The sequence below is a fragment of the Halioglobus japonicus genome, assembly GCF_001983995.1.
In the GTDB taxonomy this organism is placed as follows: Bacteria; Pseudomonadota; Gammaproteobacteria; order Pseudomonadales; family Halieaceae; genus Halioglobus; species Halioglobus japonicus.
In genome coordinates this window covers 3,276,873-3,392,215 of record NZ_CP019450.1, presented here as the reverse complement: position 1 = coordinate 3,392,215, position 115,343 = coordinate 3,276,873, and the positions used below count along the sequence as shown (strand labels likewise).

The 115,343-nt window shown below is 58.6% G+C and carries 112 protein-coding genes and 1 pseudogene (2 of these 113 cut by a window edge); 56 read left to right on the top strand and 57 right to left on the bottom strand.

Annotated features, from left to right (window positions below; translation table 11 throughout):
* Positions 1-166, top strand: the end of a protein-coding gene (locus BST95_RS15990) for a DUF3604 domain-containing protein (RefSeq protein WP_084200510.1). The gene continues 1,721 nt to the left of window position 1, outside the view; 166 of the gene's 1,887 nt are visible here — the last part of the coding sequence; its start codon lies off the left edge, out of view; it ends in the stop codon at positions 164-166.
* The gene (locus BST95_RS15985) at positions 163-1,134 is read left to right on the top strand and encodes an alpha/beta fold hydrolase (RefSeq protein ID WP_084200509.1); all 972 of its coding nucleotides are present in this window, start codon (positions 163-165) and stop codon (positions 1,132-1,134) included. Before BST95_RS15990 ends, BST95_RS15985 begins: the two co-directional genes overlap by 4 nt.
* Before the next feature lie 7 nt (positions 1,135-1,141).
* On the opposite strand, the gene BST95_RS15980 is transcribed toward BST95_RS15985, so the two are convergent.
* From BST95_RS15980 to BST95_RS15945, 9 genes and pseudogenes are all read right to left on the bottom strand, one after another.
* Entirely contained in the window at positions 1,142-2,671 is a 1,530-nt protein-coding gene (locus BST95_RS15980) for a Ppx/GppA phosphatase family protein (protein WP_240500215.1), read from the bottom strand.
* A gap of 21 nt (positions 2,672-2,692) precedes the next feature.
* Positions 2,693-3,775 (bottom strand): alanine racemase, encoded by a 1,083-nt coding sequence (alr, locus tag BST95_RS15975; protein ID WP_084200507.1) that lies wholly within the window; start codon positions 3,773-3,775, stop codon positions 2,693-2,695.
* Positions 3,775-4,212: an aminotransferase class IV gene (locus tag BST95_RS21030; protein WP_276205940.1), complete on the bottom strand. Its 438-nt coding sequence runs from the start codon at positions 4,210-4,212 to the stop codon at positions 3,775-3,777. Before BST95_RS21030 ends, alr begins: the two co-directional genes overlap by 1 nt.
* A 134-nt stretch (positions 4,213-4,346) precedes the next feature.
* A pseudogene (locus tag BST95_RS21025) lies at positions 4,347-4,571 on the bottom strand (aminotransferase class IV); the annotation flags it as partial.
* A gap of 144 nt (positions 4,572-4,715) precedes the next feature.
* A complete protein-coding gene (locus tag BST95_RS15965) occupies positions 4,716-5,558 on the bottom strand; it encodes a glutamate cyclase domain-containing protein (protein WP_084200506.1) in 843 nt (280 codons plus the stop codon).
* The gene (locus BST95_RS15960) at positions 5,555-6,493 is read right to left on the bottom strand and encodes a 5-oxoprolinase subunit C family protein (RefSeq protein ID WP_084200505.1); all 939 of its coding nucleotides are present in this window, start codon (positions 6,491-6,493) and stop codon (positions 5,555-5,557) included. The genes BST95_RS15965 and BST95_RS15960 overlap by 4 nt, the downstream gene beginning before the upstream one ends.
* On the bottom strand, positions 6,490-7,167 hold the full coding sequence (gene pxpB, locus BST95_RS15955) for a 5-oxoprolinase subunit PxpB (RefSeq protein ID WP_084201211.1): 678 nt from the start codon (positions 7,165-7,167) through the stop codon (positions 6,490-6,492). The genes BST95_RS15960 and pxpB overlap by 4 nt, the downstream gene beginning before the upstream one ends.
* Positions 7,168-7,173: 6 nt before the next feature.
* Positions 7,174-7,905: a 5-oxoprolinase subunit PxpA gene (locus BST95_RS15950; RefSeq protein WP_084200504.1), complete on the bottom strand. Its 732-nt coding sequence runs from the start codon at positions 7,903-7,905 to the stop codon at positions 7,174-7,176.
* A 10-nt stretch (positions 7,906-7,915) separates the two neighbouring features.
* Positions 7,916-8,701: a putative hydro-lyase gene (locus BST95_RS15945; protein WP_084200503.1), complete on the bottom strand. Its 786-nt coding sequence runs from the start codon at positions 8,699-8,701 to the stop codon at positions 7,916-7,918.
* A 103-nt stretch (positions 8,702-8,804) separates the two neighbouring features.
* Here BST95_RS15945 and BST95_RS15940 point away from each other — a divergent pair, with 103 nt between their 5' ends.
* On the top strand, positions 8,805-9,647 hold the full coding sequence (locus BST95_RS15940) for an acyl-CoA thioesterase (RefSeq protein WP_084200502.1): 843 nt from the start codon (positions 8,805-8,807) through the stop codon (positions 9,645-9,647).
* Between the two features lie 67 nt (positions 9,648-9,714).
* Positions 9,715-11,268 (top strand): acyl-CoA synthetase, encoded by a 1,554-nt coding sequence (locus tag BST95_RS15935; protein ID WP_066048561.1) that lies wholly within the window; start codon positions 9,715-9,717, stop codon positions 11,266-11,268.
* On the opposite strand, the gene BST95_RS15930 is transcribed toward BST95_RS15935, so the two are convergent.
* Both BST95_RS15930 and BST95_RS15925 read right to left on the bottom strand, forming a co-directional pair.
* Positions 11,265-14,324, bottom strand: a complete 3,060-nt coding sequence (locus BST95_RS15930) for an efflux RND transporter permease subunit (protein WP_084200501.1) — start codon at positions 14,322-14,324, stop codon at positions 11,265-11,267. The two genes, BST95_RS15935 and BST95_RS15930, sit on opposite strands and share 4 nt — an antisense overlap.
* Positions 14,321-15,394: an efflux RND transporter periplasmic adaptor subunit gene (locus BST95_RS15925; protein ID WP_084200500.1), complete on the bottom strand. Its 1,074-nt coding sequence runs from the start codon at positions 15,392-15,394 to the stop codon at positions 14,321-14,323. The genes BST95_RS15930 and BST95_RS15925 overlap by 4 nt, the downstream gene beginning before the upstream one ends.
* 244 nt (positions 15,395-15,638) lie before the next feature.
* Here BST95_RS15925 and BST95_RS15920 point away from each other — a divergent pair, with 244 nt between their 5' ends.
* Entirely contained in the window at positions 15,639-17,285 is a 1,647-nt protein-coding gene (locus BST95_RS15920) for a DUF3336 domain-containing protein (RefSeq protein WP_205737292.1), read from the top strand.
* 43 nt (positions 17,286-17,328) lie between these two features.
* Positions 17,329-17,754, top strand: coding sequence for a CBS domain-containing protein (locus BST95_RS15915; protein WP_229801596.1), 426 nt, complete (start codon positions 17,329-17,331; stop codon positions 17,752-17,754).
* On the opposite strand, the gene BST95_RS15910 is transcribed toward BST95_RS15915, so the two are convergent.
* A complete protein-coding gene (locus BST95_RS15910) occupies positions 17,751-19,304 on the bottom strand; it encodes a long-chain-fatty-acid--CoA ligase (protein ID WP_084200498.1) in 1,554 nt (517 codons plus the stop codon). The genes BST95_RS15915 and BST95_RS15910 overlap by 4 nt on opposite strands.
* 221 nt (positions 19,305-19,525) lie before the next feature.
* Between BST95_RS15910 and BST95_RS15905 the strand changes: the two genes are divergently transcribed.
* From BST95_RS15905 to BST95_RS15875, 7 genes are read left to right on the top strand one after another with little or no spacing between them, the layout of a single operon-like run.
* Entirely contained in the window at positions 19,526-20,665 is a 1,140-nt protein-coding gene (locus BST95_RS15905; RefSeq protein ID WP_084200497.1) for an AI-2E family transporter, read from the top strand.
* On the top strand, positions 20,662-22,182 hold the full coding sequence (locus tag BST95_RS15900; RefSeq protein ID WP_084200496.1) for a TolC family protein: 1,521 nt from the start codon (positions 20,662-20,664) through the stop codon (positions 22,180-22,182). The genes BST95_RS15905 and BST95_RS15900 overlap by 4 nt, the downstream gene beginning before the upstream one ends.
* 23 nt (positions 22,183-22,205) lie before the next feature.
* Positions 22,206-23,327, top strand: coding sequence for an HlyD family secretion protein (locus BST95_RS15895; protein WP_084200495.1), 1,122 nt, complete (start codon positions 22,206-22,208; stop codon positions 23,325-23,327).
* Between the two features lie 18 nt (positions 23,328-23,345).
* Positions 23,346-23,909, top strand: coding sequence for a DUF2955 domain-containing protein (locus BST95_RS15890; RefSeq protein WP_084200494.1), 564 nt, complete (start codon positions 23,346-23,348; stop codon positions 23,907-23,909).
* A 29-nt stretch (positions 23,910-23,938) separates the two neighbouring features.
* Positions 23,939-24,376 (top strand): hypothetical protein, encoded by a 438-nt coding sequence (locus BST95_RS15885; RefSeq protein ID WP_157114505.1) that lies wholly within the window; start codon positions 23,939-23,941, stop codon positions 24,374-24,376.
* The gene (locus tag BST95_RS15880) at positions 24,369-24,809 is read left to right on the top strand and encodes an ion channel (protein ID WP_084200492.1); all 441 of its coding nucleotides are present in this window, start codon (positions 24,369-24,371) and stop codon (positions 24,807-24,809) included. The genes BST95_RS15885 and BST95_RS15880 overlap by 8 nt, the downstream gene beginning before the upstream one ends.
* Positions 24,809-25,633 (top strand): Rossmann-fold NAD(P)-binding domain-containing protein, encoded by an 825-nt coding sequence (locus tag BST95_RS15875; protein WP_240500214.1) that lies wholly within the window; start codon positions 24,809-24,811, stop codon positions 25,631-25,633. Before BST95_RS15880 ends, BST95_RS15875 begins: the two co-directional genes overlap by 1 nt.
* Here the strand turns inward: BST95_RS15875 and BST95_RS15870 are convergent.
* The 4 genes from BST95_RS15870 to BST95_RS15855 are packed head-to-tail and all read right to left on the bottom strand — an operon-like array spanning position 25,630 to position 29,599.
* Complete coding sequence (locus tag BST95_RS15870; protein ID WP_169843970.1) at positions 25,630-26,529, bottom strand: alpha/beta fold hydrolase; 900 nt, start codon at positions 26,527-26,529, stop codon at positions 25,630-25,632. The genes BST95_RS15875 and BST95_RS15870 overlap by 4 nt on opposite strands.
* An 8-nt stretch (positions 26,530-26,537) precedes the next feature.
* Positions 26,538-27,773, bottom strand: coding sequence for an acetyl-CoA C-acetyltransferase (locus BST95_RS15865; protein WP_084200490.1), 1,236 nt, complete (start codon positions 27,771-27,773; stop codon positions 26,538-26,540).
* Positions 27,774-27,784: 11 nt separating this feature from the next.
* Entirely contained in the window at positions 27,785-28,555 is a 771-nt protein-coding gene (locus BST95_RS15860; RefSeq protein ID WP_066048523.1) for a crotonase/enoyl-CoA hydratase family protein, read from the bottom strand.
* Positions 28,556-28,579: 24 nt separating this feature from the next.
* On the bottom strand, positions 28,580-29,599 hold the full coding sequence (locus tag BST95_RS15855) for a phosphotransferase (protein ID WP_084200489.1): 1,020 nt from the start codon (positions 29,597-29,599) through the stop codon (positions 28,580-28,582).
* Positions 29,600-29,765: 166 nt separating this feature from the next.
* On the opposite strand from BST95_RS15855, the gene BST95_RS15850 reads away from it, so the two are divergent.
* Entirely contained in the window at positions 29,766-30,281 is a 516-nt protein-coding gene (locus tag BST95_RS15850; protein WP_084200488.1) for a SprT family zinc-dependent metalloprotease, read from the top strand.
* Between the two features lies 1 nt (position 30,282).
* Here BST95_RS15850 and BST95_RS15845 read toward each other — a convergent pair whose 3' ends face one another.
* The 3 genes from BST95_RS15845 to BST95_RS15835 all read right to left on the bottom strand — a co-directional run bounded on the left by BST95_RS15845 (position 30,283) and on the right by BST95_RS15835 (position 35,340).
* Positions 30,283-33,087: a DUF748 domain-containing protein gene (locus tag BST95_RS15845; RefSeq protein WP_084200487.1), complete on the bottom strand. Its 2,805-nt coding sequence runs from the start codon at positions 33,085-33,087 to the stop codon at positions 30,283-30,285.
* Between the two features lie 63 nt (positions 33,088-33,150).
* Positions 33,151-34,158, bottom strand: a complete 1,008-nt coding sequence (locus BST95_RS15840; RefSeq protein WP_066048514.1) for an AraC family transcriptional regulator — start codon at positions 34,156-34,158, stop codon at positions 33,151-33,153.
* 3 nt (positions 34,159-34,161) lie between these two features.
* Positions 34,162-35,340: a GGDEF domain-containing protein gene (locus BST95_RS15835; RefSeq protein ID WP_084200486.1), complete on the bottom strand. Its 1,179-nt coding sequence runs from the start codon at positions 35,338-35,340 to the stop codon at positions 34,162-34,164.
* Positions 35,341-35,465: 125 nt separating this feature from the next.
* Between BST95_RS15835 and BST95_RS15830 the strand changes: the two genes are divergently transcribed.
* The 10 genes from BST95_RS15830 to BST95_RS15790 all read left to right on the top strand — a co-directional run bounded on the left by BST95_RS15830 (position 35,466) and on the right by BST95_RS15790 (position 45,592).
* A complete protein-coding gene (locus BST95_RS15830) occupies positions 35,466-36,641 on the top strand; it encodes an acyl-CoA dehydrogenase family protein (RefSeq protein WP_066048507.1) in 1,176 nt (391 codons plus the stop codon).
* 29 nt (positions 36,642-36,670) lie between these two features.
* Positions 36,671-37,444: an SDR family NAD(P)-dependent oxidoreductase gene (locus tag BST95_RS15825; RefSeq protein ID WP_084200485.1), complete on the top strand. Its 774-nt coding sequence runs from the start codon at positions 36,671-36,673 to the stop codon at positions 37,442-37,444.
* Positions 37,445-37,454: 10 nt separating this feature from the next.
* Entirely contained in the window at positions 37,455-38,564 is a 1,110-nt protein-coding gene (locus BST95_RS15820) for a CaiB/BaiF CoA transferase family protein (RefSeq protein WP_338073387.1), read from the top strand.
* 33 nt (positions 38,565-38,597) lie between these two features.
* Positions 38,598-39,386, top strand: a complete 789-nt coding sequence (locus BST95_RS15815) for an enoyl-CoA hydratase/isomerase family protein (RefSeq protein WP_084200484.1) — start codon at positions 38,598-38,600, stop codon at positions 39,384-39,386.
* 49 nt (positions 39,387-39,435) lie between these two features.
* Positions 39,436-39,999, top strand: coding sequence for a DUF3604 domain-containing protein (locus BST95_RS20685; RefSeq protein WP_240500213.1), 564 nt, complete (start codon positions 39,436-39,438; stop codon positions 39,997-39,999).
* Positions 39,936-41,297 carry a DUF3604 domain-containing protein gene (locus BST95_RS15810; protein ID WP_240500212.1) on the top strand — a complete coding sequence of 454 codons (1,362 nt, stop codon included), beginning with the start codon at positions 39,936-39,938 and terminating at the stop codon, positions 41,295-41,297. The genes BST95_RS20685 and BST95_RS15810 overlap by 64 nt, the downstream gene beginning before the upstream one ends.
* A gap of 73 nt (positions 41,298-41,370) precedes the next feature.
* Positions 41,371-42,306, top strand: coding sequence for an MBL fold metallo-hydrolase (locus tag BST95_RS15805; RefSeq protein ID WP_084200483.1), 936 nt, complete (start codon positions 41,371-41,373; stop codon positions 42,304-42,306).
* Positions 42,303-43,064: an alpha/beta hydrolase gene (locus BST95_RS15800; RefSeq protein WP_084200482.1), complete on the top strand. Its 762-nt coding sequence runs from the start codon at positions 42,303-42,305 to the stop codon at positions 43,062-43,064. The genes BST95_RS15805 and BST95_RS15800 overlap by 4 nt, the downstream gene beginning before the upstream one ends.
* Complete coding sequence (locus BST95_RS15795) at positions 43,057-44,922, top strand: TIGR00341 family protein (RefSeq protein ID WP_084200481.1); 1,866 nt, start codon at positions 43,057-43,059, stop codon at positions 44,920-44,922. Before BST95_RS15800 ends, BST95_RS15795 begins: the two co-directional genes overlap by 8 nt.
* Before the next feature lie 4 nt (positions 44,923-44,926).
* Complete coding sequence (locus BST95_RS15790; RefSeq protein ID WP_084200480.1) at positions 44,927-45,592, top strand: hypothetical protein; 666 nt, start codon at positions 44,927-44,929, stop codon at positions 45,590-45,592.
* Here the strand turns inward: BST95_RS15790 and BST95_RS15785 are convergent.
* Together BST95_RS15785 and BST95_RS15780 are read right to left on the bottom strand one after the other, a co-directional pair.
* Positions 45,589-45,909: a hypothetical protein gene (locus tag BST95_RS15785; RefSeq protein WP_157114504.1), complete on the bottom strand. Its 321-nt coding sequence runs from the start codon at positions 45,907-45,909 to the stop codon at positions 45,589-45,591. The two genes, BST95_RS15790 and BST95_RS15785, sit on opposite strands and share 4 nt — an antisense overlap.
* Positions 45,906-47,072 carry a flavin-containing monooxygenase gene (locus tag BST95_RS15780; RefSeq protein ID WP_084200478.1) on the bottom strand — a complete coding sequence of 389 codons (1,167 nt, stop codon included), beginning with the start codon at positions 47,070-47,072 and terminating at the stop codon, positions 45,906-45,908. The genes BST95_RS15785 and BST95_RS15780 overlap by 4 nt, the downstream gene beginning before the upstream one ends.
* A gap of 173 nt (positions 47,073-47,245) precedes the next feature.
* Here BST95_RS15780 and BST95_RS15775 point away from each other — a divergent pair, with 173 nt between their 5' ends.
* A complete protein-coding gene (locus BST95_RS15775; RefSeq protein ID WP_066048470.1) occupies positions 47,246-47,764 on the top strand; it encodes a GNAT family N-acetyltransferase in 519 nt (172 codons plus the stop codon).
* Positions 47,765-47,776: 12 nt separating this feature from the next.
* Here the strand turns inward: BST95_RS15775 and BST95_RS15770 are convergent, their stop codons facing one another.
* The 3 genes from BST95_RS15770 to BST95_RS15760 all read right to left on the bottom strand — a co-directional run bounded on the left by BST95_RS15770 (position 47,777) and on the right by BST95_RS15760 (position 48,949).
* Positions 47,777-48,160, bottom strand: a complete 384-nt coding sequence (locus tag BST95_RS15770) for a DUF4345 domain-containing protein (RefSeq protein WP_084200477.1) — start codon at positions 48,158-48,160, stop codon at positions 47,777-47,779.
* 39 nt (positions 48,161-48,199) lie between these two features.
* Positions 48,200-48,400, bottom strand: coding sequence for a DUF302 domain-containing protein (locus BST95_RS15765; protein WP_084200476.1), 201 nt, complete (start codon positions 48,398-48,400; stop codon positions 48,200-48,202).
* Between the two features lie 75 nt (positions 48,401-48,475).
* Positions 48,476-48,949, bottom strand: coding sequence for a DUF302 domain-containing protein (locus BST95_RS15760; protein WP_084200475.1), 474 nt, complete (start codon positions 48,947-48,949; stop codon positions 48,476-48,478).
* Between the two features lie 263 nt (positions 48,950-49,212).
* Between BST95_RS15760 and BST95_RS15755 the strand changes: the two genes are divergently transcribed.
* Positions 49,213-49,785 carry a nuclear transport factor 2 family protein gene (locus BST95_RS15755; RefSeq protein ID WP_084200474.1) on the top strand — a complete coding sequence of 191 codons (573 nt, stop codon included), beginning with the start codon at positions 49,213-49,215 and terminating at the stop codon, positions 49,783-49,785.
* On the opposite strand, the gene rapA is transcribed toward BST95_RS15755, so the two are convergent.
* From rapA to BST95_RS15715, 8 genes are all read right to left on the bottom strand, one after another.
* Complete coding sequence (gene rapA / locus BST95_RS15750; protein ID WP_084200473.1) at positions 49,786-52,548, bottom strand: RNA polymerase-associated protein RapA; 2,763 nt, start codon at positions 52,546-52,548, stop codon at positions 49,786-49,788. It abuts the gene before it with no gap.
* A 19-nt stretch (positions 52,549-52,567) separates the two neighbouring features.
* The gene (locus BST95_RS15745; RefSeq protein ID WP_066048451.1) at positions 52,568-53,380 is read right to left on the bottom strand and encodes a TatD family hydrolase; all 813 of its coding nucleotides are present in this window, start codon (positions 53,378-53,380) and stop codon (positions 52,568-52,570) included.
* Between the two features lie 15 nt (positions 53,381-53,395).
* Positions 53,396-54,370 (bottom strand): LysR family transcriptional regulator, encoded by a 975-nt coding sequence (locus BST95_RS15740; protein WP_084200472.1) that lies wholly within the window; start codon positions 54,368-54,370, stop codon positions 53,396-53,398.
* A gap of 199 nt (positions 54,371-54,569) precedes the next feature.
* The gene (locus BST95_RS15735; RefSeq protein WP_084200471.1) at positions 54,570-55,268 is read right to left on the bottom strand and encodes a LutC/YkgG family protein; all 699 of its coding nucleotides are present in this window, start codon (positions 55,266-55,268) and stop codon (positions 54,570-54,572) included.
* Positions 55,261-56,679 (bottom strand): LutB/LldF family L-lactate oxidation iron-sulfur protein, encoded by a 1,419-nt coding sequence (locus BST95_RS15730; RefSeq protein WP_084200470.1) that lies wholly within the window; start codon positions 56,677-56,679, stop codon positions 55,261-55,263. Before BST95_RS15730 ends, BST95_RS15735 begins: the two co-directional genes overlap by 8 nt.
* A gap of 2 nt (positions 56,680-56,681) precedes the next feature.
* Positions 56,682-57,452: a (Fe-S)-binding protein gene (locus BST95_RS15725; protein WP_084200469.1), complete on the bottom strand. Its 771-nt coding sequence runs from the start codon at positions 57,450-57,452 to the stop codon at positions 56,682-56,684.
* A 69-nt stretch (positions 57,453-57,521) separates the two neighbouring features.
* Positions 57,522-60,605 carry a hypothetical protein gene (locus BST95_RS15720; RefSeq protein ID WP_084200468.1) on the bottom strand — a complete coding sequence of 1,028 codons (3,084 nt, stop codon included), beginning with the start codon at positions 60,603-60,605 and terminating at the stop codon, positions 57,522-57,524.
* 85 nt (positions 60,606-60,690) lie between these two features.
* A complete protein-coding gene (locus BST95_RS15715) occupies positions 60,691-62,241 on the bottom strand; it encodes a peptide MFS transporter (protein WP_084200467.1) in 1,551 nt (516 codons plus the stop codon).
* A gap of 285 nt (positions 62,242-62,526) precedes the next feature.
* Between BST95_RS15715 and BST95_RS15710 the strand changes: the two genes are divergently transcribed.
* The 4 genes from BST95_RS15710 (at position 62,527) to BST95_RS15695 (ending at position 66,012) form a co-directional block, all read left to right on the top strand.
* Entirely contained in the window at positions 62,527-64,086 is a 1,560-nt protein-coding gene (locus tag BST95_RS15710; protein WP_084200466.1) for an acetolactate synthase large subunit, read from the top strand.
* 9 nt (positions 64,087-64,095) lie between these two features.
* Positions 64,096-64,650: a hypothetical protein gene (locus BST95_RS15705; RefSeq protein ID WP_157114503.1), complete on the top strand. Its 555-nt coding sequence runs from the start codon at positions 64,096-64,098 to the stop codon at positions 64,648-64,650.
* The gene (locus BST95_RS15700) at positions 64,641-65,417 is read left to right on the top strand and encodes a hypothetical protein (protein ID WP_157114502.1); all 777 of its coding nucleotides are present in this window, start codon (positions 64,641-64,643) and stop codon (positions 65,415-65,417) included. The genes BST95_RS15705 and BST95_RS15700 overlap by 10 nt, the downstream gene beginning before the upstream one ends.
* A 124-nt stretch (positions 65,418-65,541) precedes the next feature.
* A complete protein-coding gene (locus BST95_RS15695; RefSeq protein WP_084200463.1) occupies positions 65,542-66,012 on the top strand; it encodes a hypothetical protein in 471 nt (156 codons plus the stop codon).
* Between the two features lie 6 nt (positions 66,013-66,018).
* Here the strand turns inward: BST95_RS15695 and BST95_RS15690 are convergent, their stop codons facing one another.
* On the bottom strand, positions 66,019-66,999 hold the full coding sequence (locus tag BST95_RS15690; RefSeq protein WP_084200462.1) for a tRNA-dihydrouridine synthase: 981 nt from the start codon (positions 66,997-66,999) through the stop codon (positions 66,019-66,021).
* A gap of 173 nt (positions 67,000-67,172) precedes the next feature.
* On the opposite strand from BST95_RS15690, the gene BST95_RS15685 reads away from it, so the two are divergent.
* From BST95_RS15685 to BST95_RS15670, 4 genes are read left to right on the top strand one after another with little or no spacing between them, the layout of a single operon-like run.
* Positions 67,173-67,421, top strand: a complete 249-nt coding sequence (locus BST95_RS15685) for an OadG family protein (RefSeq protein ID WP_084200461.1) — start codon at positions 67,173-67,175, stop codon at positions 67,419-67,421.
* Positions 67,422-67,431: 10 nt separating this feature from the next.
* Positions 67,432-69,228, top strand: a complete 1,797-nt coding sequence (gene oadA / locus BST95_RS15680; protein ID WP_084201209.1) for a sodium-extruding oxaloacetate decarboxylase subunit alpha — start codon at positions 67,432-67,434, stop codon at positions 69,226-69,228.
* Between the two features lie 7 nt (positions 69,229-69,235).
* Positions 69,236-70,540: a sodium ion-translocating decarboxylase subunit beta gene (locus tag BST95_RS15675; RefSeq protein WP_084200460.1), complete on the top strand. Its 1,305-nt coding sequence runs from the start codon at positions 69,236-69,238 to the stop codon at positions 70,538-70,540.
* Positions 70,541-70,544: 4 nt separating this feature from the next.
* On the top strand, positions 70,545-70,931 hold the full coding sequence (locus tag BST95_RS15670; protein WP_084200459.1) for an acyl-CoA thioesterase: 387 nt from the start codon (positions 70,545-70,547) through the stop codon (positions 70,929-70,931).
* A 3-nt stretch (positions 70,932-70,934) separates the two neighbouring features.
* Here the strand turns inward: BST95_RS15670 and BST95_RS15665 are convergent, their stop codons facing one another.
* The 9 genes from BST95_RS15665 to BST95_RS15625 all read right to left on the bottom strand — a co-directional run bounded on the left by BST95_RS15665 (position 70,935) and on the right by BST95_RS15625 (position 76,363).
* Positions 70,935-71,378, bottom strand: a complete 444-nt coding sequence (locus BST95_RS15665) for a GNAT family N-acetyltransferase (RefSeq protein ID WP_205737291.1) — start codon at positions 71,376-71,378, stop codon at positions 70,935-70,937.
* Entirely contained in the window at positions 71,371-72,387 is a 1,017-nt protein-coding gene (locus tag BST95_RS15660) for a hypothetical protein (protein WP_084200458.1), read from the bottom strand. Before BST95_RS15660 ends, BST95_RS15665 begins: the two co-directional genes overlap by 8 nt.
* Positions 72,388-72,464: 77 nt before the next feature.
* Positions 72,465-72,728 (bottom strand): hypothetical protein, encoded by a 264-nt coding sequence (locus BST95_RS15655; RefSeq protein WP_205737290.1) that lies wholly within the window; start codon positions 72,726-72,728, stop codon positions 72,465-72,467.
* 21 nt (positions 72,729-72,749) lie between these two features.
* On the bottom strand, positions 72,750-73,301 hold the full coding sequence (locus BST95_RS15650) for a nuclear transport factor 2 family protein (RefSeq protein WP_205737289.1): 552 nt from the start codon (positions 73,299-73,301) through the stop codon (positions 72,750-72,752).
* A complete protein-coding gene (locus tag BST95_RS15645) occupies positions 73,301-74,065 on the bottom strand; it encodes a pyridoxine 5'-phosphate synthase (RefSeq protein ID WP_084200457.1) in 765 nt (254 codons plus the stop codon). Before BST95_RS15645 ends, BST95_RS15650 begins: the two co-directional genes overlap by 1 nt.
* On the bottom strand, positions 74,062-74,643 hold the full coding sequence (locus BST95_RS15640; RefSeq protein ID WP_066048397.1) for a peptidylprolyl isomerase: 582 nt from the start codon (positions 74,641-74,643) through the stop codon (positions 74,062-74,064). Before BST95_RS15640 ends, BST95_RS15645 begins: the two co-directional genes overlap by 4 nt.
* Before the next feature lie 28 nt (positions 74,644-74,671).
* On the bottom strand, positions 74,672-75,346 hold the full coding sequence (locus BST95_RS15635) for a TIGR04211 family SH3 domain-containing protein (RefSeq protein WP_084200456.1): 675 nt from the start codon (positions 75,344-75,346) through the stop codon (positions 74,672-74,674).
* Between the two features lie 114 nt (positions 75,347-75,460).
* Positions 75,461-75,760 (bottom strand): YciI family protein, encoded by a 300-nt coding sequence (locus BST95_RS15630; RefSeq protein ID WP_084200455.1) that lies wholly within the window; start codon positions 75,758-75,760, stop codon positions 75,461-75,463.
* 3 nt (positions 75,761-75,763) lie between these two features.
* The gene (locus BST95_RS15625; protein WP_084200454.1) at positions 75,764-76,363 is read right to left on the bottom strand and encodes an inner membrane-spanning protein YciB; all 600 of its coding nucleotides are present in this window, start codon (positions 76,361-76,363) and stop codon (positions 75,764-75,766) included.
* A 94-nt stretch (positions 76,364-76,457) separates the two neighbouring features.
* Between BST95_RS15625 and BST95_RS15620 the strand changes: the two genes are divergently transcribed.
* The 5 genes from BST95_RS15620 (at position 76,458) to rluB (ending at position 80,758) form a co-directional block, all read left to right on the top strand.
* Positions 76,458-77,324: a PHP domain-containing protein gene (locus BST95_RS15620; RefSeq protein WP_229801595.1), complete on the top strand. Its 867-nt coding sequence runs from the start codon at positions 76,458-76,460 to the stop codon at positions 77,322-77,324.
* Positions 77,321-77,944: an L-threonylcarbamoyladenylate synthase gene (locus BST95_RS15615; RefSeq protein WP_084200453.1), complete on the top strand. Its 624-nt coding sequence runs from the start codon at positions 77,321-77,323 to the stop codon at positions 77,942-77,944. Before BST95_RS15620 ends, BST95_RS15615 begins: the two co-directional genes overlap by 4 nt.
* A gap of 147 nt (positions 77,945-78,091) precedes the next feature.
* The gene (locus tag BST95_RS15610; RefSeq protein ID WP_082849798.1) at positions 78,092-78,862 is read left to right on the top strand and encodes a segregation and condensation protein A; all 771 of its coding nucleotides are present in this window, start codon (positions 78,092-78,094) and stop codon (positions 78,860-78,862) included.
* Between the two features lies 1 nt (position 78,863).
* Positions 78,864-79,799, top strand: a complete 936-nt coding sequence (gene scpB, locus BST95_RS15605; RefSeq protein ID WP_084200451.1) for an SMC-Scp complex subunit ScpB — start codon at positions 78,864-78,866, stop codon at positions 79,797-79,799.
* A gap of 5 nt (positions 79,800-79,804) precedes the next feature.
* The gene (rluB, locus tag BST95_RS15600; RefSeq protein ID WP_084200450.1) at positions 79,805-80,758 is read left to right on the top strand and encodes a 23S rRNA pseudouridine(2605) synthase RluB; all 954 of its coding nucleotides are present in this window, start codon (positions 79,805-79,807) and stop codon (positions 80,756-80,758) included.
* On the opposite strand, the gene BST95_RS15595 is transcribed toward rluB, so the two are convergent.
* The 5 genes from BST95_RS15595 to BST95_RS15575 all read right to left on the bottom strand — a co-directional run bounded on the left by BST95_RS15595 (position 80,755) and on the right by BST95_RS15575 (position 84,674).
* Positions 80,755-81,048 (bottom strand): hypothetical protein, encoded by a 294-nt coding sequence (locus BST95_RS15595; protein ID WP_146004149.1) that lies wholly within the window; start codon positions 81,046-81,048, stop codon positions 80,755-80,757. The two genes, rluB and BST95_RS15595, sit on opposite strands and share 4 nt — an antisense overlap.
* A 150-nt stretch (positions 81,049-81,198) precedes the next feature.
* A complete protein-coding gene (locus tag BST95_RS15590) occupies positions 81,199-81,960 on the bottom strand; it encodes a YciK family oxidoreductase (protein WP_084200448.1) in 762 nt (253 codons plus the stop codon).
* A gap of 13 nt (positions 81,961-81,973) precedes the next feature.
* Entirely contained in the window at positions 81,974-82,627 is a 654-nt protein-coding gene (locus BST95_RS15585; RefSeq protein ID WP_240500211.1) for an HAD family hydrolase, read from the bottom strand.
* A gap of 5 nt (positions 82,628-82,632) precedes the next feature.
* Entirely contained in the window at positions 82,633-83,343 is a 711-nt protein-coding gene (gene ubiG, locus BST95_RS15580; RefSeq protein ID WP_084200446.1) for a bifunctional 2-polyprenyl-6-hydroxyphenol methylase/3-demethylubiquinol 3-O-methyltransferase UbiG, read from the bottom strand.
* Positions 83,340-84,674, bottom strand: coding sequence for a TRZ/ATZ family hydrolase (locus tag BST95_RS15575; RefSeq protein WP_084200445.1), 1,335 nt, complete (start codon positions 84,672-84,674; stop codon positions 83,340-83,342). Before BST95_RS15575 ends, ubiG begins: the two co-directional genes overlap by 4 nt.
* Before the next feature lie 289 nt (positions 84,675-84,963).
* Here BST95_RS15575 and gyrA point away from each other — a divergent pair, with 289 nt between their 5' ends.
* The 7 genes from gyrA (at position 84,964) to rpsA (ending at position 94,723) form a co-directional block, all read left to right on the top strand.
* Complete coding sequence (gene gyrA, locus BST95_RS15570) at positions 84,964-87,600, top strand: DNA gyrase subunit A (RefSeq protein ID WP_084200444.1); 2,637 nt, start codon at positions 84,964-84,966, stop codon at positions 87,598-87,600.
* 74 nt (positions 87,601-87,674) lie between these two features.
* Positions 87,675-88,754 carry a 3-phosphoserine/phosphohydroxythreonine transaminase gene (gene serC, locus BST95_RS15565; protein ID WP_084200443.1) on the top strand — a complete coding sequence of 360 codons (1,080 nt, stop codon included), beginning with the start codon at positions 87,675-87,677 and terminating at the stop codon, positions 88,752-88,754.
* Positions 88,755-88,758: 4 nt separating this feature from the next.
* On the top strand, positions 88,759-89,886 hold the full coding sequence (gene pheA / locus BST95_RS15560; protein ID WP_066048358.1) for a prephenate dehydratase: 1,128 nt from the start codon (positions 88,759-88,761) through the stop codon (positions 89,884-89,886).
* Positions 89,887-89,904: 18 nt separating this feature from the next.
* The gene (locus BST95_RS15555; RefSeq protein ID WP_308428288.1) at positions 89,905-90,798 is read left to right on the top strand and encodes a prephenate dehydrogenase/arogenate dehydrogenase family protein; all 894 of its coding nucleotides are present in this window, start codon (positions 89,905-89,907) and stop codon (positions 90,796-90,798) included.
* Between the two features lie 121 nt (positions 90,799-90,919).
* The gene (aroA, locus tag BST95_RS15550) at positions 90,920-92,224 is read left to right on the top strand and encodes a 3-phosphoshikimate 1-carboxyvinyltransferase (RefSeq protein ID WP_066048352.1); all 1,305 of its coding nucleotides are present in this window, start codon (positions 90,920-90,922) and stop codon (positions 92,222-92,224) included.
* A 3-nt stretch (positions 92,225-92,227) separates the two neighbouring features.
* Entirely contained in the window at positions 92,228-92,905 is a 678-nt protein-coding gene (cmk, locus tag BST95_RS15545) for a (d)CMP kinase (protein WP_084200441.1), read from the top strand.
* A 141-nt stretch (positions 92,906-93,046) separates the two neighbouring features.
* On the top strand, positions 93,047-94,723 hold the full coding sequence (rpsA, locus tag BST95_RS15540) for a 30S ribosomal protein S1 (protein WP_084200440.1): 1,677 nt from the start codon (positions 93,047-93,049) through the stop codon (positions 94,721-94,723).
* A 76-nt stretch (positions 94,724-94,799) separates the two neighbouring features.
* Here rpsA and BST95_RS21435 read toward each other — a convergent pair whose 3' ends face one another.
* Genes BST95_RS21435 through BST95_RS15530 form a run of 3 tightly spaced genes read right to left on the bottom strand, consistent with a single transcriptional unit; the run spans position 94,800 to position 95,866 of the window.
* Positions 94,800-94,874, bottom strand: coding sequence for a hypothetical protein (locus tag BST95_RS21435; RefSeq protein WP_477190178.1), 75 nt, complete (start codon positions 94,872-94,874; stop codon positions 94,800-94,802).
* A 39-nt stretch (positions 94,875-94,913) separates the two neighbouring features.
* Complete coding sequence (locus tag BST95_RS15535) at positions 94,914-95,183, bottom strand: hypothetical protein (RefSeq protein WP_084200439.1); 270 nt, start codon at positions 95,181-95,183, stop codon at positions 94,914-94,916.
* The gene (locus BST95_RS15530) at positions 95,180-95,866 is read right to left on the bottom strand and encodes a hypothetical protein (RefSeq protein ID WP_146004150.1); all 687 of its coding nucleotides are present in this window, start codon (positions 95,864-95,866) and stop codon (positions 95,180-95,182) included. The genes BST95_RS15535 and BST95_RS15530 overlap by 4 nt, the downstream gene beginning before the upstream one ends.
* Before the next feature lie 134 nt (positions 95,867-96,000).
* Here BST95_RS15530 and ihfB point away from each other — a divergent pair, with 134 nt between their 5' ends.
* The 9 genes from ihfB to BST95_RS15490 all read left to right on the top strand — a co-directional run bounded on the left by ihfB (position 96,001) and on the right by BST95_RS15490 (position 103,027).
* Positions 96,001-96,297 (top strand): integration host factor subunit beta, encoded by a 297-nt coding sequence (gene ihfB, locus BST95_RS15525; RefSeq protein ID WP_066048341.1) that lies wholly within the window; start codon positions 96,001-96,003, stop codon positions 96,295-96,297.
* 77 nt (positions 96,298-96,374) lie between these two features.
* Complete coding sequence (locus BST95_RS15520; RefSeq protein ID WP_084200437.1) at positions 96,375-96,680, top strand: LapA family protein; 306 nt, start codon at positions 96,375-96,377, stop codon at positions 96,678-96,680.
* The gene (lapB, locus tag BST95_RS15515) at positions 96,673-97,878 is read left to right on the top strand and encodes a lipopolysaccharide assembly protein LapB (RefSeq protein WP_084200436.1); all 1,206 of its coding nucleotides are present in this window, start codon (positions 96,673-96,675) and stop codon (positions 97,876-97,878) included. The genes BST95_RS15520 and lapB overlap by 8 nt, the downstream gene beginning before the upstream one ends.
* 7 nt (positions 97,879-97,885) lie before the next feature.
* On the top strand, positions 97,886-98,593 hold the full coding sequence (pyrF, locus tag BST95_RS15510) for an orotidine-5'-phosphate decarboxylase (protein ID WP_373295061.1): 708 nt from the start codon (positions 97,886-97,888) through the stop codon (positions 98,591-98,593).
* A 116-nt stretch (positions 98,594-98,709) separates the two neighbouring features.
* Positions 98,710-99,006, top strand: a complete 297-nt coding sequence (locus tag BST95_RS15505) for a ComEA family DNA-binding protein (protein WP_084200434.1) — start codon at positions 98,710-98,712, stop codon at positions 99,004-99,006.
* 59 nt (positions 99,007-99,065) lie between these two features.
* On the top strand, positions 99,066-99,962 hold the full coding sequence (locus BST95_RS15500; RefSeq protein WP_169843969.1) for an NAD-dependent epimerase/dehydratase family protein: 897 nt from the start codon (positions 99,066-99,068) through the stop codon (positions 99,960-99,962).
* On the top strand, positions 99,962-100,204 hold the full coding sequence (locus tag BST95_RS19815) for an MraY family glycosyltransferase (protein WP_157114501.1): 243 nt from the start codon (positions 99,962-99,964) through the stop codon (positions 100,202-100,204). The genes BST95_RS15500 and BST95_RS19815 overlap by 1 nt, the downstream gene beginning before the upstream one ends.
* Positions 100,204-100,932, top strand: a complete 729-nt coding sequence (locus BST95_RS19810) for an MraY family glycosyltransferase (protein WP_240500304.1) — start codon at positions 100,204-100,206, stop codon at positions 100,930-100,932. The genes BST95_RS19815 and BST95_RS19810 overlap by 1 nt, the downstream gene beginning before the upstream one ends.
* A gap of 70 nt (positions 100,933-101,002) precedes the next feature.
* Positions 101,003-103,027, top strand: coding sequence for a polysaccharide biosynthesis protein (locus tag BST95_RS15490; RefSeq protein WP_084200431.1), 2,025 nt, complete (start codon positions 101,003-101,005; stop codon positions 103,025-103,027).
* Between the two features lie 9 nt (positions 103,028-103,036).
* On the opposite strand, the gene BST95_RS15485 is transcribed toward BST95_RS15490, so the two are convergent.
* Genes BST95_RS15485 through BST95_RS15475 form a run of 3 tightly spaced genes read right to left on the bottom strand, consistent with a single transcriptional unit; the run spans position 103,037 to position 106,987 of the window.
* Positions 103,037-103,453, bottom strand: coding sequence for a DUF6524 family protein (locus BST95_RS15485; RefSeq protein ID WP_066048803.1), 417 nt, complete (start codon positions 103,451-103,453; stop codon positions 103,037-103,039).
* Between the two features lie 35 nt (positions 103,454-103,488).
* Positions 103,489-104,691: an iron-containing alcohol dehydrogenase gene (locus BST95_RS15480; protein ID WP_084200430.1), complete on the bottom strand. Its 1,203-nt coding sequence runs from the start codon at positions 104,689-104,691 to the stop codon at positions 103,489-103,491.
* Positions 104,692-104,746: 55 nt separating this feature from the next.
* Entirely contained in the window at positions 104,747-106,987 is a 2,241-nt protein-coding gene (locus BST95_RS15475) for a 6-phosphogluconolactonase (RefSeq protein ID WP_169843967.1), read from the bottom strand.
* Between the two features lie 251 nt (positions 106,988-107,238).
* Here BST95_RS15475 and BST95_RS15470 point away from each other — a divergent pair, with 251 nt between their 5' ends.
* The gene (locus tag BST95_RS15470) at positions 107,239-109,440 is read left to right on the top strand and encodes a PQQ-dependent dehydrogenase, methanol/ethanol family (protein WP_229801594.1); all 2,202 of its coding nucleotides are present in this window, start codon (positions 107,239-107,241) and stop codon (positions 109,438-109,440) included.
* A gap of 134 nt (positions 109,441-109,574) precedes the next feature.
* Here BST95_RS15470 and BST95_RS15465 read toward each other — a convergent pair whose 3' ends face one another.
* The 4 genes from BST95_RS15465 to BST95_RS15450 form a co-directional block, all read right to left on the bottom strand.
* The gene (locus BST95_RS15465; RefSeq protein ID WP_084200428.1) at positions 109,575-109,931 is read right to left on the bottom strand and encodes a hypothetical protein; all 357 of its coding nucleotides are present in this window, start codon (positions 109,929-109,931) and stop codon (positions 109,575-109,577) included.
* Between the two features lie 426 nt (positions 109,932-110,357).
* Positions 110,358-110,672 carry a hypothetical protein gene (locus tag BST95_RS21020; protein ID WP_084200427.1) on the bottom strand — a complete coding sequence of 105 codons (315 nt, stop codon included), beginning with the start codon at positions 110,670-110,672 and terminating at the stop codon, positions 110,358-110,360.
* The gene (locus tag BST95_RS15455) at positions 110,639-112,963 is read right to left on the bottom strand and encodes a TonB-dependent receptor (RefSeq protein WP_084200426.1); all 2,325 of its coding nucleotides are present in this window, start codon (positions 112,961-112,963) and stop codon (positions 110,639-110,641) included. Before BST95_RS15455 ends, BST95_RS21020 begins: the two co-directional genes overlap by 34 nt.
* A gap of 128 nt (positions 112,964-113,091) precedes the next feature.
* On the bottom strand, positions 113,092-115,343 hold the 3' portion of the coding sequence (locus BST95_RS15450) for a glycosyl hydrolase (protein WP_157114498.1). It continues 16 nt past the right edge of the window; the window shows 2,252 of its 2,268 coding nt (coding positions 17-2,268); its start codon lies off the right edge, out of view; it ends in the stop codon at positions 113,092-113,094.

The window sequence follows — 115,343 nt, the reverse complement described above, 5'->3', positions numbered from 1 at the left end:
GGGCCAGCAAGCACTCTACTATGCACGCGTACTGGAGATACCCACGCCGCGCTGGTCGACTTACGACGCGGTTACGCTAGGTGTGCCGGCACCCGAACCGGGCTGGATACAAGAACGTGCAGTCAGTTCTGCAATATGGCTGCATCACGAGGGAGACGATACATGAATTGGTCGCATCACTACGCCACGATTAACGGCATTCGTATGCACTATGTGGAGCAGGGTGAGGGTATGCCTGTTGTGCTCTGTCATGGCTTCCCCCATATCTGGTTTAGCTGGCACCGCCAGATTGCGGCGCTGGCAGAGGCCGGTTACCGGGTGATTGCGCCCGATATGCGTGGCATGGGCCAGACCGACGCACCGCCAGAGCCCAGCGACTATGATGTGGAATCGATAACGGGCGACTTACTGGGATTGCTCAAGCATTTGAATATTGACGCGGCCGTCTTTGCCGGTCTCGACTTCGGTGCCTTTGCCATTTACGACCTGGCGTTACGCCATCCGGAACGCGTGGTTGCGGTGATTGGCCTGGAAAACCCCGCTGCTCCGCACAATCCCGAAGAAGCACCGCTTAGCGAATACCAGCGGATGGGCGAGCAACACTTCCTGCACATAGAATACTTCCGGGTGCCTCCTCGTGCGGATGAAGAACTGGCCGCACAGCCGCGACGATTCCTACACAAGGTATTCCATACCTTGAGCGGAGCGGGTAATTACTTCGATTGCTTCAAGCATCCGCCGGGCACGTCCTATATCGACGCCATGGCCGAGCCGCCAGCATTGCCCTGGCCGTGGCTGTCGGAAGTGGAGATGGAATTTTTCGTCAGTGAATACAGCCGCTCGGGTTTCACCGGTGGGTTGAACTGGTATCGCTCCATGGATTTGAAGTGGCAACAGCGTCGACCCCTCGAGGGAGTGCAGAGTGCTGTTCCCGCGTATTTTCTCGGCAGCGAACATGACGTCGACCTGGAGGGCTTTCACGGCGACGATCCAATCGCATTGATGCGTGCTATTTTTCCGGACCTTCGGGCGGTGAAGATGATTCCCGGAGCCGGGCACATGGTCCAGCTGGAGGCCTCGGCCGAGGTCAACGCCATATTGCTGGAATTTCTGGCAGATATTCACCGCCAGTAAGCATTGTCTAGTTCAGGGTCAGGGTGAAGTCGAGCTTGGCCATGGTGGATTGCTCCTGCTCAAGTTCGACGGCCGTCAGCGGGTGGTTTTCCAGCCAGCCTTCGGGAATCCCCAGTGACAGAGTGAACTTATCCGCCGTGATGCCGAAGGCGGGCAATCCTTCCAGGAACTCAACGTGTTTCAGGCACACCGCCAGGCGTAATATGGCCAGCAGATACAGCATTTTCCGACGCTGTTGTTTGGGTAAATCCTCCAGCAGACTGGCGGGCAGTTTGCCACGCTGGCCCTGCGTAAGAATAGCCAGGCTCTCCTGCTCCTCCTGTGAAAAACCCGGGAGGTCTGCATTGCGCAGCAGATAAGCAGTATGCCGGTTGGCGTGTTTGTGGGAAATCGCCATGCCTATCTCGTGGCAGCGCGCGCCCCACAGCAATAAATCGCCATCCTCATCGCTGAGTTTCCAGGCCCCGCGGCAGGCGCTGAACAGCATGCCACAGCGTCGCTCGACAATGTCGGCGGTTTCCTGGTCGGTGCCATAGCGTTGCACCAGCGCGTTGACGGTACGCTCGCGCACGTCCTCATGGCTGAGCCTTCCCATTAAGTCGTAGATGACGCCTTCGCGCAGTGCGCCCGGTGAGGTGCGCATATGTTCTACGCCCAGGATATCGAACAGTGCCGAGGTGATGGCCACTCCGGCGACGATGACATTGCGGCGATTTTCGGACAGGCCGTCCAGATCAATGTCATCGAAGTGATTAAATGTGAGTAGCTTTTTCTCGAGCTTTTCCAATGCCTTGCGGGTAATGCCGCCCTCACTCCAGCCATTATGGGTGACGATGGTGTTAATGGCGTTCAGGGTGCCGGAAGAGCCCACCGCCTCTTCCCAGTGTTTGGCGTTGTAGCGGTAGTGGATATGGGCGACCTCGACTCTGGCGCGATCATAGGCGCGACGATAGTTTTCCTTGCTGATCACGCCATCGGCAAAGCAATCGCGACCAAAGGAAACACAGCCCATTTGCAGGCTTTCCAGTCGCTTCGGTTCGAAGCGTTCACCGATGATGAATTCGGTGCTGCCGCCGCCGATGTCGACCACTAACCGCGATTGCGCGTCATCGGCCAGCGTGTGGGCTACCCCGAGATAGACCAGGCGCGCTTCTTCGCGCCCGTAGATGACATCTATTTTTGTGCCGAGAATTTCTGCTGCGGGCAGGGTGAAGTCGAGTCGGTTGTGCGCCTGGCGTAGCGCATTGGTGCCCACGGCGCGAATTCGCAGTGGTTCGACACTGGACAGCAATTGCGCAAACCGTGCCAGACACGCGAGGCCGCGATCAATGGCCTCCTGGGACAGGTGGTGATCTTCCAGGCCTGCACCCAGCTGTACTTTCTCCGCCAGCACTTCCTGCGTGCGCATCTCGCCATGCTCGGTTTTGGCAATGATGAGATGAAATGAATTACTGCCGATGTCGATGGCTGCAAGCAGGCTGCCATCGGGTAACTGGTCTGGGTTTGGATCCGCCAAAGTGAGGGCTCGTTGTCGCAACAGTAGCCCCATGGTAATCGATCAGGGCGCTGTGATCACCCGCGGTGTGCGCGCCGGCATGCGTGTTGTCAATTCATAGCCGATCGTCTGGGCATGGCCTGCCACTTCGCCAGCAGTCAGCTGCGGGCCCCACAGTATCGCCTCGTCGCCTATAGCTACTTCGCTGAGGTCTGTCACATCTACTGTAATCATGTCCATGGACACGCGGCCCACCAGTGGAACGCGCTGGCCGTTGATCAGGACCGGGGTGCCATTGTTTGCCAGGCGCGGATAACCATCGCCATAGCCTATTGAGATAGTGGCAATTCGGGAGGGGCGCTCAGCCGTCCAGGTAGCGGCGTAACCAACGCTGTCGCCGGGCGCCAAGTCGCGCAGTGAAATAACCGCCGAGGTGAGTGTCATTACCGGGCGCAGCGCTTCGGTGTTGGCATGCGCCTGCGCGAATGGACTGTTGCCATAGAGCATGTAGCCCGGGCGAATCCAGTCGAAGTGAGAGTCTGGCCAGCCCAGTAGCCCTGGGGAATTTGCGGCGCTGCGCGGCCCCGGTAATGATGCGGTGATGGCGTTGAACAGTTCAATCTGCCGTGCCGTCTGGTCGCTGCTCAAGTCATCAGCGGAGGCAAAGTGAGTGCAGGTAACCAATTCGCCCGTGCGGTTGGCGCAGGCCATCAGCCGGCTGTGAAAAGCTTCAGCTTCCTCCGGCTGCACACCCAGGCGATGCATACCTGTGTCGACTTTCAGCCAGCAGGTTATGGGCGCGGCAAGTTGCGCTTGTTCAAGCCATTGGAGCTGCTTGTGATTATCTATCATCACCCACAGATTGTGCTCGGCCGCCAGAGGCAGTTCATCGGCTGCAAATACACCTTCGAGTAGCAGTATCGGACAGCGAACACCGCCTTCGCGCAGTTCCAACGCCTCTTCGATGCAGGCAACAGCCAGCGCGTCGGTGTGAGCTTCCAGCGCTTGCGCAATAGCCAGCCCACCATGACCGTAACCGTTCGCCTTGACCACACACATGGTGCGCGCTCCGGGCGCCAGTGAGCGCGCATGCGCCAGATTGTGGCGCAGTGCGTCGAAATCTAGTCTGGCCTGGTTGGCGCGCATTAGAAATCGAATTTGTGCGCGGAATAAAGTGTCTGGGCGGCGAGCCACATGTCGCCCACCTCGCCATCGCCCACGGGTTTGTCCTCAATGGCAATCACCGGCGCGATTTCCTTGGACGAGCTGGTAATCCACACCTCGTCAGCGGTGTCCAGTTCCTCGAGTTTTACCACCCGTTCTTCTACCGGCAGGGTGCCGTCTTTACGCAGGATTTCCAGCAGCATCAGGCGGGTAATGCCGGGCAATTTCTGGTGATCCAGCTCCGGCGTGGCAATCACGCCGTCCTTGACGACAAACACGTTGCAGGCAGCGGCTTCGGTGAGTTCGCCGTGCTGATTGTAAAGCAGTGTTTCTGAATGGCCTGCGGCATGTCCCTGCTGGTAATGCATGACGTTGCCGAGCAAGGCCGTGGACTTGATATTACAACGCTTCCAGCGCAGATCTTCGGCAGTAGAGACCGTATAGGGCGTCGCGTCGCTTTTGGCGGGTTGGGGGCCGGGGGGATCTCGAAGGCGAAGGCGAACAGCGTTGGGTCAATATTTTCCGGGTACGCGTGCGCGCGTTTGCTATCTGCGCCACGGCTCACATGAAAATAGATGCCGAGATTGCCACCGCCATTTTTAGCAATCAGCTGATCGGCAATCTCGCGCCATTGTGCCTGGTCGACTTTAAGCTGGATCTCGATGGCGTCCAGACCATCCTGCATGCGATCGAGGTGCGGCTTAAAGCCTACCAGCTTGCCCGCATAGGAGGGCACAACCTCGTAAATACCATCGCCGAACAGGAAGCCGCGATCCATTGGGGATATGTGCGCCTCTTCCATCGGCATGTATTCGCCATTCAAATATACGATACTCATTGTCAATCTCCTCGGTATCTGTGCCGCTGCGACGCGTGATCGCCGGCAATTGCCCGGGTCGTCGCAGGACCCGGCCAGGTGTTTTCAGTTAGGGGTGAATCCGCACACGTCACGCAGTTCGCGAATAATGTGTTGTCCTTCCTCTGCCTCGAGACCATCCTCTGTCAGGGTGTTCTCTCGCGTAACGCCGTCGACGCTGCCGTGGCTGGACAGGTAATTAAGTATGGCTAACGGGTCTATGTCGCCAAGCAGGTCGCGCTCTGCCCAGCGGGCTAGCAAGGCGATGATGCCGTACGCTCCCCAGTTTGAGACGTCCGCCACCAGCAACTCGTCACAGGTGGTGGCTGAGGCCTTGATATCCAGTGTGGCAATTGCATCGCGGATGTTGCCCATGCCGATCTCGTTGCCGCCGTCGCCAATGGCAATAGTCGGGCACTCTGCAAGCTCAAGGTAAGGGTCGAAATACGCGCTGCGTGCTGAAATATCTTCGCCACGCATATTGTAGTAGCAGTTGTCGTCGCTGAGTCCGGGGCGCTCGATGGACACAATGGCAGAGGGTTTTAGGTCTGCAAGTCGGGTTCGAGCCTCGTCACGTGCCGCGTCGACATTGCGGGCAAGCAACTCGATCACGGCGTAGTCGTCCTGCAGGCAGTGTGCCAGTGGCGCGCCGCAGGCGAACACGGGTTCCGCGCCCAGTGCGACCAGCGCATCGTAGAGTGCTATTGCACCTACCGGCCCGTCGGTCTCGAAGGTGTCGGTCACGGGAAAGCCGGTTCCAATGATAACGGTTCCCTGAATGTTGCGCAGAATGCTGGCCGCACGCAGGTAATAGCCGGGTTGGAGCGCCGCCTGTGCTACCTGCATATTGCGCAGGTTGCGGGCGACGAGAATATTCTCGATGGCAATACTGAGATCGAGATCATTCATGCGCGGCGTTCCTTGAAAGTGAGGCGCTGTTGAAAGCTGTTTGCCAGGTGCAGCGCATTGTGAGCCGCGTGCTGGGTAATCGGCGCAAAGTGCACCTGGCCACCGGGGCGCAGCTGGGCCAGGCGGGCGCAGTCCAGGGACAGTGCCGCTCCGATCTTCGGATAGCCACCAATCGTCTGGCGATCATTGAGCAGGACGATAGGTTGGCCGTCAGCGGGGATTTGAATGGCGCCAAAGCAGATGCCCTCCGACAGAATGCCTTCGATATCACATTCGATCGCGGGGCCCTCAAGGCGATATCCCATACGGTCACAGCGGTCGCTGACGGTGTAACCATGGGAGAAAAAACGGCGTTGCTGATAGCGATTAAAGTGCTTCTGTTGGTATCCGGGGATAACCCTTACGGTCGTAATATCCTCATACTTCGGCTGCAGGTGTTCCTCGAGATACAGCCGTTGACGTATTTCGCCAGCAGGGCAGGGAAGCACATCTCCGGCGGCGAGTTTGTCGCCGTTGAGGCCACCAATGCCCTCGCGCATCACCGTGGCGGTGCTGGTAAAGCTCGGCTCGACGTCGAAGCCGCCGGCGATGCCCAGATAACCTCGGCATCCCTGCTCGGCAAATTCAATGTGAATGCTGTCACCGGCTGTTACAGGCAGTACTTCCCAGCGGGGCTGTTCCTGCTGATTGATGCGCAGGGTCATGATTGCGCCGGTCAGGCAGATAAAAGTATCAACCTGAGCTTCCAGCTGCAGTCCGCCAAAGCTGACTTCGATTGCCGTGCTGCCCTCGGGATTCTGCAGCAGCCGATTACAAGTGTGGAAAGCCTCGGGGTCCAGAGGGCCGCCGTTCGTGAGTCCGATGCGGTGCTGGCCAAGGCGGCCGCCATCCTGCAGCAGGCTGAGCAATCCGGGCTGGATAACCTTGACGCTCACAGCTCGCCTCCCAGTGCCAGGAAACGGTCGCGGTCGATGGCTTCAAAGCGAACTTTGTCGCCCACGCTAACGGGCATGGTAGGCGTAGCCTTGGGGTCAAACATACGCTGTGGGCAGCGGCCGATCAGGTTCCAGCCGCCGGGCGATTGCGCCGGATACACGGCGGTTTGTCGATCGGCGATGGCCACTGCGCCGCGCGGCACTTTCAGGCGTGGTGTGCTTTGGCGCGGGGCGGCAATGCGCTCGTCCACCTGCCCGAGATAGGCAAATCCCGGCGCGAAGCCAATAGCGTAGACACGGTACTCGGTGCCGCTGTGAATAGCGATGACATCATCGGTGCTCATGCCCGCTGCCGCAGCGAGGGCCTCCAGGTCTTCGCCCACTTCCGGGTGGTAGTAAACGGGGAGTACCACGGTATTGCCGTCAGCCTCATCGTCTGCACTGAGATCGGCGATGCAATCGCGTACTGTCGCGGCAACCGCCATGTGGTCGGTAGTTAATGCGTTATAGATGATGAGCAGCGACGCGTACGAGGGTACGAGATCGACCAGATCAACTCCCAGCGCCTGCTCGATGGCTGCGGCAGCGGCCTGTACCCGGGCGGACACCGTCGGGCTGGTCTCTTTGCCAAGGTAAAGTATCAGGGCGTTTTCGCCGGCACTGTGCAGTTCCACGACCAATCAGTTCCCGGCAACCAACTGACGAATCTCGCGGATGGCCTGGACGCCCTCGATGTTGTCACCGTGTACGCACAAGGTATCCGCCGCGAGGGGCAATGCATGGCCGCTGACAGTCGTCAGTGTGCCCTCACGCTGCAGTTGGCTGACCTGCGCCAGCATCTTTTCACGTGTGTGCACAGCACCGGGCTTGCGTCGTGACAGCAGTTTGCCGTCGTCGTCGTAGCAGCGATCTGCAAAAGCTTCGAGTAATAGCTCGAGGTCAAACTCGGCAGCCTCACTGCGATGCAGGTCGGCATCGGGTGTGGCCTGCAACATGAGCTTCAGGGGGCGGTGGTAAGACGCGACAGCCTGCATAATGGCGCGGCGGGTCTCGGCGTTAGCCATCATGTCGTTGTACAAAGCGCCGTGGGGTTTTACGTAGGCCAGGGTAACGCCGCTGCTGGCAGCCATGCCGTCAATGGCGGCTACCTGGTATTGCACGCTGGCAATAATTTCTTCCGCGGACAAGGCCATGGAGCGGCGACCAAAGCCCACCAGGTCGGGGTAGGCGGGGTGGGCGCCGACGGATACGCCGTGTTCGGCGGCCAGCTGCAAGGTTTTGTGCATGGTAAGCGGATCGCCGCCGTGAAAGCCGCAGGCAATATTGGCCTGATCGATATGCGGCATAACCTCGGCATCCAGACCCATGGTCCAGCTGCCGTAACTTTCACCCAGGTCGCAATTGAGCAGCATTGTGTTGTCCTCAGAGCACCGCCAGTTGGCTGTTGCGTAAATCCGTTACCAGCATATGGCCAGGGCTGTGGGTGATGGCAAAGGGCGGCTTTGCCGCCTCCAGCGCCACTTGCGGTGTAACGCCGCAAGCCCAGAACACAGGCAGCTCATCGTCAGCCAAGGTGACCGGGTCGCCGTAGTCCGGCTGGTTAATATCTTCTATACCTATCAGGCCTGGATCGCCGAGATGAATCGGTGCTCCGTGAACTGAAGGAAAGCGCGTACAAATCTGTACAGCGCGAATCGCGTCGGCGGCCTTGAATGGACGCATGCTGACCACCATGTTGCCTTTGAAGGGGCCTGCCGGTGTGCACTCAATATTGGTGCGATACATGGGTACATTCACGCCTTCACTGACGTTGCGCACGTCCAGGCCATCGGCCAGCAGGGCTTCTTCAAAAGAAAAAGAACAACCCAGCGCAAACACCACCAGATCATCGCGCCACAGCGCGGTGATATCGTTTACTTCTTCGGTGAATTCACCATCGCGAAAAACACGGTAGCTTGGCACATCGGTTCTGATGTCAATACTACCCAAAGGTGGTAAAGCGGTATCGCCTGGCGATGTCGACATGCCCACCAGCGGGCAGGGCTTGGGGTTGGCCTGGCAGAAACGCAAAAAGTCCGACGCCCAGTCAGCGGGTAGAATAGTGAGGTTGCACTGGACGAAACCTGCGGAGTAGCCCGAGGTGTTGCCGGTAAAGTCGCCGCGACGGATGGCCTCGCGCAGAGCCTGGGGGCTGGTGTCCTGATTCATTCATAGGGTTCCACTGAAAATTTGCCGGATAAGTTTGGCACAGAATGGGATTTCTGGATAATGGCCGTTCAATTCTCATCCATGTGATTTTTTGGATTTAAGCATGCTGGAACAATTACTCCGGGTACTCGAGCCACAAGCCGTTGGCGAGGACAGTTTCGTCGGCGAAAACATGCACCCCAAGGGCTTTCGAATTTATGGGGGGCAGGTGCTGGCGCAGGCGGTGAGCGCAGCCCAGCAGACGGTGGCCGAGGAACGGCCCATTCACTCGCAGCACGCCTACTTCCTGCGTCCCGGGGATTGCAGTAAACCCGTCACCTACGAGGTGGAGCGAGCTCGCGATGGCGGCAGCTTCAGCTCGCGCCGGGTAGTGGCCCTGCAGGAGGGTAAGCCAATACTGGTGAGCTCCATGTCTTTTCAGCTCGCGGATGACAGCTTCGACTTTCAGCCGGAGTTCCCCGAGGGTATTACACCCCCCGAAGACCTGCCTTCAGAGCGCGAGCGCGCGCTAGAGCATAACGTGCTGAATGAGGACTTCATGATTACCGACGGCGAAGATCTGGACGTCCGTATGGGTACACCCATTAACTGGCGAGAGCCCGAGCAAATGCCCGGGCGTTTGTACAATTGGATGCGCACCACTGCCCCGGTGGGCGATGACCCTACCTTGCACCGATCGCTGCTCACGTATTTTTCCGACACCATGTTGCTCGATGCCGGCCTGATTCAGCACGGCCGCTCCTATTGGGATCGCTCTTTGCAGGTGGCGAGCCTTGATCACGCGATCTGGTACCACGGCGATTTCCGGGCCGATAACTGGCTGCTGCATACCGCCGACCTTGAGCGCAACAGCGGCGGCAGAACCCTGGTCAGGGGGCGCTTCTTTACGCACGAGGGCCGCCACGTGGCCACGGTTATGCAACAGGGTCTTATGCGTAAAAACTAGCCACTTAACAACGCGGATAAGGCCTATACTAGTTACAGCAAACGCCTATAAATATTAGAGAGACGCTATGCCACATCCACGCCACACCGCCGCCCTGTATCCCCACAAGCCCGCCTATATTATGGGTGACTCCGGGGAGATGGTAACGTATCGACAGCTCGACCAGCGCTCCAATCAGGGCGCGCAGTTGTTCCGCAGCCTGGGTTTGCAAGCGGGCGACCATATTGCCCTGATGATGGAGAACAATCCCCGGTTTCTGGAAATCTGCTGGGCGGCGCAGCGTTCCGGTTTGATCTATACCCCGATCTCCACCCACCTCAAACGCGATGAGACGGCCTACATTCTCGACAATTGCGGTGCCAGTCTGTTTATCGGTTCGCACGAACTGGAGGCGGTCGCCAGTGATGTCAAATCCGTGTCCAGCGGAGTCGACCACTACTACATGGTGGGCGGAATCAGTGAGGGTTATGAGTCCTGGGAAGAGGCGCTTAGCCTGCAGCCGGAAACGGAAATCGCCGATCAGGAAATGGGTGCGGCCATGCTGTATTCATCGGGTACGACCGGTCAGCCCAAGGGCGTATTTGTGCCGCCGACTGATACCGATGTCGACGCGGCCCCGGGCCTTGCCACCACGTTGGGGCAGGCCTTCGGCTTTGCTGAAGAAACGGTTTATCTGTCGCCTGCGCCGCTGTATCACGCGGCGCCGCTCTACTACAACATGATGAATATTTTTCAGGGCGGCACCTCAATTGTCATGCAGGGTTTTGATCCCGAGCGTGCTCTGGCATTAATTGACGAGCACCGAGTTACCCACAGTCAGTGGGTGCCCATTATGTTTGTGCGTATGCTTAAACTGCCCGATGAGGTGCGCGCCAAATACGATGTGAGCAGCATGCAGTTTGCCATTCATGCGGCGGCGCCTTGCCCCGTGGAAGTCAAAGAAAAAATGATCGACTGGTGGGGCCCGGTCATCGTCGAATACTACGCAGCCAGCGAGGGCATCGGCGCGACGATTATTGACTCCGATGCCTGGTTGACCCACAAGGGCTCAGTCGGCCCGGCATTTGTCGGAGAATTGCATATTGTCGACGATGAAGGCAACGAACTGCCTACCGGGGAAATCGGGACCATTTATTTTGGCGGTGAGGCGGCAACGTTCACCTATCACGACGAACCGGAGAAAACCGCTGGGGCCTACAATGACAAGGGTTGGGCCACCACCGGTGACGTGGGTTATGTCGACGAAGACGGCTTCCTCTATCTCACCGACCGCAAGAACTTCATGATTATTTCCGGTGGCGTGAACATATACCCGCAGGAAATTGAAAACGCACTTATCAGCCATGAAAAAATTGCTGACGTGGCGGTGTTCGGCATTCCCTGCGAAGAGTTTGGCGAGAAGGTGCAGGCTGTGGTTGAACCCATGAACTGGGCTGATGCCACTGACGAGACGGCCATCGAAATCATGGAATGGCTGCGTGAGCGCATCTCCAATATCAAGCTGCCCCGGGCATTGGATTTCCATCCCAAGTTACCGCGAATGGATAACGGCAAGCTGTACAAGCGCCACCTCATGGAAGAGTACAAGGGCGGCGCCAGAGCAGACGATAAAATCGACTAGGGATTGCTTACCGCCTCTGCTGCGGGGACAGGGGCGGTTGTGGATGCCTGTTTGCGTTTACTGAAGGGCAGATAGAACACCGGTACGACGAACAGCGTAAACAGTGTGCCTACCAGCATGCCGGCGGTAATCACCAGCCCGATGCTGAAACGGCTTTCAGCGCCGGCACCGGATGCAATCACCAGCGGCCATACGCCAAGCACCGTCGCAAATGTGGTCATGAGAATGGGCCGCAGACGCTGGCTGGCTGCCGTGAGCACCGCCTCGCGCCGATCCACGCCGTGCTCTGCCAGTTTATTGGCAAATTCCACGATGAGAATACCGTGTTTGCTGATTAAACCAATCAGCGTGAGCAGTCCCACCTGGGTGTAGATATTGAGCGTCGCGAAACCCAGGGCAATGGGAACGATGGCGCCAAAGATAGACAGCGGCACGGTGACCAGTACCACCAGCGGATCTCTAAAGCTGTTGAACTGGGCCGCGAGCACCAGGAAGATCAGCATCATCGACAAACTGAATAATACCGGGAATGAGGCTGTTTCCTCGATAAACCGACGCGACGCTCCGGTATAGCCGGCGCGGAATGTCGGGGGGGCGATCTCCGCCAAGGTGTCGTTCAGGAACGTCAGGCCGGCACCGAGTGAATTGGGTGGCATGACGATGCCCTGAATCACCGTGCTGTTGAGTTGCTGGTACTGGGTCAGCGAATTGGGCTCCACCTGGCTGTCCAGGCGCACCACGGCCGACATGGGCACCAGGTCCCCGCCGCCGGTACGCAGGTAGTATTTAGCCAACTCCTCGCGCGTCATTCTGAAGTTGCGTCCCGCCTGGGGAATCACCTTGTAGCTGCGTCCCTCCAGGGTAAAGCGATTGACCTCCGCTTCGCCGAGCATGACGGCCAGGGTTTCGCCGATCGACTGCATGGAAATACCCAGCCGTGCGGCGCGTTCTCGATCAACGTGTAGAACGATTTCCGGTCGGTCAAAGTCGAGGCTCTGAGTAACAAACGCAAACAGGCCCGATTCTCTGGCTGCTTGAAGTAGTTCGTCGCCGACACGTTTTACATCGCGGTAGTCAGCCGTGGAGGCGACCACGAAACTGACCGGCAGGCCGGCGTCTGCTCCCGGTAGCGACGGCGAGGAGAACGCAAACATCTCCATACCGGCGACCGCGCCGAGATTGGCCTGCAATTCCTTCATGGCCTCCTGCTGGGTGCGCTCGCGCTCATCCCAGGGGTGCAGAGTGATGCCGCCAAAATTACTGCCGGGTTGAATCACTTGCCAGGAGTGGCTGAACTCAGGAATTTCCCGCCAGATATCGACCACCTTGTTGAGGTAGAAATCGGAGTATTCCAGGTTGGCGTAGCGCGGGGCATTGCCCACCATGAAGATACCGCCGGTATCTTCCTCTGGTGCCAATTCTTCCTGGGCCAGGGCAAACAGCAAGGGCAGACTGGCGAGCAGGCAGAACGCCAGCAGCAACACAGCCCCACGGTTGGCCAGGCAGGCATCCAGGATACCGCGATAGGCTGCGACCAATTGCTCAAAACGGTGGTCCAGCCAGTCTGCAAAACGTCCCTGGTGCTCGGCGTCCTTGAGCACCCGCGAGCTCATCATGGGACTGAGAGTGAGTGCCACTACACCGGAAATAACAACTGCCCCGGCAAGCGTCAGTGCGAATTCACTGAACAGGGCGCCGGTGAGTCCGCCAATAAAGCTGATGGGGGCGTATACGGCTACCAGTGTGAGCGTCATCGCCACGACCGGCAGGGCAACCTCGCGCGCCCCCTGCAGGGCCGCATTGTAGGGGGTGGCACCTTCCTCGATATGTCGGTGCACGTTCTCCACCACCACAATCGCATCGTCCACGACGAGGCCGATCGCAATCACCATGGCCAGCAGTGTGAGCAGGTTGAGGGAGAAGCCCATGGTCCAGATCAGGAACACCACGCCGATCAGCGACAGTGGTATGGCTACCAGGGGAATGAGCACGACCCGGAAAGAACCCAGGAACAGGTAGATCACCAGAATGACAATGAGCACCGCCTCGATCAGCGTTGCGATAACCTCTGACAGTGCTTCGTCGATGACAACCGAGCCGTCCCAGTCGAGCAACATTTCCATGTCTGCTGGCAGCATCGCCTCGATCAGTGGCAGCGTGTCGTGGATCGCCCGCGAGACTTCCAGTGGATTGGCATCGGGCGCGGGTGTAATAGACATGAATACCGCGTCACGACCACTGGATAGCGATTTAAACTGGCGCGACTCGGCATCCATTTCCACGTCGGCCACGTCACCCAGACGAATGCGCTCGTCGTCGACCTGGCGCACCACCAGATTGGCAAAATCATCCGGTGATTGCAGGTCGGTGCGGGCATCTACGGTTACCCGCACCATCTGGCCCTCGGTGGCCCCTGCAGCGGAAATGAAATTGTCGCGCCGAATAGTGTTGTTGATGTCTTCCGCTGTCACGCCGAGAGCGGCCATGCGCACAGGGTCTAGCCAGACGCGCATGGCGAGGCGCCGGGAGAAGATGCCAGCCTGGCCAACGCCGGGCAGTGTTGCCAGTTCCGGTTGGACATTGCGAGACAGGAAATCCGTCACCTGGTATGCGGTCATCTGCTCGCTGTAAAAGCCGATGTAAATCATCGCTTCGGCGCCTGATGCATTGGAGATTACTGGATCTTCGATCTCCCGTGGCAGGTCACCCCGGGCTTCGTTTACCTTGGCGATGACCTCATTGAGCACGTCGGTACTATTCTCACCCAGGCGTACATGGACGGTAATCGAAGACACGCCTGGCTGGCTGTCAGACACCATGTACTCGATGCCCTTGGCACCGGCGATCTTGATCTGCAATGGGTTGGTGACGAACCCCTGCACGGTGCGCGCGCTGGCGCCCGGGTAGTAGGTTTCGATATAGATAACGCTGCGCTCAAGCTCGGGAAATTCTCGGACACCGACCTTTGACAGGGAGGCACCCCCGAGCAGCAGCAACAGGCTGCTGACGACAATGGCCAGGACCGGGCGTTGGATGAAGCGATCGGTAAACCTCATTGGGTGAAGTCCGCCGGATTTTCTTCCAGCACAATCCGGGCGCCGCGATACAGCTTATTCTGACCGACGCTGACAATACGCTCGCCGGACTCTACCCCGCTGCGAATCTCAGTTCGGCCATCTCGCACTTCACCGGAGCGTATTACCCGGGGCATGACGAGCAAGCCTTCGTCGTCGTTAGTGACCACGTAAACGGTATCGCCCTGGGCAGAGTAGGTGACGGCAGTCTCGGGCAGGGTGACCACGTCGCGTGCCTGATCGAGGTCTATATCCAGTTGCGCGAACATGCCGGGCAGCAGTCCCTCGCTATCACTGAGCAGGGCCCGCAGCGCGAGGTTGCGGGTGCCGGTGTCAACGGCGGCGTCGACGGCTTGCAGCGTTGCCGCAAAGGTCTGCTCTGAGGAGGCTGTGCGCACGGCAATGTCGAGGCCGGCGCGAAGTTCGGGGTAGTGGCGGGCCGGGACCGAAAAGTCCACTTCCAGTTGGGATAAGTCCTGCAGCGTCGTAATCGATGTGCCGGAATCGATATAGTCGCCGGCCTTGACCTCGATAATGCCGACGCGGCCGGCAAAGGGAGCCACGATGCGTTTGTTGCCCAGCTGTGCTTCGATCTCGGCAATGCTCGCCACCGCTGCATCCAGATCTGCCCGGGAGCGATCGTACTGGCTCTGGGGAATAGATTTCTGCTTGATCAGACTTTCATCGCGCTCATACAACTGTCGCGCCAGTACCAGGTTGGCTTCTGCCCGGCGCTTGCTGGCCTGCTCTAGGCTGTCGTTGAGGGTGAGCAGCAGTTGGCCTGCCTCTACCTCCTGTCCGGAGGCCACGCTGATGTTGGTCACTTCACCGCTGGCTTCCGCAGCGAGGTTGGCACCATTGACCGCGCGAATAGTGCCTACCGCCTGCAGCACCGAGGGCCAGGTTTCCATTCTTGCGGTCGCTGCTGCGACCGTAACCGGCGGAGGACTGAAGTCAGTGTTCGCAAGAACGCTGAACTTGTTATAGAGGTAGCCTGAAATGCCACCAAAAATCACCAGCAGAATGAGCGAAACGTACAGATAAGCGCGCAAATTGGACCTCGGTTTGTATTTTGGTTTGTAAGTGTCTGTATTTTAAGTGCTTTTCAACTGTTTACCCAGTCTTGACCAACTAGTCACTAATGTGGACAAAGATGGTACGCGATCCTGCGGGTAATTGGATTGATTGTGGTCAAATCTCGACCGGGTGCGACCGATAAAACGGGTATGCCCGGCGCAGCGAATGTTTTATGCTTGGGCTCCCCACGTGGTTTCAAAACGCAATAGAGGTATCCCGGTGCGCAAATCCCGCAAGCTGAAAAAGCTCGAGAAGCGAATGTATAAGGCTGACAGCTACGAGCAGTGGCGCGAGGCCGCTCTGGAGCACGACGAGATTAGCGGCGCCAAGCGCTGGCGCGAGGTGGACCAGAGCAGTCAGTATGATGCTTCCCAGATTCGCCTGCGTCTGGACCGGTTGCGCACACTGCGTGCCCGCCACGATTACCACGGTCTGCTTTACACCCTGAACGAAGGTATCCACGGCAATATGGGTGGCATGGGACGTGCCAGTTTATACCGTCGGGCCAATTTCGGTACCAAGCGCCTGATTGAGCAGTACATTGACGAAATCGACGAGTGCCTGCGACTGTTAGCGGAGCTGCCCGCTGACGTGATCGACGTACAGGAAAAACTGGATTTCTTCTATCGCGCGAACATCTGCTTCGGCCGTTCCGCACTCATGCTCTCAGGTGGCGGGATACTCGGCTTTTACCATCTGGGCGTCGTAAAAACTCTCATGGAGCAAAACCTGCTGCCAAGGGTCATTTCCGGCTCCAGTGCCGGTTCAATCATGGCCGGTGTCGTGGGAACCCATTCTGACACCGAGCTCGAACACTTTTTTGAGCCCGCCAATGTGCACTTCGAGGCGGAGAGCGAGGCCAGTGCCTTTACCCGTATGTTCTTCGGCGCCAACCCGCAGATTGATGCCGGTGATCTCGAGCGGCTGATCGCGCGCATGGTCCCTGATATGACGTTTCAGGAAGCCTATGAAAAGACAGGTCGTCAGATCAGCATCACTGTGGCGCCCGCTGAGCCGCATCAACGCTCGCGCCTGCTCAACGCCATTACCTCGCCGAACGTGCTGATTCGCTCCGCCGTCATGGCCTCGTGCGCTGTGCCCGGCGTCTTTCCTCCGGTAACCCTGATGGCCAAGAACATGCACGGGGAAGCGCAGACCTATCTGCCCACTCGCAAGTGGGTGGACGGCTCTATTGCCGACGACCTGCCGGCCAAACGCCTGTCGCGCCTTTACAGCACCAACCACTATATCGTCAGCATGGTGAACCCCATCGCTACGCCGTTCCTCGATGCGGATCAGGACCGCAGTCCCCTGACCCGGGCCCTCGGTTCGCTCGGTGTCGGTGTCGGCCGGGAATTACTTAATTTCTATCGCGGCATTGTCCAGAAGCAGGGCGACAACTGGCCCCGGTTCAACTGGATGCTTAATACCGTCCACGCCTTAATGGACCAGGACTACAGCGGGGATATTAATATTGTCCCCAGCTTCAAGTGGTACAACCCTACCAAACTGCTGGCGCATATCTCTGAAAATGATCTGATTGAATTGATGGAAGGTGGGGAGCACTCAGCCTATCCCCAGGTGGAACAGATTCGTCTGTGCACCCGCATCAGCCGCACGATGGAAGAAATACTGGTGCGCTTTGAATCCGGCGATCTGCGCCCGGATACGGTCGAGGCGAATCGCCCACGGGCATCGCGTCGCCGGCCGCCACCCACCCGTACCGATCGCGAGGCCTTGCGTGAAAAGCGGGCCACGGTAGAGCCTGCTACATCCAAGAAAAAACGCGCCGCGGCCAAAAAGAAACCGGCAACCAGGCGCAGTCCGCCGGCAAAAAAGCCTGAGGCGCCCGCTGAAGCAGCCTGATACTGCTATAGTAGGGTGACAGGCAACCACGAGGAAAATCTCTATGCCAGGACCCAGCGTTATCGGCGATTGTATGCGCCGCAATCCACTGACGATTGGTAGCGACGCCAATCTGGTGGAAGCGATTGAGAAGATTGTCGAATACAAGCTCACAGGCCTCACGGTGACCGACGACGAGGGTCGCGCTGTGGGCATTCTCTCTGAACTCGATTGCATCAAGGCGGTGCTCACCGCGGTGTACAACGATGGCGATCCTGAGCAATCATTCGTTCGGGATGCCATGAGCACCGATCTGGCAACCGTGTCGCCGCAAGACGGTATTGTTGAAGTGGCTCAGGCCATGCTCGATACCCGCCAGCGCCGCCGCCCGGTATTGGAGGACGGCAAGCTGGTTGGTCAGGTGAGTTCCAGCAATATTCTATGGGCGCTGATGGAGCATTCGCGGCGCAAAATTTTCGACGCCCGTTAGCCGATTTGCCGCTCTGCGCCCTCCCAGTATGGGGCGCGCAGAATTTTCTTGAGTATCTTGCCCGACGGGTTGCGCGGTAGTTCTTCGATGAGTTCCAGTTTGCGCGGAATCTTATAGCCGGCAATGTGCTCGCGCAGGAATGCAATCATTGTCTCAGCGTCAAGCTGCGCACCGTCACTGAGTACGACAAAGGCCAGCAACGCCTCGCCAAACTTGTCATCGGGGACACCGATCACAGCGACATCCTGTACCGCCTCGTGCTTGGCCAGGGCATTCTCCACTTCTACCGGGTAGATGTTTTCCCCGCCGCTGACGACCATATCTTTCATACGATCTTTTAGATACAGGTAGCCTTCATCATCCATGTAACCTGCGTCACCGGTGTGTACCCAGCCGTCGGTGAGGTTGGCCGCAGTGGCGTCGGGCAGGTTGTAGTAAGACAGCATATTGGTATCGGAGTACAACCAGATTTCTCCGATGTCGCCCCGTGGAACTTCGTTGCCTTCCAGATCGACCACTTTGGCGCGCCCACCCACCGAGGGGCGGCCGCATGAGCGCAGCAGTTCGGGGCGCCCTGCCAGTGCCTTGCGGTGATCGTCGGCGGTCAGATTGACGACAGTACCGGTAGTCTCGGTCATGCCGTACATCTGAATAAAGTCGCACTGGAAAATCTCCAGGGCACGGCGCAGCACCGATTCAGAAATCGGTGACGCACCGTAGAACACCTGCTTGAGTTTGCTGAAGTCCCGCTGCTCGATGTCCGGTAACTGTAGAACGGCCATAATCATGGCCGGCACCATGAACACGTTATTCACACCGTACTGCTCGATGTCGTCGACAATCCGCACCGGGTCGAACACGCGGTGCATCAGTGTGCGTATGCCGTGGGTAATGTTGTACACAATCGACCCGGTGCCACCGATATGGAACATGGGGGCGCAGAGAATGGTGGAGTAGCCGGGGCTCGGTCTGTGCGGCGTCGCCGTGGTATTCATGGCAGCGAGCGACAGCATATTAAAGTGCGAGCTCACCACACCTTTTGGGTTGCCGGTTGTGCCGCTGGTGTAAAGCTGTACGAAAGGCTGGTCAGAGGCTACATCTTGATCGGGATTTGTGGTCGGGAAGTCGGCGCTCCAGTCGTCTAGCACCAGGGTGTTGTCAAATCCCTGGGAAATGATCTGGATTTCATCGTCGATCTGGCGGCGCAGGTCTATGAGTGTTTCGTCCATACCATCGAGTGCCAGCAGTGCGCGGCACTGGGCGTCGCCGATAATGTAGGCGAGTTCGGCGGGTGCCAGTCGATAGTTGAGCGAGACGCTGACGGCGCCGATCTTACTGGTGGCCATATACAGCAGCAGGTGCTCCAGGCTGTTTTCACCGAGAATTCCCACGCGCTCACCAACGCTAACACCGAGCTCGAGCAATCCATGGGCGAGTCGATTGGCGCGGGTGTTGATGCTGCCATAGGTGTAGGTTTGGCCTTCGGTGGTCAGGCAGGGAAGGTCGGGAGTATTGCGTGAATAGTACTCGAGATAATGATGAACCAGCATGCTGTTGTGTAGCACCTTTTTGTTAGAATTTATGGCCGTTGGGGAGTCTGCGGGGTGTGGTCAGCTGTGTCAAATCAGCTGTGCTATCGTAGCCGCCATGAATTTGCTTAAGCAGGTTTCACTAACTATAACTATTGCAATGCAATCTACGCTGCGAATGTCGAGGGTAATATAGAGATATTCGTACTGTGCGTGGTTGTAGAGCAAACAAAGGGGGCACTATGAGCGATAACGAACAGCCCGGTCACGCGATGACCGTGCAGGAATTCACCGATGCACTTATCAGAGTGGGCCTTGTGGCCCTGATGGTTGTGGCGTCTTTCCGGGTGTTCAGCCCGTTCCTCAGCCTGATGATATGGGCATTGATTCTGGCGGTGACAATATATCCATTGCATCAGGGACTAGCGGCGCGCCTTGGGGGCAATCAGGGGCGCGCATCGACGGTAATCGTTATCGTCGGCCTGCTGGGTATTGGTATTCCTGTTGTGCTGTTGGGCGGTTCGCTGGCTGAGCATGCAACATCCATTGCCGACCGCTATCACGCGGGCACGCTGGAGTTGCGCCCGCCCAAGGAAAATGTGGCGAACTGGCCGGTCGTTGGCGAGGATGTTTATAACGCCTGGTCTGCTGCTTCGGAAAACCTTCCGGCGTTTATTCAGGCGAATAAGACTTCCTTGGAATCCCTGATAACCAGTGGTATGTCCGCGGCCAAGAGTACCGTGGGCACTGTTTTGCTGTTCCTGGGTTCACTGATTGTCGCCGGCATTATGATGGCGTTTGGCCACAGCGCCAATGATGCAATGGAGAACATTGTGACGCGGATCGTTGGTCCTAAACACGGTGCGGAGGTGCATAATCTGGCGACCATGACGACGCGTTCAGTGGCTGCCGGGGTGCTGGGTGTGGCCTTTATTCAAGCAGTGCTGGTAGGCATTGGCTTGCTTGGCGCAGGCGTGCCAGCTGCGGGACTGTTGGCGCTGGTGGTGTTGCTTCTGGCGATTATGCAATTACCGGCGGCGCTGGTGGTGATTCCTGTGGTCATCTGGATATTCAAAAATGGCGACAATTCCCAGGTCATGGCGATCGTCTGGTCGGTTTACCTGGTCGTAGCGGGTCTTGCCGATAACGTGCTTAAGCCCATGCTGTTGGGCCGTGGCGTCGAGGCACCCATGCCGGTCATACTGCTCGGTGCGCTCGGCGGAATGATGTCCATGGGCTTTGTTGGCCTGTTTGTTGGCGCGGTTATTCTCGCTGTCGGGTATCAGCTGTTCATGAAGTGGGTGGCGATGCATGAGGCCGAGGAAGCTGCCGAGGCCGCCGCTGCAGCCGCCTCAAATGAAGAGGCTGAGGCATCGGAATGAGGCTGTGGGTGAGGGCGCTCGCGACGGGTTGCGGCCTGCTCGCGCTGCAGGCCTGTACCAATCTCGGACCGGACTATGAAGAACCCGCAGTAGATTGGATCGACACCTGGGCAACCGACCTGTATGGCCAGGCCCTGTCGACGTCTGATGAGATGGACGATCTCAGTTTCTGGTGGGAGGCTTTCAGTGACCCGGTACTCAATGACCTGATCTCGACCGCCAGAAAAGAGAATCCGACGTTGCGCCTGGCTGGACTTTCGGTGCTGGAGAGCAAGGCATTATTGGGCGTGGCCACCGGCCTGCAATATCCGCAGGTTCAACGCGCCAGTGGTTCCTGGGCGCGCACCGACAGCTGGCCTACAGAAGGTGACAATTCCGGCGACCACTCCGACCTCAACGCCTACGATGCCGGTTTTGATATCGGCTGGGAAATGGATTTCTGGGGCAAGTACCGCCGCAGTATTGAATCTGCTGACGCGGCATTTTTTGCGTCTGTGACCAACCAGCAGAATGCCCAGGTGTTACTGGCGGCTCAAGTAGCCCAGGCTTATTACTCCTGGCGCACAACCGCACGCCTGATCGATATAGCGCAAGAGAATGCGGCGTTACAAAAGCGTAGCTTGGAGATTACAACCGCCTTGTATGAAAGCGGCCAGTCGGCAGAGCTTGACGTGCAGCAGGCCCGCACGCAGTATCTGGCCACGTTGTCGTCCATTCCCAACTTTGAGATCGCCCTGCAGCAACTGGAAAACGCGCTGGCAATTCTGTTGGGACGCGAGCCTGGTAATGTCCCTGAGCTGGATGCCGTGCCCGCCACCCTGCCCAATCTCAATCCGCTGTTTATCGAAGCTTACCCGGCGGTGCTGTTAATGCGGCGGCCAGATGTTCGCACCGCGGCCTGGACAGTTGCTGCCCAGTCCGCCCAGATTGGTGTCGCCAAGGCCGATCTTTACCCGTCGATCTCGCTGTTTGGCACCATCGGCTGGTCGGGCAATTCGCTGGATGTCACCAACGATACCCTGGGCACGGCGATTGGCCCCAGTTTTACCTGGAACCTGTTCAACTACGATCGCATTGAAAACAGCGTACGCGTCCAGGATGTTCGCCTGCAGCAGACGATTCAAGCCTATCAGCTGACGGTGCTGGCTGCCGCATCGGAGATTGATAACGCCGCGGTGAGCGTGGTGAAAACTCGGGAACAACAGGCCTTGCTCAGTTCGGCACTGGAAGCGGCAGACCGCTCACTGGCACTGTCTACCAAGCGTTACCAGGAAGGTTACTCGGACTTTCAGCGCGTGCTGACTGCGCAGCAGTCGCGCGCTGCAAGGTCGTCTGCGTATGTGAGCAATCAGGGTGAACATATCAATTCGGTGATCGATTTTTACCGGGCGCTGGGCGGTGGGTGGCAGCCCGCCGAAGCCGAGGATCTGGTGCCGGAAGAACTGCGCCAGATTATGCAGGAGCGCACCGATTGGGATGGCATGCTGGATGATCCGGTACCGCTGCCCGAACAATAATTCGCGATGAAATCAGGTGAACTATGAGCGACACTGAAACACAACAAGATGAAGCTCCAGAGGCCGACGCCGCCGTAAAAAAGGGTGGGTTGGTGATTGCGGTGGTCATTCTGCTTAGCCTCAGCTGGTACCTGGCCTCTGATCGCTATACCCCCTATACCACCCAGGCGCGAGTACAGGCTTATGTGATCGGTGTTGCCCCACAGGTGTCGGGCATCGTTACCGAAGTGCTGGTAGAGACCAACTCCCGGGTAGAGGCCGGGCAGCCGCTTTTCCAGATTGATACCTCACAGTATGAGATTGCGCTCGCCAAGGCGCGCTCGGATTATCAGAATGCCCTTAGTCAGGTCGATGCCGGAGATGCTGCAGTAGAAGCAGCGAGAGCCAATTTGCTGGCCGCCCAGGCGAACCTGGAAAAAGCACAGAAAGATACTGATCGCCTCGAGCGTCTTTATAAGGAAGATCCAGGCACCATTTCTACCCGGCGCCTGGAGGTGTCTCGGGCAACCCTGGATCAGTCCCGGGCCGCTGTCACCGCTGCAGAGGCGGGTATTCAGCAGGCGATTAACGCCAAGGGTGGCGAGTCCGATGAGGAGTTCAACACCATTCTGGCGATTGCCAGAACAGGCGTTGAAAAAGCTGAACTCGATCTGGCCCACACCACGGTGACGGCCACAGATCGCGGTGAAATTACCGACCTTAAAGTGGACGTCGGGTTATTCGCCGGTGCCGGACACCCGGTGATGACGTTGATTTCGCTTAACGAAGTGTGGGTGCAGGCAGAATTTACCGAGAATAACCTGGGCCACATGGTGTCCGGTACACCGGTGGAGATTGTGTTCGATTCATTGCCCGGTCGGGTGTTTGACGGTGTGGTTGATAATATCGGCAAAGGCATTTCCGCGGGCCGCAGTGCCAAGCCAGGCACGCTGCCCAGTATCGACAACGATCGCGATTGGTTGCGTCAATCACAGCGCTTCCCGGTGGTCGTCAGGTTTGACCCTCGTCAGGACGAAGCACTGCTCGGCCAGCTTAGAGTGGGCGGACAGGCGGCGGTGATCGCCTACAGCGAAGAGGCGTGGTTAACACGGTTCTTTGGCCACCTCTATGTGCGTTTCATGAGCATCATGTCCTACGCCTACTAGCGTAGCGAAGGCCCTCCCATGAACCTCGGCACCAGGCGCGTATTCCGGCTCAGCTTTAACATCTCGCTGGCTCTGGTGGCCGGGTATTCGATGGCGCTGAGCTTTCCGTTCATGGCGCCGCTTTTTGCTTTCATGCTGGCGGCGCAACCCAAACCGCCGCCGGGTGTGAAAGGCTTGATCGGTCTGCCATTGGCAGTGGCCCTGTGTCTGGGCATCGGTATTCTGATTACACCGCTGTTGAGTCACTACCCCTTTGTCGGGCTGTTGCTGGTGCTGCTCGGCCTGTTTCTGGCGAACTACCTGACCTTGAATATGGGCAAGGGCCCGGTGGGCGCATTGCTCACAATGGGGTTGACCATGATTACCATGGTGGGCCAACTCGGGCACAGTCTCGCGGTTCTCCTAATCCAGGAACTGATGATTGCGATAGCGATTGCCATTGTCTGCCAGTGGATTGTCTATCCCTTTTTCCCCGAGCCGGATGAGCCCGCCCCCAGCCGCCGCCACCAGAGCCTGTGGAGTCGCGCTGGCAGTCTGCGCGCGCTACGCTCATTGTATTTCCCGCTTACCTGCTTGGCCTGACTAATCCCACGTTTTATATGCCGATTATCATGAAGTCGGTAACGCTGGGTCAGCAGACTGAATTGACGTCGGTAAAAGGCGCTGGCGCCGAGTTGCTTGGTTCGACGTTTATGGCCGGCGCACTGGCTATCGTGTTCTGGATGTGCCTGAAGATTACACCGAACCTCTGGATGTTCTTTTTGTGGATGCTGATATTCAGCGTATTCATCGTGTCGCGCCTGTATGGCGTGGTGGCGAGTCGCTACCCGCCGACTTACTGGCAGAACGTTATGGTGACCCTGTTGATTTTCATTGGTCCGGCGGTGGCCGACAGTGCCAATGGCAAGGACCCCGCCACAGCGTTCGCGGTGCGTTTCGGTCTGTTTATATTCGTGGCGCTTTACGCCTGGGTGGCAATGCTGTTCCTGGAGTATCTGCGGCAGCGGCAATATCAGAAAAATCATGCACGGAGACTCAAGCATGCTTAATTTGTTCGTCGGCCTCGCGGTCATGGTCGTCTGCCTGCTTGTGCAGGCCATGTTGGCGGTGCTGTCAGTGGCGTTCTATGCGCGGCATATCGACAGCAGTAAGGCGCCGACGTTTGTCAGCATACTAGGGGTGATCAGTGGCGTTATGGTAGTGCTGGTCATGGGCAATTTTATTCAGATTGCGATCTGGGCGGCGGTCTTTGTTCAGCTGGGTGAGTTTACTGATTTCCTGACGGCCTTTTATCACTCGGCGGTGAACTTCGCGACGCTGGGCTACGGCGACATTGTCATGAGCGAAGAGCATCGAGTGCTGGGCCCGCTGCAGGCAGTGAATGGCGTGCTGATGATTGGTGTGTCCACGGCCGTGATGATGTCTGCACTGCAGGATGCATTGAAGCGGGTGCGCGCTGCCCGCCGTCAGGCGTCCGCCTGATGGTCATGTTGCGCAGATTACTGCTGGCCGTCGTTGCTGCACTGGTGTTGCTGATTGTCGGACTGAACCTATGGGGGTTGCTGACGCTTGGCACCCTGGAGCCGCAGCCAAACCCGGTGCTCGCAGAGGAGGCGAACCACACCGTGATGGTGTTCGGAGCGACAGGTTCAGTCGGTGATGGATTGCTGAAAGCGGCGATGCTCGCGCCGGAGGTGGACACTGTTTATGCTGTAACCCGGCGCATGTCTCCGCGGCTTGAGGAAGGCCAGGCGACGGGCCGGGTCAAGGTTATCATGCATGAAGACTTCACTGATTACGCTACCTTATCCAGTCAATTGGCAGAGGTGAACACGGTGATGTGGGGACTGGGGACGACTTCCATTGGTATGGACGAGGACACTTACCGCTGGATTCACGTGCACTTCCCGGTGGCGTTTGTGACTGCTTGGCTGGATGCGCGCACCGAGGGCCCTATGGCATTCCATTACGTCACAGGAATGGGCACGGGCGAGGAGGAGAGCGCCCAATGGGCCAAGGACAAGGGCCGCGCAGAACGTGAGGTCTCCGAGATGGCAGCGGGCACTGGCCTGCGGACCTTTGGTCACCGTTCGGGCTGGGTGCGTCCCACCAGTGAATACGCCAATGCGTTGGTGTACTTCGGCGAGTGGTTGGCCACGCCGGGGCATCTGGTGATTCGTGGAACCGATTTGGGCCGGGCGATGTTTGAAATAAGTGCCCGTGTCGAGGAGGTGCCCAACGGTGCGCTGATCGACAATCTGGATGCGATACGCTTCGCCGAAGCGTATCGGCAGCGCCAACCCTAGTCGGAGGCGGTTGTTCCCAGTGCCTCGGCAATATGCCGGGCAACCAGGGCGGGATCCTGCATGGGGATGAAGTGATTGAGCTCCGGCAGGTACACTTCCCGGCACTGGGCAATCTGCCCGGCCAGTTCCGGCCATGTGGGTGAGCCCGACAGATCGGTGATGTCCAGCCCCTTGAACTGGGCACGCAGCAGCGTCACGGGCAACTTCAGCCGCGTCAGATCATCCAGCACAGCATCGCTGTAGGCCTGGCTGATATATACCGAGGCTTCATTGAGTGGATCGCAGGCCAATTGCTGAAACGCCTCGTCGGACGCCGGTTGCAGAGCGTAGTCGCAATAGTCGCGCAGTACCACGGGGTCCCAGCTTGAGAACGGCGGTTTATCCTTGAAGCGCGTAAACATCTCGTCGGCATCCTTCCAACGATTTTTGCGCCGGCTCACCGGGTGATCACTGGCGCTGAAGCTGTCCGATACACCTTTTGCCATTTCATAGGTTTCAGGGGCAGTAATCACCGGGTCGATTAGCAGTATCTCCCGAAAGCGTTCGGGCAGGGCCGCGGCGGCACGCGCAGTGAGGTAGCCACCAATAGAGTGTCCGACGCCAATAACTTCGCGCAGGTCGAGCCGTTCGACCAGCTTGATGATATCCGTTGTGAGTACGTTCCAGTCGACCTCACCAATACTGCCGCTGCGACCGTGATGGCGCAGATCAACGGCAAAAATATGCTGGCCCGGCAGGCGTCTGACAACCTCATTCCAGCAGCGGCTGTGAAAGCCCGTGGCATGGAGTAACAAGACCGGCGAGTCTGGGCCGTCGTGGCCCGCGGGTGCGGGCCACTCAGTGATAGCGAGTTCGATATCACCAATATCGAGGTGATATTCGTGTGTGGTTACCACTGAGCGGATCAGATCCGCTCAATAATGATTGCGGGGGCCATGCCGCCGGCGGCGCACATGGTCACCAGACCAAACTGCTTACCCTGACGCTCGAGTTCATCCAGCGCGGTATTGATCAGCAAAGAGCCCGTCGCGCCAATGGGGTGCCCCAGCGCCATAGCACCGCCGTTAATATTGACCTTGTCTCGGTCCAGATTCAGGTCGCGCATAAACTTCTCGGAAACGACAGAGAAAGCTTCATTGATTTCCCAGACGTCGATGTCATTCACGGTGAGGCCGGCCTTCGCCAGTACGCGCTTCGCCGCGGGAACCGGGGCGTTCAGCATCAGGGTAGGGCAGTCGCCCTGGTTGGCCATGGCCACGATGCGGGCCCGGGGCTTCCAGTCCTGCGCTTTCGCGTAGTCCGGCGATGCGAGCAGCAGTGCGCCTGCGCCATCGACCACGCCGGAGGAATTGCCCGCGTGATGGAAGTGCTGAATATCGATGTCCGGGTACTTCTGGTTGACCAGCTGGCGATAGGTAGTGCCAGATTCGTCCAGCGGGTAATCAGCGACCGGTGCAAAGGATGGCTGCAGTTCACCGAGGCCTTCAAGCGTTGTCTGGGGACGGGGGAACTCTTCCTTATCCAGCACCAGTTCACCGTCAATGTTATAGACCGGCACCAGGCTCTTGGCGAATCGGTCCTCGGCAATGGCGCGGGCTGCTTTCTGTTGACTCTGGAAGGCATTGTTATCGAGGTCTTCTCGACTAATACCTTCCATAGTGGCGATGGCGTCAGCGCATACGCCCTGGTGAGGCTGGGGATGCAGGGCGCGCAATTTCATGTTGCCGTTGTCCATGAACATGGATGGCATCGCGCCTTCTTCGCCATAGGTAGACATCATTTCAGCGCCGCCGCCAATCACGACGTCTTCGCTGCCGGACATGATGTTCATAGCCGCGAGATTCACCGACGTGATACCCGAGCCGCAGAAGCGATCCAACGTCACGCCAGAGGAGGTAATGTCGTAGCCGGCTTCCAGGGCTGCCATACGCGCCAGGTCGCCGGATTGACGGCCCCGTTGCGAACTGGTGCCAAAAATAATGTCGCCGACATCGGCAGTGTTCAGGTTGGTGCGGTCGCGCAATGCTTCCAGAACCACGGCGCCGAGGTGCTGCGGATGTTCATTGGCCAGGGCGCCTTTGCCCTTTTTGCCAACACCACGGGGAGTGCGGCATGCGTCAATAATCCAGGCTTCACTCATGGTCGTGCTCCTTACTTGCCTTTCCAGTTGGGGGCGCGCTTCTCAGCAAATGCAGTGGCGCCTTCGATAGCGTCTTCGCTGGTGAACACCGGCATGACGATTTCGTTTTGCTTGTCCCACATTTCAGCGGCGGTCCAGTCACCCGATTCGGCGATGACCTGCTTGCTCAGGCGCACGGCCAGGGGGCCGTTTGCGACAATGGTGGCAGCCAGCTCTTTGGCACCTTCCAATGCAGACCCGGCCGGGACTATGCGGTTGACCAGGCCAACGTCGGCGGCTTTGGTTGCATCGATGAAATCACCGGTCAGCGCCATCTCCATGGCCACGCGCGGCGGAATCTGCTTGGGTAGGCGCACCAGGCCACCGGCTGCGGCGGCGAGGCCGCGTTTGACTTCGGGAATGCCGAATTTGGCATTGTCGGCGACGACGACCAGATCGCAGGCGATCATGACTTCCAGGCCACCCGCGAGGGCAAAACCCTCGACCGCTGCGATCAGCGGCTTTTTCGGTGGGGCTTCGACAAAGCCGGCAAAACCGCGACCGGGGAGCATCGGCATTTCGCCAGTGACAAAAGCCTTGAGGTCCATGCCGGCGCAGAACGTATTGTCCGCGCCGGTAATGATTGCGACGCGGATATCGTCATTGCTGTCCAGTTCATCCATGGCGGCGGCGACGCCTTCAGCCATAGCTTTGTTAACCGCGTTTTTGGCCTTACCCCGGTTCAGGGTAATGGTCATGACACCGTCGGTGACGTCTACGAGTACAGGTTGTTCTTCAGACATGATGTGGCTCCTTGAAGATGTGAATCAATCGATGAGAGAGGCGGTGAGTTCAGCGAGTGGCTTGACCATGGCGCCACGGGCCTGCGCTTCCTTGCTGGATGCGTTGCCCTGATGAGCGCGCATGGCAACGCCCTGGAGAATGGCCGCAAGCCGGAACAGTGAGAACACGATATAGAAGTTCCAGTTCTCAATGCTCTTGCGGCCCGTGCGCTCGCAGTACATTTCTATATATTCCTCGTCCGAGGGAATACCCAGTGCGGCGCGATCCGCGCCCTGCAGCCCCTGGATGCCGCCCATACCCGGTAACAGCCAGGCCGCACACTGGTTGGCCAGGTCGGCCAGCGGGTTGCCCAGAGTGGACAGCTCCCAGTCGAGCAATGCAATGGTGCGATTCTCGGTGGGATGGAACATAAGGTTGTCGAGGCGATAGTCACCGTGAACCAGGCCCAGGCGCCCGTCGTCTTCGGGCATGTTGGCCGGGAGATAGTCGATCAGGCGGTCCATCTCGGGAATTTTCTCGAGTTCAGAGGCGCGGTATTGCTTGGTCCACCGGTTCACCTGGCGCTCGAAATAATTGCCGGGCCGGCCGTAATCGGTCAGGCCCACTTCGTCGATGTCGACATTGTGCAGGGCGGCCATAGTGGCATTCATGCTGTCGAAAATTTCAAAGCGTTCCTGTTTGCTTTTGGCGTCGGGCAGGGAGGGATCCCAGAGGATGCGCCCTTCCAGGTATTCCATGACATAGAACATGGAGCCAATAACCGACTCGTCCTCGCACAGGGTATAGGTGCGCGGCACGGGCACGTCTGTGTTGTACAGGGCACTGATGACGCGAAACTCGCGATCGACCGCGTGGGCCGACTTGAGCAGCTCACCCGGGGGTTTGCGCCGCAGTACGAAGCTCTGGTCACCAGCGGTGAGTTTAAAGGTGGGGTTGGATTGTCCGCCGGCGAATTTCTCTGCGGTCAGTGGGCTTTGCAGCCCCGGAATCGTATCGGCGAGATATTGCCCCAGCCTGGAGGTATCCAGATCTTGTGCGCTCATAGTTTGCTCTTGTCAGGTGTGGTGGGCCATGAAGGCAGTGGCAAAGTCTGTGGTTTGTCGAGGTCGGTGCCAATGACGTGGTGAGACAAAAAAATAGACCACAGGTGACAGCCTGGCGCGTCTGACTCTGGTAAGCTCAAGCCGTTGTTTTTTATGATAGTTCCCCGTGATAGAACCCATTGATCAGAGTCGACGCGAACAGGTGCTGGAGCGCACCGAGCATTTCATTATTGAGGCCGAGGAGGCGCTGGAGCGCCCCTTCGACCGTATTCCTGTGCGCTTTGATTTGCGCGGGACTACTGCGGGTATGTTCCGGGCAGATGGTCGCCAGCGTGAGATCCGTTACAACCCCTGGATTTTCGCCAAGTACTGGGACGTGAACCTGGACGGTACGGTGCCCCACGAAGTGGCGCATTACATTGTTCATGAAGTCTATGGCCCGCGCAGGGTTAAGCCCCACGGCCAGGAATGGCAGGCACTGATGCATTATTTCGGGGCCGACCCGGAGGTGACATTCAAGCTGGATCTGGAGGACATTCCCCAGCGCCGCCAGCGCACCCATCCCTACCGCTGCGATTGCCGCGATCACCAGATATCGACAACGCGCCACAACCGCATGCTCAAGGGCGCTGGCCAGTATCTATGTCGCTACTGCAACGGACCCTTGCGTTACGCCGGCTGAATCAGTTGGCGAGGTCCATCAGCACGCCGCTGTAGGCAGTTTCCTCACCGAGATTTTGGGTGACTTCGACCACCGCACGGTCCGCTGGCAGGCCTTGCTGGTTAACCAGATAGTCTTTGGTGGCCGCAGCCCGGGCGATGGCCAGATTGCGCAGCGCATCGGCCGGCAACGGGATGCTCTTCAGAACTTGTCGATACTGGTCTGTCAGGCTCATATCTTCCGGCGGCTCACCGTAAGTGGCCACATAGCGTGCCTTGACTGCTTTCACCACTGCAGGGTCTCGCCGGTCAATGGCCTGTACATCAAAGCCTTCGCTGACCAGTTCCTGTACGAGGATCTGGTGTTGCAGGCGCTCCGCATCGGCCGTTGGGTCGATGGCGCCGGACACTACCAGGGTTAACCCGGGGCGCTGGCGCAGCGCTTCTGCCAGTTGGTCCAGTTTGACCTGGCCGGCCTGATTCAGTTCGCTGCTGCCGGCGCCATAACCCAGCCGCTGTAAATCCTCTTCGCTGCCAACGAGGCTGGCCAGTAGGGTGAACGGCGCTGTGACGGCTTTGGTGATGAGGTTCAAAAAGGCGTTGGCGATGACGCCACCCAGGGCAAAGGAGGGGTCGTCGATATCACCTTCCACCGGCACCTGTAAATCGATCACACCGTTAATGTCTGTGAGCAGCGCCAATGCCAGCTCCAGCGGCAGATCGACGGCCTTGTCGCTGTCAACTTTCTCGCCCAGCTTCAACTGATCCACCAGCACCTGGTTGTCGCCTTCGATACGTCCGTCAACCAGCTTGTACTGCAGCTTCAGGTTGAGCAGGCCACGTTCGATCGCGTAGCCGGCGTACGTGCCGGAGTAGGGCGTCATCATCACCAGGTCAACACCATCGAAGGTCAGCAGTAGATCGAGGTTGGGTGGTGAGGTCAGGGGTTCTGCGTTGCCGGCGAGCTTCACCGGGGCGTAGCCGTCGACCGAGCCACTGATGTCAATGTCTGCCGCTGCACCGGGTGCTGAGCTGATATTTAGAATCTGGCCGTCAACCTGGCCAATGACCGTGCGGAAGGAGATGGGCAGTGATTCATCTTTAAAGTCGATGGCACTGCCGGAGATCAGGATCTCAGGCACGCTGAAATCCCATGGCTTGTCCAGTTCCAGTTCCTCGGCAATTTCCTCAGCCTGTTCGCCCACTTCTTCCTGCCAGATTTTGGAGGCGTTAATACTGCCATCCTCGGCAATATGCACGCGCCCCTCGTACTTGTGGATAAAGAGTTGTTGCAGGCTGGCCTGACGCTTGGGCAGGTCAACGGCCAGTTGTTTGAGGCGCACACTATCCCAGCGGGTAATCGCCTCTTCTTCGTTGGCTATTTTGCCGGAAAATTGTTCGATCTGACTGTCCAGGTTCAGGCGAACCGGCGCGAATTCCTCGAGCTCTACCGACCCGTTCACACCCAGCTGGCCGTCGGTAATGGTGGCCTTGAGTGCCGCAGGTAGGTTGGGGTTAAACCAGGTAAGTGGCAGCGCAGCCAGTTCATATCTGATATTGGCGCCGCCAGAGGCCAGCTCCAGATCCGCCTGTACCTGCATGCTGGCGATGCCATTCACCTTCAGTGCCAGGCTGGCGGGGGAGCTGCCCGCAAAGGGCCAGCGGATGTTGCCGGTGCTGGCGGTGATCGGCGCTATGGTCATCTGGGGTGGGTCGGTGTATTCCGAGCGCCATTGAATACCGCTGTCTGCCAGGGCTGCCTGCACGAGTGTCACTTGCCATGGGTTGGCCTCATCGGCAGCGGCGCTTTCTGAAGCCTCCACTTCCGGGAACGAGGTGATGAACATGTCCGCGAGGCTCACCTGGGCGCCCTCACTCCAGCCCTGAACCTGCAGACCCTGGCCGCTGATTGAGCCGATAGTGACGGCGCTTGTGCCGCTGTCGACACTGACGTCGCCAATGTCCAGCTGATTCAAATTGATCGAGGTGTCGGCAAGCGCAGCAGTATCGCGTGGCACCAGCGCCAGCGAGTGAAGCTGTGCCTGACCCTCAGCAATCTCGAAGGCAACGTCATCCCGCCAGGACAACTGGTAGTTTCCCTCCATGCTGAGGCGACCATCCATAAGGTCAAAGTTGAGCCAGGGCCGTGCAAAACGCCAGGCGGCGGCCAGGCTCAGGTCGTTAATGGCCAGCCAGCCCTCGCTTTGGGCCAGCGGTACCGAGACGTTGCCCTCCCAGCGCAGCGAACCTCCTGCTTCAGCGGTCACGTTGATCTGGTAGGGCTTGCCATCCTCTGCGATGGTGGACAAATCCTTAACAGCAATGTCCAGGCCATCATAGTGAGTACTGAAAGGTTCTTCGCGGGCGTTGTCGATCAGGGTAATGCGTTTGGCAGTAAAAATCAGTTCACTTATGGTGACGCCCAGCAGATCCGAGTCGGCGGTATCAGAGGTTTCCTCGGTGGCTAACAGGTCGGAGAAATTGAACTCGCCGGGGCTGTCCTGGCGCAGCGTAATCTCCAGCCCTTCGATGGCTATCCGGTCGAAGACAATGCCCTCGCTGGCCAGGGTTGCCAGGGAAAGATTGACTGTGGCCTGATCGAGGGCCGCAAAATCGCTGCCATCCGGCTGCAGTAGCGTGGCGTTGTGCATTTCGAGACTGATATTGAACGGGTTGAAGAGCGTGATGTCGGTGCTGAAATCGCGATCGTAGTGCTCTTTCAGGTACCACGCGGGGACAATGTTCAGGGCTGGCAAAACGACAAAAACGGACAGGGCTATCCAGGCGATGTAAATGCTTATCAGTACTCGCGCTGCTTTCCTTACCACGTGTTTTCCCTCCCCTTGATCGACATTAAATATAGCGTATTTCCGCGGGGAGACTAGCGGCAGTTACAGGCCTTTCCGATAGGTGTAGGGCGTGACCCCGGTCCAGCCTTTGAAGGCCCGGATAAAAGCAGACGACTCCGAGAAGCCAGCGCGATGGGCAATCTCTTCAATCGAGAGCCCCTGCTTACCCAAAAAGTGCAGGGCGGTATCGCGACGCACCTGGCTTTTGATTTCCTTGAAGGTCGTGCCTTCGGCTGAAAGGCGTCGGCGCAGCGTCTGGGGATGTACCTCGAGCATGGCGGCCACGTCGTTGAGTTCGGGCATGTCGGCGAGGTTGTGGTGGACCAGCTCCCGTACCTTGGCGGTCCAGCTGCTCTGGGCATAGGACTCGGTCATCAGCATGAGAACGGGGTGGCGTAAGAACCGTCGCAGGCTTTGTTCGGTCTGGGTGACCCGGCGATCCAGTAGCGAGGCGGAGAACACGAACTCGGCCACGTCCTGCTCGTAGGCCATGGGCGCTCCAAGGAACATGGCGCGATAGTCCCGCTCACGCGCGGCCGGCGGATAGGGGAGGTTTACATGCTGAATCGGCAGGTGCTCCTGAATCAGCCAGCTGGCAAAACGATGGGCGTTAAACAACACCAGTTCGGTCATATAGGGCGCTGCCTCTGCGTCGGCCTCATCCACGTGCATATTGACCTGCACTCGCACCTGATCGCCTTCAATAAGCAGACAGGGATGGGCGCCAAATTCGAACAGCTGGAAAAACCGGCAGTAACGGGAAATGGCTTGACCCAGGGTTTCGCAGTTGATCACCGCGTGACACATCATCGACCAGGTGCCGATGGGCATGCGCCGTGAGGCGTAGCCGAGGGCTTCATCGCCCATGGCCAGTATGGTATTTACCTGCAGGTCAGCGTGGCGTTCGATGGAGATTAGCGCGTCTTCTTCCAGCAACAGACGCGGAGAAATACGCGATTTCCGCAGCAAGCTGATGGGGTCCAGTCCCTGGGCGACGGCATTCTTCAGGACGGCCCGGGCAAAATACACTGAAATGGAGAGGTCGCGCACGCTCTACGCCTGTTCCCTTACCGCGGTGCTGCTGATGCGCACCGGTTTATTGACGACAGAGGCAACCTGGTTGCGTCCGCCCTGTTTCGCCAGGTACATAGCCTGGTCCGCTTCCTGGATCAACTGATCGAGGTCGATCTCGCCGTCGTGGCACGCAACCCCGAGGCTGATCGTAATTGCGATTCGCTGGCCATCGACCTGCAGTGGATGATCGCCAATAGTGGTGCGAATGCGCTCGGCAAGTATACGGGCGGAATCGAGATCTGTCTCCGGTAGCACCAGCAAAAACTCCTCGCCGCCAGTGCGTGCCACCACATCGCTGGCCCGGCACAGCTGCTGGAGGCAGTTGGCCACAAAGCGAATGACCTGGTCGCCAGTATCGTGGCCGAAGTTGTCGTTTACCTTTTTGAAGTGATCGATGTCGCCTACGATCGCCGCGGTCTGGTGTCCCCCCCGCGAGGCGTGGGCAAAACTGATCTTCAATGCATCCTCCATGCCGCGTCGATTCAGTAGTCGCGTGAGCGGATCTTCCGTCGCCAGATGGGACAGGTGCTGCTGATATTCAATGAGTACGCTGGCCAGAAAGCCGATCGTAACCAACGCGTAGGACCAGCTGTAAACACCGAAGATGACGGTCTGGGCGAGCGTAATATCGTTGTCGACGGCGACAAAGTACATAGCCACCGGCAGGCCGACGACGGTGAGTAATGACGCGTAGGCGATGATGGCGTCGCCGACATTTCTGGCTTGAATGCTGCGCAGCGTACAAATGATGCCTGTGCCCGCAATAAACAGGCCCACTGCCGCAGAGTGCACAAAGAGCATTTGTTCCTGTGGAAGGAAAAAGATACTGAGTGTGGCAAGTACACAGACAACGCCGAAAACAACTCTTCCACGGGAAATGCCCGCGCGCTGACCGGCGGCGGCAAACAGGATGTAGCTGTTGATCATCGCTGTGACCGAGGGCACATCAATGCTCAGGTAGGCGTCGCTGCCCTGTTGCAGCGTGAGGGCAATCCAGCCGATGAGTGCTGTCATGAAGTATACGGTGAACAGGCCCAGCCCCTGTGGTGGGCTGTAGGAATCGCTCAGCACATAGACCACCAGCATCTGCGCCAGAGTCAGGGAGAAGATCAACCCGAGGTGCATTGTCGCCCAGTTTTCCGTGAAGATTTGCTCCATGCGTTACCGCTCAGTCCGCTGTCAGGTTAAGTCAATATTTTTGTCGGGGGTGGTCATTGTTGCGTTTGAGCCCCCTCCCCATACTGTGCGCCGATCCATCCAATGAATTATAGGGGTTTAAGCCAATGCTGCCGAGAGACTTTACTGAAGAACAGAACATGTTCCGCGATGCCTACCGCAAATTTCTGGCGGCTGAGATTGTGCCACATATGGAGGAATGGCGAGAGGCAGGTGTCGTCGATCGCGAGGCGTTCCGCAAGGCGGGTGAGCAGGGCTTTCTGATGATCTGGCCCGAAGAGCGCTACGGCGGTATGGGCGACGACGACTTCCGTTTCGAGCAAATCATCATCGAGGAAACCAACTATGCCCGCGTGGGTGATTGGTTTAATACCCTCCACAGCCGGCTGGTCGGCCCGTACCTGACGCGCTTTGGCAATGAAGAGCAGTGCGCCCGATTCCTGCCCAAGTGTGTCAGCGGCGAGTGTATTCTTGCCGTGGCCATGACCGAGCCCGACGCCGGTTCTGACCTGGCGGGTATGCGAGCAAATGCCGTAGAGCAGGATGACCACTGGGTGCTCAATGGCTCAAAGACGTTTATTTCCAACGGCATCAACGCTGACCTGGTGGTGGTGGCCGCCAAGACGGACCCGGAAAACAATCCGCACCACATGACGCTGTTCCTGGTTGAACGTGGCATGGAGGGATTCGAGCGGGGGCGCAACCTGAAAAAAATGGGTATGAAAGGCCAGGACACGGCTGAACTGTTCTTCAACGACGTCAAGGTACCCAAGGAAAATGTTCTCGGTGAACCCGGCAAGGGCTTTATCTACCTGATGATGGGACTGGCCGAAGAGCGACTGTTGGGCGCCGTGGGTTACCTCGCCGCGGCACAGCTGTCCTGGGATCTCACCGCCGACTATGTCAAAGAGCGCAAGGCGTTTGGTAAGCCCGTCTCAGCCTTCCAGAATACGCAGTTCAAACTGGCCGAAATGCGTACCGAACTCGACATGTCACAGGTGTATATCGATCAGTGTGTCAGCGCGTTCAATGCCGGCTCGTTCACCGCGGTAGACGCTGCCAAGGCCAAGTTGTACACCAGTGAACTGCAGGTGCGCATGGCAGAGCTGGGCGTGCAAATGCACGGTGGTCACGGTTACATGGATGAGTACCCCATCAGCCGCCAGTACACCGACGCCAAAATTTCTACGATCTATGCAGGCAGCTCTGAAGTGATGAAGCTCATCATCGGCCGCGAGTGCCTGGGCGACGATTACGTGCCCTTCAATACACGGAATTTTTAACACCAGAATTTATTTAGAGGAGAGATTTCATGGATTTGAATGGAAAAGTAGCCATTGTTACGGGCGGAGCGTCGGGCCTTGGCCAGGGAACCGTTGAGGCTTATGTGGCTAAAGGCGCTAAAGTGGCAATCTTCGATCTGAACGCGGAGCGGGCCCAGGCGGTTGTCGACAATCTCGGGGCCGACAACGTGGCGTTCTGGAGTGTCAATGTCGCCGACGAAAACAACGTGCGCACCGCCATTGCCGAGGTGGTAGAGAAGTTTGGCGCCATTCATGTGGTGAATAATTTTGCCGGCATCGGCAGCGCAGCGAAAACCTATGGCAAAAAAGGCGTATTCCCGATTGAGCAATGGGACCCTGTCATTGCAATCAACCTCACCGGCACCTTTAACGTGTCCCGCTACGCGGCCGAGCAGATGTCTAGGAATGAGCAGATTAATGATGACGGTGGCCGCGGTGTCATTATCAATACCGCGTCGGTTGCCGGCTACGAAGGGCAGGTGGGTCAGGTGGCGTACTCCGCCACCAAGGGCGGCGTGATCGGCATGACCGTACCCATGGCTCGTGACCTTGCCGGCTACGGTATCCGGGTGAACACCATTGTGCCCGGCCTGATTCATACGCCGCTGTTCGAATCGCTGCCAGAGCCGGCCTACAAGTCGCTGGAAGCGTCCGTGTGCTACCCACAACGCCTGGGCAAGCCTGCTGAGATCGCGCACCTGTCAGTGTTTATCGCCGAGAACGATTACCTGAACGCGGAGTGCATCCGCCTCGATGGCGCCATTCGCATGCAGCCACGCTAAGGAGCACATTATGGGACCTTTAAACGGCTATACCGTATTGGAACTGGCGGGCATTGGTCCCGCGCCCATGGGCGGCATGATTCTCGCCGATATGGGGGCCGAGGTGATCAGGATTGATCGCGCCGGTACCCCTCCCGGATTGCAGATGAAGGATGTTAGCAGCCGCGGCAAAAAGTCGGTGGCAGTTAATCTGAAAGATCCGGAAGGCATCGAAACGTTGCTGCGCATGGTCGAGAATGCCGATGTGATTATCGACCCCATGCGCCCGGGCGTGTGTGAGAAGTTGGGCATTGGTCCCGATGTCTGTCTGGAGCGCAATCCCAAGATTATCTTCGCCCGCATGACCGGTTGGGGGCAGGAGGGGCCGCTGGCCCAGGCGGCCGGGCATGACATTAACTACATCTCAATCACCGGGGCACTCTATGCAATGGGCCGCAAGGATGAGAAGCCGGTTGCGCCTCTCAACTTGGTGGGCGATATGGGCGGTGGTGGCATGCTGCTTGTCAACGGCATTCTCGCCGCGCTGCTTGAAACAGCCAACTCCGGGAAGGGGCAGGTGATCGATGCAGCCATGGTCGATGGTGCCGCACAGTTGATGTGGATGTTCCATGGCTTTCAGGCCATGGGTATGTGGAACGAAAAGGCGCGCGAATCCAACCTGCTCGACGGCGGCGCTCACTTCTACGATACCTACGAATGTGCCGACGGCGAATACGTGTCTATAGGATCCATTGAGCCGCAATTTTATGCGCTGCTGAAAGAGAAGATGGAATTATCCGAAGAGGAGTTCGGTGACCAGAACAACCCCGCGCTCTGGCCCGACCTGAAGGTTCGTCTGGAAGAGATATTCAAAACCAAAACCCAGGCCGAGTGGTGTGAGCTGATGGAAGGTACTGACGTGTGCTTTGCACCGGTGCTCAATTTTGTCGATGCGCCCACGCATCCGGCCAACGTGGCCCGGCAAACCTACATCGATGTTGATGGCGTGACCCAGCCGGCACCGGCCCCCGTTTTTCCCGCACACCTTCTGAAGTGCGCAATGGCGGTTCCGCCGCCGGCGCGGATACCGCCGATGTACTGGGCGCCATGGGTTTTGGGGAAGAGGAAGTGCAGGCCCTGAGAACCAACGGCGCTATCAGCTGAGGACGGGACGATGAGTAACTACGAAGCGGTAACCATTGAACGCCGAGACGGTGTGGCAATTGTCAGCTTTAATCGCCCTGATGCGCTGAACTCCTTTAATGCGGCACAGCGCCGGGATATTTTGCTGGCGGCACGTGAAGTGAACAATGACGACAGTATTCGCGTGGTCGTGTTGGCGGGTGCGGGTCGCGGCTTTGGTGCGGGGGCAGACCTGACTGAGTTGCCCATGAATGATCCTACCTGGCGTGTGGATGATCAGCTTAACCTGGAGTACAAGCCGGTCATGCTGGAAATATATCGTGCACCCAAGCCCTGGATCAGTGCAGTCCAGGGGCCAGCTGCCGGTGTCTCCAGTGCCTTCGCCATGGTCTGCGACCTGACGGTAATGGCGGACAACGCCTACATTTATCAAGCCTTTACGGCCATTAGCCTGGTGCCCGATGGCGGCGCAACCTGGCACCTGGTGAGAACGATCGGTCGTAAACGCGCCTATGAAATTATCGCTACCGGCGAAAAGCTGGGTGCCGAGAAATGTCTCGAGTGGGGGCTTTGTAACCGCGTGGTACCCAGGGATGAGCTTATGCCAAGCACGCTTGCATGGGCTGAGGAGCTAGCCGCGAAAGCGCCGCTGTCGTTGCGACATGCTAAACAGGCCGTGATCGAGGCCAGCGAGCAGGATCTTGGCCACACGATTTCCCGTGAGGCGGACCTGCAGTACCTCTGCCTGGAAAGTGAAGATGCCAAAGAAGGTACGCTGGCTTTTCTCGAGAAGCGCGCGCCTATCTGGAAAGGACGTTAAGGGCAAAATTCGTTATCCTAGGCCGGATATAAACATAAGAGAGCCTACTATGCGTGGATTGTTTACAGTGGCTGCCTTGTTGGCGGCCACGTCTGTTTCTGCTGCCGATAAACAGTTGCTCTGGGGCGACACACACCTCCACACCAATAACTCGTTTGATGCGATTACGATTGGCAACCGCACCATTGGCCCCGCCGAGGCCTATCGCTATGCCAAGGGTGAACCGGTGGTGCACCCCTATCACCGGGCACGTGTGCAGATCGGCGAGCCACTGGATTTTCTGGTGGTCTCAGATCACGCCGAATACCTTGGCACTGTTCGCTACATCTACGAGAACGGTGTGCCTACAGAGGGGCTCGGGGTGTTTGAGACGCTGGCAGCCTGGTTCTCTTCAGCAGTGATTACCTTTGGTATCGAAACCAAGTATGGGCCACTAGTGTTTGGTTCTCGCCTGCCCGTGGCTGAGGATCCAAAGATCGCCGGTGAGCGCATTATCGAGGAGGGTATGCCCATGGGGGGCTGCCTCCTATGCCCGACGTGGAGCGCTCCGTGTGGCAGGAAATTACCAATGCGGCAGATGCGGCGAACGAGCCGGGTGAGTTTACGGCGCTGATTGGTTGGGAGTGGAGCTCCAACGCCGGTGGCGTCAATATGCACCGCATCGTCATTACTGACTCCGGCGCAGAGACAGCGCAACAATACCAGCCCTTCAGTTTCCTGAATTCCCCTTTCCCGGAGGACCTGTGGGCGTGGCTGGAAAAAGCCAGTGCGAGCACCCAGGCTGATTTCATTGCCATTCCCCACAACTCCAATATCTCCAAGGGGTATATGTTCGACAAGCGTACCCTGCGCGGTGAGGACTTTTCCCCGGAGTACATCGCTTTGCGGGCCAAGTGGGAAACCGTTACTGAAGTGACCCAGATCAAAGGCGATTCGGAAACCCATCCGACGTTGTCGCCCGATGATGAGTTCGCCGACTTTGAGACGTTTGATTTTTATATTCAACAGGACGAGACGCCCTATGTAGTCGCGCCGGGTGACTACGTGCGCTCGGGGCTGCGCGCCGGGCTGGAAGTTCAGCAGGCGCTGGGAGACAACCCGTTCCAGTTCGGCTTGATCGGCTCGTCAGACGCTCATTCAGGCCTGGCAGGAGCCGAGGAAGACAATTTTCACGGCAAGTTTGCCGCCGACAGCACGCCCGAATCCAAGCAGGGCCTGGTCGATCTTGGCGATCGTCGCACGCCGGTGGGCTGGGATATGGCCGCGGCGGGGCTTGCGGCAGTGTGGGCAGAAGAAAACACTCGCGAGGCGATTATGCGCGCGCTCAAGCGGCGCGAGGTTTACGCCACCAGTGGCCCTCGCATTGGTGTGCGATTCTTCGCCGGCTACGAATATGGCGAAGGCATTCTCGACAGCGCCGAATTCTACGCGGAAGCCGCTGCCGGTGGCGTGCCCATGGGCGGGGAGCTTGCAGCTCGCGGTGATACCGCACCGGAGTTTCTGCTGATCGCTGAGAAGGAGGCCGATGGCGCCAACCTCGACCGGGTGCAGATCGTCAAGGGATGGGTTGACGAGGACGGTACAAGCTATGAGCAGGTGTTTGACGTTGTATGGTCCGGTGAGCGCGTCCCGGACGAGAACGGCGATCTGCCAGGCGTGGGCAGCACCGTGAATATCGACAATGCCTCCTATGCCAATACGATAGGCGCCGCCCGTTTGCAGGCGCGCTGGCAGGACCCGGATTTCAATGCCGAGCAGCATGCGTTTTACTACGCCCGCGTGCTGGAAATTCCCACGCCGCGACATTCGTTGTATGACGCTGTTGCCATGGGTGAGCCGTTACCGGCAGAGGTGCCCGCCACTGTGCAGGACCGGGCCTATACATCACCGATCTGGTATCGCCCACAATAGTTTGCCTCCTGGCAATAGACCTCGGGGCTCTGTTGCGCGAGAATCGTTGCTGGTTTGAGCGAAGAGGGTCGCCATGAGCGAGTCGTCATATACCGGGTTGGGCGACGGTATTACCAGTATCGACGCACATTACCTGAAACCGGGCCTGGTGAGCTTTTATCTGCTCGAACACGGGGGTGAATGTGCTGTTATCGACACGGGGACAGTGCACAGTGTCCCCGTTCTGGAGGCCTTGCTCAAGCAGCGCGGTATTGCCTCCGAACAGATTCGTTACATTATGCCTACCCATGTACATCTGGATCATGCAGGTGGCGCCGGTGCAATGTTACAAAGCTTCCCCGAAGCAACACTACTTGTGCATCCCCGGGGTGCCCGTCACCTGATTGACCCGGTGCGGCTGATCGCCGGCTCCATTGCCGTTTACGGTGAAGATCTTTTTGCCCAACTTTATGGGGATATCGTCCCTGCCCCCGCCGAGCGTGTGATCGAAGTGGGCGATGGCGATCGCTTTGAAGTGGGCGGCCGATCCCTTCTGTGTCGACACACGCCCGGTCATGCCGATCATCACTATTGCGTCTGGGATGAACACAGCCGTGGCTGGTTCGCCGGTGATATGTTTGGCATTTGTTATCACGAATTCCGACTGTCCGGTGGTGATTTCTGTATGTTGTCCACCACCCCGACCCAGTTCCGGCCGGATGCCATGCGCGAGTCGCTGAGGTTGCTGGGAGCTGCCAATCCGCAGCGCATTTACTTGAATCACTTTGGCGGCATCGACTATTTTTCTTCACAGTTAGAAGGATTGCTGGCGCAGGTGGATGGTTATGTCGATATTGCCGAGGGTTGCGGCGGGGATGCCGCCTTAATGGAAGAGGCCATTATGGATTATTGCAGTGAACAAGTGTTGGCGATGAACCCCGAATTAAATATGAGAGAGGTGCGTGAGAGCTTTCGCTTTGATGCCCAGCTCAATGCCCAGGGTCTGGCGGTATGGAAGGCGCGCCAATGAAAATGCTGTCGCGCTCTGATGATGCAACCATTGCCTATGAGCATGTGCCGGGTGTAGGCCCGGGCATCGTATTTCTCAGCGGCTTTAACTCCAATATGCAGGGCGACAAGGCCTTGTATCTCGATCAATGGTGTCGCGAACAGGGACGCCAGTTCACGCGCTTTGACTACTTCGGTCACGGCAGCTCCAGCGGTGATTTCGCCGAGGGTACGTTGGGACGTTGGATAGAAGACGCTATTCACGTTTTCGATGAGGTGACGGACGGACCACAGCTATTGGTCGGCTCGTCGATGGGTGGCTGGATTATGCTGCATGTTGCGCTGGCGAGATCAGAGCGCGTGCGTGCCCTGGTGGGAATTGCAGCAGCGCCTGACTTTACTCGCGGACTCGCGGAACATGGTTTGTCTCCCGAGCAGAAGCTGCAATTGGAACTGTCTGGGCTGTGTTTTATCGACAATTGCTACGACGATGGCGAGCCTTACCCGATCAGCCAGCAATTACTTGAAGAGGGCGCAGGGCACTGTCTACTGGCGGGCGAGGACATTGCTATTCCCCAGCCGGTGCGCCTGCTACACGGTCAATGCGATGGCGATATTCCCTGGCGCACTTCGCTAAAACTCGCCGAAAAACTCACCTCCACGGATGTGGAAGTACACCTGGTAAAGGACGGCGATCATCGTCTATCAAGGCCCGGTGATCTTGCGCGGCTGGGGCGCACTCTGCAGGCACTGCTCGGTCAGGAGTCTGTACATGGTTGATGCCGGCTATCTGATTCATGACTCCAGTCTGGATGAGCGGGCCCAAACCTGGGGTGAAGGCTTACAGTTTGTCCCCTGGGCTGAGCGCGAAGCGCTGCCGCAGGACGCAATTGTGCTGCTGTGGTTGGGTGATGAACAGATTCGCGATCTTGCGCCGCTGGTCATGGAGCGCAATTGGGCAGTAGGGGTGTTGCCACACCCGGATGCTCATGAAGCCTGCGTGACCCTGGGGGTTAAGGGTGACATGGCGACGCTGGTCGAACACTATCGCAATTGTGAGCCGGTTCAGGCCGATGCCCTCACCTGCAACGGAGAACTGGTGTTTTCATCCGTAGTGATCGGCCGGGTATTGTCGCTGCGGCCCTGGGATATCAATAGCCAGCACACCGCGACAAGTTTTTTCCGCGGCGCGCTCAAAGGTCTGGGGCAGCTCACCTTGAAGCCCTTTCGAATTACTACCGCCAAAGAGCAGGAAATCAATCTGGCGGCGCTGGGCCTGGTGGCAGTGTCGCAGACGCGCAGTTCCATGGTGGGAAGGCGGTTTGAAGACGGTGCTGGTGCCAGCGATGGGCGCGCATCACTGCTGGCGCTGGCCCCGCGCAGCATTCTTAGCTATCTGTGGTTTATGTTACGCCTGGCGCTGCCGGGTAAAGTTCAGTTCTCACGCCTGCCTGGGTATCTCGGTCTGATCCAGAGCAAGTCTCTCCACCTGGATGCACCCGAGGGCACTGAGTATCTGCTCGACGGTAAACCGGTGCACGGTAACGATCTCGAGTTATGTGTACACGAGAAGAGTCTGCGCGTATTGCCAGGTCCGGCGATGCGGCCCCGGGAAGAGCCTTCCGGCAATTCCTCGCGGGAGGTGCTGCGAATCAATCATGTTCCCGTCGATGACGCCGCGCGGGCCATGCAGGGCAAACAGCTGCCGATGTTCAATCACGCCAGCGAGAGCGAGTATCGGGAGCTGTTCACGTCGCTGCGCGAAAACGCCACCGCCAGTTCGTCGTTCCAGGTCCTGATGGTGCTCAGCGTCATGCTCGCGCTCACCGGGCTGTACGCAAATTCAGCGCCCGTGATTATCGGCGCGATGATTCTGGCGCCGCTAATGGCCCCAATTATTTCCCTGGCAATGGGCCTGGCCCGTTCTGAGGCGACGCTGATCCGCGGTTCGCTGCGTACACTGGCGATTGGCGTGGCCTGGGGCCTGGGCTGCGCAATTCTGCTCGCCTGGGTAATGCCATTTGATATTGCCACTGCTGAGATGCAGGCGCGAATGTCGCCGACCTTGTTAGACCTGATGATTGCGGTGATATCAGGCATCGCCGGCGCCTATGCGCATGCAAAGGAGGAGATTGCCAAAAGTCTTGCCGGGGTGGCCATCGCCGTGGCTCTGGTGCCGCCGCTGAGTGTGGCGGGTATCGGGCTGGGGTGGGGCGATTGGAATATGGCGTCGGGCGCACTGCTCCTGCTGACCACCAACCTGGTGGGCATCGCTGTGGCCGCCAGTGTCACCTTTCTGGTATTGGGCTTTGCGCCCTTCGAGCGCGCCCGCAAGGGACTGGCGGCATCACTGTTTTTGGTGGCAGTTATCAGCGTGCCGCTGTACGTCGCTTTCGCCCACCTCGTCGAGCGGAGTTCGCTTGAAGAGCGGGTCCCGGTAGGTGAGCTACAGCTACTAGGGCGCAAGGTGCACGTGGTGCGCGACCGAGTGAACCTGGGCGACCCGCCGGTGATTGCGGTGGTGGTCAGCTCCCGTGAGCCGCTGGATAGCGAGCATATAGACGCGTTAAAGGAAATTGTTTCGCGCAGTGTTGGCCAAGAGATCGAGTTGGAAGCACAACTCCACATCCGGCGCTGAATCTATGCGCTGGCTGCTGCTGTCATTTGCGCTGTTATTGGCGGGTTGTGGTGGTTACGAGGTCAAGAATCTCGCCAAGTCCGATATCGACCTGGTGGCAGATGAATTCATTGACGAGTCGCGTCGCCTGGTCCGCGAACTGACGGTCAAACTCTACAAGCGCAATCCCGCAGAGCTGGCCAAGAACCCTGGCATGGACCTCGAAAAGCGCTTGTTGCAATTGGTTCACAATCGCGGTGAGCTCAATTTCGCTGAACTCGGGGGCCGCCAGGAGACCGATGCATTGGGGTTGGTGTTTGATTCGCAGTTCAAGGGCGATCGGGTCTTTGCGCTGGTGGTTGGCCTGGGCGGCATGTTGCGGCATGCCTATGGATATAACGAAGAGCTGTTTCTCTTCGATTCACTGCAGCCTGAACCTTTGTGGACCAGCGCACACAATGTTGAAGTGCTTGCCTGGAAATTGCGACAGAACCGCCGGCCGGACGGAAGTCCCTGGTTGGTGACCAGTGAATATCAGGGTGAGATCGATAACCTGAGTTTCGAACGCCTGTTTGGCAAGCTTATTGTGTTACAGGAAATGATGGCCAAGATCGCTGGCGATGCGGACGATCGGCGAGTGACAAAGGTCGTACATACCGCCGGATCGGTATTTATTCCACTGCCGATCTAGGAGCGTGCATACAGGCTGAAATCATCCAGCTGCAGCGTTTCATGATCCCGTCTGAAAGTGCTGGCGCTATACGGGTAGAGCGTATCGTTCTCGCCCTTGTCGTTTACGTACCAGCTCTTACACGCGCCAGCTCCCCATACCGTGCCCCGCAGGGCATTGCGAATATCATCGACGTAGGCGCTACAGGCGCTGGTGGTCGGCTCGATCAGTTGGTTGTTGCCCGTCAAATCGATGGCCTGCATGATGAGCTTCATCTGGGCTTCGATCATTCCTACGACTGAGGTTGTGCCGGTGCCTGTATTGGGCCCGGTCGTCATGTAAAAATTCGGCAGCCGGGAATGAAACCACCCTTGTACACGTCGGGGCGTCCCTCGTCCCAGCGCTCTTCCAGCGTTTTTCCATCCGCCCCGATTACCTCGATGGCTACCAGGTGTTTTTCCATGTCGAAACCGGTGGCGTAGACAATGATGTCTGCAGGGTGATGGCGGTTATCGTTAGTATTGACCCCCTCGGCAGTAATAGCCTGGATGCCCTCTGTCACCAGTGCCACATTGTCGCGGTTGAGGCTGCTGTAAAAATTGTCTGCAATAAGAATGCGTTTACAGCCCATCGGATAGTCGGGGATAAGCTGCTCTGCCATTTCGGTATCGTCGACGCTGGAGCGGATATGGGATTTCACCATGTTCTGCATGGCTGTGCGCCGCCGGGTTTCTTTGCTGGTTTTGACAATGGGATAAATGCCAAGATCACCTTTGTAGAACAAACACTGGCGGTACAGCCAAGTCAGCCCCGGCACGTTGGCGAAGAGTTTTTTCATCCAGCCGGGGTAAGCGAAATCGTTGCGCGCGGCAATGTAGTTGGGGGTGCGCTGGTAAACATCCACATGTGCGGCCACTTTGGCTAATTCCGGCACCAGTTGTATTGCACTGGCTGCCGAACCAATCACGGCGACTCGACTTTTGCTAAAGTCGACGGTGTGGTCCCACTCGGCTGAGTGCATGCTGGTACCCTGGAAGTCTGATGTACCGGGTATGTCGGGAAAGGCAGGTACGTGCAGACCACCGGTGGCAAAGATAATGTGGCGCGACCATTGCACCTGGCCGTCGGCGAACGTGGTGCGCCAAAGCCCGTCCACGAGAGCGTGCTGGCGAATTTCCCGCTGTAGATGTATCTGATCGCGAATGCCGTACTTATTCGCACAGTGCTCGATATACGCTTGAATCTCGGGTTGTGGTGAATACTTGCGTGACCAGTCAGGATTGGGCTCAAAGGAATAGCAATACAGGTGCGATTCAATATCGCAGGCCGCGCCAGGGTAGGTGTTGTGCCACCAGGTGCCGCCAATGCCTGCGGCTTTGTCGTAGATACCAAAGTTATCAATACCTGCTTCGCGCAGTTTGATGCCGGCACATATGCCGCCGAACCCCGCGCCAACAACGAGTACGTCGAGAATGTCGGACATGTTTGCGGTCTGGCTCATGAGGCTCCCGAAAATGTTATTGTCTGCTGGCGTGCTATTTTTGAGAAAAAACTGCTGTTAATCAATACGCGGGCACAAATAGGTGTCACTTGAACCCTTGTGAAGTACAGTGAATAAGGTGGAAGGGATGAAAGAGCGCTCTGATGGAGCGCCTGGCGAAGGGGGCTTGAGGCTTGTCGGGGCAATTTGAAATACTTGGCACAGAGCACACCGATCGGCTGCTGGCCTTCGAGTCGGCGAATCGCCGCTGGTTCGAGTCGTTGATTGCGGCGCGCCCCGACGCCTTTTATTCACACGGCGGCGTTACCGCTCATATTGATGAGTGCCGGGACTTTTTCAGCGCCGGGCGGCTGGTGCCTCTGGTGTTGTGTGACGGTGAGTCAATCATAGCCCGGGCAAACCTGAAGGATATCAGTAGCCAGGGGCAGAGCGCCGAGGTCGGTTATCGCGTGGCCGAAGACTATTTTGGCCAGGGCGTGGCCTCAGCATGTTTGCGCCAGTTGGTGAATGTTGCTCGAGAGCGCATTGGTGGATGCCGGCTCTGGGGCCGTGTGCTGGACAATAACCCGGCATCGCGCCGCGTCCTGGAGAAGCAGCGTTTTTCACAGGTGGCCTATCAGCCGGCATTCGCAAAAATTCGCGGTCATGTCCTCGGATGCACTGTCATGGAGCGCCGCCTGGGCGACGTTTGATACGTCTGTTTATCAGCTCTCGCGATAACCCCTGGCCAATACCAGGGCAACAAAACCAAACCCTATCTCCAGCAACAAGTAGACGGCCAGCATCGGGCTGGGCATACCGTCGACGAGCAGGCTGAGTGCCCTGCCTGCTGCTAAACCCAACATAAATACAGCCACGCTATAGAGCGCCGCCAGTTTGAGTGCTTCGTTTCTGGCGCCGATTACCCAAAACAATGCGGTGCTCAGGTATAAGCCCATGACTGCGCGGAATACATGCTCTGTACTGACATTGTTGACCTTTATGCCGTAAAGAGCAGGTACGCTGCTGGAAGGCATTGCGCCGTGCGCGAGAGCAATAGGCGTCAGTCCCACCGCCGCCATTATCAGAAACAGGCTTTCTTTGTTCATAATGCCTTCTCAATCGATTGGGGGGTTAAGGTTGTTTTGCTATTCGGCCTGGAGTGCTTTGCCGAAGACGCTGCCCAGGCGATAGTCGATGACCCTGAGTGCAATGCTGGTGGGTACCTGCTGTCTATCGGCCAGGGCGGTTAAGTCATTAAATGAGAGATAGGTCTTGCCCGCGCCATCCTGCCAGACCAGAAACCTCTGGCAGAACGCATCCAGTCCCAGGGTGGGAGCCTCAGCCATGGCTTTGCCCCCCCGGGCGCGGGGCCACAGAATAGAATCATGTAAGCCTTCGGCAGTTCAATGCCCACAGTTGCCTCATTCGCCTGAAAATCGACCGTGGCCAAACATCACGGTATCGTCCTGTGCGTTGATAGCTGAGTTAATTTTGGTCAGTGATTCTTCAAAGTCGAATGGGCTGGCAATTGTGATAATGCCATCGGGCTGCATACGATTGTCCGTGAATGCGGAGATCGCGGAGGCGGGTACGTCTGCCAGGGCAGTATTCATTGCGTTTTGATAGCGTTCGGAAAATGTCGCGGTTGTGTCGTCCGCCAGCCGATAGCGCGAGGCAATATAATCGAAGCTGTTGTAAATCACTTCGCTGCGACCGGTTGTCAAGTTTTCAAAAGCCAGTGCGCGTAACGGGAGGTCGATTGCGATGAGCGGATTCAGCGCAATCAGCTCGCTTTCCAGCTGCGCATCGCTGAAGATAACCACACGGGCAGGCCCCATAATCGCACCGGCCTGATGCGCCAGGCGGGAGTGGTCAATATCCTCTATCAATTGCATTGACCTGTCTGCGGCCACGTTGGCGCTGATGCGGGCAATGTACTCGTCACTCTCGTGATACCGTTTAGCAGTTACCGGTGTGTCTTAACTGCAGGCGCTCAGTGCGGCAAAAATAGAGAGCAAGATCGTGCAAGCAAGGGCCTGTTTCATTTGTTGTGTCTCACTCAGCATTGATGGAGGTTCCTCTTTCACCGTAGGCGGCAAATGAACGTTTGTCATCACTATGTGATAACTTCGGTCTGTCTGCTAACCGGAAACTGAATATGACCCGTTCGTTTGTCTGTGCACTCCTGTTACTCAGCGCTGTACTTCCCGTCGCGGCCCGCGACGCCGGGGGCACGCTGGACGCTTTCCACCAGGCGGCTGCCGATGCGGACTTGTCAGCCTATGTGTCGCTAATGACCGACGACATTGTGTTTCTCGGTACTGACGGTGAGGAGCGCTGGGAGGGCGAGGAATTTCGGCGCTTTGCCCGGCCGCATTTTGAGTCCGGCAAAGGCTGGGAGTATCGTCCGGTGAGTCGCAATATCGCCTATAGCGCAGACGGAAGTGTCGCCTGGTTTGATGAGATGCTGGACCACGACAAGCTCGGTCAGTGTCGCGGCAGCGGAGTACTGTTGCGCGATGGTCAGCACTGGAAAGTCGCCCAGTACAATCTGAGCGTGCCGGTGCCCAATGAATTACTTCTCGATGTGGTCGAGCAAATTCAGGAAGGGCAGGATGCTGAGAAAGAATCGCCGGATGCCGAGAAAGTCAGCGAGTTGGAGCAGTCCGCAGCAGTGCCGACCTCGTGCCGCAAGAAACGGCACAAGACCAATCGGCCCGCAGGTTGTTAATCAGGTGGTGATGATTAACCTCAGTGCCTGCAATTGCAGGTTCGCGTGCGTAATATGGACCGCACACTCCTCGATCCGATAGCGCAGGTTGTCGAGCTCTTCTTCGCGTATTGAAGGGTTAACTTCACGCAGTGCCTCCAGGCGGGCAAGTTCTGCGCCCAACTGGCTGCGCATTTGCGACTCAGCATCCTTCAGAATGTCCTGGAGTCGCGCTTCTGCCTGAGCCGTAGCCAGGCTCATTTTTGCGTCTACCTCGCGGTGTACCTGTTTGATGATGGCCAGGGCCGTGGGCTTTTTTACGCGCTCGATTAATGTGTTGAGTCGCTCGTGGGGAACCAGTGCCGCCAGCTCCTTGCCGCGGGCATCAACGAGCAGGCGCATGGGCGTCAGGGGGAGGAAACGCTCCACTTGCAGCGCCTTCGGTGCGACACAGTTAACGGTATACAAGGCTTCCAACAGCATGGTGCCCGCCGGGACGCCCTTGAGCTTAATCGTACCGATAGCCGCATTGCCCAGCTCGGTGGAGTGCACCATGTCCATGGCTTCATGGATCATGGGGTGCTCCCAGGTAATGAACTCCATGTCCTCGCGTGACAGGGCCTTCTCGCGATCGAAGGTAACGGTGGTGCCCTCGTCGTTAACGTAGGGGAAGTGACCCGTCAGCATGTGTTCGGAGGGACGCAGCACCAGGGTGTGCTCCGAGTGAAACTCCTGGTCAACACCAAAGGCTTCACATAGCGCCTCCAGGTAGTTTTCCAGCGTGTCGCCCGCTTCGAGCGCATTGATCTCTTCGATAAGCGCGTCGGCTACATCCCGGCGGCAGGAGTTGCGTTCTATCAGTCTGTCACGGCCATCGCGGAGTTCCTCGCGGGTGCGATTAGTAAACTCGGCCGTATCGACGAGCAACTCGTCAAACGCCTCGGTGCGCTGATCCAGCTGGTCCTTGAGTCGCTCGCGGAAAGTCTCGAGAATCATGGTGCCGGCGCTGCAGCTGTCGCGGAAAACATCCAGGCCGCGGTCATACCAGTCGACCAGGGTCTCCTGTGGTGTGTCTTGCAGGTAGGGTACGTGGATTTCCACGTCGTGCTGCTGGCCCATCCGGTCCAGGCGGCCAATGCGTTGTTCCAGCAGGTCGGGATTGGCAGGCAGATCGAACAGAATGAGGTGGTGGGCAAACTGAAAGTTGCGCCCCTCGCTGCCAATTTCGGAACACACCAGGGTTTGAGCGCCATTCACTTCATCGGCGAAGTAGGCCGCCGCGCGGTCGCGCTCGATGATCGACAGGCCCTCATAAAAGGCAGACGAGCGAATGCCAGCGCGCATGTGCAGATAGTGCTCCAGAGCAACTGCGGTGGTTGCATGGGCGCAGATAACCAGCACTTTCTCCGGCCGCAGCTTCTTCAGGGTCTGAACCAGCCACTCCACTCGCGGGTCGAAATCGAGCCAACTCTCGTCGTAGTAGGGGAGTTCCGGGTGCAGGCGTTCTTCAAGCTCGACCTGGGCGTGAACATACTGTTCAGGTGCAGGCAGTGGGTAACGGTGCAAAACGCGCTGGGGGAAGCCTTCAACTGCCGCACGCGTATTGCGGAATAGAACCCGCCCCGTGCCATGCCTGTCCAGCAGCTGTTTTACCAGCTCCGTTGGCGCCAAATTGCGATCGAGATCAGCGGGTAGATTGTCAGGTATTGTGCCCGATTCCAGCGTGTCAGCCATGTCGCTCATCTGGCGATATTCGCGCTCTTGTTCCTGGAAGGCCTGCAGGTCGTGGAAGCGCGACGGGTCGAGAAGTCGTAAACGGGCAAAATGGCTGGCCTGGCCGATTTGTTCCGGGGTTGCTGTGAGTAGTAACAAGCCGGGGCTGCTTTGGGCCAGTGCCTCCACGAACCGGTAGTCTTCACCGGCCTGCTCTTCAGACCAGTGCAGGTGGTGGGCCTCATCGACGACCACCAGGTCCCATCCTGCGGCAAGGGCCAACTGCTGCAGGTGGTCGTTGTCTTCGAACATTTCGAGACTACACAGCACCAGTTGTTCGGCTTCGAAGGGGTTGCCGTCGGTCATTTGAGACAAGCGATCGATGTCGAACAATGCAAAGTGCAGGTTGAAGCGACGCAGCATTTCTACCAGCCACTGATGCATCAGGCTGGGGGGGAGTAATACCAGCACACGGCTGGCTCTTCCGGTGAGTAATTGCTGGTGAATAATCATGCCGGCTTCAATGGTTTTGCCCAGGCCGACTTCGTCAGCGAGCAGCACTCGCGGCGCGTGGCGCTGGCCAACCTCGTTGGCAATATATAGCTGGTGGTGTAGCAGGCTGGTGCGCGAGCCCATTAGCCCACGGGCGGGACTGCGCTGGAGCCGATCCACATGCGTCATGGTGGCTACCCGCAACGCGAAATCGCCGTTCTTGTCGAAGTGGCCATTGAGCAGGCGCTGCTGTGGTGTCGTGAGCTGGACAAAGGCATCCAGCTCGAGTTCTGAGACTGATAGCTGTTCTTCGTGGTGATCGGTACCTGTGTACATCAAGAGCCCATGCTGCTCGGCAACGTCGGTAACGATGAGCTCGACGCCCTCCACGGTATTGATGTGGTCGCCTTCCTTGAACCTCAGACGCGTCAGGGGCGCATTATCAATAGCATAGGTGCGCTCCTCGCCGACTGCGGGAAAGCTCAGGGTAATACGGCGCGGTTCAACTTCGACCACTACGCCCAGGCCGAGCTGGGCATCAGCGTGACTGACCCAGCGTTGTCCAATGAGGTATTCCATTAATGACTCTTGAAACCCATTATTTGTCAGGGAAAAAAAGTGCCAGGCTATTACGGTAGACCTGTCCCAGCAGTTCTTCCACCTCGATCTGCATCGTGGTGGCGACCTGTTCCGCCACAAAAGGCAGATAGAAGGGCGCGTTTGGTCGCCCGCGATAGGGCACGGGGGTGAGGTAGGGCGCGTCTGTTTCCAGCAGCGCCTGCTCAACTGGCGTGGCTGCAATCACCTCGCGGACGTTGTCGGCGCGATTAAAGGTGGCAATGCCGTTGAAACCCAGCATGAATCCTTCGCCCAGGCAGTATTCAGCCAATGCCAGGGAGGAAGTAAAACTGTGGATGACGCCTTTGCGCGGTAGCTTGCCACTGAAATTCGCCAGAATCGCTTGCGTGTCCTCGTCGGCCTCGCGGGTGTGGATAACCACCGGCAGGTCGGCGTCGACGGCAATCTGTAGCTGCTGCTCAAAAACCTGGCGCTGTACCTTGCGATCGGCGTGATCATAGAAATAGTCCAGACCGATCTCGCCCACCGCAATAATCCGTTCGTCCGCCACGTGTTCGCGAATCTCTGCTTCAACGCTGGGGGAGTAGTGCTCGGCCTCGTGTGGATGGATGCCCTGGGTACCCCAGATGTCCGCCGCGTAATCGCTCAGAGCGCGTACCCGGGCGAGGTTGTCGGGTGATACCGCAATCGTAATGATCCGTTCGATGCCGACATCGCGGGATTTTTCAAGGGTGCTGTCGAGCGCTTCGCCGTCCAGATAATCCAGATGGCAGTGGGTCTCGATGATTGGCGTCTGAAAGCGGGGTATGTCCCGCCGCTTCTTCTTGCTCATAGTCGTGTCGTAGTCTCAGGTGCTGCCTGCGGCCACCCGTTGGCGCAGTTTCCTGGGTTGGGTTGGGCGCAGCTCGCGGATGGTACAGGTGATCTGCTCCCATAGCCAGCTATGCATGGGGGAGTTTGCCGTGCGATGGTGGCTGACCAGAACGTAGTCGACGGAGATGTCCTCGGCGCCCGGGAAAGGTTGCGCGGTAATGCCCTGTGCGACGCTCTCGTTCTGTAGCAGAAACGCTGGGCCCGGCATGAGATAATCGGTGTTGCGCAAGACCTCCATGGCGGTCATCAGGTGGGAGATCTCCAGGGTGCCCCGAGACCACTGCCGAGCCTCCTCAAGGCTGGAGCTGATGGGCGTCACATCCAGTTGTTCGCGGTCAGAAACGTACAGGCGGATGATGGGGTACTGACCCAGATGCGTCTCGGTAACCGGCACCTGGCTCAAAGGGTGCTCCGCGCGCATGAGCAGCACTGGTGGGCTGCCGCCGAGATCAGCGATCCGGAAATCGCCGCCGTACTGGTTCTGGCGGATATGAATCGCAAAATCAAGATTGCCCAGGGCCAGTTGCTCCAGCTGATTTTCCACCCGGGTGATGATTTTGAGATGGAGCAGAGGCGCCTGCGCCTGTAGCCGGGCTGTGAGCGCTGGAAGCAGGGTGACACCAATGTATTCCGAGACCGCCAGGGTGACTTCTGCACTGCATTGCGCGGGGTCAAAGTGTGAGTTGCTGACCAGGTGGCTGATCCCGGCGAGGATCTCTGACAGGCCCTGGGTCAGTTCGTCAGCCCGGGGGGTGGGTTGCATGCCGTGGCTGGAGCGGGTGAAGAGGGGGTCATCAAATAGCGAACGCAGCCTGGAAAGGGTTTTGCTCATGGCCGGTTGGGTGATATAGAGGCGCTCTGCGGCCCGCGAAACATTTCGCTCTTCTAGCAATACTTGTAGAGAAATCAGAAGGTTAAGATCAATTTTGGCGAGTTCTCTGGTGTCCATAAGGCTGATATTACTCTAATTCATGTTTGCCATAATAATAATACATTGGATGCATATCACAACCAGGGCTATGCTTATCACAACTCGAAACACAGAGCCCCAAATGCCGGGGCTGACAGCGACACAAGCGCTGTCGATGGCATCCCATCCAGGTCCAACATAGAGTTATTTGTTCAAACCCGCCTTCTGGCGGGTTTTTTTATGCCCCGGCGATATGCCGGGCTCGTGCGAGGGCGTCTTCGGGTAGCTTTCCTAGCAGCACAATATGTAGAGCGCTTGGGCCGTGCGCGCCCTTAACCAGGGTGGCTTCGACATCTGCGGTGCTCGAGGGGCCCGCGATACAGTGGATGGCCCGGGGGCGTCGGGTCTGCTCCAGGGCAGGTGTCAATACGGCCCACAGCTGCTCCATGTCGACGAGTATATTCTGGGTCTCGACCAGCACGATCTGCTGTTCTGGGAGGAAGTGATTCAGGGCCGGGTTGTGTTTGCCGGTGGTCGTCACCAGTGCCCCGGTTTCTGCAATGGACCAGGGAGCATAGGCCAGGGTCACGGGCTCGCCCGGCTCCAGATCACCAAAGCGCGGCAGTACGCCACCGTCACGCCAGGGCATCGCCGCCAGTTGCGGGGCATTGCTGGACACCAGGCGGTGGCTGCGGTGGTGTTCGTAAAGATACTGGCCAATGGCCTTGACCGCGGCGATACGATCCTCTGCAACGGCGACGCTGGCCTGATTTTTCAGCGCCCGGGCGATGAAAGCGATGGCAGTATTGGCGTGCAGGAGGGACGCCGCAGGGGCTGTTCCAAATGTGCTCAGGTCGCGGGCAATATGCTCGGCGCTCTGGCCCGCGCTGGTGCCCCGAATACGCGCCATGATGCGCGATCGACTTTCGCTATTCATCGATTGCCTGCCTGGCCTGGTACTGGGCCATAAAGGTCTTACCCTGTGGTGCCGGGAAGTCCCTGGCGGAGGTCCATCCCCCGGCCAGAGGCAGGTGTTGAAAGCTGCCCTTCTTGCGCCCCAAGCGGGCCAGTAGGCCAAAGCCCAGATTCGTCAGTGCCCGATACAGTCCTGGCCTGGCAGCGACAAACGCGTGCAGCCGCATGCCAAAGCGCCAGCGGCGGGGTGTGACTTTCTGCTCGCTGAGGTCATGGCGCAAATCGCGGAGTAAATCGGGAAGCGGGATATCTGCTGGACACACTTCAGCGCAGCGGCCGCAGCTGGTGCAGGCATTAGGCAGTGCCTCGGCCTGCTCCAGTGAGCTAAGCAAGGGGGTGAGCACCGAACCTACCGGCCCCGGATAGACCGAGCCATAGCTGTGGCCTCCCACCGCCGCAAAAATAGGGCAGTGATTCATACAGGCGCCGCAGCGAATACACTGCAATACCTCGCGGTAATCGCTGGCGAGTATGTCGGTGCGCTCGTTGTCGAGCAGCACGATGTGAGTTTCCAGGGGACCGTCGCTGTCATCTTCGCGGCGGGGGCCGGAGTAGAAACTGGTATAGCAGGTCTGTGGCTGGCCGGTCGCGGAGCGTACCAGGAGTCGTTGCATGGCGGAGGCATCTTCCCCCCGCGGTAACAGCCGGTCCAGGGTGGTGCAGACGATGAGCACCGAGGGTAGATTGGCGCAGAGGTCGCCATTGCCCTCATTGGTGACCAGCATGCTGTAACCGGTATCAGCCACCAGGGCGTTGGCGCCGATGATGCCTACATCCGCCGTCAGAAAGGTTTCGCGCAGAACCCGGCGGGCTTCCGCGACAATGTCGGCCGGCTCATTGAGCTCGCGCTCGCCCAGGGCGTGTTTTTCCAGGAACAGATCGCGAATCGACTCCCGGGATTTGTGCAGGGCCGGGCCCACAATATGGCTGGGTGTTTCGCCCGCCTGCTGCACGATATATTCGCCCAGATCAGTTTCAACAACGTCCAGGCCGCCGCGCTCGAGATAGTGATTGAGGCCTGTTTCCTCGGTGACCATGGATTTACCCTTGGCTACCCGGCGGGCGTTGTGTTGCTGGCAGATGTCCAGCACGATGGAATTGAGCTCGGCGCCATCGCTGGCAAAGTGCACCTGGTTGCCGTTGTTGGTCGCCTCCAGTTCAAACCGTGCGAGGTAGTAATCCAGATTATCGAGGGTGTGCTGGCGAACGCGCTTCACGTGCTGGCGCAATTCCTCAAAGGCGCCGAACTCGTCCATGGCCATGTCGCGCATGAGCGGCAGGAATTGCGCCATGGCAGCGCGTCGTTTGACTTCCGGACCATCGCTGAGAGCGTCGTGGCTGAGCGCGTAGAATAACTCGCTGTGGTTTTCCACCGTCAGTGGTCCCCTTCGCCTATCGCCGGTCCGTACAGGTCGCCACTGAGAATTTCAGCCACGTGGCGGACTTCGATGGCAAGGCCTTCCCGGCGAGCACGACCTGCCAGGTTGAGCAGGCAACCGAGGTCGCCACCGGTCAGGATGGCGGCCTCCGTCGCAGCTGCGCTGGCCAGTTTGTCGTCAGCCATCTGAGCAGATATGCCCGGCATCTTCGCGCAGAAGGTCCCGCCGAAACCGCAGCAGACGTCGCTTTGGTGCATTTCGGCCACTTCGACGTCGCACAGCGTTTTCAGCAGCTGGCGCGGTTGTTCGCGAACGCCCATTTCCCGCAGTCCCGCGCAACTGTCGTGATAGGTGATGGGTGGCAGGGCCGTGGGATGGGCGGGGGCGGTGTCGAGCTTGACCACGTCGGTGAGAAAACTGGTCAGCTCCCAGGTCTTCTCCGCCAGGGCCAGGGCGCGTTCACGCCAGGCGCCCTCCAGCAACCGTGGGTAGTGGTGGGCAATCATGCCGGCGCAGGAGCCGGAAGGCGCTACGACATACTCGGCGTGTTCAAATAACTCGATGGTGCGCTTGGCCAGAGGAATTGCGCTGGCGAATTCGCCGCTATTGTAGCCGGGCTGGCCGCAGCAGGTTTGTTCGGTCGGTACCGATACCTCGCAGCCCGCCTGCTCCAGGAGGCGCAGCGCGGCGAAAGCAACCGAGGGGCGCATCAGGTCTGCCAGGCAGGTGACAAACAGGGAAACTTGTGGCGCGGTAGTGTCGTTCATTCAGGCCAGTGCCCCAGGATATTGGCAGCCAGTATATCCCAATAACGACAGTGAGCCAGTGTCCTGGCGCTAGAAGCTGCCGGCAACCAGCACCACCGCGGCGATGACCAGTGAAGCAGCGCAGGCGAACACACCTACGGCGATGGGATGACGTACTTCAAGCAGCTTCACCAGTGCTGTTTTGCGGTCCACCCGAGCGCCCTGGCGCGCCAGCGGATAAATCTGGTCGGCCACTTGCTCGGGATTCAGATTGGGTATCAGTGCTGTCCCGGTAAAGACAACAACGTCATCAACCATCAGAAAAGGGCCGCGGTAATGGATGCGCGCGCCCTTTGCCAGGTGGTACATATCCCGGTGGTCGACCAGGGCGAGCGTGTCGTCACAACGGCCCACGTGGCCACTTTCGCCCCTGCCGTAGAGCAACAGGCCGACAGCGGGGCCGGCCAGGGCGATGATTGCCGCCAGCGCCTCATGCGCGCTGGCGTTGAGGCCCGCCACCACAAGTAATGCCGCGAGACAGATTAGGCCGTAGCCCAATCCCGTGCGCAGTAAGTCGCGGCGACGATCTTCAACGGGTTCTACCCAGGTGATGCTGTCACTGTACTGGTCCAGTGGCTCGGCGCCGCGGGCAGGGCGGTTGACGTAAACCAGGCTGCGCAGGTACTGGTGGCCGGTGTAGGCGAGTGCGCCGACCACGGCGATCAGGCATAGCGAGAACGCGACAGCCCAGACCACACTTTTGATGGTTTGTGTGCGCTGCTGTTCTCCTTTGAGTTCTGCCAGCAGGTCTGAGCTGACGTCTGCCTCCGGCTCACCGGTCTCACTAAAGCGCAGTATCTGTGTGGTGCCAGGATGAAACAGCAGTACTTTCTGGCCCCAGCGCAGGAGTCGACCGTCGGCGAGCGGGTCCGGCGCGGGGAGGTCGCGCAGATACTTCCAGTCACTGTCAAACAAGTACAGGCCGGCGCTGCCCGTTTCCGGGTTGTAGAGATTGACCCACCAGTAGTCGTCAGAGCGAACAAAATCACGCACCCGGGTCTGGGCCTCGGCCAGGGCCTGGGGCGGCAGAAGCAACACTTCATCCAGTTGTTTGCCAAAGGCTTGATCTTCATAGCGGAATACGCCCACCGCAGGTCCTTCGGCGCTGTTGATCAACATCAGCCCCTGATCCAGGCGCAGGGCCGGCCCGGGGGTGAAGCTGTGATCCACTTCGGCGAGCACGCTGCCCTCGGGTGAGAGTTTGAGCAGGGAAGAGGCGGCGGCGCTGGCGGCAAACAGCTGGCCGTTGAGTTCGTGCACAGCCACGGCGTCCGGCGCGCTCTGCAATGGAGTGTTTGCAAGCGAGTTGCATTGGCGTGTGCTGAGGTCGCAGCGCCATAGTCCCGCAGCCGCGTCATTTTCCGCTTCGCTAGCCCAGAGGAGCAGCTCGCCAGCGGGCGTAAAGGTGAGGCTACGGGCACCTGTTGCCAGACCCAGTTCTGTCAGTGACAAGCGGGTACGGCCCACACCGGAGCGGTCGTGGATCAGCAGCATGTCGGCGGCCTGCACCAGCAATGTGCCATTGGATGCCGCCAGCACATAGGCGGGCCCTGACACAGGTTCGACCGGATCTAGACTGATGTATCGGCCACTGAGTAGAAGGGCTACAGCCAGTACGGCGGCAGCGATCGCCAGCGTGCGATGAAATGTTTCCCGGGCCAGTTCAGCGCGGCCGCGCACCTCCGCGTTATTGCGGAAGGGGTGGGTGCGATAGTCGTTGGGGGCGCCTGTCTGACGCTTGCGCACGGGGCCCTGGCCGAGTTTCTCTCGGCGGGGAAGTTCCATGGCAGAGCGAACCGTGCCCTCCCGGCTTGCCAGGGACGTCTGGCTTGCGAGCTCGGCAGCGCCGCGGGCAATGGCCTGTTCTTCGAGACGTTGGCGTTCGGTCTCGCGTTCTTTTTCCAGCGCCAGCTCGTGTGCCTTGCGTGCCTCTTCCTGTTGCTTGATATGCGCCTTTTCGGCTCTTCGTGCCTCGCGCTCCGCCTCCTGTGCCGCCCTTCTTGCATCGGCCTCGCGTTGGCGCCGGGCCGCTTCCTCGACCCGCTGGCGCTCAATTTTCTGCTGCTCGATACGTTTCTGCTCGGCGGCTTTGGCAGCGGCGAGTGCCTCGGCCTGTTCGCGCTCTCGGCGCTCGGCGGCCTCTCGCGCTTTCTTTTCCTCCAACAGACGGGCTTTTTCCTCTGCCGCCGCTTCCTTTTCGGCTTTGCGTTTTGCGGCAGCCTCCTGCTCGGCTTTTTTGCGCGCCGCCTTTTCCGCCCGTCGCTTTTCGGCCTCTGCCTCGCGCCGCGCTTTATGTTCGCGTCGCCGGGCCTCTTCTTCGGCTTTGCGCTGCCTGGCCTCTGCTTTGCGCCGGGCCTCGGCTTCGGCCTTGGCCCGGCGTTGTGCCTCTGCCTCGGCCTCCTTGCGGGCTCGCTGCTCTGCCTTCACCCTGACTCGCTCGTCGGCTTCGGCCTGCTTGCGGGCGGCCTCCTCGGCATTGCGTTGCGCTCTCGCCGCAGCGGCTGCCTGGCGTTGGGCTTCTTCTTCGGCCAACTGGCGGGCGCGCGCAGCCGCTTCTTCCTGTTTGCGCCGGGCCTCTTCCTCGCGCAGCATGGCTTGCTTTTCTCGCTCGGCCTTGCGCCTTGCCGCCTGGGCGAGTTGCTCACGCTCCAGCTCTTGCTGGCGTGCTTTCCACTGCGCTTCCTGGGATTCGCGTCGTTCGCGCTGCTGGCGCTGGCGGCTGCTCTCGAGTTTGCGTTGTTGCTCGCGAGCGATGCGCTCCTGGGCCTCTTGCTCGGCCTGGAGCCGGGCCTCTTCCCATTTGGCTTGTTTGGATTGGCTTTCCTGTTCTGCCGATTCCTCAACCTTGCGTGGGGCGTCGGGTTCGCTGGCCATACCGGAGGCATCGATTTTGCGCAGCTCTGCCTCAACGCCCAGCTTGCGCAGCTTGGCGTAGTATTCGGCGGCGACTTTGCGCTCGATATTGCGGCGAAGAATAATGGTTTCGCCGGAGAAGAAGCGTTCGAGTTGCTCCGGATCCCGAATGTCGAACATTTTGGCAAAGCGAGCCTTTACCTTTGCCGGGTCACGGCCCGGCAGAATCTCACCCCAGAACGTGAGGTTGAACTTATTCACCTCGCGTTTTCCATCCCCGTGTTATGTCGTTGTAAAGGGGCAATGTACGGCGTGCAATGCCCCTTTGCCAAGCGAGAACTTGCGTTTAGTGCACTCCGTGCATCAGGCGACGCAGAACAGGGGAAACCAGGAACAAGAGCACGGCAACGCCCAGGCCAACCCACAGCAGGTCGGTGAACAGGCTGTTGTAGCTGGCCAGCGCTGCACTCACATCGGTGACGCCGCCATCAACGGTGTCGATAGCGGCCAGTTTGGCCAGCTGGGCTGCGACAAATTCGGAGTAGGCGGTTGCCAGGAACCAGGCGCCCATCATTACGCCAACAACGCTGGGCACCGACAATTTGGTGACAGCTGACAGGCCCACCGGTGATAGACACAGCTCACCTGTGGTGTGCAGGAGGTAGGCCAGTACCATCCACCATGCAGCGACCAGGCCTGCCTCGTCCGGGTTGGCAGCACCCCAGACCAGGGCACCGAAGCCGAGACCGGCCTGGGCGATACCCAGGGCGAACTTGACCGGTGTTGAAGGCTCCAGACCGCGTTTATCCAGCGCCGTCCACAGCCAGGCAAAGAAGGGCGCCAGGGTCATGATGAAGAAGGCGTTGAGGGAGCCGAACTGCGATGCGGTAAATTCAATACCGAACAAGGTGCGGTCCATAACCCGGTCTGCGAACAGGGTCATGGAGGCGGCGGCCTGTTCGAACAGGGCCCAGAACACCACCGTGGACATCGTCAATACGATGAGCGCAATCATGCGGCCACGTTCAACGGCGTTACAGCGCGTGGTAATAAACCAGGCTAGGCCGACCAGCACGACGACTGACAGTACGTTCAGCAGCGTGCCCACCGCACCGTGGAATTGCAGCATTTGCCAGGCCGCAAACACACCGAGCAGGGACCCCAGGTAAATGCTCCACTCTTTGTTCAGGCCAATCGGGGATTTCTCCTGCAATACTTCCGGGTTGGCTGGCTCAGCGTGCCCATGCAGGTGCTTCTGACCGAGAATAAAAGTGACCAGGCCGATCAGCATGCCGATACCCGCTGCGCCAAAGCCATAGGCCCAGCCGTAGGTCTCGCCCAGGTAGCCACACAGCAGCGTGGCCACAAACGAGCCGATGTTAATGCCCATGTAGAAAATGGTGAAACCGGAATCCCGACGGTGATCGTCTTCCGCGTAGAGGCGGCCGACGATGGTTGAGATATTGGGTTTCAGGAAACCGACGCCCATGACAATCAGGGCCAGGGAGAAATAAAAGACCTGTAGCGCCCCTTCATCGCGCACTACCTCGCCTTCCACGTAGCGCGCCTGTTCGCCTTCCACGGCCATACCCAGGTGGCCCGCCACCAGCAGTAGACCGCCAAATATGACCGCCTTGCGCATGCCGAGGTAACGGTCTGCCAACAAGCCGCCAATCACGGGCATTGCGTAAACCAGTGCAGCATAGCTGCCCAGAACTTCCAGGCCATTGGCGTCAGAGAACAGGTGATACTTGGTGAGGTATAGCAGTAACAGATACTTCATGCCGTAGAAGGAAAATCGCTCCCACAGCTCGGTGGCGAAGCAGACGAAAAGGCCACGCGGATGGCCGAAGAAGCCGGTGTCATCCGCCGGCAGAACGGCGCTGTTGCTGGTCATGTAAAGTCCTTGTGTTCCGAGGCCAAGTCAGGCGTTGGATTGTAAACGAACGAGAGCGCCAATACCGCAATCGAATAATTGTCCGTATGATATCGCTCCACGCCCTCAATAGGAGACATCTCATGCGAAAAATCATCCCTGTTTTGGGGGGAGCCCTCCTGGTGGCCGCCTGTGGTCCTGCGCTGCAATCTACGTCGGCGACGGTTGATCCTGTCGAAGCGAGCGGGGCATTCAGCCCCGAGGCCAGACTCACGGCAAGCCACTGACACTTTTGGGAACCAAGTTATGAATGGTGCAGAGAGTCTGCTCACAACCTTGACGAACAATGGCATCGAGGTGTGCTTTACCAATCCAGGCACATCCGAGATGCATTTTGTCGCGGCGCTGGATGAGGTGCCCGAGATGCGCTGCGTACTGTGCCTGTTTGAAGGCGTCCTCAGTGGCGCCGCAGATGGCTACGCCCGTATGGCCGGAAAGCCGGCATCGACGCTGCTGCATCTGGGGCCGGGCCTGGGCAACGCGCTGGCCAATATCCACAACGCCAAGAAAGGCTTCTCTCCCATGGTGAATATTGTCGGCGATCACGCGACTTATCACCTGGAGTACGATGCGCCTCTCACGTCCGACATTGAAGGTATTGCAGGCCCTGTTTCGCATTGGGTGCACACTTCAACGTCATCTGGCGACATCGCGCGTGATGCGGCCGAGGCCGTGCGCCAAGCAGGAGTATCGCGGGTCGCAACACTGATGTTGCCGGCGGATGTCTCCTGGAGCGACAACCCCAATGGGCCCGAGGCTGTAGTCGAGGTGGCGACACCACCCTCGGTGCCTGTCGAGCGGATTGAGGAGGCGGTCACAGCGCTGCAGTCGGGCGCGAACACGCTGATTCTTCTCGGTGGCCGGGAGGTGGGTATGCCCCATGGGCATTTGGCGGATCGCATCGCGCAGGCGACCGGCGCGCGTGTGCTGATTGAAGTGCTGCCCGCGAAGATTGCCCGCGGTGAGGGCACGGCGAACATCGATCGGCTCGCCTATCTCGCTGAGCTGGCAATCGACAGTATCAGGGACATTGAGCAGTTGATTCTGGTGGGGGCCGCCGACCCGGTATCCTTCTTTGCCTATCCCGGTGTCCCCAGTGCTATCGCGCCGGCCACTGCCCGGCGGATGGTGCTGGCCGGGCCGCGAGATGACACAGAGGGAGCGCTGACCGGCCTGGCAGAGGCCCTGGGCGCCATGGCAACGGAGCCGCGCGTACACGCGCTTAATTTACCGGACCTCCCTGCTGGTGAACTGGATGCAGCCAAGGTGGGCATGGCCATTGCTCATCATATGCCTGAGAACGCCATTCTCGTGGATGAAGGCATTACCTGCGGCATGATGGTCAACATGTTTACCGGCACGGCCCGATATCACGAGCAGCTCAGCCAGACCGGCGGTAGTATCGGCTGGGGGCTGCCGGCGGCGCTCGGTGCCGCAGTGGCCTGCCCGGATCGCAAGGTGGTCTGCATCGAGGGCGACGGCAGTGCGATGTATACCATTCAGGCGCTGTGGAGTATGGCGCGTGAAAATACCGATATCACCGTCGTAATTTTCAGTAACCGCAAGTATTCCATTCTTGAGATGGAGTATGGGCGCACGGGTGCGCGGGACGGTGTGCCCGGCCCCAGTGCCGCCAGCACCCTGAATATTGGCAGCCCGGATATGGATTTTGTTGCCATGGCCCGGGGCATGGGCGTCCAGGCGGATCGCGCCACCACCGCTGAAGCGTTTACCATGCTGTTTGAGCAGGCTATGGCCCAGCGCGGACCGCGTCTGATCGACGCCATTGTACCGCCGGTTTTCTAGGTGGCGCGGGTGCAGGTCAGTTCACTTCGGGATGCTCCGTGGTGGTTTGGGCTGGGTTTCAGCCTGTGCCTGTTGGTGGGAGCGTTGCTGCGTTTTTCCTACAACGAAGTAACCGTTAACGCCACAGCCATCCAGGCAGATGCGGCCAGCTATGTGCGTTATGCCGATAATCTGCGCCAGCACGGCGTATTCTCGAAGGATCGAGGTCCCAATCCACAACCTGATGCCTACTGGGCACCCGGCTATCCGATGTTTCTCGCAGGGCTCGCTACTGTGGCCGATGCTACAGACTTGGAGCGGTATCGATTAGTGCTGGCCGTCCAGGTCATTCTGGGTGTGCTCAGCATTTATTTCACTGGGCTGATTGCCTTGAAGATGATGGACCCCGGCTGGGCTCTTTTGCCGCCCGCGCTGCTGGCGCTCTCGCCACACGTCGTCGCGGTAGGCCAGAACCTGTTGACGGAGACTCTGTTCGGGTTTCTGTTGCTTGCCAGTCTCTATCAGCTGATCTTGTGGTTGCAGAATCCCAGGCCTCTGGGGCATTGGTGGCGGGGTTGTTGTTAGCTTTGGCCTGGGCTGTTAACCCTGTGTCGCTATTTCTGGCCCCTGGTCTGGTGCTGATAGCGGGTTGGTCTTTGAGGCGTGAGCAATCTATCCCGACACGGGCTCTGGTCGCGTCATTGGCGCTGCTGGTATTGCCGGTGGCACTGGCCTTTGGGGCCTGGTCGTTGCGCTCCGAGGCGGCTGTGGCTCCGGAGCGACTGTCATCATCCGATCGCTTGCTCAAGAATCTCGTGATCGGGATGCACAGCGACTACTACGCCATATGGAGAGCGGAGAAGCGCGACCCCGCTAATCCCGCCGATAGGGACTACCGAGACATCGATGGCGATTTCGGCAGGTTTGTCGATACCTGGCGCGCTAAAGTGGTTGCCGATCCATGGGGAATGTTGTCCTGGTATGTTCTCGAAAAGCCACGCTTGTTGTGGGGTTGGGACGTGCAGGTCGGTTACCGGGACATTTACATCTATCCAGTGCGCTATTCTCTCTACCACGTGTCAGAGACGGCTGACTTCACCTACCGTTTGATGCGCACGATGCACGCGCCACTCCTTTGGTGCGGCCTGTTGGGCCTGTTGCTGGCCATGTTGGTGCGCCCTGCGACGATACCCTTTGCCGTCGGCTTCCTGGTCCTCTACATCAGTTTGGTCTATCTGTGTACACAGTCAGATCCCCGCTACTCGTTCCCCTTGCGCGGGCCGCTTTATCTGCTGGCCGCGTTCCTGGCATTCAGTCTCATGCACTACCTTCGCGCTCCGCGGCGTCACTGATCGCAGCCTAATTGGCGCCGATAAACATGCAGCTGTCGTGAACGGCAATGCAACCTGTCGCCTCGATGCGATGCAATAGACAGCATGAAAAACATGCCCTGCAGTGCATTGAGGAGGCAACGTGATGGCAATTTTTACCCGTATCTTCGGTCGGGGACGAGTGGAGGAGAAGCAACTGGGTTATGTCGATGCTCAGCGCAAGGTACTGGACTACGCCCGTTACCTGGAAATGCAGCCCCCCATGCCGGGACGTATTGTTGATCAGGATTCCCTGCCACATCCCAAGAATGAACTGAAAGTCGCGCTGAAGATGTGCATTGCCAATAGCGAGGACGTGCGCCTGGCCGAGCATCTCAAAAGCGGCTATCTGATGCTCTCTGCGTTCCAGGCCGGTGTCGGTGTCAAGGCGCTGGGCACGGATTTCGGTGTGCTCGATCTCGAGCGCGACCCACTGGATATCGCCACCCAGATTGAGGAGGAAGCAGAGATTGCCAGCCTCTGGAAAGCCTCGGTGCAGTCGGAGTTGGAACAGCTTCAGCAGGACATTTATGCCCTGGAGCTGGAGGTCAGTCAGCCCGCCAAAGTCTCCGCCTGATTCAGCTCAGGCCGCACTGCGTCCGGTAACGGGCGCAGCTTCTATTTCGTCGTCCAGTAGTCTGCGCAGTTCCTCGGGGGCTCGCAGACGCTTGATACGCTCAAACAGCACCGCAGCCTGTGGGTAATAGCAACGCAGGTACACCAGCCATTGCTTGATCGGATTGCCCACGCAGCGTGCATCGTATGCCTCGATCGTGGCATCCAGATAGCCACTCACCAGCAGCAATACGTGCTCCCAGCGCAATGCATGCGCCGGTTCACCGTTGTCCAGTGCCCGGATGATAGCGGGCAGATCGGGGCGGCACAGGGCGCCGCGACCTAGCATGAGATCATCGCAGCCGCTGACCTCGCGGCAGCGCTGGGCATCCTCTGGGCTCCATATCTCACCGTTGGCTATTATCGGAATGTCGAGCAGCTCGCGCGCAGTAGCAATCTCTTCCCAGTAGGCTGGGGGCCGATAACCGTGACGCTTGGTGCGCGCATGCACCGTCAATTCAGTTGCGCCGGCCTCCCCAATGCCGCGGACGATGTCCTTGAACAATTGACTGTCTTCGTAGCCAAGGCGGGTCTTAACGGTCAGCGGGACGTGGCTGGGCACTGCCTGTCGCGCCGCCGCAGCGATGGCAGCAACCCGCTCAGGCTCGCGCAAAAGTATGGAGCCGCCATTGGAGTTGTTCACGGTTTTGGCCGGGCAGCCAAAGTTAAGGTCGATACCCGGTGCACCCAGTTCTGCGGCACGCGCAGCATTCTCGGCCACCACCTGGGGGTCGCCGCCCAGAATCTGAACATATACTGGCGCGCCTGACGGGGTGGTGCCACCGTCGTGCAGTTCGGGACACAGGCGATAGAACACCCGCGGTGGTAGCAGTTGATTGCTGACGCGAACAAATTCAGTGACACAGCGATCCACCCTGCTCACAGAGGAGAGCAGAGTACGCATGGTGTGATCAACAACGCCCTCCATTGGGGCGATCATCAGGCGCATCGCGCGGTACCGGTCAGGGGGAGGCCGCGGATTATACGCTGGCCTACCCCCATAGGGGAATGTCAACCGCAAGCCCCGCCAATGGCGCAATAAGCCCGACTGATTTATTATTATGAACTTTCGGTGGGAGCCTCAATCGGCTCCCGCAATCCCTTTCCGGTTACGGTAGTGAAATGACAGACGATATTGTTGGCCAGGGCGTTGAGCTGATGGTGTACGGCATGGGCACCGTTGTGGTATTTCTGGCGCTGCTGGTGGTGATTACCACCATGATGTCACGCCTGGTGACACGTTATTTTCCCGAGTTGCCAGCCCCCGAGCCCGCACCGCGCAAGCCCGTATCCGCCGCGCCCGCGGAAGGTGAGGTCGTCGCTGCGATAACGGCCGCCATTCATCAGCACCGCAATAAAAAGTCGCAATAGAGGTATGTCCATGGAAGAGAACAAACGCCCCCTGGGCCTTACGGATGTCGTGCTGCGGGATGCTTCCCAATCGCTGTTGGCGACCCGGGTGCGCATTGAAGATATGCTGCCGATTGCTGCCAAGCTCGATCAGGTGGGCTTCTGGTCTCTGGAAACATGGGGTGGGGCGACTTTCGATGCCTGTATTCGCTATCTCGGTGAAGATCCCTGGGAGCGCATTCGCGAACTGAAAAAGGCGATGCCGAACACACCGCAGCAGATGCTGTTTCGCGGCCAGAATATTCTCGGTTACCGCCACTATGCCGACGATGTCGTCGAGAAATTTGTGGAGCGGGCGGCATTAAACGGTGTAGACGTATTCCGAGTGTTTGACGCCATGAACGATATGCGCAATATCGACGTTGCGCTGCGGGCGGTTAAGGCTGTCGACAAGCATGCCCAGGGCACCATCTCCTATACGTCCAGCCCCGTTCACAATATCGATACCTGGGTGGACCAGGGCAAACGTATTGAGGACATGGGGGCGGACTCGATCGCTATTAAGGATATGGCCGGTCTGCTCCATCCCTATGAAGGCTATGAGTTGGTCAAGCGCCTCAAAGACGCCTGTGATATTCCTATCGGCCTGCACTGTCACGCGACCACCGGTTTATCAACGTCCACGATTTTGAAATGTGTGGAAGCCGGAATTGATAATGTGGATACCTCCATATCGTCAATGTCTATGACTTACGGCCATTCACCCACCGAAACGGTGGTGGCTATGCTCAAGGGCACCGATCGCGATCCGGGGCTCGATATCAATCTGCTGGAAGAAATCGCCTCCTACTTCCGCGACGTGCGCAAAAAGTACGCCAAGCATGAAGGTTCACTGCGGGGTGTCGATTCGCGCATTCTGGTCGCCCAGGTGCCCGGCGGTATGCTGACCAATATGGAGAGCCAGCTCAAGGAGCAGGGCGCAGCGGACAAACTCGACCAGGTGCTGGAAGAGATACCACGCGTGCGCGAAGACCTCGGTTATATTCCGCTGGTGACACCGACCTCTCAGATCGTTGGTACCCAGGCGGTACTCAACGTATTAACCGGAGAGCGTTACAAGTCCATTTCCAAGGAAACCGCCGGGGTACTCAAGGGCGAGTATGGCTCGACGCCGGCAGCCGTAAAGTCCGAATTACAGGCACGGGTGCTTGACGGCGAAGAAGCCATTACCTGCCGCCCCGCAGACCTGCTCGAACCCGAGCTGGATGTGCTGCGCGATGAACTGCTGAAGCTGGCGGCAGAGAAAGACCTGTCCCTGGCAACAGGCGATGGCGAAATCGATGACGTGTTGACTTACGCGCTGTTCCCGCAGATTGGTCTCAAGTTTCTCGAAAACCGCGGTAATCCGGATGCCTTTGAACCAGCACCGGGCAATGAACCGGAGCCGGTGCCCGCAGCCCCGGTTGCAGCGCCTGGCGAGGCCGAGGTTTACACAGTGAAGGTCAACGGCAACGCCTATGTTGTCGAGGTGAGCGAAGGCGGCGATATCTCCAGCATTGCCCCCGTTGCAACACCTGCGGCAGCGCCCGCGCCAGCTGCTGCTGTGGGCGGCGCGGGCGAACCGCTGCCAGCGCCGCTGGCCGGTAATATTTTCAAGGTGAACGTCGCCCCCGGTGACAGCGTTTCTGCCGGCGATGTCATTATTATTCTCGAGGCGATGAAGATGGAAACCGAGGTTCGCGCCAGTCGCGATGGCACAGTGGCCAGTGTCGATGTGAAAGTCGGCGATACGGTGGCTGTCGGCGACTCCCTGATTACCCTGGACTAAGTCAGCGATGGATAATCTTCTCGTTCTTTGGAATTCTTCTGGACTCGCCCAGATACAGGTGGGCCAGGTCGTCATGATGCTCATCGGCCTGGGGCTTCTGTTTTTGGCCATTCGCAAAAACTTTGAACCACTGCTACTGGTGCCAATCGGCTTTGGCGGTATTCTCGCCAATATTCCCGGTGCAGGGCTGGCGTATTCCGCCGTCGAAAATGCGTTGCATGCAGCTGACCCGGCGATGCTGGCAGAATTTGCCCGTGCATTGGGCGTGACAGTCTACGACAGTGCCAAAGATATCCAGGTCGCCTATGACAATGCCGGGGCCGGCGCACATCTTGCGGCGCAGCAACTGGCACTGGATGCCGGCTACGGCAACGGTATGTTGTACAGCTTTTACTCGGTCGCTATCGCGTCGGGCATTGCCCCGCTGGTCATCTTTATGGGAGTGGGCGCTATGACTGATTTCGGGCCGCTGCTGGCGAATCCAAAAACCCTGTTTCTGGGTGCCGCGGCGCAGTTCGGCATATTTGCCACGGTATTGGGCGCGGTGACCCTGACCTCGCTGGGCGTGATGGACTTCAGCGTCGCGGATGCCGCTGCGATAGGCATTATCGGTGGCGCCGACGGCCCCACGGCCATATATGTCTCCAGCGTTCTGGCGCCAGACCTGCTCGGAGCGATTGCCGTGGCAGCCTACTCTTACATGGCGTTGGTGCCGCTGATTCAGCCGCCGATTATGCGTGCCCTGACCACGGAAGAAGAGCGCAAAATTGAAATGGTGCAGCTACGGCCGGTTTCCCAGCGTGAGAAAATTGTTTTTCCACTGGCGTTGCTCATTCTGGTTGCCTTGCTATTGCCTGACGCAGCGCCGCTGTTGGGTATGTTCTGCTTCGGTAATCTCATGAAAGAGTGTGGTGTTGTCGATCGGCTGTCGGACACGGTGCAGAACGCGCTGATAAACATCACTACCATTTTTCTCGGGCTGTCTGTCGGCTCCAAACTGGTTGCGGATAAGTTCCTGGACATGAATACGTTGGGTATCCTCGGCCTGGGCATTGTCGCCTTTGGCATTGGCACCGCTTCTGGCGTACTCATTGCCAAGCTCATGAATCGCCTGAGTGCCACGCCGATCAATCCGCTGATTGGGTCCGCCGGTGTTTCTGCGGTACCCATGGCCGCCCGAGTCAGCAACAAATTGGGCCTGGAAGCCAACCCCCATAATTTCCTGTTAATGCATGCCATGGGACCTAATGTGGCGGGTGTGATTGGGTCTGCGGTGGCTGCCGGCGTCATGATCAGCCTTGTCGGAGGCTGATGGCGTGGGAATTCCTGTTACGCGGATTACGCCGCGTTTTAATGAGACCGATGCCCTGGGTCACATCAACAATGCGGTGATGTCCGTGTGGTTTGAGGTGGCGCGCACCGACGCATTGAATTACCTGCGCGATGGCCCTCGGTCTGAGGGGCGTTGGCTGGTGGCTTCTGTCACCCTGGATTATCTTCGCGAAACTTTCTACGGCTCAGATGTGACTATCAACATGTCGCGCGTTTTTGCCGGCAACACCTCGCTTACGATGGAATGTGAAATGCACCAGAACAATGAGCTGGTTGTGAAGGGCAAGGCGGTGCTGGTACACGTGGATATGGACAGCAAAGCCAAGCTGCGGGTGCCTGATGTAATGCGCGAGAAACTCGCAACGCTGTAAACGCTAGATTGCCAGCGTCATATCGACCCGGTGCATATCTGGTCCCCAGCCATGCTCAAGCTCCGAAAGGATGTTCGCTCCGAATCGTGCGAAGAACGGCGCGGATTTATGGCTGGCAGCGATGGTGATTGCGCTGGCACCATGTTGGCGAGCTGCCGCGATAGCCCGCGTCATGATGGCCGAACCGAGACCACTGCCCTGATGATGCGGAGACACTAGAATCCAGTTAAGGCTTGCTTCCTGCCCGCTCTGTGAATAGATCCCGTAGGCACCTACTGTGGTCTCTCCCTCCGTACACACTTCGTAGCCAGTGCCCGCGCTGCGTATAAAGGCAAGATAGTCTTCCCTTTCATTGGGGGCGAAAAACATCGGACAATTGTCATCGAAAATCGCCAGGCATGCCGCTTCATCGCTGCGCTGAAAAGCGCGGAACACCGGGTCAGGCACGGCCGTTCGCCGTGCACGACGGCGCATCATCGCCCAGCGCCATGACCATCGATGCAACCCCACCTTCAGAGGTCGTCACGGGTTGCTGAATCGCTTCTGCCAACCATTCCAATGCGGAGGGCGGTACAGCTAATAGATCTTCCTCAGAGCTAATAGCACCAGCATCGTTGGCGCACAGATCCTCGTCAACGGAAAAGCCGACGCGCTTCTCAAATTCGTCCATGTCACGGGATTTGCGCCGCAATAGCTTGTCGTACAGGGTGCTATGAAAGCGCAGGGGCGGACCTTCGAGTTCGGTGAGACGGCGGACGATCTTGCGGTCGTTAATGTCCCTGGCCGGTTGCGCCTTGCGGTAGTGATACAACAATTGGATTGCCGGCAGGGACAAGCTTTCATTGTCCACAGAGAGCGTTTGGGCCGTGTGGTTTTCCCCGATGGCATTGAGAAAATGCTGAACGATATTGCCATCCGGAAAGTGGCGGCGATCAAACTTGTGCACATGGACCTGGCTTTTGCCGAAGACCTTGTCGAGAATTCTGATTCTGGAGGGATAGGCAAACGCGTAGTCTTCCTCCAGGTTGGTGTGGCGATGCTTCAGGCGTTCCTGAAACGAGCTCTCCATGAGTGACTTCATGGGCCTGAAGTAGATGTGGGTGGCGATATCCGTGAAGCGTTGGCTGAAGAAAGTGCGTGCCTCCGCCAGTTCTTCCTCGCTCATGGACGCCATCACCTCTGCTGATAGCACAGCGTCTTTTGAACCCAGCTTATTAATTTGCCGGGAAAGACCCCAGCGAGCCAGCTCGCGCAGTCGTGCCAGTTCCTCCGGTGGAAGGTTTCGTCCTTTATAGATGCCTTTGTCACCGAGGTTGTCGCTAAATGCCTGGGTCATCCATAGTGAAGAGTTGGGGTCGCCGCGGTGCAGGAAGTGCCTGGAGAGGTCTTGCTGATGCTTCGCCAGGTACTGTTGAATGGCGGTCGTGCCGGTTTTACGTGTCCCCAGGTGCAGCACGATTTGATGGTCGGGCCGCTTCCGCAGACGTTGCAAGCGAGTAAGTAAAGCGCGCGGCCCGAGCATAGTGAGTGAGCTTATTCGGAAGGTGAGCTGATGGCCTCTTTGACCTTGTCCACATCGACAGAATCTGCGGCCTTTTCCATGTCGACTGCATCGTAGGCTTTCTTGTAGTCGATATTGTCACCACTCACGGCATCCGTCATCTTGTCGGTATCGACCGAATCTACGGCCTTCTCTTTGTCCACTGCCTCGACCAGTTTGCCGAGATCTTGAGCGAAACTGAGAGAGGCCAGCGGCAGCAGTGCCAGGGTCATGATTTGTAGGGTACGTTTGTTCATAGGGGTTACCTTGTGTTGTTGTTACTGTTTGACATTATTTTGTCCGTTCACCGCGTCGCAACAGCCGGAAGAATGAGTAAGAGGGGTCTTGTGGCCCGGGCAGCCGAGATGCGATCCGTCGATCAGTGGATGGGATAAATCTACCGCCGAAGGTGAGGTAATTGTAGCCCAGTCCGCCACCACCGCGCGCTCGGAAAATTTCCATTGGCCTGCGCGCTTGGCGTATTTATCGAAGTAGCGGCCGCCAATCATCAAGTCCAGGGTACCTTCTTCTGTGCGCACCTTGTGGAAGGCCAACACGTAGATTTCACCTTCCGCGTAGTCAACTTCCAGCGCCAGGTTCACGGTAGTTACATTGTGATGGAGAATTTCCATGGGGGCCTGGATTTGCGGCAACTGGTCGATGAATTCCATGGCTAGGCCCTTAAAGAAGGCTCCGTGGTCATCGGTAGCATCCGGGTGGTAAAGCTCACGCAGTTTGTCGTGATCATGCCGGTCAGAGGCATTGCAGTAGGCGTGCACCAGTTCAGTGATGGCCTGCTTGTCCAGCAGGGCCTGAAGCTGCGGGTCCACTATTTACCCAACGCGCGCTGATAGGCAGCGACAGTAGTGGCAAGGCCCATACGAATGGCATCGACGGTTAATGCGTGGCCGATAGAGACCTCCAGTAGTGCGGGAACCTCAGCGGCGAAGCGCGGCAGGTTATGCAGGTCCAGATCGTGTCCGGCGTTCAGCCCCAGGCCTTCTTCCGCGGCCACTTCACCGGCACGAACAAACCTGGCGAGTGTCTCTTCAACTTGTTCACCTGTCTTCACGGCGTGCGCGTAGCTCTCGGTATACAGCTCTATGCGCTGTGTGCCCGTTTGCGCGGCGAGGCGAATCTGCTCTTCATCCGGGTCCATGAACAGGCTGGTGCGAATGCCCAGCGATTGCAGCTCGGCTACCAGAGGGGCTACACGATCACCATCTTTTTTGAGGTCAAAGCCGTGGTCAGAGGTGAGCTGGCCATCCCCATCCGGTACCAGTGTGACCTGGGCCGGACGGATTTCCCGCACGAGCTCCATAAAGCCTGGGTAGTCGCTAACGCCTGGGCGCTCGCTTTTGCGCGCAGCAGTGAAGGGGTTGCCTTCGATGTTGAACTCCACCTCGAGCATCGCGGCCAGGTCGAAGCAGTCCTGGGCGCGGATGTGTCGCTGGTCCGGCCGCGGATGGACGGTAATCCCGTCGGCACCTGCATCAATACACATTTGCGCGTGCTCGGGAACGCTGGGATTGGTCGTATCCCTGGAATTGCGGATTAGCGCAATTTTGTTGAGGTTGACCGACAGGGCGATCACAGAATGGATTTCCGTTTGACCTCGATAATGGTCACGGTTTCTGTGGGTACGTCGCTGTGCGGCCCGGCCTGACCGGTGGGAACAGTAGCGATGAAGTCGATCACTTTCATGCCTTCAATGACTTCGCCAAACACGGTGTAGCCGTCGCGTCCCGGTGCCCAGTCCAGGCGCAGGTTATTGCGCAGATTGACAAAGAACTGGGAGGTGGCTGAGTCGGGATCATTGGTTCGCGCCATCGCCACTGTGCCGCGGGTATTGTGCAGGCGGTTGCGAGATTCGTTCTTGATGGGCTCGTGGGTTTCTTTCTCGCTCATGTCGGCGACAAATCCGCCGCCCTGAATCATGAAGTCAGGGATGACACGATGGAAAATGGTTCCATTGTAAAAACCCTCATCGACGTATTTGAGGAAATTCTCCACTGTGGCTGGCGCCTTGTCGCGGAACAGGCGCAGGGTAAACGTGCCATCGGAGGTTTTTACCGTGACCAGTGGATTGGGCAGCGGCGTCTCTTCTTTGTCAGCCGCGACAGCGGCGGGGGCCAGGACCAGGGCCAGGATCAGGGTAAACGTCTTCAGCATTTCTTGTCTCCGTATGCGCGGCGGTGGGCTACCAACTGGAGCCCCAGCTTGAGGGTTTGCGGCGTTTTGGCCACAGGCGGGGCACAACCAGCGTGATGATGACGCCCAGCAAAACAGCAAGTGCCCCATTCATGAACGCCTCGCTCTTGAGCTTGTCGTTCAGGCGCAGGTTTTCTGCTTCGAGAGTGTCTACGTCAGCGCGCAGCTTCTCAGATTCTTCCACCAGGCGCCGATTGTCCACGTCCAGTTGCACAGCATTACCGGAAATGGTCTTGAGTTCGGACAGCTCCCCACTGACCGCGGCCAGGTCGGCTTCGGTGCTGGCAATGCGATTGAGTAAATCGTTTTTCTCAGCCTGCAGTGAGCCAAGATCGCTATTGAGCGTGGCATTTTGTTCGGAGAGTTGGTCGGCACGCGCGACGGCAGCGGTTAGTTGCACCTGGGCGGGGCGTTCTGCCGTCAGAAATTCGGTGCGTACCCAGCCGGGGGTGCCCCGCGCTGTGGTGACTTCGGTCCAGTCACCCTGTGTGCTCCCAGCGTTGAGACGTGTGCCCGGTGTCAGTTTTGCAGCCCAGCGATATTCTGCGCCCGGGCCCTTGTGCAGAACAATGAACACCTGGTCACTGACGTAACGGGTTTCCTGCGCCTGGGTACCCATGGTGAGAAATAGAGAGAACAACAAGATGGGCAAAGAGCGCAACAAAACAAGAACCTTTTTAGCGTGTGGTGGAGGGGCGCTAGTTTAGCGCCGAATCAGGTGCATTAGTAGGCGTGACATGTGCCTGCGTTGCAGCCGTCGACACGATGCCAGCAGGGGTCAGGGCAGCACCTTCTTGTAGGGCTTGACCGTGACTTTGGCAAAAACACCGGCATCGACATAGGGGTCGGCGTCGGCCCAGGCGGTGGCTGCCTCGAGGCTATCAAATTCAGCGACAATCAGACTCCCGGTAAAGCCGGCTTCACCGGGATCTTCGGAATCCAGGGCCGGGTGGGGGCCTGCGACCAGCAGACGGCCGGCATCGACCAGTTCCTGGATGCGCTCCAGGTGGGCCGGTCGCGCTTCGGCGCGCAACGACAGGCTGTTTTCGACGTCTTCGCAGAGAATGGCATACAACATGTTTCAGGCTTCCTGATTGTCAGTCACGGGGGTGTCTTCTTTGAGATGGGGGCTGATAATAATGGCAGTAAGAATGGTCAGCGCCAGGGTAAAGCCGATAGCGGAGTAGAGCTTGTAGCTGACCCATGTGGCTTCAGAGAAACTGTATGCGACGACCAGATTGAGCGCTCCCACCAGGGTGAAATTGCCCACCCAGAGCATGTTCAGGCGCGTCCAGACGTAGCGGGGCAGGACGATCTGGCTGCCGAGAGTGCGCTCCATCAGGTTCTTGTCGCCGATAAATTGCGAGCCACCAAACGCCAGTGCCAGCACCCAGTTGAAAATGGTCGGCTTCCACTGGATAAACAATTCATTTCTCAACACCAGCGTGGCGCCGCCGAAGATAATGATGGCGGCCGCCATCCACAGGGCGCGTTTTTCCAGTTCCCGGGTCAGTGCCCAGGTGAGCCCCACTTGCACAAGAGTGGCTACCATGAGGACGGCGGTGGCGGTGAAAATACCGTCAAAGGTGTATTCCCACCCACCCAGGGCAAGGGTTTCGCCGTCCAACTGGTAGACGATGAAAAAGAGGGCGATGGGGATGAATTCTGCCAATTGCTTCATGGTGTGCCGTATACCTCGGCTGTTACTATGTGGGATGTCCACTGATTATTGTTGATCCGGCACTGAAGTGTCGGAGCGCCTAAGTGTAAAGATTGTGTTGATTGACTTCCATACCCATACCACAGCTTCAGATGGTGCCCTCGCGCCGCGCGAACTGTTACAGCGCGCCAGCGATGCCGGTATTGAGCTGTTTGCCATGACCGACCACGACACCGTGGCCGGGTATCTTGAGGCACGCCAGTATCAATCAGACTTCCCGGGTGTAGAACTGGTGCCTGGCATCGAGTATTCCTGCCGCTGGTCCGGCACCACAATTCACGTTGTGGGTCTGGGTATGGACTGCAGTCACCCCGCGATGCAGGAAGGCCTCGCAGAATTGGACGTGGCCCGGGCTGAGCGCGGCGTCAAAATCGGCAAAAAGCTGGCGGATCGCGGCTTTACCGGTGCACTGGAGGGCGCCCTGGCAGAGGCGGGTAACAGCCAGTTGGGGCGGCCGCACTTCGCGGCCTGGATGGTGGCTCAGGGACATGTGCCAGACCGCAACACGGCCTTCGACAAATACCTGGGCCAGGGCAAACCCGGCGATGTCAAAGCCTTCTGGCCCGAGCTTGCCCGCGCCGTTGGCTGGATTGTCGACGCCGGTGGCATTGCGGTGCTGGCGCATCCCCTCAAGTACAAATACACGCGCATGAAACTGCGTCGGCTGGTGAAGGACTTTGCCATCGCAGGCGGCAGCGCCATTGAGGTGCTTAGCGGGCGGCAAACGCCCGACCAGGTGGCCCAGTTACTGCGCCTGGCGGAAGATTTCGAGCTGGAAATTTCCGCCGGCAGTGATTTTCATCGCGACGGCCCCTATAGCCCGTCCTTGGGTGTAGAATTGCAGCGTCTCGAGGCCCGGGCCGGGGTGTGGCAACACTTCGGCCCCGGCCGTTCGGCAGTGCAATCGCAGGAGGCCCGGTGAGCCAGTTTTTCCAGATACATCCCGAAACCCCGCAGAAACGCCTGATACGCCAGGCTACCGATATCGTGCGCGAGGGCGGTGTGGTGGCCTATCCAACGGATTCCGCCTATGCCCTGGGCTGCCATCTGGGGGACAAGAATGCCCTGGACCGGATCCGCCGCATTCGCAAGCTCGATGATCGCCACAACTTCACCCTGGTCTGCCGTGACCTGTCGGAGATTGCCAGTTACGCGCGAGTCGACAATGCCGCATACCGGCTGCTCAAGCACTGCACGCCGGGCCCCTACACGTTTATTCTGCGGGCCACTTCTGAGGTGCCGCGGCGTCTCATGCACCCCAAGCGGAAAACCGTGGGCCTGAGGGTGCCGGACAACGCTATCGCCCAGGCCCTGCTGGCGGATCTGGGTGAGCCCATGATGAGTGTCACCCTGATTATGCCCGGTGATGAGTATCCGCTGATTGACCCCTACGATATTCGCGAAACCCTGCAGCACGATGTCGATCTGGTCATCGATGGCGGCTATTGCGGTATGGAGGCTACCACGGTGGTGGACATGGTCGAAGATACCCCGCTGGTGATGCGTGCCGGCAAGGGCGATATTGCCCCATTCGAGGACTGATCCTGTATACTGTTGGCAGATAACCACAGGTAATCCCGTGTCTGCCAACGAACCCGAATCCGAAGTACCCGCCGAAGCCCCCGAGGGGCCGCCGACGCGCCTGAATCCCCGGTGACTGCCGGACCGGATTTTCCTCAGCAGGGCGAGATGCCATTCGCCGTGGTGATGGGGCAGGCGGTCACTGAACTGCCCAAGGATTTGTACATCCCCCCACAGGCGCTGGAAGTGTTTCTGGAGGCCTTCGAAGGCCCCCTCGACCTGCTCCTGTACCTGATTAAACGCCAGAATCTCGATATTCTCGATATTGACGTATCCAAGATCACCGAGCAGTACATGCACTACGTCGATCTCATGGATGCTATGCAGTTTGAGCTGGCGGCGGAGTATCTGCTGATGGCGGCTATGCTGGCAGAGATCAAGTCACGCATGCTGTTGCCGCGCTCCACGGACGTCGACGAGGACGAGGAAGATCCTCGCGCCCAGCTGATCCGGCGCTTGCAGGAGTACGAGCGGTTCAAGAAGGCCGCAGAGGATATCGAGGAAATGCCGCGCATGGAGCGCGACACCTGGGTCGGCAGCGCCAATCCGCCGGATATCAACCGGGTCCGCCCCGATCCCGACGTCGATATGCGCGAGTTGCTGGTGGCGTTGTCGGAAGTGCTGCGCCGCGCCGATATGTACGAGAGCCACCATATTCAACGCGAGGCCCTTTCGACGCGTGAGCGTATGTCGGATGTTCTGGAGCAGCTCGCAGGGCAACAATTTGTGCCTTTCGTGGCGTTGTTTACTGCTGAGGAAGGTCGCCTGGGCGTGGTGGTCACGTTCCTGGCGGTGATGGAATTGATCAAGGAATCATTGGTGGAAATTGTGCAGACCGATTCATTCGGTCCCATCCACGTTAAGGCAAGGTCCGAATAACATGTCAGAAACTGGTCTGGTACAGGTTCTCGAAGGTGCGTTGCTGGCCGCAGGTAAGCCGCTGTCGGTGGCGCAGCTGGCCGAGTTGTTCGAGGAGCACGAACGGCCTGAGAACGCCGCGATTCGCGAGGCCATGAAAGAAGTGGCCGAGCGCTGTGAGGATCGTGGTTTCGAAGTGGTAGAGGTCGCCAGCGGCTTTCGTTTTCAGGTGCGCCAGAATCTCAGTCCCTGGGTGGCCCGACTGTGGCAGGAACGCCCGGCCAAATACTCGCGTGCGCTGCTCGAGACGCTGGCACTGATTGCCTATCGTCAGCCCATTACCCGCGGTGAGATTGAGGAGATTCGCGGCGTGGCGGTGAGCTCCAACATCATCAAGACTTTGCACGAGCGTGAGTGGATTCGCGTTGTGGGGCATCGCGATGTACCAGGTCGCCCGGCCATGTACGCGACGACGCGTCAATTCCTGGACTATTTCAATTTGAAGAACCTCGATCAACTGCCGGCCCTGGCAGAGATTCGCGACCTGGAAACGCTCAATGCCGAGCTGGGCTTCAGTGAGCCGCTCAAGGACAGTGAAAAAACTGCCACCGGTGAAGAGGGCAGTGCCCCGCAGGATGCGCCGGAATTGATCGTGGTAGGCGGTACCGATCACGTCGCCGCTGATGAGCCCTACGCCGACTTTATCGCCGCTGCCCCGGCGCCTGTAGACTCCGACGAGGCAGCGCCGGAGACCCCCGAATCTGCTGATGACCTGGCTGAGGCCATGTCTGACCTAACCGACAGCGCCGAGCCCGTGGATAGCGCTGAGCCGGGCGACAGCCCTGAGCCGGTCGACAGCCCTGAGCTGGCAGACAGCCCTGAGCTGGCAGACAGCCCTGAGCTCATAGATGGTCAAGACAACCTGGCGGGACTCGCCAAGCCCGAAAACCAGGCCTGATTAGTATGTCATCTCCCTATGGAAAGGCGCGAGGCAGCGCCGCTAAGCCCAGCTCCAAGCGCAAGCCCAGCGACAATGTCGTGGAGGTGGATGCGGATGCAGCGCCTGAAGAGAAACCTGTTGCGGGTGAAAAACTGCAGAAGGTGCTGGCGCGAACCGGTATCGGCTCGCGTCGCGAGATGGAGCGTTGGATTGAGTCCGGCCGCGTAGCGGTTAACGGCAAGCCGGCCCGTCTGGGTGATCGGGTAGAGGATCGCGATCGGATTACTGTTGACGGTCGACCGCTGGATCGCGCGCCGGCACAGGAAACCCGCTGCATTTTGTATCACAAGCCCACCGGCGAGGTTTCGTCGCGCAAGGATCCCCAGGGGCGCCGCACGGTGTTCGAGCGCCTGCCAAAACTCAAGGCCGGGCGCTGGATATCCATTGGTCGTCTCGACTACAACACCTCGGGCCTGCTGCTGTTCACCACCGATGGCGAGCTGGCCAACACGTTGATGCATCCCTCGGCCAATATCGAACGCGAGTACATGGTTCGAGTCATGGGTGAATGGGATGAAGAGATGCTCAAGCGCCTGCTTGAGGGGGTGATGCTGGAAGACGGTGTCGCCCGCTTTACCGATATTCAGGACGGCGGTGGCGACGGTATAAATCACTGGTTTTACGTCGTCATTATGGAAGGCCGCAATCGCGAAGTGCGCCGTCTTTGGGAGTCCCAGGGCCTCACCGTGTCACGTCTGAAGCGCGTTCGCTACGGCGATGTTTTCATTCCCTCCAAGGTCAAGCAGGGGCAGTGGGTGGAACTGGAGCCCAAGGAATTGAAAAGCCTGTATCGCATGGCCGATATGGAGCTGAAGAATCAGAAGCGCGGCACCCACAAAGAGCGCGAAAAGATGGAGCGCCAGTTCACCAAACGCAAAGGCCCCGGTGCGGCCAAGTCGCGGCGGCGTCCCCGTTAGCTGCGGCTCTTCTGCGAGGGCGAACAGGTGCCCTCGAATGTTTGTTTCCCAATTGCCTTATTGTACCGTGTTGCAGCGGCCTCATACCTGATGGCGCCGCTTGAGGGGGTGTAGCTCAGGCTGCGGGTGCCGAGCATGTTGGGCTCATCGCTGTAGGCGAGCTGCTTGCCGTTATCACTGGCCTCGATGAGTGCCCCTTTTCCCAGCCCCAGATACATTTTGCCCTCGTGGCGGCGAATCAGCAGCGTATTGTGCTCGGAGCGCGATTCGCCACGCTGTCCGGTTTCCAAACTGTGCGCCTGGCTGGTGCCGACGCACTCCGGCACCTGGTCAGCCGCATACAGAGGGGCGGCTGCAAATGTGAGCAGGGGCGCGAGGAGGGGGTGAGCAGGCTGCGCAGGTTCATTTCGCTGGCGGATATCTTGGTTCGGGTGCCAGCGCTACGGCTGAGCATCGAAGGAACTACCGCTGATCTCTCCGCTATCCTTGCCCATCAAGTACAGGTAAGCCCCCATGATGTCTTCCGGTGCAGGGTTGGTGTCCGGGTGTTCCGCCGGATAGGCAGAGCGGCGCATGGCCGTGTTGGTAGCGCCTGGGTTGATACAGTTCACCCGGATGTTGGACGTTTCATCGAGCTCCGCCGCGAGCACTTCCATCAGACCTTCGGTGGCAAATTTGGAGACCGCATAGGCTCCCCAGAAAGCCCGGCCCGTGCGGCCTACGCCGGAGGATGTGAATACGATGGAGGCGCTGGGCGCCGCCTGGAGCAGCGGCAACAGGTGACGTGTCAGCAGGAACGTGGCATTCACATTGACCTGCATGACTTCCTGCCAGGCTGCATAGGTGGCGCTTTCGATCGGGCGCCGCTCGCCGAGCACGCTGGCGTTGTGCAGCAGTCCGTCGATGTGCCCGAACTCGTCTGCCAGTTGGGCCACCAGTTGCATGCATTGCTCTTCAGACACGGTCAGCAGATCCATCGGCACAATGGCCGGTTTCGGGTAGCCTGCCGCTTCGATCTGGTCGTAGAGGGCGTCCAGTTTACTCTCTGTGCGCCCCAGCAGGATGACAGTAGCGCCGTGGGCGGCGTAGGCGAGGCTGGCGGCCCGACCAATGCCGTCGCCGGCGCCGGTGACCAGTATCGTTCTGCCCTCCAGCAGGGTGGCTGAAGGCTGGTAGTCGGCGGGCGCGGGTACGATGTTCATAAGGGGTGCTCGGTCAGTCGTTGAGTATCAGTGAGTAGAGGTCTTCGCTGCGCGCGGCCACGACATCAGCGCCCCAGTCGGCGGCGTTGTCGCCCGGCTCGATATAGCCATAGGCGGCGGCGATGGTGTACATGCCGGCCCGTTTGCCCGCTTCAATATCCCGTAGGTGATCGCCCACGTAAATAGCTTCATGGGGTGCGCAGTCCAGTTCCCGGCAGTTGAGGTATAGCGATTCCGGGTGGGGCTTGCGGTCCTGGACATCGTCGGGGCAGACCAGACTTGGGCAGTCCAGCCCGATCCGGGGTAGCAATGGCTCTGCATAGGCTCTGGGCTTGTTGGTGGCAACACCCCAACGGATGCCGCGCTCCGCAAAAGCGTCCAGCAAGTCCCTGATGCCCGGGTAGGGTGCCGCCGCAGTGCCGAGCACCTCGGCGTACAGCTCGAGCAGGCGCAGGCGCTTGGATTCGAATTCCGGTGCGTCAAAATCGATACCCAGGCTCAGGTTGACCAGCGCCCTGGCGCCGTTGGAGACCGAAGCTCGAATCCGTTCCGGGTCCATGGTATCGAGGCCGTGCTCGGCGCGCAGTTGCTGCACAACCACTACAAATTCAGCCGCAGTATCAACCAGTGTGCCGTCCAGATCGAACAGCACTGCTTTCAGGTTCATGGGCTTCATGCGGGTTTTACCGCGTGCACCATGTAGTTCACGCTGACATCCCGGGGGTTGAGTCGATAGGTCTGGGTGATTGGGTTGTAGGTCAGCCCGGTCTGGTCCTTCAACAACAGGCCTGCGTCACGAATCCAGCCAGCTAGCTCCGAGGGTTTGATGAACTTGTCGTATTCGTGGGTACCCGCCGGTAGCAAGCGCAGAATGTGCTCGGCGCCGACGATGGCAAAGGCGTAGGCCTTGAGGTTGCGGTTGATCGTGGAAAAGTAGAGATTTGCACCGGGTTTGGCCATGTCGGCACAGGCCTGGATGATAGCACCCGGGTCGGGTACGTGCTCAAGCATTTCCAGGCAGCACACGATGTCGAAGGCCGCCGGTTCATTTTCCGCCAGCGCTTCGGCAGTGCTCTGGAAGTAATCGACCTCTACGCCGGACTCCAGGCCGTGCAATTTGGCGACAGACAGTGGCGCTTCGCCCATATCGATGCCCGTGACGTTGGCGCCACGCTGGGCCATGGCTTCTGCCAGAATGCCGCCGCCGCAACCCACATCTACCAGGCGCTTGCCCGCCACCGGTGAGAGCAGGTCGATGTAATTGGCGCGCAGGGGGTTGATGTCGTGCAGGGGTTTGAATTCGCTGTTGCGGTCCCACCAGCGCGATGCCAGTTCTTCAAATTTGGCGATTTCCGCCGGGTCTACATTCTTGTGTGTGCTCATGCTTGTTGGGTCATCTCAATTTTAATGCGCCAGTCGTTCGCTCGGGCGAGCAGCTCTGGCAAGTCTATACGGGTCAGGTGACGATCACGGAGCAGTTGGCTGCCGGCCACCCAGCTGTGGCGCACCTGGCTGCCATTGCATGCATAGACCAGCTGCGACAGCGGGTTGTAGAGCGGCTGGCATTCCGGGCCGGACAAATCCACGGCGATGACGTCTGCCTGTTTGCCCGTTTCCAGACTGCCAATCTTGTCGTCCAGGCCCATGGCTCGGGCGCCGCCCAGGGTGGCCATGTAGAGGGCGTCTGCGGCGGTGAGGGCGGTGGCATCCTCGCTGGAGAGTTTGGCCAGGAAGGCGGCGCTCTGCATTTCACCAAACATGTTCAGGTCGTTATTGCTGGCGGCGCTGTCGGTGCCCAGGGCCACGTTGACGCCGGCCTCCAGCAGTTTCTTCACTGGTGCTGCCCCGGACGCCAGTTTCATGTTCGATTGCGGGCAGTGCACCACCGAGGCCCCGGACTTGGCCAGTGTTTCGATATCCTGATCGCCCAGATCGGTCATGTGGACGCATTGGGTACGCGGTCCCAGCAGGCCGATCTCGTTGAGCGTATCCAGCGGGCGGGCGCCATCGGCCTCTACGGCCTGGAGTACCTCACCGCGGGTCTCGTGGAGGTGAATCTGGATGCCCGCGTCGAGCTCTGCGGCCAGGGTCGCCACCCGTAGCAGGTTGTCGGTGGACACGGTGTAGGGGGCGTGCGGGCCGAAGGCAATATTGACCAGGTCCAGATGCTTGGTCTCATCGCGCAGGCGCAGGCCCTTGCTGATGTACTCATCGGCATTGCGCGCCCAGGCCGTCGGAAAATCCAAAACCGGGAAAGTGATCTGACAGCGCAGTCCCAGACGCTGTGCAGTGGCAGCGCAGGTGTCGGGAAAGAAGTACATGTCAGAGAAGGTAGTGGTGCCGGAACGGACCATCTCGGCGATGGCGAGCTCCGTGCCGTCGGCGACAAAGCCGGCATCCACGTGGGCGCCCTCGGCGGGCCAGATGTGTTGTTCCAGCCAGGGCATGAGCGGCAGGTCATCGGCATAGCCGCGCAACAGGCTCATGGCGGCATGGCCATGGGTATTGACCAGTCCCGGCAGCAGCGCATGACCGGGTAGTTCCAGCACTTCATCGGCAGTGATAGCAGTGGTTTCATCGCGCGGTAACAGTGCGCTGATGTGATCGTCGGTCAGGCCCAGGCTGTAGCCCTCAAGCACGGTGCCGCGCGGGACGACAGGGATGACCCAATCGGCGTGGATAAGGGTGTCCACATGGCTCGGTATCTGGCTCATTGCGCTCCCGGTTCAGGCTTGTTGGTGGTCAATTTTTCATCAGCTTGGCCGGCGCTTTGTAGCGGGCCTGGCAAAGGCTCGAGAGTATACCCCCTGAGCGGCGTAAATGTCGGCGAAATTCAGCAAAAACATGGTAGTTACGCGGTCAATTCCGTATAATCGGCGGTTTGTGTCCGGGGGTGTTTAGGGGCGTTTCACCAGGCCGTAAGGTCACGCTCCCTGGCTCTCGATCGCAGCATAATTAATTTAGAACAAGGCCTCCCGGATAGGCCGTGGGAAACCATCATTCATGGGTGATTTAGCCAAAGAAATTCTCCCCGTCAATATCGAAGACGAGATGAAGCAATCCTACCTCGATTACGCCATGAGCGTGATCGTGGGTCGTGCACTGCCAGATGTGCGCGATGGGCTCAAGCCGGTGCACCGGCGCGTGCTGTTCGCAATGAATGAGCTCAACAACGACTGGAACAAGGCCTACAAAAAATCGGCACGTGTGGTCGGTGACGTGATCGGTAAATATCACCCGCACGGTGATTCCGCGGTGTACGACACGATTGTGCGTATGGCCCAGCCTTTCTCCATGCGCTACATGCTGGTGGACGGTCAGGGTAACTTCGGCTCCATCGACGGCGACAATGCGGCGGCGATGCGTTACACCGAGATCCGCATGCAGAAAATCTCCCACCAGATGCTGGCTGATCTGGACAAGGAGACAGTGGACTTCGTTGACAACTACGACGGCACTGAACAAATTCCCGCCGTTCTGCCAACGCGAATTCCCAGCCTGCTGGTGAACGGCTCCTCCGGTATCGCCGTGGGCATGGCGACCAATATCCCGCCGCACAACCTCACTGAGGTTATCAGCGGCTGCCTGGCCCTGTTGGCCGAGCCTGAACTCACTGTCGAAGACCTGATGGAGCATATCCCCGGGCCTGACTTCCCGACTGGGGCCATCATCAATGGCCGTGCCGGCATCATCCAGGCCTACCGCACCGGCCGCGGTCGTATTTATGTGCGTGCCCGTGCTGAAGTGGTCACTGACGAGAAACGCGGCAAGGACACTATCATCATCCACGAGATTCCCTACCAGCTGAACAAGGCGCGCCTGATTGAGCGTATCGCCGAGTTGGTGAAAGAGAAGAAGGTGGAAGGGATTACCGAACTGCGGGACGAATCCGACAAGGACGGCCTGCGCGTGGTGATCGAACTGCGGCGCGGTGAGGTGGGCGATGTCGTCCTGAACAACCTCTACGCTCAGACGCAGCTGCAGTCTGTTTTTGGTATCAATATGGTGGCGCTGGTCGACGGCCAGCCCAAGATCCTCAATCTCAAAGAGGTGATTGAGGCATTTATCCGCCACCGCCGCGAAGTGGTTACGCGCCGTACGGTTTACCTGCTGCGCAAGGCACGTGAGCGCGGCCATATCCTCGAAGGCCTGGCGATCGCCCTGGCCAATATCGATCCGGTTATCGAGCTGATCAAGGCCTCTCCCAGCTCTGCCGAAGCTAAAGAGAAGCTACTGGCGCGTTCCTGGGAGCCGGGCGATGTCATGGGTATGCTGGAGCGTGCGGGTGACGATGCCTGCCGTCCGGATGATCTCGACCCCATGTATGGCCTGCGCGAGGGTAACTACTACCTGTCACCGGCCCAGGCCCAGGCGATCCTCGAGCTGCGCCTACACCGCTTGACCGGCCTCGAGCACGAGAAGCTGCTCAACGAGTTTGAAGAGAAGCTGCGTGAAATTGCCGAGTACCTGCAGATCCTTTCGGATCCGGAGCGCCTCAAGGCGGTTATCCGCGAGGAACTCGAAGAGGTCGTCACCGAGTATGGCGACGAGCGCAAGACCGAGATTACTGCGTCTCAGCACGACCTGACGGTGGAAGATCTGATCACCGAGGAAGATCGCGTGGTCACCATTTCCCATGGCGGTTACGCCAAGACCCAGCCTCTCACCGATTACCAGGCCCAGCGCCGCGGCGGTATGGGTAAGTCTGCGACTGCAGTGAAAGACGAGGATTTCGTTGAGCACCTGCTGATTGCGAGTACCCACGCAACCATTCTGTGCTTCTCCAACCTCGGCAAGGTTTACTGGCTCAAGGTTTACCAGATTCCCCTGGCCGGGCGTAATTCCCGCGGTCGGCCCATGGTTAACCTGCTGCCGCTGGAAGAGGGCGAACGCGTCACCTCGATTTTGCCGGTGGAAGAGTACACCGAAGGCTATTACATCTTTATGGCAACCGCCAACGGTACCGTGAAGAAGACCGCCCTGACCGATTTCTCACGCCAGCGTTCCGTTGGCCTGCGCGCCCTCGACCTCGAAGAAGGCGATGTGCTCGTGGGTACCGCGATTACCACTGGCGATTGCGACGTCATGCTGCTCTCCAGTGAAGGTAAGGCGGTGCGCTTCAAGGAAGGTGACGTGCGCAAGATGGGCCGTACCGCCAAGGGCGTTCGCGGCATCAAGCTTGGCGATGGCCACGAGATGATTTCCCTGATTGTGCCGCGCGAAGATGGCCGTGTACTGACGGTATCTGAAAATGGCTACGGTAAACGTACAGAAGTCACTGAGTTCCCCACCAAGGGTCGTGGCAACAAGGGTGTCATCGCGATGGCGACCACCGAGCGCAACGGTAAATTGGTTGGCGCTGTACAGGTGTTTGATGGGGATGAACTGATGCTTATCTCCAACCAGGGCACCCTGGTACGCACCCGCGCGGATGAGATTTCCATCCTGGGCCGTAACACCCAGGGCGTGCGCGTGATTCGGACCAAAGATGGCGAATCGCTGGTCAGCGTTGAGCGTATCGATGAGCCCGAAGATGACGAGGTGCTCGAAGGCGAAATCGTTGAGGCTTCCGTCGAGAGTTCTGTCGCTGACGAGCCCTCAGCTGGTGAAGAGCCTTCAGTCGATAGCGAATCCGAATAATGGGGACAGACCCCCTTTTAAAGGGGGTCTGTCCGCAGTCCCCGTTTTGATACCTTAAAAGTGAGATCCGACCTATGACTCGCAAGTACAATTTCTGCGCCGGTCCTGCTGCTCTGCCTGAGGCGGTGCTGGAAAAAGCGCGCGACGAGATGCTCGATTGGCACGGCGCTGGCCTGTCCATTATGGAGATGAGCCACCGCAGCCCCGAAGTTGTGAGTGTGGCAGAGCGCGCCGAGGCGACTTTGCGCGAGCTGATGGGTATTTCCGATGACTACGCCGTGCTGTTCCTGCAAGGGGGTGCCAGCACCCAGTTCTCGGCGGTGCCCCTGAATCTCATGGGCGACAACGGCACAGCGGATTACATCAATACCGGACAATGGTCCAAGAAAGCCATTGCCGAGGCCAAGCGTTACGGCAATGTCAATGTGGCTGCCTCTTCCGAAGACACCAACTTTGCCACCATCCCGCCCCGGGACAGCTGGCATCTGACTGATGGCGCGGCCTATCTGCACTACACACCCAATGAAACGATCGGCGGTGTGGAGTATTTCTGGGTGCCCGAAACGGCGGCGCCGCTGGTGGTGGATATGTCGTCAACGATTCTGTCCCGTCCGGTCAGCGTCGACGATTACGGTGTGATCTACGCCGGCGCCCAGAAGAATATTGGCCCTGCCGGCCTGACTATTGTCATCGTGCGGCGCGAACTGCTGGGCAACGCCCAAGCGGTGTGTCCGGCCATGCTGAACTGGCAGACGGCGGCGGACAACGATTCCATGTACAACACCCCGCCCACGTTTGCACTGTACCTGGCCGGCCTTGTGTTCGACTGGTTGCAAGAGCAGGGCGGTCTGACGGCGATGGAGGCGGTTAACCGCCGCAAAGCCGAGAAACTGTATGCAGAGATTGACGGGTCGGATTTTTACGCCAACCCGGTCGAGTTGCAGAGCCGCTCGCTGATGAACGTGCCATTCACCCTGGCTGATGCCGGCCTGGACAAACAGTTCCTGGCGGACGCTGACGAAGCCGGCTTGCTCAACCTGAAAGGGCATCGTTCGGTGGGCGGAATGCGCGCCAGCATTTATAACGCAGTGGGTGAGGACGCGGTCGACGCGCTGATAACTTTCATGCAGGACTTTGAGCAACGCAACGGGTAAGCCCATGGCGGACAACGGTGACAATCGTACTCTCGATGAAGTGCGCGTCGATATCGACGCGATTGATCGGGAAATCCAGCAACTGATCAGCCGTCGGGCCAAGTGTGCCCAGCGGGTGGCCGACATCAAACTGGCCGAGGTGCAGGCTGCCCAGGAAGCGGGCGACGCGGAAGCCGAGGTGGTGTACTACCGTCCTGAGCGTGAGGCCCAGGTGTTACAGCGCATTATTGATCGCGAGCAGGGGCCGCTGGCGGGTGAAACCGTGGCGCATATTTTCCGCGAGGTTATGTCCGCCTGCCTGGCGCTGGAGAAACCGCTGCAGGTGGCCTACCTTGGCCCCGAGGGTACGTTTACCCAGGCGGCAGCCATCAAGCACTTTGGCCACGCTGCGGTCTGCGTGCCTCAGGGCACGATTGCCTCTGTGTTCGCCCAGGTAGAGTCGGGCGAATGCAATTACGGTGTGGTACCGGTGGAAAATTCCACTGAGGGCATGGTCAGCCACACTCTGGACAATTTCATGGATTCTTCCCTGAAGATCTCCGGTGAAGTCGAGATGGGCATAGCCCACCACCTGTTGGTGGCCGGCCACACGGGCAAGGGTGAGATCAAGCGCATCTGCGCCCACCAGCAGGCCCTGGCGCAGTGTCGCAATTGGCTCGACCGCAACTGGCCGGACATCGAGCGCGAGGCTGTCAGCAGCAACGGCGAAGCCGCGCGTATGGCCCTGGAAATTCCCGGTGTCGCCGCAATCGCGGGCGATATGGCCGCGGAGCTTTACGGTCTTGAGAAGCTCGCCGAACATATCGAAGACTACGCCGACAACACCACCCGCTTCCTGATCATCGGCCGTGAAGAAGTGCCTGCGTCAGGACGCGATAAAACCTCAATTATTGTCTCCAGCCGCAACAAGCCCGGAGCCCTGTTTACCTTGCTGGATCCGTTCCGCAAGGCCGGTGTCAGCCTCACGCGTATTGATACCCGACCCTCGCGCACGGAGAAGTGGGCCTACGTCTTTTTCATCGAGTTCGAAGGCCACATGCAGGACGAGAACGTCGCCGGCATTGTCAGAGAGCTGGAAGAGCAGTCGATTCTGCTCAAACCTCTGGGCTCTTACCCACAGGCGGTGCTCTAGGTTCCGATGGCAACACGTGTGAATACAGTGGCCGTGCTCGGCCTCGGCCTGATTGGCGGCTCCCTGGCCCGGGCGCTGAAAACGAATGGCTTTTGTGAGCGGGTTATTGGTTATGGCCATCGCGCGCCGTCACTGGAGAAAGGTGTGGAGCTGGGCGTTATCGACAGTTTTACCCTGGATCTCGCGGAAGTAATCGACAGCGCGGACATACTGGTGATCTGTACCCCGACGCTGGTGGCCGAACAGGTGCTGGCGCAGATTCTGCCGGCCATTGCCGGGCGCGCTGACGCGCCGATTGTCACCGACGCCGCCAGCGTTAAAGGTAATCTGGAGCGCGCCGCGCGGCGTATCTGCGATGGCCAATATCCCCCCCGCTTTGTGCTGGGTCACCCTATCGCCGGTTCCGAGCAGAGCGGTGTCGCCGCTTCGCGCGCGGACCTGTACATTAACCACCGTGTCATTCTGACGCCGGTGGCCGAGAACGATGCCGATGCCGTGAGCCTGGTGCGCGATATGTGGCTGGCCACGGGCGCCGATGTGGTCGACATGGACGTGGCTCAGCACGATGCGGTGCTGGCCGCGACCAGCCATCTGCCGCATGTGCTGGCCTATGCGCTGGTGGATGCCCTGGCGCAATCAGATGCCAGCGATGACATCTTCCGATTTGCGGCGGGTGGTTTTCGAGACTTTACCCGTATAGCATCCTCTGACCCGGTGATGTGGCGAGATATAGCGATAGCCAATAAAGCCGCATTGCTCGAGGCGATAGACCTGTTCAGCGGTCATCTGGCCGATCTGCGGACCGCGGTGGCCGGCGAAGATAGCGACGGAATGCACGCTACATTTACGCGTGCCAAGGCGGCCAGGGACGAATTTGCCGCCATACTTGCTGAGCGCGCCAAGGGCAAATAAATTTGCGTCGTCATGCCAGCGTTGGCCGGCGTCCGGAGAGGTATGGGTTTGTAGCTCATGGCTCTCTGGATTCCTACCTTGGCAGAAATGACGGTGTGTAAGTTAGAGAGAAAGAAAAACTATGGAATTCCTGCTCAAACCCGGTGGCACCATTAATGGTGAAGCCCGTGTTCCCGGCGACAAATCCATGTCGCATCGCTCCATCATGCTCGGCGCCCTGGCCGAGGGCACTACCCACGTAAAGGGCTTCCTCGAAGGCGAGGATGCGCTGGCAACCCTTGGAGCCTTCCAGGCTATGGGTGTGGAGATCGAGCGCCGCGGCGAGGGTGAAGTCATCGTGCACGGCGTCGGCCTGCACGGTCTCAAAGCACCGTCCGAGCCGCTGGATCTGGGCAATGCCGGTACGGGTATGCGCCTGATGGCCGGCCTGATGGCGGGCCAGCCCTTCGATACTGTACTGACAGGTGACGCCTCGCTGTGCAGTCGCCCGATGGGCCGGGTGATTACCCCGCTTGAAAACATGGGCGCGGAGATTGCGTCGGAAGAGGGTGGCCGTCCACCACTGCGTATCAAGGGCGGCAAGACCCTGGAAGGGATTCACTACGACCTGCCCATGGCCAGCGCCCAAGTGAAATCCTGTGCGCTGCTGGCGGGCCTGTATGCCCAGGGACGGACCTCCGTCACTGAACCAGCCCCAACACGCGATCATACCGAACGCATGCTGCGCGGTTTCGGCTATGAGGTGAAGTGCGAAAATGAAGTCATCAGCCTGCAGGGAGGCGGCAGCCTCAAAGGCGGTGAAATCGATGTGCCGGCGGACATCTCCTCGGCGGCATTCTTCTTGGTGGCCGCAAGCATTGCCCCCGGTTCTGATCTGTTGTTAACCCACGTGGGCATTAACCCCACGCGGATTGGCATTCTCAATATTCTCACGCTCATGGGGGCGGATATCACCCTTAAAAACGAGCGTGAGGTCGGCGGCGAGCCTGTCGCAGACATTCATGTGCGCTACGCGCCGCTGAAGGGCATCGAAATTCCCGAGGACCAGGTGCCCTTGGCGATCGACGAGTTTCCGGTACTGTTTATTGCGGCTGCCTGTGCCGAGGGTCGCACAGTTTTGCGCGGCGCCGAGGAGCTGCGGGTTAAGGAAAGTGACCGTCTCGCGGCCATGGCCGAGGGCCTGGACACACTCGGCGTCAGCAACGAATTGCTCGACGACGGCATTATCATTGAGGGCGGCAAAATGGGCGGCGGCGAGATTCGCACGCACATGGATCATCGTATCGCCATGGCGTTCAGCATTGCCGCCCTGCGGGCCGAGCAGGAAATCCGGGTACTGGATTGCGATCATGTGGCCACCTCCTTCCCGGGTTTTGACGCATTGGCGCGAGGGCTCGGACTGCAAATTACGGCGCAGGCGGGCTAGCCTATGACGAGTCCGGTTATTACCGTGGATGGACCCTCAGGCGCCGGTAAGGGCACCATCAGTCACCTGCTGGCGGAGAAGCTCGGCTGGCACTTCCTCGATAGCGGCGCCCTGTATCGTGTCACCGGCCAGGCCTGCCTCATGGAAGGGCTTAGCTTGGATGATCATCCGGCGGTCACCGAGGTCGCGCGTCACCTGGATGTCAGCTTCACCTACGCTGACTCCGGTGAGGTGCTGGTGGCCTATAAAGGTACCGATGTGTCCGGTGTCATTCGCACGGAAGAGGGCGGTCGCGGTGCTTCCAAGGTCGCTGCGATTCCCGCCGTACGCGACGCATTGCTCGCCCGGCAGCGCGAGTTTTGTCGCCCGCCGGGACTGGTCGCTGACGGTCGCGACATGGGTACCGTGGTTTTTCCGGCGGCTCCCCTCAAGTTTTTCCTCACGGCCTCTGCCGAAGAGCGCGCCGAGCGCCGCTATAAGCAGTTGATTTCAAAGGGCGAAAGTGTTAGTCTCCCGCGCCTTCTGGAGGACATCCAGGAGAGAGATGCGCGCGATTCAAGCCGCTCTGTCTCTCCCCTGGTGCCCGCAGAAGACGCCATCGTCATCGATAGTACCGCCACTCCGATCGAGCAGGTTTTTGATCAGGTGATGCTCGAAGTGACGCGAAGAGGTCTGAACTAGCGGCTAACGTCCGTAAATTCCTTTAAATGGCTTAAACATCTCGGTTCCTGCCGAAATCCAGACAGGGCGGGGCAGAGGTGTGAATTTAATTGACCCGCGCCTGCTGGAGGCCCGGACAACCAAACCTATAGGTAATGTGTAATGAGCGAATCTTTCGCCGAATTATTTGAAGAGAGCCTGAAAACCGTCGACATGCAGCCCGGTGCCATCGTAACCGGCGTTGTTATCGACATCGACAACGACTGGGTTACCGTTCACGCGGGCCTGAAGTCTGAAGGTATCATCCCCCGTTCCCAGTTCACCGACGCCACCGGCGAGTGCACACTCAGCATTGGTGACGAAGTACAGGTCGCCCTGGAATCCGTAGAAGATGGCTTTGGTGAAACCAAGCTGTCTCGCGAGAAAGCCAAGCGCGCCGAAGCCTGGAAAGAGCTGGAAGCCGCCCACGAAGCTGAAGAAGTGGTTAAGGGCGTCATCAACGGCAAGGTCAAAGGTGGCTTCACCGTCGACATCAACACTATCCGCGCGTTCCTGCCGGGCTCCCTGGTTGACGTACGTCCCGTTCGCGAGACCGTCCACCTGGAAGGCAAGGAACTCGAATTCAAGGTCATCAAGCTGGACCAGAAGCGCAACAACGTGGTTGTTTCACGTCGCGCTGTTATGGAAGCAGCCAACAGCGAAGAGCGCGAAGCTCTGCTGGAGACCCTGCAGGAAGGCATGTCCGTCAAGGGTATCGTCAAGAACCTGACCGACTACGGTGCTTTCGTAGATCTGGGCGGCGTAGACGGCCTGCTGCACATCACCGATATGGCCTGGAAGCGCATCAAGCATCCTTCCGAGATCGTAGAAGTTGGCCAGGAAATCGACGTCAAGATTCTCAAGTTCGACCGCGAGCGCAACCGCGTTTCCCTGGGTCTGAAGCAACTGGGTGAAGATCCCTGGGTGGAAATCACCGGTCGCTACCCCGAGGGCAGCCGCGTCAAGGCCAAGATCACCAACCTCACCGACTACGGCTGTTTTGCCGAGCTGGAAGAGGGTGTCGAGGGTCTGGTACACGTGTCCGAAATGGACTGGACGAACAAGAACGTACACCCCTCCAAGATCGTCCAGCTGGGCGACGAAGTGGAAGTTATGGTTCTGGACATCGACGAAGAACGTCGTCGTATCTCCCTGGGTATCAAGCAGTGCATGCAGAACCCCTGGGACGCTTTCGCGGCCAAGTGCCAGAAAGGCGACAAGATTTCCGGCTCTATCAAGTCCATCACTGACTTCGGTATCTTCATCGGTCTGGAAGGCAACATCGACGGCCTGGTACACCTGTCCGACATCAGCTGGAACGAAGCTGGCGAAGAAGCGGTTCGCAACTACAAGAAGGGCGACGAGATCGAGACAGTTATCCTGTCCATCGACCCCGAGCGCGAGCGCATCTCCCTGGGCATCAAGCAGCTGGAAGACGATCCCTTCGGCAACTACATCGCCGTTAACGACCGCGGCTCCATCGTGAGCGGCGAAGTTATCGAAGTTGATGCCAAAGAAGTGATCATCAAGCTGGCTGACGAAGTTGAAGGCATCCTGAAGGCGTCTGACATCTCTCGCGACCGCGTTGAAGATGCTCGCAACTCCTTCAAGGTTGGCGACACTGTTGAAGCCAAGATCGTCTCTGTGGATCGCAAGAACCGCGGCGTAGTACTGTCCATCAAGGCCAAGGACTACGACGATGAGCAGGAAGCTGTGAAGTCCCTGAAAGAGTCCGAGCAGGAAGCGGCCTCTCCAGGTACTATCGGCGACCTGATCAAGGCGCAGATGGGCGAGAATTAATTCTCCAGCCCCTCAAGAGAAAGGCCCGCATTAGCGGGCCTTTTTTTATGGGGCCCCTGTTGAGAAACCGTGTTGGTTAGCGGCGACGCTGCAGTCCTCCACCCAGTCCTGCGATCAGCAGGGCAAGCACAGCCAGCTGCCACAGCCCCAGGGCGGGAACGGGGCGCGGGTCGGCAGCACTCAGAACTGCCTAGTAGCGGCTGCCCGAATCGGCGGCGACGACGCTTGGGTTGGTCAGCCTGATACCTGAGGCCAGCCCTTCAATGAGCACCGAAGCACTGGGGTCAATCGTAATGTTGTCGGCATTGAGCAGGTTGATGGTCTCTGAATCACCGGGTGCGTGCTGGTAGTTGACGCGAATCACCACTTCACCGGCAAGCACGACATTGTCTGCGTCGATCGCTGCATAGAGGCCGTCGCTGCCAAGATTGTCCGGTGATGCCCGGGTGGGGCCGTTCACATTGAGGATGACCCGGCCCCTTCGCCCACAATGAGTTGGTCTGCTTTCAGGTAGCTCGGGCTGAGTTCCAGTGAACCGGTGGCCGTGCCTTCATGGTTTGCGGCAACCATGCCCACCTCGACGGAGGGGCTATCAAGCGACGAACTCTGCAGGGTCAGGGTGCCAAACGCATTGCTGGTAGTGGCGCTGCTTGGCACGGTATTGCCACCTTCCAGCGAAGAGCTGATATCGATAACTCCCACGCGCACAGTGCTTTGTACTTCGGCCTTCACGTTGGCCATGGTGACCGTGCCCTGTGCTGTCGCAGTAATCTGGTTGACGCCGGTATCTCCCTCATCATCGCCCAGGGCGATACCGCCGATATCAAACTCGCCATTGGTTGAGTCTGTGCCAATCATCAGGCTGGGGATGTCAGTCAGGAGCAGGGTGCCAATGCTGTTAATGATGGTCTGGGCAATGGTGTCATCGCTATCGTTAGTTTTCCCATAGATTTTTCCCACCTCAACATCGTCGCCAATATCCAGCACGCTCACATCGGACAAGCGGGCTATGTCGTTGCTGTTGATGGTGCCGGTGGCATTCTCCCCACCATTGGAGAAACTGCTCGCGCGGCTGACTTCAATGTCGCTGTCCATCAGCAGTGATTGGAGCGCCGTACAGCCCCTGTCTGTCGGTCCCAGCATTTGTAGGCCTGGAGGGGGTAAAGCGCGCTGAGCTGTGAACAAATTCACACTTTTTCTATATAAAATAGGAACTTGCGCTTCGTAGAATCTGGGTCCACAATATCTTCCCGGTGAAAAAACAATCGATAAGAGCCATGACCAAAAGCGAATTGATCGAATCCATTGCGGCCAAGCAGAACCAGCTGTCCTCCAAGGACGTTGAGCTGGCGGTGAAGACCATTCTCGAGCATATGTCGCAGTCGTTATCGACTGGCGATCGCATCGAGATCCGCGGCTTTGGCAGTTTCTCCCTCCACTACCGCGAGCCGCGTCGAGGCCGGAACCCGAAAACCGGTGATGCAGTAGAGCTGACCGGCAAGTACGTGCCCCATTTCAAGCCCGGCAAAGAACTGCGCGAGCGTGTGAATCTGGGGCTTCAGCAGGGCCTTTAAACTTGCCCTGAACAATACAGGCGGTATGATCGCACGGGTCATACCGCTTTTTTATTTCCGCTATTCTGGATATTCACATGAAGCTGTTACGCAAACTGATTTCCATTGCTCTGATCCTGGCGTTTGCCGCGGTTGGTGTACTGTTCGCGTTGCAGAATGAGCAGCTGGTACCGCTGGATATGCTGTTCTATACCTTCCAGCCCCACAGCCTGGCGCTGTGGGTGCTCAGTGCGTTTGCGATCGGTGGGGTGCTGGGCTTGTTGCTGTCTTCCGGTATGATCGTGCGTCAGCGCGCATCGCTGGCCAGCGCCAACCGCCAACTGGCCAAGGCGCGAGCCGAAGTGGACAAACTGCGCACGGCGGGCCTCACCGACGGTGAATGATTATCTTGTCTTTGCTCTGCTGTTTGCGGCCATCGCAATCGGCTGGTTTCTGGGGCGTCGGTCCCAGCGTAAGGTGGTCGCCAGTCCGGAGCTACCGGGGCAGTATTACAAGGGCCTGAACTATTTGCTCGACGGTCGCCCCGACGGCGCGATCGATGCTTTTATCAATGCCCTTGAAGTGAATTCCGAGACCATGGAAACCCACATCGCCCTCGGCAATCTGTTGCGTAAGAAGGGCGAGGTGGATCGCGCCATCCGTATTCACCAGAATTTACTCGCGCGTCCCAGTCTGCCGCGTGCCCAGGTGCACGCGGCACACCTTGAGCTGGCCCGCGACTACATCAGCGCCGGCTTGCTGGATCGGGCTGAGCGCCTGCTTCTCGACCTGGTCGAGGAGTCGCCACAGCAGCGTCGCGCCAGCCAGCGCCACCTGTTGGACATTTACCAGAGTGAGCGTGAGTGGCAGCGGGCTATTGATGTCGCCACCAATCTGATGCCGCGCAAAACACTGCTTGGCGGTACGCCGCAGGAACCGGCTGAGCTGGGCCAGGACGTGGTCACCGTGATTTCGCACTATTTCTGTGAGCTGGCGGCCGAGAAGCGTGAGCTGGGTGACCTCCAGGGCGCCCGGGGGCTGTTACAGGACGCGCTGGATCAGGATCGGGCATGTGTGCGTGCCTCCATCATGCTGGGCGAAGTGGAATGTGATGCGGGTAACTTCAAACAGGCGATCAGGGCATTGCGACGCGTGCGCCAGCAGGACCCCGACTACATTAGCGAGACGATTGGCGTGCTGCGCCGTTGCTACCGTGAACTGGGCGACGAAAAATCCCTGCGTGCCTATTTGCGCGAGTGCCTGGAGGCGCATTCTTCACCGCCGCTGGTGATTGCCGCAGCAGAAGATATTCTGATGTCTGAGGGCACTGACGAGGCGGAGGCTTTTCTGGCCAGGCAGCTGGAATTGCGACCGTCGATGCGCGGCCTTGAGCAGCTTATTGGCCTGCAGATGAATGTCAGTGAAGGGCGGGCGCGAGACAACCTCGATCTGCTGCAGAAACTCGTTGTGCGACTCATCGAGGAGCGTCCGGCCTATCGCTGTAGTCACTGCGGATTTTCCGGGCGCCATATGCATTGGTTCTGCCCGGGCTGTAAATACTGGGGCACGATGAAAACCATCCGTGGCACCAGCCTGGAATAAGCGAGAATTGACGATGAACGACAAACCCGTACTGGTTGCTCTGGACTACCCCGATGCCGAATCCGCGCTGGCATTTGCCGCCCGGCTGTCGCCGCAGTTGTGTCGGGTGAAGGTGGGCAAGGAATTATATACCCGCAGCGGTGCTTCCTTGGTGGAGTCATTGCAGAAGCAAGGCTTTGAGGTGTTTCTCGATCTCAAGTTCCACGACATTCCAAACACCGTGGCCGGCGCCGTTCGTTCGGCTGCAGAGCTCGGCGTGTGGATGGTTAACGTTCACGCCAGCGGTGGCCGGCGGATGATGGAAGCGGCGGCTGAGGCACTGCAGGCTTACCAGCAACGACCGATCTTGATCGCGGTGACCGTGTTGACCAGTATGTCTGACGACGATTTACGCGAATTGGGTTATACCGAATCTGCGGCAGAACGAGTGTCGCGCCTGGCCGCACTCACTCAGTCCAGTGGCCTGGATGGCGTGGTCTGTTCTGCCATGGAAGCGCCGGGACTGCGCGCCGACCGCGGCGACGATTTTTGTCTGGTGACTCCCGGCATCCGCCTGGCGGGAGATGATGCCGGTGATCAGCGCCGCGTGCTTACTCCGGCGGATGCCATCGCCAACGGCTCTGATTACCTGGTGATCGGCCGGTCCATTACCGCCGCGGCGGATCCCATTGCGGCGCTGGAGCGGGTCCACCGCGAGCTGGGACTCAGCAGCTAAATCCCCGTTTCATCTATTGTGCTCTCCTGCGCCCTGGGCGTGGTGGCCGCTGCTACACTCAGCCTTGATACGGATGCCTGCACGGATGCAGCATTCCAAGCGCAAGGAGAGTCGCTATGCACACAATCATTTACCGAAAATTCATGTTCGCGGGGCTGCTGGCTCTGTTGCTCGGCCTCGGATTGGGGCCAGCCCAAGCCGACAGCTCGCCCGCAAACACTGTTAATCTCAATACAGCCACCGCGGCTGAACTCGCCGCAGCGCTCAATGGGGTCGGGGCGAGTCGCGCCGAAGATATTGTCCGCTACCGCGAGGCATTCGGGCCTTTTACAACCCTCGAGCAATTGACCGAGGTTAAGGGTATTGGCCAAGCCACCATCAATCGCAACCGCAAGGTAATAACGCTGGATTAAGCCGGGCGCATCCGTATCATGAGGGGGCTTATGCCCCCTTATTTTTGCCACATTCTATCGTGACCAGGAAATGCCTGGTTACCGGCGCTACCGGATTTGTCGGTCGCGAGCTATGTCCTGCGCTCGTTGCTGCGGGCGCTGACGTGGTTGCTGTCAGTCGCACAGCGAACCCTTCGGCGGTGGGGCAGATGCTGGCGGTTGACCTCGCTGAGCAGCCTTTGCCAGAGCAGGCCCTGGAAGACGTTGCCACCGTGATACATCTTGCGGGGGTGGCTCACCAGAAAGCAGATGCCAGCCTCTACACGCGCCTTAATCTCGACGCGACGCTCGCGCTCGCGCGCTCCGCACAAGCCGCTGGCGTGCGCCACTTCATCTTTGTTTCCAGTGTGAAGGCCATGGGGCCCGCTTCTGATGATCATGCCCGCAGTGAAGCCGATGTGACACCCACTGACGATGCCTATGGGCACAGTAAGTGGCGGGCTGAAGAAGGCCTGCGCGACCTCGCCCGTGAGGGCGATATGGCCGTGACCATACTGCGTCCCGCGCTGGTCTATGGCGCCCAGCCCAAGGGCAACCTGGCGCTGCTGGATCGCGGAATCAGCATGGGATTGCCGCGCCCGCCGGAGGCGGGCGGGCGTTCCATGATTGGCCTGCCCGATCTGGCAGTGCTGTTGGTGAAGTTGGTGTTCCATCCACCGCAGGGATGCCATACCTGGATCGTCTGCGATGGCCAGCGCTATTCCAGTCGCACTGTCTATGACGCGCTGCGAGCGCGCCGCGGCCTCGGCCTGGCGCGCAGCTGGTTGCCAGCGTGGATGTGGCGCAGCGCCGCGAGTGTGCTCGGTGTGCGGGACAAGCTGTTTGGCAGTGAGTATTACGATAACGGCGCTCTGGTGGCGGCACTGGGATGGGCGCCAACAGTCTCCCTGGCCGAAGTTTTGGGAGAGCGCGACTAGTGCCACTGGTGATGATTACGCTGGCGATATCCATCGTTTTTTGCGGCCTGTACCTGTTGCTGGCCCGGCGCCTGCAGATTCTCGATCAGCCGAACGAGCGCAGCTCCCACACGCTGCCCACGCCTCACGGCGGTGGGGTGGCCATGCTGACGGCGTTTGCCGCGGGGCTGGCCATCGGTCACGTGATGGGCGTGGCATGGGAGGGGCCCTACCTGATACTTGCCGGGGCGCGCTATTGTTGATGTTGGTGGGTGTGGTCGATGATCTGCTCAGCTTGTCGGCGCGCTTGCGATTCGCGCTTTATTCGGGCGTTGCGTTAATGGCGGCGAATGCGCTGCTGGCGCCGGCAGGCGGGCACTGGCTGGTTCAACTGGTGGCGGCCTTCGCCTTGTTGTGGATGCTCAACCTCTACAACTTCATGGATGGTATCGATGGCATTGCCGCACTCCAGGCAGTGAGTGTCTGCGTAGCTGCAGCGCTGCTCAGTTGGTTTTACGCGGGCGATTTGCAGTTTTTGTCTTTTTGTCTGGTGCTGGCGGCGGCCCAGGTTGGGTTCCTGTGCTGGAACTGGCCGCCCGCACGGCTGTTCATGGGAGATGCGGGCAGCGTCCCCACCGGCTTCCTGCTTGGTGGTCTGGCGCTGCTGGGCGCTGTTGAGGGGGCGTTGCCGCTGGCTTGCTGGGCGATATTACTGGCGCTATTTGTGACCGATGCCAGCTATACCCTGTTGGCGCGAATGCTGGCAGGTGAACGCTTCACTGAGCCCCATCGCCAGCATGCCTATCAGCGCCTGAGTCGCCACTGGGGCAGCCACCTACCGGTGGATATTTTGCTGCTCGCAATTAATGGCCTGTGGTTGTTTCCTTTAGCCCTGACCACAACTTTGTGGCCCAAGTTCTCATTTTTATTGGTAATTTTGGCATATATACCCCTGCTCTACGGCATGGCGAAAGCCCGAAAATTGGGCTAGTATTTCCTTCTTGCTGCCGTCACAAAAATTTAAAGCAGCGACGTGACCATACAAGGATTGAGGGAAGGATTTGCTGAAAGTTCTGGGCAGCATTGTATCGCGCACCGTCTCCACTCTGGTTGGCGGCCTCCGGGACGTCCTTGAACGGCTCATAGAGCTTCCCCGCAATATCAAACAGGCAGGCCTGCTGGCGCTGGACATGTTCTATGTGTCCGTGGCGATGTGGGCCGCCGTGGCGTTTCGCTACGGCCATACCGATTTCAAGCTCGGCTCAATAGAAATTATGTGCGGCGTGTTCACCCTGCTGGTGAGCGCGGTGATATTCCTGCGCCTGGGCCTGTACCGCGCGGTGATCCGGTTTATGGGCCAGCAGGCAATCTGGGCCATTATCACGGCCGTGAGCTATTCCACCCTGGTGCTCGGCGGCGCGGTATTCTTTGCCCAGGCCGAGGTGCCTCGCTCCATGCCCTTTATCTACTGGGGTCTGGCCATGCTCGGTATTGGCGGCACCCGCTTGAGTGTGCGTGCCTATTACCAGGCCAAGCTGCGCTCCATGTCCGAAAACGTGATTATCTATGGCGCCGGCGCCTCCGGCCGTCAGCTGCTGACGGCGCTGAACCACGGCGACCAGTATCGGGCTGTGTTCTTTGTGGACGACGATATTCGTCTGCAGCACGCCGTTATCAACGGTCTGCAGGTTGCCCACCCCGACCATATTGAACAACTCATTGCCGCTCACGATATTACCCAGGTGTTGCTCGCGGTGCCCTCCGCCTCGCCCGAACGTCGCAAGGAAATCATTAATTCGCTGGTGGGCCTGCCCGTTTATGTGCGCACTGTGCCGCGGATTACCGAACTGGTGGCCGGTGAGGCCAGCGTGAACCAGATTCAGGATATTGACCTGGACGATTTGCTGGGACGTGAGCCCGTGCCTGCCAAACCCGAGCTGATCGACCGCTGTATTACCGACAAGGTAGTGATGGTGACCGGCGCCGGCGGCTCAATTGGCTCGGAGCTGTGTCGCCAGATTCTCACAGCCGCGCCTCGCGAACTGATTCTGCTGGATAACTCTGAATACGCGCTCTACAACATCGAGCGCGAATTGCGCGCCAGCCTTGAAAACGCCGATCTGGAAGTGAATATTTTGCCCCTACTTGGCACCGTCCAGGATCAGCGTCGTCTGGAGAGCATTTATCGCACCTTTGCCGTGAACACCGTGTATCACGCCGCGGCCTACAAGCACGTGCCAATGGTTGAGTACAACGTGGCCGAGGGTGTTGCCAATAATGTGTTTGGCACCTGGTATGCGGCCGAGGCAGCCCGCAAGGCTGGCGTCGACACATTTGTTCTGATCTCCACCGATAAGGCTGTGCGTCCCACGAATATCATGGGTGCCTCCAAGCGTTTCGCAGAGATGATTCTACAGGGGCTCGCCCAGCGCGATACCCATACCCGTTTCTGTATGGTGCGTTTCGGCAATGTGCTCGGTTCTTCCGGGTCGGTTGTGCCGCTGTTCCGCGAGCAGATCGAGCAGGGTGGCCCTGTTACCGTGACTCACCCTGAGGTGACCCGCTATTTCATGAGCATTACCGAGGCCGCACAGCTGGTGTTGCAGGCCGGGGCCATGGGTACGGGTGGTGACGTGTTTGTGCTGGACATGGGTGAGCCGGTGCGGATTGTGGACCTGGCCCGCCGTATGATCCGCCTGAGCGGTTATGAGATGGATCACGACACCCACGTGGGCGAGCACATCGATATTGAATTTATCGGCCTGCGCCCGGGTGAGAAGCTCTACGAAGAGCTGTTGCTGGGCAGTAACGTGACCGGTACCGGCCACGCCATGATTATGCGCGCTGAAGAGGAGTGCCTGTCCTACGGCCAGGTTCATCACTATGTGTCAGAACTCATGCGCTACTGCGACGCGCTGGATTGCGATGGCATTACCAAGGTGTTGCGGGCTGCGGTGAGTGGTTTCACCGAACACGAGGTACGTCACGATCACCTTTGGACCAAGCAGGGCCAAGTGGGTGAGCAACCGCATGCACCCACCGTGGTGTCCAATGTGAAGGAACTGTTCCCGGAAAAGTCGCCCTGACGTTTTCCGCTATTCCTCGATATCGTCGACGTCGACCTGGCCAGTGAGCCGGCGGCGGATATGTGACCATGACAGTCCCACCGCCAGAATCAACGCCAGCACAATTAATGCCAGCCAGGTGATGGCGCCTGTTGAGTCGATACTCAGCCAGCCCAGGTCTACGAACAGCCAGATTATGCAGCCGAACAGGGCCGCTCCCAGGGTGACTCCGAGCCAGCCCAGGGATAGAAACGTGGCGCGCAGAAAAACAATCCAGGCAATGAGCAGTAGCAGGCCGATGATGGCAGTGATCGGCCCGAATTCGTGGCCTTCGGCCAGCACATAGCTCACATAGGAGAAACTGGTGGGGTTATAGGTGCCGAACACCAACACCGCTGCGAACAGTACCCGCAGCAGAAAACTTCCCCCGTCAAAATCTTTGGCCATAGCGATTCCCTTTGTTTTTGTAGAGCTTATTCGAGTCAGGCAGCTTCAAGCAAGCCGCGAACAATGCCGGTGATTTCCGCTTCAGACATGTAGCGGGGTACCGGGTACAGGCTGCCGGCTTCGGCGATGGCCTCCTCGACAATATCCGGCACGTCGCCCTGTGTCAGGCCCTTGGGCTTGAGGGGCAATTCCATCTCGACGCGCATGTCGACTATGGCCTGAATAAATTGCTGCGCGAGTGCGGCATCGTCGTCACCCGGTGCGCCAATTCCGACGATACGGGCCAATTGGGCCAGGCGCTCGTGAACACAGGCGCCGTAGTTGGCTAGCACCTCAGGCAGCACCATGGCATTGGCGTTGCCGTGGGGCGTGTGACAGACCCGGCCGAGCTGGTGAGCAATACCGTGAACATAGCCCACCGAAGTGCGACCAAAGGCGGAACCAGCGTAGAAGGCGGCGAGCGCCATGGCATCGCGCGCTTCCAGGTCATCGCCCTGGTGCCAGGCACGAGTCAGGTATTTGAAGATCAGTTTGACCGCTGCGGTCGCCTGGACCTCGGTGGCAGGCGTGGAAGAAGTCGCCACGTATGACTCTACCGCGTGGGTGAGTGCGTCCATGCCTGTGGCCGCTGTAATGCCCGGGGGCATGCCCTTCATAATATCCGCGTCCAGGGCCACGTAGCCGGGCATCAGCTTGCTGTCGATCACCGGGACTTTCTTGTGGGTGTCAGGATCCGAAATCACCGACACATAGGTGATTTCAGAGCCGGTGCCGGCAGTCGTGGGCACAACAAACAAGGGCACGCCGACATTCTTGGCCTTCTGGATACCGTCAAAGTCTTCCAGTTTGCCGGGGTTGGTGTGCAGCAGGGAGATCAGCTTGCCGGCATCGAGCACGGAGCCGCCGCCAACGGCCAGTACTGCGTCGCAGTTCTCAGTGCGCAGGGTGGCTTCGCCAGCCTGGATCTGGTCAAACGCGGGGTCGGGGAGTACACCATCGAAGATGGCGTAAGCCGTCCCGTTTTTATCGAGCACGGCTTTGATGCCGTCGAGAATGCCGGAACCCCCCAGGAAACTGTCGGTAACGATCAATACCTTGTTGTGGCCCAGAATCGCGAGCTGCTCGGCTAGGGTGTTGGCCGAGCCTATGCCCGAGAAAAGCACCGGCGCCGGGCGCGGCAACAGTCGCAGCAGCCAGGTGACAACAAAGGCGCGGAATTTGTAGTACAGCGATTTCATTATGAGCGTTCCGTATCAGGGCAATTGGGCGCCCATCATACGAAACGCGGGGGCATCAGGCCACCTTGCGGGATTTGCCTTTGCGTTGGGTCTTGCGCTGCCAGCGCTCGACACTGGCAAGGCTGTTAATGTCGCCTCGGGCGATGGCCCTGGCCAGATTTTCATTGACGAAACGGGTCATCGCAGCGGTGATCTGGCGGGCCATGCGATTGCCCTCGTGATTGGTGGCCATAATCAGCAGGTGGGGGTTGAGCGGATCAATCGGGAGATCCTCATCGCTGCGCTCAATGGCTATGTGCCTGATAGTGGTGCTCAGTTGGTCAGGATGGTTTACACCTTCCTTGAGCATCCGCGCGCTTGCCAGATATTCGAATTCCTCTCGATGACGCCGCGCGGAGACCAGAAAGTCATCTCTGTGAATAACGCTTAGCCAGGGAATGTCATAGGCGATGAGAATATCGAGGGCCTTGAGATGGCGGCGCTGGTATTGCGCCGGATTGCACAGTGCCGCTTCGATTTCCCTGGTCAGGCCGTACATGGAGACGGTGCGCAGCAGGCGGCTGCCCACCAGGCGCAGCGCATAGGGCATATCGGCATTGAGCAAACGGTGCTGGACGGTCGTGCTATTGAGTAGCGCCCGCACGCCCAAGTTGAGGCTATTGATCAGTGGTCGAGCGATTTTCCGCTGGAGAAATCGCTCCAATCCCGCGATGTCCTCGTTGCTCCTGGCAATGGCTTCGGCGTGAACAGGATTCAGCTTACCTTGCCGATCCACCTGGTAGGTTTGTTCGAAACCTCCATAGTCCAGGGCGGTTTCATTGCGCCAGTGCGAGACCAGCGATTTAATGTTCTCGCCGGTGTTGGGGCCATCTGCAGGTGACCACGTGGCCAGGTGCACCATGCCCGCCGTGCGCAGGGCATCGACCAGGTCACGGTCGTCGCGGTCCAGGCGCTCGTAAGGCAATGGTTTGCTGTCTTCGTCCGGTAGCAGCGATAACAGCAGATGATCCATGATGACGCCGGCGATACTGTGTCCGGCCACGGGCGTAGGACGGCCCTGGCGCCAGTTGCGCAATATGGCCTTGCGCACTGCGAGGGCGTAGTGGGGGAAAATCTCTTCCCGGGGCAAAAATTTCGCCCGACTGCCGCGGTGCAGGGCCGATACCGTCCATGAGCTTGGCAGGCGCACGAGCAGGTTGGCAAAGCTGAACAGACCCAGAAAGCCATGCAGTAACAGTGCGTGAACGCCATTGTCTTCATCGCCCAGGCGGGTCTCGGCCTTGTTCTGAATGCGTTGACCTTTAGCCCGGTACTCGAAGATGGTCTCGTCAAAGTGCAGGGCCTGTTCATCGGCAAACAGATAAACTTTGTTCGCTATCTCCCAGGTCTCCCGCAATAGCCGCAGCGGTGTCTCCATGACGGTTTGCTCAAAAGGGGTGGCCTCTTCCATCTCCAGGCGGCCCAGGGCTTTCAGCTTCAAGGTCCCAGCGACCATCAGGTGAATACACTCGGCGTGGGTGAATACGCCGCGATTGAGGGCAATGCGCAGCGCTCCCTGCGGCTGCTTCAGTAGCGTGGTGGTCGGCGCTGTTTCCTTGAGCCGTGGCGAGTAGGGGCTCAGAGCACCCAGGCTGCCGTCTTTGCCAACGCCGCTGATGATCTGGTGAAACGACATTGTGGCGCCCAGATGACCGCATATCAGCGCCTGATAACGCGCCTGTTCCTGTTGCGCGAGGGCGAGAGCGCGGCGGGGCTTATTGTGGCGCAATGCCTGCTGTGCCGGTGTGAGGTCAATTGGATGACAAAGGCGTTGTACGAAGGCTTCGACCACTTCGGCGGGGGATGCTGAGCGGGGCAGTTTCAGCTTTCTTCGCAGTGTGTTGCTACCGCGCCCATGGCTCAGTCGTTCAGCCAGGGGTTGCAGGAAATTCACCCGCAGTGACTGTTCGGGGCTTTCCCAGCCCGCTTCGCCCGTGGAGTCTTCGAGAAAGAAAAAACGCACGCGGCCCAGCCAGTCGATGGAGCGCGCATATTGATCAAGCCACGTGTTATACAGCGCCTTGAGCGTGTTGCCACCACCAATGGCGATAGTGAAATACTGCTGTTTGTATGTGCCCCAGGCGTGTAATCGATCGTGTCCCAGCCACTGCCGGTAGCGGTCGAACATCAGCTCTGCGGCATGGTTTGCGGCTGCGGGCAGATCTGGAGAAATACCCACATGAATACCGGAATCTTCCTGCACCATAGCAGTGGTGGTAGCGGACATACCTGGCAAGCGGGTTTTCATGACGCCCATAGTCGCACACTTCCCGTTTCTGGACATAGCCTGTCTGGGGTAAATGATTGAGGATTTTGCGCATAGATGCCCGAACGGTGAAATGGATTCTCCCTCGTCTCGGATGAACGTTTCTTCACCTCACACCGCGCTAAGCGGCATGCGCTGTGCTGGCGGTTACTGCAGGAATGGGACATGATCTACCCGACGCACTGCGCCGGCAATTCCTTTACCTCATTGCCAACACGCGTGACGCCTAACAGGACCATTACATGACTAATAATATGAAGACTTGTTCCACTCTACGTCAGCTTATACTGCTGGCCCTCGTCCCTGTGGTGGTTGCGTGCAGCGAAGGAAAAGCGCCACAGAACGATACCGCCTCGGCGCCCCCGCCCGCAGTGAGTGATCAACCTGCCCCGGAGAATTCCAGGCCTGCGGGAGTGGATGCCATTCGCCTGCTCGCTGCCGACAGCGAGCCGGGAAACTGGATGAGCCACGGGCGTACCTACGCAGAGCAGCGCTATAGCCCTCTGGCGCGAATCAACCTTGATAATGTCGAGCAACTGGGCCTTGCCTGGAGTTTTGATTTCGGTACAGCGCGCGGCATCGAAGCCACCTCTATCGTCGTCGACGGTGTGATGTACACAACCTCTTCCTGGAGTGTGGTACACGCACTGGATGCACGGACAGGTAAGGAATTGTGGACCTATGATCCGAAGGTCGCCCGCGATAAGGTGCGCCATGGTTGTTGCGGCCCTGTAAACCGAGGGGTCGCCGTGTGGGAGGGACAGGTTTTCGTCGGTGTCTTCGACGGTCGGCTGGTCGCGCTGGACGCTGCCACTGGCGAGCAAAACTGGTCTGTGGCCACGATCGACCCGGAACTTCCCTATACCATTACCGGTGCCCCCCGCATCATCGACGGCCGCGTGTTGATCGGCAATGGCGGCGCTGAATTTGGTGTACGTGGTTTTATTGCTGCTTATGATGCGGGCTCGGGTGAGCAACTCTGGAAGTTCTACACTGTGCCGGGAAATCCGGACGAGCCTTTCGAGAATGATGCCATGAAGATGGCGGCCGAGACCTGGAACGGCAAGTGGTGGGAGCTCGGCGGCGGAGGGGGTACCGTGTGGGACTCCATGGCCTACGACCCGCAACTGAATCTGCTGTATTTCGGTGTGGGCAACGGCGCTCCCTGGAACCGGGAAATCCGCTCCCCCGGTGGCGGCGATAATCTATTCCTGTCATCGATTGTGGCGGTTCGGCCTGATAACGGTGAGTATGTCTGGCATTATCAGACAACGCCGGGAGAAACCTGGGACTACACGGCGACTCAGCACATCATCCTGGCGGATGTAGAGATAGACGGCAGTACCCGCAAGGTGCTGATGCAGGCGCCCAAGAACGGCTTTTTCTATGTGCTCGATCGCACCGACGGTAGTTTGATCAGCGCTGAAAACTATATCGATATCAACTGGGCGACCCACGTGGATCCTGAAACGGGCCGCCCGGTAGAAGTGGAGGGGGCTCGCTATGTCGACAGCCCTTACACGGTCACACCCAGCTATCTAGGCGGGCATAACTGGCACCCCATGTCCTTCAGCCCTGACACTGGGCTGGTATATATCCCGGTGCTGGACTTCCCGGCCAGTTACGGTCAGCCGGAGGAATTTGTCTATCGACCGGGCTTCGCCAATACCGGGGCCGATGGCATTGTGGGCAGTCTGCCTGATGACCAGGCCACTCGGGATGCGCTGCGGCCTTTGATCAAGGGGCGCCTACTGGCCTGGAATCCGGTTACCCAGACAGAAGCATTCAGGGTAGAGCACCGGGGCGCCTGGAACGGCGGGATGCTCACTACCGCCGGTGGGCTGCTGTTTCAGGGTACTGCCGACGGTGAATTTGTGGCGTTTAATGCCGCCACAGGTGAAAAGCAGTGGGCATTCCCAACCCAAACCGGGGTAGTGGCCCCGGGTATCACGTATGAGATAGATGGCGAACAGTATGTCTCAGTGAACGTAGGTTGGGGCGGAGCTTTTGCACTGGTGTTCGGCGAGTTTGTACAGCCTGAGAGCCTGCCGAATGTCAGTCGCGTGCTTACCTTCAAACTTGGCGCCGAGAAGCAACTGCCGCCGGTGGAATGGAAGCCCGTTGTGGTCTTTAACCCCCCGGAGCGCACCGCTGACGAAGCGACGGAGCGCGAGGGATTCGGCTTGTACCAGGATATTTGCATGGGTTGCCATGGCCTGAATGCGGTTTCAGGCCTGCTCGTACCTGACCTGCGCGGCTCTGCGTTGCTTCACACGGCCGATGGTTGGGACAAGGTGGTGCGAGAAGGGCTTCTGGCAGAGCGAGGCATGGCTTCATTTGCACGCCACCTCAGTAAAGAACAGAGTGAGGCGATCCGCGCGTATGTGATTTCCCAGGCCTGGCGCGGTAACGAATTGCAGCAATCGCTGGCCAAAGAAGAGTGAGGCTTTCTCATGCGCTGCGCCTGGGATGGTAGAAATCTGGGCCAGCACTCAGGATGCATCGCTGCTCGCTAGTCGCTCGCGCCTCTTGCTGTGGCGGTAGCATATGCCGTGCGGGCGGTTGAATCGGGTTTCAGTCAGGTTTTCTTGTCAGGAAACGCAACAACGCCCTGCTTAGCTCGACGTTCCTCTGCGGAGGCAGCAAGGCTGGCCTGGGCGTCGTTCAGCAGCGACTCGCGATGATGGACAGACTCTCGTTCGGCGCGATGCAGGCGGTGTGCCTCCAGGTCGCCACTCCATTGTTTGTTCTGTCGGGCAACATGCCGCTCTATCGTCTCCCGTTCTGATTCCGGTCGGAACAGACGATAGCTCAGCCAGCTGAATCCGATGACCAGCAGTATGTTGGTCCACGGACGCGTCCAGGGATAGACGACATAAGTCGTAACGATCAGAACGAGGCTGAGGCTGTAAAAGATGCCGGTTAGGGTCTGCATGTTCTAAGCATAGTCGCTTTTCAATCAGGTGCACTGTCCGAGACAGCGCGTCAACGAAAGTTGAGACTGGGGGCAAACCGAATCATACAATTCAGCCTCCTGGAAGCAATGCCGAGAAACAATAGGCAAAATTTGCCAAGCAGATGACAGCATGGCCTTGGGCCTGGAAGAAGCGGCACCGCAGTGTGGCGCTGCCGTGGTCGGATACCGCTGGATAGATAACGCAGGCCGAGTGAGTCGAGCCTGATATTGCTGCAGTGCGAACATGGCCACAGCAAGTTGTATTATTCGCCTGATTGCCGCTCCCTGAGAACGAATGTGTCCGGTTAAGAATAGCTGATGGCGGCCCAGTCGATGGTCTGTTGTCCATGGCTCGGCAACATTGGTCCGGCAGTATGCGCCGGAGTTCTTCCGAGCGTTACAGTGCTACCAGGTAAAGGCCGCTTCTATTCCATACATGCGCGGCAGGTTGTACTGCTTGCCAGCAGTCTCCAGCACATCCACCAGCGGTACGCCGCCTATGACATAGCGCTCGTCGGTGAGGTTTGTGCCGTAGGCCGTAATACGCCACTGTTCTTCCGGCGACGTCCAAGTGAGCCGGGCGCCCAATGATTCCTGATCGCCTCTGTAAATGCCGGACTCACAGCTGGACTGGTCGAAACAGTTCTCAACCTCCGTGCGATAAGACCATGTAAGCAGCGGAGTAATCAGACCAACAGAGGTTTCCCAATTGTACTGCAATGCCAGGTAGTAGATTTGCTCTGGCAGGCGGGGCAGGTCTTCGTCAGAGCGATCAACCAGGCACACATCGATGCCTGGGGGGTGGCCGGTGCCACGCAAGTGGGGTTATCAAGTGCGCCCGAAGTCACAATGCGCACATCTTCATACTTGTCTATATCGCCCTTGTTAAAGGTGACGTTGGCGATGATCTGCAGGTTGGGAATGGGCAGCAGAATAGACTCGATTTCCAGGCCTGCGATGGTGGACTTCTCGGCGTTAATCGTAGAGCCGGCAATACGGCCGGTGGTGGGGTTAACCGTTACGGTGGTCAGCTGGCGATCCTGGTAATCCGTATAGAACAGCGCGGTGTTGAGTCGCAGGCGTCGGTCCCAGGCGTCCATTTTAAAACCTATTTCATAGTTCCAGACTTTCTCCGGCTTATAGGCATAAATCTCACCGGTGAACACGTCTGTTGTGTCCGAAACACCGCCAGACAAAAAGCCGTTGGCCGCAGTGATATAAGCAGTGCCGTACTCCATGAATCCCGTCTCGCCGAAGTTGCGTTGCAGGCTGACCATGGGCGTCCAGTCATCGTTATCGATTTTCATTGTCTGGTCATACAGGGGGTCGACAGATCCAGGGTCCAGCGGGTCGGTGAGGGAGGGCACAAAGCCATGATGTGGGTTGAAAGACGATGGCCCATCGGGGAAATAATAGAAATTCCCGCCTTTGAATATGTCGCCGATTCCCGCGATTTCAAGCGGAGGCGTGCCAGTGGATACATCATTGGAGAAGTCCGGCGTTTGGAAAATACGCTGTAGCTCCCGCTCCTCACTGGTGTAGCGCAAGCCCAATGTCAGGCGCCAGTCGTCATTGAAGTTCCAGTCCGCCTGGCTATAGAGTGAATAGGACGTATTTTCGGTGTACAGCGTGGTGGTCTGGTTAATGTAAAAAGCACAGTTACCTGTGGTGCAATCCTCACCGGTAACAAACGGCGGGAGATCGTAGAGAGAGCCGAAGAATGGTCCTGAAGGCGATACCGCGGTGCCTGCATCCGTCTCTTCCCAGAAGCCGAAGAAACCGACAATGTAGTCCAACTTGTCGTCAAAGGCCGTGCCAGTGAATTGAAATTCCTGGGAGAATTGATCTGTGGCCCTGAGCTCTGCATCAGCAAAGTCGAAATTGGTCCTGTGAAGCAGTGGAATGCCCGTGCCATCCAGATCATTGGTTTCCCCACCTTCGGTGGTGCGATAAGCCGTAATGCTGCGAAAGCTCAAAGAGTCGCTAATATACCAATCTGCAGTGAGTGCCAGAGATTGCACCTCGGACTCGTAGCGGCCGGGTAAGTCAGACTGTATCGTTTCGGGCCCAAGATCGGCATTGGCCTGACACCAATCTGCGATTGATTGCCCCGTGGCGGGTTCAACAATGGTGGAGTTTTGCAGTGCAGCTTGCCAGCCCGTGCCGTCAATACCCGTCACCACCTCGCAGTCTAGCCCCCTGGCACTCTGGTCGCTGGCGTTATAGTTGTAGTTCAGATCGAATACCAGGTCGTCACTCGCAATCCAGCGCAGTTGTGCCTGGCCGCCATGTCGGTTCACGTCTGTAAATTCATCGCCATCGAGCGAATCATTCCCTGGCGCGCCGCTCAGGTCGTTAGTCATCAGGCCGTCGCGCGATGTGCTGTACAGTGAGAAGCGCGACATTAGCGTATCGCCCACCAGAGGTATGTTAACTGTGAGCTTGCCATCGAGACGGTCGTAATTGCCCACGCGGACCTCTGCGCTGCCTTCAAATATATCCACCGGTTTGTTGGTGGTGTATAGAATGGCGCCGCCCGTTGTGTTCTTTCCAAACAGTGTGCCCTGCGGCCCCCTCAAAACCTGAATACTCTGGAGATCGACATTGTCGAGCACTGCGCCGTCTGGACGCGAAACATAGACCCCATCGACATAAATGCCCACGCCGGAGTCAAAGTTCACCCCAGTGTTGCGCGCACCAATACCGCGGATAAACACACTGCCTGCACCGCTGGTGCCATTGCCATCACCAGAGTCTACGTTGGGTACTACTTCACTCAGATTGGATATGTCGCGAAGGCCCAGATCCTCGAGGTCATCGCCGGAAAGTGCTGATATGGCGACGGGAGTTTCCTGTAGCGATTCTTCCCGCTTACGCGCGGTGACAATCACCTCTTCCAATACCATTTGGCTGTGCACCACTATGGGCGACATGCCGGCTGTTCCAATAGCGATTGCCAGGGCCGACTTGGATGCGACTACGTGGCTAAACATACGAAACTTGGCGTACATAGGTATTCCCCAACATTTTATAGTTATAAGTAGAGGTTCACCGTCTTAGAGTGATCAAATTTGCGGGTTCGTGCAAGTTTTCATGGCGATTAGCAGCGAAATTAAGCCTTCTTCGAAAGTAGACAAAATCAGGGCAAAAGATAGTGGTAAGCGTAGCCGTGATAAACCGTGCGGTTAATCCCAGCCGAAAACGCGTGTCCCGCAAGAAAGTAGTAGTCGTCCGGTGTCAGCGCATCGAAATCCAGAGTGAGCGAGATAAACGACTCTGATGAAATAAAACGTCGTCCGGCCACATTGCCCGCCGAGGCGGCAAGTTTGAGAAAATCGTAGCTGCCAGAGGCAAACAAGGCTTCAGATTCTGGAACGTCCGCAATCTTGTAGCTGTCAAGATAATCGCCGTAACCACCGTGCGCTTGTACCCGTAATTGCACGCCACGCTGCTCGCTCCAGGCCTTTATTGGCCGTAGAAATCCAGATTCAAACAAATGTTCACGGGTAAGCTCATAGTCTTCCCTGATACGCACGGCCATCTCGTCCGTCGACTGATAAGCCGAGTCGGAGGGAATCACCACATTGACGTACTTGGACTCGCCGCGGCTCTTGAAGACCAGTGGCAGATAGGGGGTGATGTCATAGTCGTGCATGCTCTCGAATGTGGACGCGAACACCGAGGACCAGGGTAGTTCACCGATCAACTCAAAGCTGTCGATAAACACTGCGCGGGGTTTATAGGGTGCGAGTGCATCCAGCCAGGGATTGGCCAGTGTATCGATATACTCCGCAGCCCCCGCCGGGTCCAGATGGTCCACTACAGGCGATTCCAGACGGCCGTTGGTGTAAGCAGAAGCCGCCACGTTGTGCGCTGTCTTATTCTCGTACAGCGCGAAAATGCGATGTTTGCCAGCGGGAACTTGCCATCGCAAGTTGCCGCCGTCCACGTGTTGAGTCAGGTCTACCAGCTGTGTCAGCGTGGGTGGATCAGTAGCGTCGTCGAGCTTGCCGGCCACAACGGCGTGGAGAACCGCTCCGTCATCAAAGGTGCCAATGGTATTCTTGATCACTAAGTTGGTCAGGCCAACATAGCCCGGTTCGCTTGCCGGTGGCAGCGGAGCGCTATGTATGGCTGGGCCGATCACGTCCACACTTGCTGGTAATAATTGCTTTTCAGCAAAGCGTTTAATAAATGGCCCGCCACTGGACCAGCCGCTGCCCAACGTGATATCTATGCTCATACCCAGTTCCTTGGCAAGAGACATAACCGTTTTGATATTGTCGAAGTAGGCGGGGCTACCCACCTGATAGATACGCTGTTCCTGATCCTGTAAATGCTGCTCGGTCATCCCGATCGTTAACGTCTGTAGTTCCACTGCGCGGAACGCCGCTGCGTGCATGCTCCTCAGTTCAGTGCGCAGTTGTGCCGCTTCCACCGCATTGCCCGGCCACCACCAGCGAATAGAGGGGTACATTGACTCGGGTGGGCTTTTCCAAAGGCGCCAATCAAATTGATTGACCTCCTCTTCGGTGCTGGCTGTCCGTGCTTGTGTCACTTGTAGCATGAGCAGCCTGCTCCGCCTGGCTGGCACTGATAGCGACAACTCGCCTTTCGGTCCGCTGGTTATTTCAGTCGCGTCGCCGGTTTCAGGATCGAGCAGAAATGCGCGCTCAAATGGCGTGTCCGGTATTACGGTCTGTTGGTAGCCGCTGTTGTGTTCGTTAAACAATAGGATTAACTCGCCGGCCGCGAACCGGCGGCGTTGACTGCGGATCGTCGCGGGTGCATCGCCCACTACACGCAGGCGTGGCAGGACCCCTGCTGCATGCAATGTATCGACCACCTCACTCGCGGATGCCTGTTGCACCTCTTGTGTAAGCTGTGCGCGCTGCTCGCTGACCAACTGATCACGTCGCACGTGGTCGGACCAGCCAATAGCGCGTCTCGGCAAGTCCCCAAGCCAGACAACGGGTATGCCTTGACGCGCAAGCGCGATCACGTTTGCCAGCATGAGGGGGTTGGCCGCGCTCACATTGTCGATGAGCAACGCGCGATACTGCGCTTGGCCGACCTGTAGCAGGCCATTCTGGCCTGTGGCAGTGGTGAGGTCCTCGCGGCTGATACGGTCATAGTCATAGCCCGCTGCGGTTAGTGTTTTGCTAAGCGCTGTCTCGGCGCCATTGGGGTTGGGAGAACCTCCTATAGGGCTTGGGCTATCTACCCATTCACCGTGATTGAACAACCAGGCGATTTCGATATCGGCCTCACCCCGGCTCATGGCATACGTCATGCGCGCCTGGGTGAGATTCAGGGCCGGCATCGCATCCCATGCGGGGCTGTCTTCTCGCGCATTGGTGGTCATCGCGAAAGGGCCCGTGGTGTAGTAAT

Bases quoted from the DNA above. Each gene is read 5' to 3' on its own strand.
- BST95_RS15820 (WP_338073387.1), top strand. From the start codon at position 37,455: ATGGGACCTTTAAACGGCTATACCGTATTGGAACTGGCGGGCATTGGT.
- BST95_RS15715 (WP_084200467.1), bottom strand. From the start codon at position 62,241: ATGACCAGCAACAGCGCCGTTCTGCCGGCGGATGACACCGGCTTCTTC.
- BST95_RS19810 (WP_240500304.1), top strand. From the start codon at position 100,204: ATGTTGGTGGGTGTGGTCGATGATCTGCTCAGCTTGTCGGCGCGCTTG.
- BST95_RS15505 (WP_084200434.1), top strand. From the start codon at position 98,710: ATGCACACAATCATTTACCGAAAATTCATGTTCGCGGGGCTGCTGGCT.
- BST95_RS15805 (WP_084200483.1), top strand. From the start codon at position 41,371: ATGAGCGAGTCGTCATATACCGGGTTGGGCGACGGTATTACCAGTATC.
- aroA (WP_066048352.1), top strand. From the start codon at position 90,920: ATGGAATTCCTGCTCAAACCCGGTGGCACCATTAATGGTGAAGCCCGT.
- BST95_RS15950 (WP_084200504.1), bottom strand. From the start codon at position 7,905: ATGCTGCTCAATTGCGACCTGGGTGAAAGTTACGGCAGCTGGACCATG.
- BST95_RS15825 (WP_084200485.1), top strand. From the start codon at position 36,671: ATGGATTTGAATGGAAAAGTAGCCATTGTTACGGGCGGAGCGTCGGGC.
- BST95_RS15930 (WP_084200501.1), bottom strand. From the start codon at position 14,324: ATGAGGTTTACCGATCGCTTCATCCAACGCCCGGTCCTGGCCATTGTC.
- pheA (WP_066048358.1), top strand. From the start codon at position 88,759: ATGGCGGACAACGGTGACAATCGTACTCTCGATGAAGTGCGCGTCGAT.
- BST95_RS15785 (WP_157114504.1), bottom strand. From the start codon at position 45,909: ATGACGACCGGGCCCAATACAGGCACCGGCACAACCTCAGTCGTAGGA.
- BST95_RS15610 (WP_082849798.1), top strand. From the start codon at position 78,092: ATGCCATTCGCCGTGGTGATGGGGCAGGCGGTCACTGAACTGCCCAAG.
- rluB (WP_084200450.1), top strand. From the start codon at position 79,805: ATGTCATCTCCCTATGGAAAGGCGCGAGGCAGCGCCGCTAAGCCCAGC.
- BST95_RS15745 (WP_066048451.1), bottom strand. From the start codon at position 53,380: ATGAGCAAGAAGAAGCGGCGGGACATACCCCGCTTTCAGACGCCAATC.
- BST95_RS15830 (WP_066048507.1), top strand. From the start codon at position 35,466: ATGCTGCCGAGAGACTTTACTGAAGAACAGAACATGTTCCGCGATGCC.
- BST95_RS15885 (WP_157114505.1), top strand. From the start codon at position 23,939: ATGAAGTCGGTAACGCTGGGTCAGCAGACTGAATTGACGTCGGTAAAA.
- BST95_RS15695 (WP_084200463.1), top strand. From the start codon at position 65,542: ATGGCAATTTTTACCCGTATCTTCGGTCGGGGACGAGTGGAGGAGAAG.
- BST95_RS15915 (WP_229801596.1), top strand. From the start codon at position 17,329: ATGCCAGGACCCAGCGTTATCGGCGATTGTATGCGCCGCAATCCACTG.
- BST95_RS15780 (WP_084200478.1), bottom strand. From the start codon at position 47,072: ATGAGCCAGACCGCAAACATGTCCGACATTCTCGACGTACTCGTTGTT.
- alr (WP_084200507.1), bottom strand. From the start codon at position 3,775: ATGCGCGCCAACCAGGCCAGACTAGATTTCGACGCACTGCGCCACAAT.
- BST95_RS15865 (WP_084200490.1), bottom strand. From the start codon at position 27,773: ATGAGTGAAGCCTGGATTATTGACGCATGCCGCACTCCCCGTGGTGTT.
- BST95_RS15770 (WP_084200477.1), bottom strand. From the start codon at position 48,160: ATGAACAAAGAAAGCCTGTTTCTGATAATGGCGGCGGTGGGACTGACG.
- BST95_RS15625 (WP_084200454.1), bottom strand. From the start codon at position 76,363: ATGAAGCAATTGGCAGAATTCATCCCCATCGCCCTCTTTTTCATCGTC.
- BST95_RS15465 (WP_084200428.1), bottom strand. From the start codon at position 109,931: ATGCAGACCCTAACCGGCATCTTTTACAGCCTCAGCCTCGTTCTGATC.
- BST95_RS15895 (WP_084200495.1), top strand. From the start codon at position 22,206: ATGAGCGACACTGAAACACAACAAGATGAAGCTCCAGAGGCCGACGCC.
- BST95_RS15735 (WP_084200471.1), bottom strand. From the start codon at position 55,268: ATGAATAGCGAAAGTCGATCGCGCATCATGGCGCGTATTCGGGGCACC.
- BST95_RS15655 (WP_205737290.1), bottom strand. From the start codon at position 72,728: ATGAACAAACGTACCCTACAAATCATGACCCTGGCACTGCTGCCGCTG.
- BST95_RS15690 (WP_084200462.1), bottom strand. From the start codon at position 66,999: ATGCGCCTGATGATCGCCCCAATGGAGGGCGTTGTTGATCACACCATG.
- BST95_RS15855 (WP_084200489.1), bottom strand. From the start codon at position 29,599: ATGAGCGCACAAGATCTGGATACCTCCAGGCTGGGGCAATATCTCGCC.
- oadA (WP_084201209.1), top strand. From the start codon at position 67,432: ATGGAAGAGAACAAACGCCCCCTGGGCCTTACGGATGTCGTGCTGCGG.
- BST95_RS15965 (WP_084200506.1), bottom strand. From the start codon at position 5,558: ATGAATGATCTCGATCTCAGTATTGCCATCGAGAATATTCTCGTCGCC.
- ihfB (WP_066048341.1), top strand. From the start codon at position 96,001: ATGACCAAAAGCGAATTGATCGAATCCATTGCGGCCAAGCAGAACCAG.
- BST95_RS15530 (WP_146004150.1), bottom strand. From the start codon at position 95,866: ATGCTGGGACCGACAGACAGGGGCTGTACGGCGCTCCAATCACTGCTG.
- BST95_RS15790 (WP_084200480.1), top strand. From the start codon at position 44,927: ATGCGCTGGCTGCTGCTGTCATTTGCGCTGTTATTGGCGGGTTGTGGT.
- BST95_RS15455 (WP_084200426.1), bottom strand. From the start codon at position 112,963: ATGTACGCCAAGTTTCGTATGTTTAGCCACGTAGTCGCATCCAAGTCG.
- BST95_RS15835 (WP_084200486.1), bottom strand. From the start codon at position 35,340: ATGGAGCAAATCTTCACGGAAAACTGGGCGACAATGCACCTCGGGTTG.
- BST95_RS15860 (WP_066048523.1), bottom strand. From the start codon at position 28,555: ATGTCTGAAGAACAACCTGTACTCGTAGACGTCACCGACGGTGTCATG.
- BST95_RS15710 (WP_084200466.1), top strand. From the start codon at position 62,527: ATGAATGGTGCAGAGAGTCTGCTCACAACCTTGACGAACAATGGCATC.
- BST95_RS15685 (WP_084200461.1), top strand. From the start codon at position 67,173: ATGACAGACGATATTGTTGGCCAGGGCGTTGAGCTGATGGTGTACGGC.
- BST95_RS15590 (WP_084200448.1), bottom strand. From the start codon at position 81,960: ATGAACATCGTACCCGCGCCCGCCGACTACCAGCCTTCAGCCACCCTG.
- BST95_RS15900 (WP_084200496.1), top strand. From the start codon at position 20,662: ATGAGGCTGTGGGTGAGGGCGCTCGCGACGGGTTGCGGCCTGCTCGCG.
- rpsA (WP_084200440.1), top strand. From the start codon at position 93,047: ATGAGCGAATCTTTCGCCGAATTATTTGAAGAGAGCCTGAAAACCGTC.
- BST95_RS15470 (WP_229801594.1), top strand. From the start codon at position 107,239: ATGACTAATAATATGAAGACTTGTTCCACTCTACGTCAGCTTATACTG.
- BST95_RS15940 (WP_084200502.1), top strand. From the start codon at position 8,805: ATGCTGGAACAATTACTCCGGGTACTCGAGCCACAAGCCGTTGGCGAG.
- BST95_RS15480 (WP_084200430.1), bottom strand. From the start codon at position 104,691: ATGAAATCGCTGTACTACAAATTCCGCGCCTTTGTTGTCACCTGGCTG.
- BST95_RS15640 (WP_066048397.1), bottom strand. From the start codon at position 74,643: ATGCTGAAGACGTTTACCCTGATCCTGGCCCTGGTCCTGGCCCCCGCC.
- BST95_RS15935 (WP_066048561.1), top strand. From the start codon at position 9,715: ATGCCACATCCACGCCACACCGCCGCCCTGTATCCCCACAAGCCCGCC.
- rapA (WP_084200473.1), bottom strand. From the start codon at position 52,548: ATGGAATACCTCATTGGACAACGCTGGGTCAGTCACGCTGATGCCCAG.
- ubiG (WP_084200446.1), bottom strand. From the start codon at position 83,343: ATGAGCACACACAAGAATGTAGACCCGGCGGAAATCGCCAAATTTGAA.
- BST95_RS15945 (WP_084200503.1), bottom strand. From the start codon at position 8,701: ATGAATCAGGACACCAGCCCCCAGGCTCTGCGCGAGGCCATCCGTCGC.
- BST95_RS15475 (WP_169843967.1), bottom strand. From the start codon at position 106,987: ATGGGCGTCATGAAAACCCGCTTGCCAGGTATGTCCGCTACCACCACT.
- BST95_RS15630 (WP_084200455.1), bottom strand. From the start codon at position 75,760: ATGTTGTATGCCATTCTCTGCGAAGACGTCGAAAACAGCCTGTCGTTG.
- serC (WP_084200443.1), top strand. From the start codon at position 87,675: ATGACTCGCAAGTACAATTTCTGCGCCGGTCCTGCTGCTCTGCCTGAG.
- BST95_RS15585 (WP_240500211.1), bottom strand. From the start codon at position 82,627: ATGAACCTGAAAGCAGTGCTGTTCGATCTGGACGGCACACTGGTTGAT.
- BST95_RS15675 (WP_084200460.1), top strand. From the start codon at position 69,236: ATGGATAATCTTCTCGTTCTTTGGAATTCTTCTGGACTCGCCCAGATA.
- BST95_RS15485 (WP_066048803.1), bottom strand. From the start codon at position 103,453: ATGGCCAAAGATTTTGACGGGGGAAGTTTTCTGCTGCGGGTACTGTTC.
- BST95_RS15795 (WP_084200481.1), top strand. From the start codon at position 43,057: ATGGTTGATGCCGGCTATCTGATTCATGACTCCAGTCTGGATGAGCGG.
- BST95_RS15760 (WP_084200475.1), bottom strand. From the start codon at position 48,949: ATGCAATTGATAGAGGATATTGACCACTCCCGCCTGGCGCATCAGGCC.
- BST95_RS15725 (WP_084200469.1), bottom strand. From the start codon at position 57,452: ATGAACGACACTACCGCGCCACAAGTTTCCCTGTTTGTCACCTGCCTG.
- BST95_RS15800 (WP_084200482.1), top strand. From the start codon at position 42,303: ATGAAAATGCTGTCGCGCTCTGATGATGCAACCATTGCCTATGAGCAT.
- gyrA (WP_084200444.1), top strand. From the start codon at position 84,964: ATGGGTGATTTAGCCAAAGAAATTCTCCCCGTCAATATCGAAGACGAG.
- BST95_RS15905 (WP_084200497.1), top strand. From the start codon at position 19,526: ATGAGCGATAACGAACAGCCCGGTCACGCGATGACCGTGCAGGAATTC.
- BST95_RS15910 (WP_084200498.1), bottom strand. From the start codon at position 19,304: ATGCTGGTTCATCATTATCTCGAGTACTATTCACGCAATACTCCCGAC.
- BST95_RS15765 (WP_084200476.1), bottom strand. From the start codon at position 48,400: ATGGCTGAGGCTCCCACCCTGGGACTGGATGCGTTCTGCCAGAGGTTT.
- scpB (WP_084200451.1), top strand. From the start codon at position 78,864: ATGTCAGAAACTGGTCTGGTACAGGTTCTCGAAGGTGCGTTGCTGGCC.
- BST95_RS15890 (WP_084200494.1), top strand. From the start codon at position 23,346: ATGAACCTCGGCACCAGGCGCGTATTCCGGCTCAGCTTTAACATCTCG.
- BST95_RS15740 (WP_084200472.1), bottom strand. From the start codon at position 54,370: ATGGACACCAGAGAACTCGCCAAAATTGATCTTAACCTTCTGATTTCT.
- BST95_RS15880 (WP_084200492.1), top strand. From the start codon at position 24,369: ATGCTTAATTTGTTCGTCGGCCTCGCGGTCATGGTCGTCTGCCTGCTT.
- BST95_RS15985 (WP_084200509.1), top strand. From the start codon at position 163: ATGAATTGGTCGCATCACTACGCCACGATTAACGGCATTCGTATGCAC.
- BST95_RS15575 (WP_084200445.1), bottom strand. From the start codon at position 84,674: ATGAGCCAGATACCGAGCCATGTGGACACCCTTATCCACGCCGATTGG.
- BST95_RS15755 (WP_084200474.1), top strand. From the start codon at position 49,213: ATGACCCGTTCGTTTGTCTGTGCACTCCTGTTACTCAGCGCTGTACTT.
- BST95_RS20685 (WP_240500213.1), top strand. From the start codon at position 39,436: ATGCGTGGATTGTTTACAGTGGCTGCCTTGTTGGCGGCCACGTCTGTT.
- BST95_RS15520 (WP_084200437.1), top strand. From the start codon at position 96,375: ATGAAGCTGTTACGCAAACTGATTTCCATTGCTCTGATCCTGGCGTTT.
- BST95_RS15875 (WP_240500214.1), top strand. From the start codon at position 24,809: ATGGTCATGTTGCGCAGATTACTGCTGGCCGTCGTTGCTGCACTGGTG.
- cmk (WP_084200441.1), top strand. From the start codon at position 92,228: ATGACGAGTCCGGTTATTACCGTGGATGGACCCTCAGGCGCCGGTAAG.
- BST95_RS15815 (WP_084200484.1), top strand. From the start codon at position 38,598: ATGAGTAACTACGAAGCGGTAACCATTGAACGCCGAGACGGTGTGGCA.